The organism is Arthrobacter sp. NPDC057259 (genome assembly GCF_042668995.1).
Lineage (GTDB): Bacteria > Actinomycetota > Actinomycetes > Actinomycetales > Micrococcaceae > Arthrobacter.
This window is the reverse complement of record NZ_JBHUYA010000001.1, coordinates 392,433-506,338: the sequence shown is the minus strand read 5'-3', so window position 1 is coordinate 506,338 and position 113,906 is coordinate 392,433. Positions and strand designations below refer to the sequence as shown.

109 protein-coding genes (2 of these 109 cut by a window edge) are annotated in these 113,906 nt (G+C 69.2%); 34 read left to right on the top strand and 75 right to left on the bottom strand.

Annotated features, from left to right (window positions below):
* Positions 1-8: the 5' end (the start) of a heat-inducible transcriptional repressor HrcA gene (hrcA, locus tag ACFUCU_RS02425; RefSeq protein ID WP_377970437.1), read on the bottom strand. 1,006 nt of this gene lie to the left of the window's left edge; the window shows 8 of its 1,014 coding nt (coding positions 1-8); the start codon lies at positions 6-8; the stop codon falls past the left edge of the window.
* 243 nt (positions 9-251) lie between these two features.
* On the opposite strand from hrcA, the gene ACFUCU_RS02420 reads away from it, so the two are divergent.
* Together ACFUCU_RS02420 and ACFUCU_RS02415 are read left to right on the top strand one after the other, a co-directional pair.
* Complete coding sequence (locus ACFUCU_RS02420; RefSeq protein ID WP_377970435.1) at positions 252-1,109, top strand: DUF3097 domain-containing protein; 858 nt, start codon at positions 252-254, stop codon at positions 1,107-1,109.
* Between the two features lie 127 nt (positions 1,110-1,236).
* The gene (locus tag ACFUCU_RS02415) at positions 1,237-1,656 is read left to right on the top strand and encodes a DUF4870 domain-containing protein (protein WP_290257778.1); all 420 of its coding nucleotides are present in this window, start codon (positions 1,237-1,239) and stop codon (positions 1,654-1,656) included.
* Between the two features lie 91 nt (positions 1,657-1,747).
* Here the strand turns inward: ACFUCU_RS02415 and hemW are convergent, their stop codons facing one another.
* Entirely contained in the window at positions 1,748-2,986 is a 1,239-nt protein-coding gene (gene hemW, locus ACFUCU_RS02410; protein ID WP_377970433.1) for a radical SAM family heme chaperone HemW, read from the bottom strand.
* A 2-nt stretch (positions 2,987-2,988) separates the two neighbouring features.
* The gene (lepA, locus tag ACFUCU_RS02405) at positions 2,989-4,842 is read right to left on the bottom strand and encodes a translation elongation factor 4 (protein WP_290257776.1); all 1,854 of its coding nucleotides are present in this window, start codon (positions 4,840-4,842) and stop codon (positions 2,989-2,991) included.
* A 170-nt stretch (positions 4,843-5,012) separates the two neighbouring features.
* Here lepA and ACFUCU_RS02400 point away from each other — a divergent pair, with 170 nt between their 5' ends.
* Together ACFUCU_RS02400 and rpsT are read left to right on the top strand one after the other, a co-directional pair.
* Positions 5,013-5,558, top strand: coding sequence for a type II toxin-antitoxin system PemK/MazF family toxin (locus ACFUCU_RS02400; protein ID WP_290257775.1), 546 nt, complete (start codon positions 5,013-5,015; stop codon positions 5,556-5,558).
* 184 nt (positions 5,559-5,742) lie between these two features.
* Positions 5,743-6,003, top strand: a complete 261-nt coding sequence (rpsT, locus tag ACFUCU_RS02395; RefSeq protein ID WP_290257774.1) for a 30S ribosomal protein S20 — start codon at positions 5,743-5,745, stop codon at positions 6,001-6,003.
* Between the two features lie 161 nt (positions 6,004-6,164).
* Here the strand turns inward: rpsT and holA are convergent, their stop codons facing one another.
* The 8 genes from holA to ACFUCU_RS02355 all read right to left on the bottom strand — a co-directional run bounded on the left by holA (position 6,165) and on the right by ACFUCU_RS02355 (position 18,313).
* The gene (holA, locus tag ACFUCU_RS02390; RefSeq protein ID WP_377970430.1) at positions 6,165-7,178 is read right to left on the bottom strand and encodes a DNA polymerase III subunit delta; all 1,014 of its coding nucleotides are present in this window, start codon (positions 7,176-7,178) and stop codon (positions 6,165-6,167) included.
* Positions 7,112-8,818, bottom strand: coding sequence for a ComEC/Rec2 family competence protein (locus ACFUCU_RS02385; RefSeq protein ID WP_377970428.1), 1,707 nt, complete (start codon positions 8,816-8,818; stop codon positions 7,112-7,114). The genes holA and ACFUCU_RS02385 overlap by 67 nt, the downstream gene beginning before the upstream one ends.
* 331 nt (positions 8,819-9,149) lie before the next feature.
* Positions 9,150-9,818 carry a ComEA family DNA-binding protein gene (locus tag ACFUCU_RS02380; protein WP_377970426.1) on the bottom strand — a complete coding sequence of 223 codons (669 nt, stop codon included), beginning with the start codon at positions 9,816-9,818 and terminating at the stop codon, positions 9,150-9,152.
* A gap of 259 nt (positions 9,819-10,077) precedes the next feature.
* Positions 10,078-11,103, bottom strand: coding sequence for a DegV family protein (locus ACFUCU_RS02375; RefSeq protein WP_377970424.1), 1,026 nt, complete (start codon positions 11,101-11,103; stop codon positions 10,078-10,080).
* Between the two features lie 73 nt (positions 11,104-11,176).
* Positions 11,177-13,705, bottom strand: a complete 2,529-nt coding sequence (gene leuS, locus ACFUCU_RS02370; RefSeq protein WP_377970423.1) for a leucine--tRNA ligase — start codon at positions 13,703-13,705, stop codon at positions 11,177-11,179.
* Positions 13,706-14,063: 358 nt separating this feature from the next.
* A complete protein-coding gene (glpK, locus tag ACFUCU_RS02365) occupies positions 14,064-15,578 on the bottom strand; it encodes a glycerol kinase GlpK (RefSeq protein WP_377970421.1) in 1,515 nt (504 codons plus the stop codon).
* A gap of 60 nt (positions 15,579-15,638) precedes the next feature.
* Positions 15,639-16,391: an MIP/aquaporin family protein gene (locus ACFUCU_RS02360; RefSeq protein ID WP_290257767.1), complete on the bottom strand. Its 753-nt coding sequence runs from the start codon at positions 16,389-16,391 to the stop codon at positions 15,639-15,641.
* Between the two features lie 158 nt (positions 16,392-16,549).
* Positions 16,550-18,313, bottom strand: a complete 1,764-nt coding sequence (locus tag ACFUCU_RS02355; RefSeq protein WP_377970419.1) for a glycerol-3-phosphate dehydrogenase/oxidase — start codon at positions 18,311-18,313, stop codon at positions 16,550-16,552.
* 123 nt (positions 18,314-18,436) lie between these two features.
* Here ACFUCU_RS02355 and ACFUCU_RS02350 point away from each other — a divergent pair, with 123 nt between their 5' ends.
* The 4 genes from ACFUCU_RS02350 to ACFUCU_RS02335 are packed head-to-tail and all read left to right on the top strand — an operon-like array spanning position 18,437 to position 22,378.
* The gene (locus ACFUCU_RS02350; RefSeq protein ID WP_290257766.1) at positions 18,437-19,399 is read left to right on the top strand and encodes a sugar-binding transcriptional regulator; all 963 of its coding nucleotides are present in this window, start codon (positions 18,437-18,439) and stop codon (positions 19,397-19,399) included.
* Positions 19,400-19,447: 48 nt separating this feature from the next.
* A complete protein-coding gene (locus ACFUCU_RS02345) occupies positions 19,448-20,317 on the top strand; it encodes an aldo/keto reductase (protein ID WP_377970417.1) in 870 nt (289 codons plus the stop codon).
* A 43-nt stretch (positions 20,318-20,360) separates the two neighbouring features.
* A complete protein-coding gene (locus ACFUCU_RS02340; protein ID WP_377970415.1) occupies positions 20,361-21,290 on the top strand; it encodes an alpha/beta fold hydrolase in 930 nt (309 codons plus the stop codon).
* Complete coding sequence (locus ACFUCU_RS02335; RefSeq protein ID WP_377970413.1) at positions 21,287-22,378, top strand: glycosyltransferase family 4 protein; 1,092 nt, start codon at positions 21,287-21,289, stop codon at positions 22,376-22,378. Before ACFUCU_RS02340 ends, ACFUCU_RS02335 begins: the two co-directional genes overlap by 4 nt.
* Positions 22,379-22,414: 36 nt before the next feature.
* Here the strand turns inward: ACFUCU_RS02335 and ACFUCU_RS02330 are convergent, their stop codons facing one another.
* From ACFUCU_RS02330 to ACFUCU_RS02295, 8 genes are all read right to left on the bottom strand, one after another.
* Positions 22,415-22,849 (bottom strand): DUF2975 domain-containing protein, encoded by a 435-nt coding sequence (locus ACFUCU_RS02330; RefSeq protein ID WP_290257762.1) that lies wholly within the window; start codon positions 22,847-22,849, stop codon positions 22,415-22,417.
* A 40-nt stretch (positions 22,850-22,889) separates the two neighbouring features.
* Positions 22,890-23,522 carry a hypothetical protein gene (locus ACFUCU_RS02325; RefSeq protein ID WP_377970411.1) on the bottom strand — a complete coding sequence of 211 codons (633 nt, stop codon included), beginning with the start codon at positions 23,520-23,522 and terminating at the stop codon, positions 22,890-22,892.
* Positions 23,523-23,587: 65 nt separating this feature from the next.
* Positions 23,588-24,199 carry a GrpB family protein gene (locus ACFUCU_RS02320; protein WP_377970409.1) on the bottom strand — a complete coding sequence of 204 codons (612 nt, stop codon included), beginning with the start codon at positions 24,197-24,199 and terminating at the stop codon, positions 23,588-23,590.
* A gap of 61 nt (positions 24,200-24,260) precedes the next feature.
* A complete protein-coding gene (locus tag ACFUCU_RS02315) occupies positions 24,261-24,788 on the bottom strand; it encodes a GNAT family N-acetyltransferase (RefSeq protein ID WP_377970407.1) in 528 nt (175 codons plus the stop codon).
* Between the two features lie 47 nt (positions 24,789-24,835).
* Entirely contained in the window at positions 24,836-27,067 is a 2,232-nt protein-coding gene (locus tag ACFUCU_RS02310) for an FtsX-like permease family protein (protein WP_377970405.1), read from the bottom strand.
* Complete coding sequence (locus ACFUCU_RS02305; RefSeq protein WP_377970403.1) at positions 27,064-27,777, bottom strand: ABC transporter ATP-binding protein; 714 nt, start codon at positions 27,775-27,777, stop codon at positions 27,064-27,066. Before ACFUCU_RS02305 ends, ACFUCU_RS02310 begins: the two co-directional genes overlap by 4 nt.
* Positions 27,774-28,301 (bottom strand): PadR family transcriptional regulator, encoded by a 528-nt coding sequence (locus ACFUCU_RS02300; RefSeq protein WP_377970401.1) that lies wholly within the window; start codon positions 28,299-28,301, stop codon positions 27,774-27,776. Before ACFUCU_RS02300 ends, ACFUCU_RS02305 begins: the two co-directional genes overlap by 4 nt.
* A gap of 144 nt (positions 28,302-28,445) precedes the next feature.
* On the bottom strand, positions 28,446-28,865 hold the full coding sequence (locus ACFUCU_RS02295) for a hypothetical protein (RefSeq protein ID WP_377970399.1): 420 nt from the start codon (positions 28,863-28,865) through the stop codon (positions 28,446-28,448).
* A gap of 133 nt (positions 28,866-28,998) precedes the next feature.
* Between ACFUCU_RS02295 and ACFUCU_RS02290 the strand changes: the two genes are divergently transcribed.
* Entirely contained in the window at positions 28,999-29,622 is a 624-nt protein-coding gene (locus ACFUCU_RS02290; protein ID WP_377970397.1) for a hypothetical protein, read from the top strand.
* Positions 29,623-29,644: 22 nt separating this feature from the next.
* On the opposite strand, the gene ACFUCU_RS02285 is transcribed toward ACFUCU_RS02290, so the two are convergent.
* The 28 genes from ACFUCU_RS02285 to ACFUCU_RS02150 all read right to left on the bottom strand — a co-directional run bounded on the left by ACFUCU_RS02285 (position 29,645) and on the right by ACFUCU_RS02150 (position 59,297).
* Positions 29,645-30,031 carry an NUDIX domain-containing protein gene (locus ACFUCU_RS02285; RefSeq protein ID WP_377970396.1) on the bottom strand — a complete coding sequence of 129 codons (387 nt, stop codon included), beginning with the start codon at positions 30,029-30,031 and terminating at the stop codon, positions 29,645-29,647.
* 136 nt (positions 30,032-30,167) lie between these two features.
* Positions 30,168-32,411: a primosomal protein N' gene (locus ACFUCU_RS02280; RefSeq protein ID WP_377970394.1), complete on the bottom strand. Its 2,244-nt coding sequence runs from the start codon at positions 32,409-32,411 to the stop codon at positions 30,168-30,170.
* Between the two features lie 147 nt (positions 32,412-32,558).
* Positions 32,559-33,794, bottom strand: coding sequence for a methionine adenosyltransferase (metK, locus tag ACFUCU_RS02275; RefSeq protein WP_290257755.1), 1,236 nt, complete (start codon positions 33,792-33,794; stop codon positions 32,559-32,561).
* A gap of 78 nt (positions 33,795-33,872) precedes the next feature.
* Complete coding sequence (locus ACFUCU_RS02270; protein ID WP_377970392.1) at positions 33,873-35,174, bottom strand: bifunctional phosphopantothenoylcysteine decarboxylase/phosphopantothenate synthase; 1,302 nt, start codon at positions 35,172-35,174, stop codon at positions 33,873-33,875.
* A 26-nt stretch (positions 35,175-35,200) separates the two neighbouring features.
* Positions 35,201-35,464: a DNA-directed RNA polymerase subunit omega gene (gene rpoZ, locus ACFUCU_RS02265; protein WP_138769242.1), complete on the bottom strand. Its 264-nt coding sequence runs from the start codon at positions 35,462-35,464 to the stop codon at positions 35,201-35,203.
* 44 nt (positions 35,465-35,508) lie between these two features.
* A complete protein-coding gene (gmk, locus tag ACFUCU_RS02260; RefSeq protein WP_290257752.1) occupies positions 35,509-36,078 on the bottom strand; it encodes a guanylate kinase in 570 nt (189 codons plus the stop codon).
* A 19-nt stretch (positions 36,079-36,097) separates the two neighbouring features.
* A complete protein-coding gene (mihF, locus tag ACFUCU_RS02255) occupies positions 36,098-36,430 on the bottom strand; it encodes an integration host factor, actinobacterial type (protein WP_377970389.1) in 333 nt (110 codons plus the stop codon).
* Positions 36,431-36,545: 115 nt separating this feature from the next.
* On the bottom strand, positions 36,546-37,412 hold the full coding sequence (pyrF, locus tag ACFUCU_RS02250; protein ID WP_377970387.1) for an orotidine-5'-phosphate decarboxylase: 867 nt from the start codon (positions 37,410-37,412) through the stop codon (positions 36,546-36,548).
* On the bottom strand, positions 37,405-40,728 hold the full coding sequence (gene carB / locus ACFUCU_RS02245) for a carbamoyl-phosphate synthase large subunit (RefSeq protein WP_364135519.1): 3,324 nt from the start codon (positions 40,726-40,728) through the stop codon (positions 37,405-37,407). Before carB ends, pyrF begins: the two co-directional genes overlap by 8 nt.
* Complete coding sequence (gene carA / locus ACFUCU_RS02240) at positions 40,728-41,987, bottom strand: glutamine-hydrolyzing carbamoyl-phosphate synthase small subunit (protein ID WP_377970790.1); 1,260 nt, start codon at positions 41,985-41,987, stop codon at positions 40,728-40,730. Before carA ends, carB begins: the two co-directional genes overlap by 1 nt.
* A gap of 16 nt (positions 41,988-42,003) precedes the next feature.
* Positions 42,004-42,522, bottom strand: a complete 519-nt coding sequence (locus tag ACFUCU_RS02235; protein ID WP_377970385.1) for a hypothetical protein — start codon at positions 42,520-42,522, stop codon at positions 42,004-42,006.
* Complete coding sequence (locus tag ACFUCU_RS02230; RefSeq protein ID WP_364135513.1) at positions 42,522-43,871, bottom strand: dihydroorotase; 1,350 nt, start codon at positions 43,869-43,871, stop codon at positions 42,522-42,524. The genes ACFUCU_RS02235 and ACFUCU_RS02230 overlap by 1 nt, the downstream gene beginning before the upstream one ends.
* A complete protein-coding gene (locus tag ACFUCU_RS02225) occupies positions 43,871-44,869 on the bottom strand; it encodes an aspartate carbamoyltransferase catalytic subunit (protein WP_377970383.1) in 999 nt (332 codons plus the stop codon). The genes ACFUCU_RS02230 and ACFUCU_RS02225 overlap by 1 nt, the downstream gene beginning before the upstream one ends.
* Complete coding sequence (pyrR, locus tag ACFUCU_RS02220) at positions 44,866-45,477, bottom strand: bifunctional pyr operon transcriptional regulator/uracil phosphoribosyltransferase PyrR (protein ID WP_364135507.1); 612 nt, start codon at positions 45,475-45,477, stop codon at positions 44,866-44,868. Before pyrR ends, ACFUCU_RS02225 begins: the two co-directional genes overlap by 4 nt.
* A 235-nt stretch (positions 45,478-45,712) precedes the next feature.
* A complete protein-coding gene (nusB, locus tag ACFUCU_RS02215) occupies positions 45,713-46,123 on the bottom strand; it encodes a transcription antitermination factor NusB (RefSeq protein ID WP_290257744.1) in 411 nt (136 codons plus the stop codon).
* Positions 46,123-46,686 carry an elongation factor P gene (efp, locus tag ACFUCU_RS02210; RefSeq protein WP_056739180.1) on the bottom strand — a complete coding sequence of 188 codons (564 nt, stop codon included), beginning with the start codon at positions 46,684-46,686 and terminating at the stop codon, positions 46,123-46,125. The genes nusB and efp overlap by 1 nt, the downstream gene beginning before the upstream one ends.
* 147 nt (positions 46,687-46,833) lie before the next feature.
* A complete protein-coding gene (locus tag ACFUCU_RS02205; RefSeq protein ID WP_377970381.1) occupies positions 46,834-47,352 on the bottom strand; it encodes a tetratricopeptide repeat protein in 519 nt (172 codons plus the stop codon).
* Positions 47,352-48,443, bottom strand: a complete 1,092-nt coding sequence (gene aroB, locus ACFUCU_RS02200; RefSeq protein WP_377970380.1) for a 3-dehydroquinate synthase — start codon at positions 48,441-48,443, stop codon at positions 47,352-47,354. Before aroB ends, ACFUCU_RS02205 begins: the two co-directional genes overlap by 1 nt.
* Entirely contained in the window at positions 48,440-49,036 is a 597-nt protein-coding gene (locus tag ACFUCU_RS02195; RefSeq protein WP_377970379.1) for a shikimate kinase, read from the bottom strand. The genes aroB and ACFUCU_RS02195 overlap by 4 nt, the downstream gene beginning before the upstream one ends.
* Positions 49,036-50,235 (bottom strand): chorismate synthase, encoded by a 1,200-nt coding sequence (aroC, locus tag ACFUCU_RS02190; RefSeq protein WP_377970377.1) that lies wholly within the window; start codon positions 50,233-50,235, stop codon positions 49,036-49,038. The genes ACFUCU_RS02195 and aroC overlap by 1 nt, the downstream gene beginning before the upstream one ends.
* 26 nt (positions 50,236-50,261) lie before the next feature.
* A complete protein-coding gene (locus ACFUCU_RS02185) occupies positions 50,262-51,122 on the bottom strand; it encodes a shikimate dehydrogenase family protein (protein WP_377970376.1) in 861 nt (286 codons plus the stop codon).
* Positions 51,119-52,879 carry an endolytic transglycosylase MltG gene (mltG, locus tag ACFUCU_RS02180; RefSeq protein WP_377970375.1) on the bottom strand — a complete coding sequence of 587 codons (1,761 nt, stop codon included), beginning with the start codon at positions 52,877-52,879 and terminating at the stop codon, positions 51,119-51,121. The genes ACFUCU_RS02185 and mltG overlap by 4 nt, the downstream gene beginning before the upstream one ends.
* A complete protein-coding gene (gene ruvX, locus ACFUCU_RS02175; RefSeq protein WP_377970373.1) occupies positions 52,860-53,474 on the bottom strand; it encodes a Holliday junction resolvase RuvX in 615 nt (204 codons plus the stop codon). Before ruvX ends, mltG begins: the two co-directional genes overlap by 20 nt.
* 9 nt (positions 53,475-53,483) lie before the next feature.
* Entirely contained in the window at positions 53,484-56,162 is a 2,679-nt protein-coding gene (gene alaS / locus ACFUCU_RS02170; protein WP_377970371.1) for an alanine--tRNA ligase, read from the bottom strand.
* Positions 56,163-56,249: 87 nt separating this feature from the next.
* Positions 56,250-56,495 carry a DUF6167 family protein gene (locus tag ACFUCU_RS02165; protein ID WP_377970370.1) on the bottom strand — a complete coding sequence of 82 codons (246 nt, stop codon included), beginning with the start codon at positions 56,493-56,495 and terminating at the stop codon, positions 56,250-56,252.
* A gap of 30 nt (positions 56,496-56,525) precedes the next feature.
* Positions 56,526-56,900: a DUF948 domain-containing protein gene (locus ACFUCU_RS02160; protein WP_290257735.1), complete on the bottom strand. Its 375-nt coding sequence runs from the start codon at positions 56,898-56,900 to the stop codon at positions 56,526-56,528.
* Positions 56,901-57,042: 142 nt separating this feature from the next.
* A complete protein-coding gene (gene rpsD / locus ACFUCU_RS02155) occupies positions 57,043-57,669 on the bottom strand; it encodes a 30S ribosomal protein S4 (protein WP_290257734.1) in 627 nt (208 codons plus the stop codon).
* 188 nt (positions 57,670-57,857) lie between these two features.
* Positions 57,858-59,297, bottom strand: coding sequence for a replication-associated recombination protein A (locus tag ACFUCU_RS02150; RefSeq protein ID WP_377970368.1), 1,440 nt, complete (start codon positions 59,295-59,297; stop codon positions 57,858-57,860).
* Positions 59,298-59,389: 92 nt separating this feature from the next.
* Here ACFUCU_RS02150 and ACFUCU_RS02145 point away from each other — a divergent pair, with 92 nt between their 5' ends.
* Positions 59,390-60,037 carry an acVLRF1 family peptidyl-tRNA hydrolase gene (locus ACFUCU_RS02145; RefSeq protein ID WP_377970367.1) on the top strand — a complete coding sequence of 216 codons (648 nt, stop codon included), beginning with the start codon at positions 59,390-59,392 and terminating at the stop codon, positions 60,035-60,037.
* Between the two features lie 20 nt (positions 60,038-60,057).
* Here ACFUCU_RS02145 and ACFUCU_RS02140 read toward each other — a convergent pair whose 3' ends face one another.
* The 3 genes from ACFUCU_RS02140 to aspS form a co-directional block, all read right to left on the bottom strand.
* Positions 60,058-61,647, bottom strand: a complete 1,590-nt coding sequence (locus ACFUCU_RS02140; protein ID WP_377970366.1) for a DUF222 domain-containing protein — start codon at positions 61,645-61,647, stop codon at positions 60,058-60,060.
* 152 nt (positions 61,648-61,799) lie between these two features.
* Positions 61,800-62,609 (bottom strand): GNAT family N-acetyltransferase, encoded by an 810-nt coding sequence (locus ACFUCU_RS02135; protein WP_377970364.1) that lies wholly within the window; start codon positions 62,607-62,609, stop codon positions 61,800-61,802.
* 105 nt (positions 62,610-62,714) lie between these two features.
* The gene (aspS, locus tag ACFUCU_RS02130; protein ID WP_377970363.1) at positions 62,715-64,511 is read right to left on the bottom strand and encodes an aspartate--tRNA ligase; all 1,797 of its coding nucleotides are present in this window, start codon (positions 64,509-64,511) and stop codon (positions 62,715-62,717) included.
* 96 nt (positions 64,512-64,607) lie between these two features.
* On the opposite strand from aspS, the gene ACFUCU_RS02125 reads away from it, so the two are divergent.
* Entirely contained in the window at positions 64,608-65,891 is a 1,284-nt protein-coding gene (locus ACFUCU_RS02125) for an APC family permease (RefSeq protein ID WP_377970361.1), read from the top strand.
* 25 nt (positions 65,892-65,916) lie between these two features.
* On the opposite strand, the gene hisS is transcribed toward ACFUCU_RS02125, so the two are convergent.
* Positions 65,917-67,269, bottom strand: coding sequence for a histidine--tRNA ligase (hisS, locus tag ACFUCU_RS02120; protein WP_377970359.1), 1,353 nt, complete (start codon positions 67,267-67,269; stop codon positions 65,917-65,919).
* A 150-nt stretch (positions 67,270-67,419) separates the two neighbouring features.
* Between hisS and ACFUCU_RS02115 the strand changes: the two genes are divergently transcribed.
* From ACFUCU_RS02115 to ACFUCU_RS02105, 3 genes are all read left to right on the top strand, one after another.
* Positions 67,420-68,220, top strand: coding sequence for a peptidylprolyl isomerase (locus ACFUCU_RS02115; RefSeq protein ID WP_377970357.1), 801 nt, complete (start codon positions 67,420-67,422; stop codon positions 68,218-68,220).
* A 60-nt stretch (positions 68,221-68,280) separates the two neighbouring features.
* Positions 68,281-69,768: a DUF349 domain-containing protein gene (locus ACFUCU_RS02110; protein WP_377970356.1), complete on the top strand. Its 1,488-nt coding sequence runs from the start codon at positions 68,281-68,283 to the stop codon at positions 69,766-69,768.
* A gap of 110 nt (positions 69,769-69,878) precedes the next feature.
* Entirely contained in the window at positions 69,879-70,484 is a 606-nt protein-coding gene (locus ACFUCU_RS02105) for a type IV toxin-antitoxin system AbiEi family antitoxin (protein WP_377970354.1), read from the top strand.
* A 23-nt stretch (positions 70,485-70,507) separates the two neighbouring features.
* Here ACFUCU_RS02105 and ACFUCU_RS02100 read toward each other — a convergent pair whose 3' ends face one another.
* The 9 genes from ACFUCU_RS02100 to pdxT all read right to left on the bottom strand — a co-directional run bounded on the left by ACFUCU_RS02100 (position 70,508) and on the right by pdxT (position 80,420).
* Positions 70,508-72,901 (bottom strand): RelA/SpoT family protein, encoded by a 2,394-nt coding sequence (locus ACFUCU_RS02100; RefSeq protein WP_377970353.1) that lies wholly within the window; start codon positions 72,899-72,901, stop codon positions 70,508-70,510.
* A gap of 142 nt (positions 72,902-73,043) precedes the next feature.
* Positions 73,044-74,051 carry a protein translocase subunit SecF gene (gene secF / locus ACFUCU_RS02095; RefSeq protein WP_290257724.1) on the bottom strand — a complete coding sequence of 336 codons (1,008 nt, stop codon included), beginning with the start codon at positions 74,049-74,051 and terminating at the stop codon, positions 73,044-73,046.
* Positions 74,052-75,827, bottom strand: coding sequence for a protein translocase subunit SecD (secD, locus tag ACFUCU_RS02090; RefSeq protein WP_290257723.1), 1,776 nt, complete (start codon positions 75,825-75,827; stop codon positions 74,052-74,054).
* A 106-nt stretch (positions 75,828-75,933) separates the two neighbouring features.
* Positions 75,934-76,362, bottom strand: coding sequence for a preprotein translocase subunit YajC (yajC, locus tag ACFUCU_RS02085; protein ID WP_377970350.1), 429 nt, complete (start codon positions 76,360-76,362; stop codon positions 75,934-75,936).
* Between the two features lie 211 nt (positions 76,363-76,573).
* Positions 76,574-77,650, bottom strand: a complete 1,077-nt coding sequence (ruvB, locus tag ACFUCU_RS02080; RefSeq protein ID WP_377970348.1) for a Holliday junction branch migration DNA helicase RuvB — start codon at positions 77,648-77,650, stop codon at positions 76,574-76,576.
* Positions 77,643-78,287 carry a Holliday junction branch migration protein RuvA gene (ruvA, locus tag ACFUCU_RS02075; protein ID WP_377970346.1) on the bottom strand — a complete coding sequence of 215 codons (645 nt, stop codon included), beginning with the start codon at positions 78,285-78,287 and terminating at the stop codon, positions 77,643-77,645. Before ruvA ends, ruvB begins: the two co-directional genes overlap by 8 nt.
* 67 nt (positions 78,288-78,354) lie before the next feature.
* Positions 78,355-78,963: a crossover junction endodeoxyribonuclease RuvC gene (ruvC, locus tag ACFUCU_RS02070; protein WP_290257719.1), complete on the bottom strand. Its 609-nt coding sequence runs from the start codon at positions 78,961-78,963 to the stop codon at positions 78,355-78,357.
* Complete coding sequence (locus ACFUCU_RS02065) at positions 78,960-79,715, bottom strand: YebC/PmpR family DNA-binding transcriptional regulator (protein WP_290257718.1); 756 nt, start codon at positions 79,713-79,715, stop codon at positions 78,960-78,962. The genes ruvC and ACFUCU_RS02065 overlap by 4 nt, the downstream gene beginning before the upstream one ends.
* 3 nt (positions 79,716-79,718) lie before the next feature.
* Entirely contained in the window at positions 79,719-80,420 is a 702-nt protein-coding gene (gene pdxT, locus ACFUCU_RS02060) for a pyridoxal 5'-phosphate synthase glutaminase subunit PdxT (protein ID WP_377970345.1), read from the bottom strand.
* A gap of 91 nt (positions 80,421-80,511) precedes the next feature.
* Between pdxT and ACFUCU_RS02055 the strand changes: the two genes are divergently transcribed.
* The 3 genes from ACFUCU_RS02055 (at position 80,512) to ACFUCU_RS02045 (ending at position 83,095) form a co-directional block, all read left to right on the top strand.
* Positions 80,512-81,816, top strand: a complete 1,305-nt coding sequence (locus ACFUCU_RS02055; protein WP_290257716.1) for a Mur ligase family protein — start codon at positions 80,512-80,514, stop codon at positions 81,814-81,816.
* 83 nt (positions 81,817-81,899) lie between these two features.
* On the top strand, positions 81,900-82,607 hold the full coding sequence (locus ACFUCU_RS02050; protein ID WP_377970789.1) for a type 1 glutamine amidotransferase: 708 nt from the start codon (positions 81,900-81,902) through the stop codon (positions 82,605-82,607).
* Positions 82,608-82,627: 20 nt separating this feature from the next.
* Positions 82,628-83,095, top strand: a complete 468-nt coding sequence (locus ACFUCU_RS02045) for a GNAT family N-acetyltransferase (RefSeq protein ID WP_290257715.1) — start codon at positions 82,628-82,630, stop codon at positions 83,093-83,095.
* A gap of 10 nt (positions 83,096-83,105) precedes the next feature.
* Here the strand turns inward: ACFUCU_RS02045 and ACFUCU_RS02040 are convergent, their stop codons facing one another.
* Positions 83,106-84,008, bottom strand: a complete 903-nt coding sequence (locus ACFUCU_RS02040; protein ID WP_377970343.1) for an alpha/beta fold hydrolase — start codon at positions 84,006-84,008, stop codon at positions 83,106-83,108.
* Between the two features lie 2 nt (positions 84,009-84,010).
* On the bottom strand, positions 84,011-85,288 hold the full coding sequence (locus ACFUCU_RS02035) for a CapA family protein (protein ID WP_377970341.1): 1,278 nt from the start codon (positions 85,286-85,288) through the stop codon (positions 84,011-84,013).
* A gap of 81 nt (positions 85,289-85,369) precedes the next feature.
* Here ACFUCU_RS02035 and ACFUCU_RS02030 point away from each other — a divergent pair, with 81 nt between their 5' ends.
* Positions 85,370-87,382 (top strand): M3 family metallopeptidase, encoded by a 2,013-nt coding sequence (locus ACFUCU_RS02030; protein ID WP_377970339.1) that lies wholly within the window; start codon positions 85,370-85,372, stop codon positions 87,380-87,382.
* A gap of 209 nt (positions 87,383-87,591) precedes the next feature.
* On the opposite strand, the gene pdxS is transcribed toward ACFUCU_RS02030, so the two are convergent.
* From pdxS to ACFUCU_RS02000, 6 genes are all read right to left on the bottom strand, one after another.
* Positions 87,592-88,518 (bottom strand): pyridoxal 5'-phosphate synthase lyase subunit PdxS, encoded by a 927-nt coding sequence (gene pdxS, locus ACFUCU_RS02025; RefSeq protein WP_290257711.1) that lies wholly within the window; start codon positions 88,516-88,518, stop codon positions 87,592-87,594.
* A 215-nt stretch (positions 88,519-88,733) separates the two neighbouring features.
* Complete coding sequence (pgsA, locus tag ACFUCU_RS02020) at positions 88,734-89,372, bottom strand: phosphatidylinositol phosphate synthase (RefSeq protein WP_364135429.1); 639 nt, start codon at positions 89,370-89,372, stop codon at positions 88,734-88,736.
* A complete protein-coding gene (locus ACFUCU_RS02015) occupies positions 89,362-89,982 on the bottom strand; it encodes an HIT family protein (RefSeq protein ID WP_377970336.1) in 621 nt (206 codons plus the stop codon). Before ACFUCU_RS02015 ends, pgsA begins: the two co-directional genes overlap by 11 nt.
* Positions 89,983-89,996: 14 nt before the next feature.
* On the bottom strand, positions 89,997-92,003 hold the full coding sequence (gene thrS / locus ACFUCU_RS02010) for a threonine--tRNA ligase (RefSeq protein ID WP_377970334.1): 2,007 nt from the start codon (positions 92,001-92,003) through the stop codon (positions 89,997-89,999).
* Positions 92,004-92,143: 140 nt separating this feature from the next.
* Complete coding sequence (locus tag ACFUCU_RS02005; protein WP_377970333.1) at positions 92,144-95,683, bottom strand: DNA polymerase III subunit alpha; 3,540 nt, start codon at positions 95,681-95,683, stop codon at positions 92,144-92,146.
* Complete coding sequence (locus ACFUCU_RS02000) at positions 95,680-96,009, bottom strand: DUF6504 family protein (RefSeq protein WP_364135418.1); 330 nt, start codon at positions 96,007-96,009, stop codon at positions 95,680-95,682. Before ACFUCU_RS02000 ends, ACFUCU_RS02005 begins: the two co-directional genes overlap by 4 nt.
* A gap of 211 nt (positions 96,010-96,220) precedes the next feature.
* Between ACFUCU_RS02000 and ACFUCU_RS01995 the strand changes: the two genes are divergently transcribed.
* On the top strand, positions 96,221-96,607 hold the full coding sequence (locus ACFUCU_RS01995) for a hypothetical protein (RefSeq protein ID WP_377970331.1): 387 nt from the start codon (positions 96,221-96,223) through the stop codon (positions 96,605-96,607).
* Here the strand turns inward: ACFUCU_RS01995 and ACFUCU_RS01990 are convergent, their stop codons facing one another.
* Positions 96,608-96,934 (bottom strand): chorismate mutase, encoded by a 327-nt coding sequence (locus ACFUCU_RS01990; RefSeq protein ID WP_377970329.1) that lies wholly within the window; start codon positions 96,932-96,934, stop codon positions 96,608-96,610.
* A gap of 14 nt (positions 96,935-96,948) precedes the next feature.
* Here ACFUCU_RS01990 and ACFUCU_RS01985 point away from each other — a divergent pair, with 14 nt between their 5' ends.
* The gene (locus tag ACFUCU_RS01985; RefSeq protein WP_377970327.1) at positions 96,949-97,371 is read left to right on the top strand and encodes a VOC family protein; all 423 of its coding nucleotides are present in this window, start codon (positions 96,949-96,951) and stop codon (positions 97,369-97,371) included.
* Positions 97,372-97,378: 7 nt separating this feature from the next.
* Here the strand turns inward: ACFUCU_RS01985 and ACFUCU_RS01980 are convergent, their stop codons facing one another.
* A complete protein-coding gene (locus tag ACFUCU_RS01980; RefSeq protein WP_377970326.1) occupies positions 97,379-98,137 on the bottom strand; it encodes an SOS response-associated peptidase in 759 nt (252 codons plus the stop codon).
* A gap of 166 nt (positions 98,138-98,303) precedes the next feature.
* Here ACFUCU_RS01980 and ACFUCU_RS01975 point away from each other — a divergent pair, with 166 nt between their 5' ends.
* The 4 genes from ACFUCU_RS01975 to ACFUCU_RS01960 all read left to right on the top strand — a co-directional run bounded on the left by ACFUCU_RS01975 (position 98,304) and on the right by ACFUCU_RS01960 (position 100,996).
* Positions 98,304-98,561, top strand: a complete 258-nt coding sequence (locus ACFUCU_RS01975) for a mycoredoxin (RefSeq protein WP_290257701.1) — start codon at positions 98,304-98,306, stop codon at positions 98,559-98,561.
* 120 nt (positions 98,562-98,681) lie between these two features.
* Positions 98,682-99,767 (top strand): S-(hydroxymethyl)mycothiol dehydrogenase, encoded by a 1,086-nt coding sequence (locus tag ACFUCU_RS01970; RefSeq protein WP_377970324.1) that lies wholly within the window; start codon positions 98,682-98,684, stop codon positions 99,765-99,767.
* Positions 99,764-100,408, top strand: a complete 645-nt coding sequence (locus tag ACFUCU_RS01965) for an MBL fold metallo-hydrolase (protein ID WP_377970323.1) — start codon at positions 99,764-99,766, stop codon at positions 100,406-100,408. Before ACFUCU_RS01970 ends, ACFUCU_RS01965 begins: the two co-directional genes overlap by 4 nt.
* 84 nt (positions 100,409-100,492) lie before the next feature.
* On the top strand, positions 100,493-100,996 hold the full coding sequence (locus ACFUCU_RS01960) for a DinB family protein (protein ID WP_377970322.1): 504 nt from the start codon (positions 100,493-100,495) through the stop codon (positions 100,994-100,996).
* 28 nt (positions 100,997-101,024) lie between these two features.
* Here ACFUCU_RS01960 and ACFUCU_RS01955 read toward each other — a convergent pair whose 3' ends face one another.
* Complete coding sequence (locus ACFUCU_RS01955) at positions 101,025-101,771, bottom strand: biotin/lipoate A/B protein ligase family protein (protein WP_377970321.1); 747 nt, start codon at positions 101,769-101,771, stop codon at positions 101,025-101,027.
* 16 nt (positions 101,772-101,787) lie between these two features.
* On the opposite strand from ACFUCU_RS01955, the gene ACFUCU_RS01950 reads away from it, so the two are divergent.
* Entirely contained in the window at positions 101,788-102,171 is a 384-nt protein-coding gene (locus tag ACFUCU_RS01950; RefSeq protein WP_290257696.1) for a DUF2177 family protein, read from the top strand.
* Here the strand turns inward: ACFUCU_RS01950 and ACFUCU_RS01945 are convergent.
* Positions 102,168-102,971 (bottom strand): thioesterase family protein, encoded by an 804-nt coding sequence (locus ACFUCU_RS01945; protein ID WP_377970319.1) that lies wholly within the window; start codon positions 102,969-102,971, stop codon positions 102,168-102,170. The genes ACFUCU_RS01950 and ACFUCU_RS01945 overlap by 4 nt on opposite strands.
* A 125-nt stretch (positions 102,972-103,096) precedes the next feature.
* On the opposite strand from ACFUCU_RS01945, the gene ACFUCU_RS01940 reads away from it, so the two are divergent.
* Entirely contained in the window at positions 103,097-103,777 is a 681-nt protein-coding gene (locus ACFUCU_RS01940) for an endonuclease/exonuclease/phosphatase family protein (protein ID WP_377970787.1), read from the top strand.
* Between the two features lie 57 nt (positions 103,778-103,834).
* Here the strand turns inward: ACFUCU_RS01940 and ACFUCU_RS01935 are convergent, their stop codons facing one another.
* Positions 103,835-104,359, bottom strand: coding sequence for a hemerythrin domain-containing protein (locus ACFUCU_RS01935; protein WP_364135391.1), 525 nt, complete (start codon positions 104,357-104,359; stop codon positions 103,835-103,837).
* 432 nt (positions 104,360-104,791) lie between these two features.
* On the opposite strand from ACFUCU_RS01935, the gene ACFUCU_RS01930 reads away from it, so the two are divergent.
* Together ACFUCU_RS01930 and ACFUCU_RS01925 are read left to right on the top strand one after the other, a co-directional pair.
* Positions 104,792-106,060: an alkaline phosphatase family protein gene (locus ACFUCU_RS01930; RefSeq protein WP_377970317.1), complete on the top strand. Its 1,269-nt coding sequence runs from the start codon at positions 104,792-104,794 to the stop codon at positions 106,058-106,060.
* Positions 106,057-107,271 carry an alkaline phosphatase family protein gene (locus ACFUCU_RS01925; protein WP_377970315.1) on the top strand — a complete coding sequence of 405 codons (1,215 nt, stop codon included), beginning with the start codon at positions 106,057-106,059 and terminating at the stop codon, positions 107,269-107,271. Before ACFUCU_RS01930 ends, ACFUCU_RS01925 begins: the two co-directional genes overlap by 4 nt.
* A 43-nt stretch (positions 107,272-107,314) precedes the next feature.
* On the opposite strand, the gene ACFUCU_RS01920 is transcribed toward ACFUCU_RS01925, so the two are convergent.
* On the bottom strand, positions 107,315-107,989 hold the full coding sequence (locus tag ACFUCU_RS01920) for a DUF1345 domain-containing protein (RefSeq protein WP_377970313.1): 675 nt from the start codon (positions 107,987-107,989) through the stop codon (positions 107,315-107,317).
* 145 nt (positions 107,990-108,134) lie between these two features.
* On the opposite strand from ACFUCU_RS01920, the gene ACFUCU_RS01915 reads away from it, so the two are divergent.
* From ACFUCU_RS01915 to ACFUCU_RS01895, 5 genes are all read left to right on the top strand, one after another.
* On the top strand, positions 108,135-109,535 hold the full coding sequence (locus tag ACFUCU_RS01915; protein WP_377970311.1) for a glutamate decarboxylase: 1,401 nt from the start codon (positions 108,135-108,137) through the stop codon (positions 109,533-109,535).
* 86 nt (positions 109,536-109,621) lie between these two features.
* Complete coding sequence (locus ACFUCU_RS01910; RefSeq protein WP_377970309.1) at positions 109,622-110,401, top strand: phosphatase PAP2 family protein; 780 nt, start codon at positions 109,622-109,624, stop codon at positions 110,399-110,401.
* 12 nt (positions 110,402-110,413) lie between these two features.
* A complete protein-coding gene (locus tag ACFUCU_RS01905) occupies positions 110,414-111,196 on the top strand; it encodes a DedA family protein (RefSeq protein ID WP_377970308.1) in 783 nt (260 codons plus the stop codon).
* Between the two features lie 4 nt (positions 111,197-111,200).
* Complete coding sequence (locus ACFUCU_RS01900) at positions 111,201-111,863, top strand: response regulator transcription factor (RefSeq protein ID WP_377970306.1); 663 nt, start codon at positions 111,201-111,203, stop codon at positions 111,861-111,863.
* Between the two features lie 36 nt (positions 111,864-111,899).
* Positions 111,900-112,898, top strand: coding sequence for a sensor histidine kinase (locus tag ACFUCU_RS01895; RefSeq protein WP_377970304.1), 999 nt, complete (start codon positions 111,900-111,902; stop codon positions 112,896-112,898).
* A 57-nt stretch (positions 112,899-112,955) separates the two neighbouring features.
* Here ACFUCU_RS01895 and ACFUCU_RS01890 read toward each other — a convergent pair whose 3' ends face one another.
* The gene (locus ACFUCU_RS01890) at positions 112,956-113,342 is read right to left on the bottom strand and encodes a hypothetical protein (RefSeq protein WP_377970302.1); all 387 of its coding nucleotides are present in this window, start codon (positions 113,340-113,342) and stop codon (positions 112,956-112,958) included.
* A gap of 191 nt (positions 113,343-113,533) precedes the next feature.
* On the opposite strand from ACFUCU_RS01890, the gene ACFUCU_RS01885 reads away from it, so the two are divergent.
* Positions 113,534-113,906 carry the 5' end (the start) of a cation:proton antiporter gene (locus ACFUCU_RS01885; RefSeq protein WP_377970300.1) on the top strand. It continues 779 nt past the right edge of the window, so 373 of the gene's 1,152 nt are visible here — the first part of the coding sequence; it begins with the start codon at positions 113,534-113,536; its stop codon lies beyond the right edge, outside the window.

Genomic DNA, 113,906 nt, shown 5'->3' with positions numbered 1-113,906 from the left:
TCGCTCACGCCGCACCTCCAATCGAGCCTCAACCGTCAACCGGCGCCCGCCGCCCGGAAGAACCCGGGGGTTAGCACTCGGCATGCCTCAGTGCTAACCAGTCTAATATGTCCGGCCGCGTTGTTAGCATTGGATTCGCTCCGGGCGTGACCGTGGCAAGCCGGGCGACTGCCCGGCGCGGCCGGCCACCACCCCGGCCCGACGCAGTCCCCCGTTGCAGTTCCGCCCCGATGCAAAGCAGTGTGTAACCGATGTCCTATCAGAACTGGGGCCCGCAGGACCTCACCGCCCCCGCCCCTTCCCAGCTGCCCGAGGTCCCGGTGCAGCGCGGCATGGTCCTCGAGGACGTGCAGTCCGGCTGGGTTGGTGCCGTCACCCGGGTGGAGAAGTCCGGCGGCATGCACGTGGTGGCCCTTGAGGACCGGCGCGGGAAGTCCCGGACTTTCCGACTCGGCTACGGCTTCCTCCTGGAGGGCCGGCCCATCCGGCTGATGCCGCCGGCACCCCGGGCGGCCGCAGGAGCGGCAGCCGGGACGCGCACGGCGTCCGGCTCGGTGCGCGTGGAGGGCCAGCGGGCGCAGGTGGCCAAGGCCAGCCGGATCTGGGTTGAGGGCAAGCACGACGCCGAACTGGTCGAGAAGGTCTGGGGCGACGATCTCCGGGTCGAGGGCATCGTCGTCGAGCCCCTGCACGGCATCGACGATCTCGCGGGCGCGGTCAGGGACTTCCGCCCGGGTCCCGGCCGCCGCCTCGGCGTCCTGGTGGACCACCTGGTGGCAGACTCCAAGGAGTCCCGGATCGCCGAGGCCGTCATGGCTTCCCCCGGAGCCCGCGGCAACGTCCTGATCGTCGGCCACCCCTACATCGACGTCTGGCAGGCTATCCGGCCGTCCGTGCTGGGCATCGAACGCTGGCCCGTGATCCCCCGCGGCGTGGACTGGAAGACCGGCATCCTGACCGCCTTCGGCTGGCCGCACAGCACCAAGGAGGACATCGGGTTGGGCTGGCAGAAACTCCTCGGCGCCGTCCGCAGCTACGCCGACCTGGAACCTTCGCTTCTGGGCCGGGTGGAGGAGGTCATCGACTTCCTCACCGCCCCGGAACAGTAGGGCCCGTCCGGCAAGGTGGCGGGCGTCGGCGCCCAAGCAAGTATTCTTGATACGGTGGCCGCCGCGTTGTGACGGTGGCCGCGCCCGCACAGGTACCAACGCTCCACCGCAATCCAAAGGACGAAACGTGGCAGAAGACGCACGCGAACACACGGACCCCCAGGCCGGTCACGGCCAGTCGCAGTACCATGGCGTTCCCGCAAATGCGCTTCCCCTGACCGCCAGCGAGGACCGTCAGTGGGCCACCCTGTCGCACTTCGGCGGCATCCTCGGCTGCATCCCGTCGCTGCTGATCTACCTGATCTTCAAGGATCGCGGACCTTTCACCGCCCAGGAGTCCAAGGAAGCGCTGAACTTCACCCTGCCGCCGACGATCGCGGCCGTGGTGGCCAACTTGCTGGTGTTCGTCCCCGTGGTGGGCAACCTGTTCGCGGTCCTGGCCACGGTCATCTGGATCGCGCTGGCCTGCTTCTCCGTGGCGGCCGGCATCCACGTCAACCGCGGCCAGCCGCACCGCTACGAGTTCAACCTGCGCTGGATCAAGTAGCGCCGGTTCCCACAACGTCAACGGGCACCCCGGGATTTCTCCCGGGGTGCCCGTTTTTGTCTGGTGTGCGCGGCTCGCTGGTCCGGCGGTGTCAGTCCGGCAGCAGCCGTCGGACGACGGCGTCGGCCAGGAGGCGGCCCTTCAGCGTGAGGACCAGCCGGCCGCGGAAGGCCTGTGCCGGTTCCACGAGTCCGTCGGCGATCAGTCCCGCGACGGCGTGCCGGCCGGTTTCCTCCAGCCCGCCCAGGCCGGGGATGTCCAGGCCCGAGACCAGCCGCGCCTCGAGCATGATGCGCTCGATATTGCGGGTCTCCGAGTCCAGGGTTTCCCGGCCCGCCGCCGGGGAGGCGCCGGAGTCCAGCCGGGCGGCGTAGGCGACGGGGTGCTTGACGTTCCACCAGCGGACGCCGCCGACGTGCGAGTGGGCCCCCGGACCGATCCCCCACCAGTCGTCGCCGCGCCAGTAGGCGAGGTTGTGGCGGCAAGCCTGCTCCGGTGTCGCCGCCCAGTTGCTGACCTCGTACCAGCCCAGCCCGGCGGCGGAAATGAGCTCGTCGGCCAGTTCGTACTTGGCCGCGTGGTCGTCGTCGTCGATTCCCGGGACCTCGCCGCGGCGGATCTGGGCGGCGAGCTTGGTGCCCTCCTCGACGATCAGGGCGTAGGCGCTGATGTGGTCCGGGCGGTAGGACAGGGCCGTCTCCAGTGAATGGCGCCAGTCCTCCAGCGACTCACCGGGTGTGCCGTAGATCAGGTCGAGGCTGACGGCCAGGCCGGCCTCGCGGGCCCACTCCACCACCAGGGGCACCCGGCTGGGCGTGTGGGTCCGGTCCAGGACCTTGAGCACGTGCGGCACGGCGGACTGCATCCCGAAGGACACCCTGGTGAAGCCGGCGTCGGCCAGAAGCTGAAGGGACTCGCGGGTCACCGAGTCCGGGTTCGCCTCGGTGGTCACCTCGGCGCCGGGGGCAAGGCCCCAGGTGTCAACGGCGGCGCGCAGGATGCGGGCCAGGTCTTCCCCAGGGAGGAGGGTGGGGGTGCCGCCGCCGAAGAAGACGGTGCTGAGCGGACGCTCCGGCAACCCGGAATCGGCCAGGGCGCGGGCCGCGAATCCGACCTCCGCGACGGCGGTGTCGGCGTAGGCATCCTGGGACGCCCCGCCGCCGAGTTCCGTGGCGGTGTAGGTGTTGAAGTCGCAGTAGCCGCAGCGCACCGCGCAGAACGGGATGTGAACGTAGAGCCCGAAGGCCCGGCCCCCGGCGCCCTCCAGCGCCTGGGCGGGCAGCAGCCCGTCCGACGGCGCGGGGTCGCCGAGGGGTAGTGCGCTTGGCATGGTTACTTCTTGGCCTTGTCCTTGGATTCTTCCGTGGTCAGGGCGGCGATGAACGCCTCCTGCGGTACCTCGACGCGGCCCACCATCTTCATGCGCTTCTTGCCTTCCTTCTGCTTCTCGAGCAGTTTGCGCTTTCGGGTGATGTCACCGCCGTAGCACTTCGCGAGCACGTCCTTGCGGATGGCACGGATGCTCTCGCGGGCGATGATGCGGGACCCGATGGCGGCCTGGATGGGCACCTCGAACTGCTGCCGCGGGATCAGTTCGCGCAACTTGCCGGTCATCATCACACCGTAGGCGTAGGCCTTGTCCCGGTGGGTGATGGCGCTGAATGCGTCCACCTGCTCGCCCTGGAGCATGATGTCGACCTTGACCAGGTCGGCGACCTGGTCGCCGTCGGCCTTCCAGTCCAGCGAGCCGTAGCCGCGGGTGCGGGACTTGAGGATGTCGAAGAAGTCGAAGACGATCTCGGCCAGCGGGAGCCGGTAGCGGATCTCGACGCGGTCCTCGGAGAGGTAGTCCATGCCGCCCATGACGCCACGGCGGCTCTGGCAGAGCTCCATGATCGCGCCGACAAACTCGTTCGGCGCGAGGATCGTGGCGGAGACCATCGGCTCGCGGACCTCGGCGACCTTGCCCGTGGGGTATTCGCTGGGGTTGGTCACGTGGATGACCTTCTTGTCCTCCAGCGTCACCTCGTACTCGACGTTCGGGGCGGTGGAGATCAGGTCCAGGTTGTATTCGCGTTCCAGCCGTTCCCGGGTAATTTCCAGGTGCAGCAGGCCCAGGAAGCCCACGCGGAAGCCGAAGCCCAGCGCGGCGGAGGTCTCTGGCTCGTAGACCAGCGCGGCGTCGTTGAGCATCAGCTTCTCCAGCGCGTCGCGGAGGACCGGGTAGTCGGTGCCGTCCAGCGGGTACAGGCCGGAGAAGACCATGGGCTTGGCGTCCGCGTAGCCGGCCAGCGACTGCGTGGCGGGCTTGGCCATGTTGGTGACGGTGTCGCCTACCTTGGACTGGCGGACGTCCTTCACGCCGGTGATCAGGTAGCCCACCTCGCCGACGCCCAGGCCCTTGGACGGCGTGGGCTCCGGGGAGCTGACCCCGATCTCCAGCAGTTCGTGGGTGGCGCGGGTGGACATCATCTGGATGCGTTCGCGCGGGTGGAGCATGCCGTCGACAACACGGACGTAGGTCACCACGCCGCGGTAGGTGTCGTAGACCGAGTCGAAGATCATGGCCCGGGCGGGGGCATCGGGATCGCCGACGGGGGCGGGCAGGTCGCGGACAATCTTGTCCAGGAGGGCCTCGACGCCGGCGCCGGTCTTACCGGAAACCCGCAGCACGTCCTCCGGGTCGCCGCCGATCAGGTTCGCGAGCTCCTCGGCGTACTTCTCCGGCTGGGCGGCCGGCAGGTCGATCTTGTTCAGGACCGGAATGATGGTGAGGTTGTTCTCCATCGCAAGGTAGAGGTTGGCGAGGGTCTGCGCCTCAATGCCCTGCGCGGCGTCGACCAGCAGCACGGCACCCTCACAGGCGGCCAGGGACCGGGACACCTCGTAGGTGAAGTCGACGTGGCCGGGGGTGTCGATCATGTTCAGCGCGTAGCTGGTGCCCTCGAGCTCCCACGGCATCCGGACGGCCTGCGACTTGATGGTGATGCCGCGTTCCCGCTCGATGTCCATGCGGTCCAGGTATTGGGCCTTCATGTCACGGGACTGGACGATGCCGGTGAACTGGAGCATCCGGTCGGCGAGCGTGGACTTGCCGTGGTCAATGTGCGCAATGATGCAGAAGTTCCGGATGAGGGCCGGATCTGTTGCGGCAGGCACCGGGGCGGTGCGGGCCATGGGAGACACGCAGGGTCCTAACTCTTGGCTGAACTGGTGAAGGTTTTGTCCGCGGGCTGAACAGCCGGCGTCGCGCCGTGCTGCCGAAGGCCGCAATTCTCGTCTCCTTAGTCTCCCACGTCCGGGCGCGTGGGTCTGCATTCCGGCCCGTCCGAACCCGGCGCCGGTAGGGTTTGCCCATGGCATTGAACCTTCGCTCCCTCGGCAAGGCCGTCCGCGGCACGCTCCGCTTCCTTGGCATCGGTGGCGCGCCGGCCGCTCCCCCGGCACGGCGCCGCCCGGCCGGGACGTCGTCCGGTACGCGCCGCGGCGGACCTGTTCCCGGCTCCTATCCCGGGGACTTCCGCGGCAAGGCCACGGTCAGGTATGCGCCGAACGCCAACGGGGTGCCCGAGCCCGGGGAGATCGTCTGGACCTGGGTGCCGTTCGAGGAGGACCACAGCCAAGGCAAGGACCGCCCCGTGCTGCTGGTGGGAAGCAAGGGACGTTATCTCCTCGGCCTGATGCTCACCAGCAAGGACCACGACGGCGATCCGCGGCGGGCGGCGAACTACGTGGACATCGGCACGGGGCCCTGGGACCGTCAGTGGCGGCCCAGCGAGGCGCGGCTGGACCGAGTTCTGCAGATCGACCCGGCGGCCGTCCGCCGGGAGGGTGCCATTCTGGACGCCGGCAGGTTCCGCGGAGTGGCAACGGCGCTTCGCGACCGGCAGGGCTGGTCCTGACGGCCATCCGTCACCGGGCATCTCGTCATCAGGCGGGCGTTTCTGCTAATATTGACAGCTGTGTGTCCGTGCAGGTCGACGGCCACAGATGGTTGGTCGCCATAGGTATCCCCACGCCGCTCAGTCAATGGCCAATCTGAAAGCCCTCTAGACCATTTTCCGCATTGAAAAAGAGAGTTCACACGTGGCTAATATCAAGTCCCAGAAGAAGCGCATCCTGACCAACGAAAAGGCTCGCCTGCGCAACAACGCAGTCAAGTCCGAGCTGAAGACGGCCATCCGCGCCGTCAATACCGCCGTTGCGTCCGACGACAAGGATGCCGCATCTGCTGCACTGGTTTCCGCCAGCCGGAAGCTCGACAAGGCTGTCAGCAAGGGTGTTCTGCACAAGAACAACGCTGCAAACCGCAAGTCGGCGATCTCCAAAAAGGTCAACGCACTCTAAGGTTTTCCAGTTCAACTGAACTGATGATTGTGGCCGGCACCGCCAAGGTGCCGGCCACAGCCAGTTAACGCGGCTTTCGGGATCGCCGGGCCATGGCCTTGGCTATCCGGTGAGGCGGTCTGCCGTACTGGCTTTGAGGTCCGGCGCCGACCCTGCCGGACCTAGCGGCGGACGGAGCCGGCGATGACCGTGACGGCGTGTTCAACGGCGTAGACCGGGTCCCGGGACAGCCCCTTGACCTGCGCGTCCGCCTCGGCGGTGACCTGGATGGAGCGCACCAGCCCCTCCGGGGTCCACCGGCGGACGTCCCGCTGGGCCTGTTCCACCAGCCAGGGCTGCATGCCGAGTTGCTTGGCAATCTGGGCCGAGGAACCCTGGGCCCCGGCGACCTTGGCCAGTGACCGCAGTTTGGCCGCCAGGGCGGCGACGATCGGGACCGGGTCGGCCCCGGTATCCAGGGCATGGCGCAGAGTGGAAAGGGCGAGCGGGGCGTTGCCGGCCAGGGCGGCGTCGGCGACCTTGAACCCGGAGGCCTCAACCCGGCCGCCGTAGTAGCGGTCCACCATGTCGGCGTCGACGGCGGTGGTGGCGTCGGCGATCAGCTGGCTGCAGGCGGCGGCCAGCTCTGCCAGGCTCGCCCCGACGGCGTTGATCAGGGCCTGGACGGCGTCGGGTTCGATCCGTCGCGAGGCGGCCTTGAACTCTGTCATGACGAAGGCAATCTTCTCGGCGTCCTTCTTCAGCGGCTGGCAGTCGACCACCGGCCAGCCGCCGGCCTTGATGGCGTCGAGCAGCTTCTTGCCGCGGACTCCGCCGCCGTGCCGCATCACCATGACCGCGTCGGGTTCGGGCTCCGCCAAATACTTCAGGGCGTCGGCCAGGAACGCGTCGTTCATCGATTCCAGCGCCTCGACCTCGATCAGCTTTTGCTCACCGAAGAGGGACGGACTGACGTTCATGGCCAGCGCGCCGGGCTCGTAGGCGGCGGCGCTCATCCGGGTGACCTCGACGTCGGGGGCTGCCGCACGGACCAGTTGCCGCAGCCGGTCCATGGCGCGGGACGCCAGGTAATCCTCGGGACCGCCCACCAGCACCACGGGAGCAGGCGTCACGTCCCGCCAGGAGGCGGTGTTCGCGGTCGCGGCCTTGGTGCGTTGGTTCTGGGCAGCAGCCACTGGTGATTCCTCCGGAGGGTTGGTTTGCAGAGTCTAAGCGTCCCACGGCCTCGCCGGACGGCCAAGCCGCACGAGGGCCGCCAGGGGCGGTCCAGCGCCAGGGCCAGCCCCCGCACCGTCAGGCCGTGCATCGCGAGTGTGAGGCGCCAGGCACGCTCCGGGTGGCCGACCAGCCACGCGGCGCTAAAGGTGAGCAGGGACAGCAGCCCCATCGTGGCGGCACCGACTCCGCCCTCGGGCCATGGCAGCGCGGCTCCAGGGAGCCAGGCGAAGAAGCGGGCGACGGCCCCGACCCCAGCTGCAAAGATCCCAGCCACGGCCATCGGCACGGACGCGAGGGCCGGTGACACCGCGAACAGCGGTACGGCGGCCGTGCCCAGCAGCGTCACCGGTGCCACCAGGACGGCCGCAGCGAGGTTCGCCGCGAGGGCATACGTCGAAAAGCTCGGCTGCAGGAGGACGATGACCGGGCCGCAGAACAACTGGGCGGCGAACGGCACGGCGACACCGGCGGCGACGGCGCGGGGCACCGCGGCCGGAAACCACGCCATCACGGGCCGCCCGGCTGCGATGATGCCGAGGGTCGCGAGGACCGACAGCAGGAACCCGAAGTCATCCGCCAGCCCGGGGTTCATCAGGAGCAGCCCGATCACCGCCGTGCACAACAGGCTCAACGCCTGCCCGGACCGCCCCGCCGCGACCGCTGACAGCCCGACGGCACCCATGCAGGCGGCGCGCAGGACACTCGCATCCGGGCCCACGAGCGCCACGAACAGAGCCAGCCCGGCCAGCGTCAGCCCCGCGGCAACGGGACGGGGAAGCCGCAGGCTCCGCGCCCCGAGGAGGAGCGCTCCGAGCACCAGGCTGCAGTTGGCCCCGCTCACGGCGGTCAGATGCGTCATACCCACGGTCTTCATCGCCGCGGCCACTCCGGGATCCAGGGCGGAGGTGTCGCCCGTGACCATGCCGGGAAGCAGTCCGCGGGCGTCCCCGGGCAGTGTCCGGGCCGCGGCCGTGTAGCGGGCGCGCAGCCGGGACAGCGCCGCCTCCGGACCACCCCCGGTGCCGCCCGGTCCGGCCAGCGGAACCGGGGACGTGCTGGCGGAGAGCGTCCCCGCCTCGCTGCGCCCGGCCTCGGCGGCCCTGAGCTTCCCGGTGGCGCGGACCCTCTGGCCGGGTTCCACGCCGGCCCAGTCGTCCCCGCCGAGGACCGTCAGCGGGGTGGCCGTCCGGATGCGCTGGCCATCGTGAATGAGGGTGCGGAGGGTAACCACGACGGACCATCGCGCGGGGGCGCCGCGGCCAGACGGTGCGGCGAGGCGTTCCGGAGCGGCGGTGATGTCCAGTTCGGCAACCACCGACGCTCGGGCGGCGAAGGCTTCGGCGACGGCACCCTGCTGCCGTTCGGTGGCGGCGGCGCTGGCATGCGATCCGGCCCCGGCGGCGAGGGCGAGTCCCACGGCCAGGGTCGCCCTTACGCTTCGCCGGGCGTGGTCTTTCCCGCCCCGCTCGGCCGTCCGTCTCCGCATGAGCAGGAAGACGATGCCCGCGAGGAGCACGGCGCAGATAATGGCCTGATCGAGCGGCCGGATCCACGCGCCGGCCAGGGAGCTGGCCCAGACCAGCAATGCGGCCGGCACGAGGCGCAGGTCGCTCCGCCGCCGGGCTCCGCGGTCGGGCGGACCGTTCCGCGGGGCAGACACGTGACTCGACTGCCGGGTGTTCGACGTCCATGGGAGCCGGCCGGACAGCGTCTTCCCGAGGTGCGCCTCCAGCCGCCCCCTGATGCTGGCCGCCCGCCAGGAGCGTGCCAGACCGTCCGACGTCTTCCGCGTGCGCCTGTCCGTCAGCGCGCCTGTAGTGCCCGGCGACTCCTGCCGCGGCGCCAGGCTGGTGACCGCGGCGTCCCGATAGGTCTGCCAAGGACGTTGCTGGTGCCCGTGCGCCGGTTGCCGGTTTTCGAGTGGCATGTCAGACACGCACCAGCGGCAGCAGGGTCTCGAGGAGTTTTGGGCCGACGCCGTCCACGGCGTCGAGGTCCTCGACCCGGGTGAACCGGCCGTGTTGTTTGCGCCAGTCCACAATGCGCTGGGCGAGCACCGGGCCCACCCGCGGCAGTGTGGCGAGTTCCTCCGCGTCGGCGGTGTTGAGGTTGACCTTGGCGGTCCCGTTCCCTGAAGCCCCGGACCCGCTTCCGCTGCCGCCACCTGTCCCGCCGGACCCGACGGAGGACCCGCCTCCCTCCCCCGACGCCCCGCCCTGCGAATCCTGCGCCTCGGGGCTGCCCCGTTGGGGCACGACGATTTTTTGGCCGTCCTCCACGGCCGCGGCCAGGTTCAGCCGGTCCAAGTCCGCGGTGGGCGCGGCCCCGCCGGCGGCAGCGATTGCCTCATGGAGCCGGCTGCCCGCCGGCAGTGTGAGCACCCCCGGCCGGATGACGGCGCCCGTGACGTGCACGACGACCCGCTCGGCCGGAGCGGCGGGCGCAGTCTCCACGGCCGCGGCAGTTGTTGACGTCTCACTCAGGGGCACGACCTGCGGAGCGGAGCCGGCGGCCCGCCACCAGAACCAGCCGCCGAGCAGCACCGCAACCACGGCAAGCAGGACGGCGGCCCCGCGGGCCGTTCGCCAGCGCACCACGGGCGGCGCAAACTCCGGCATCCCGCCGTCCGGCCGGGCGTCAGGGGACGAATCGAGGGGATCCAGCAGGGGCGCGTCGTCTGCGGACCCCTCCGCAGACGTGTTTTCGGACGGCCCTAGGCTGGCGGCCCAACGATGCCGGGCCGCGAGGGGACCCGGAAGGGTCGAAGTCGGGGAACGGCGCGGCATGCGTCCACGCTAGGTGCCAGCGCAACTCTGCCGATAGGCGCCGGCGGGCCTATGTGGACAGCTGGCCCTGCTAAGAACCGGCCGGCGGACCGCTCGGGGCGGAGGACGCCGCCGGGGATGGTACCGGGGTACTGCTCTCCCCCACCACCACGGCCAGCACCCCCAGCCCTGCGTGGGCCGCGAGGACGGCCGGCAGCGAACTGATCTGTGCGGGCGGGCAGCCGGGCAGCCGGTCCGCCAGCCGGGCTGCCAGCTGTTCGGCCTCGGCAGGGTTCCCGAAGTGGTGCACGGCGAGCCGCGCTTCACCGGCGGGCCGGGACAGGGCGTCGTCGGCCGCGATTTCCTCCAGCCGCGCCACCGCCCGGGCCGCGGACCGGACGCGTTCCAACGGGACGATCCTGCCGTCCTCAACCGCCAGGATCGGCTTGATCGAGAGCATGGTTCCCCAGAGGGACGCGGCCGCTCCGATCCGTCCCCCGCGGCGCAGCTGCTCCAGGCTGGGGACGTAGAAGTACACCTTGGCCCGGGCCAGGCGGGCCTCGGCGAAGCCGCGCACAGCCGCGGCGTCCAGCCCGTCGGCCGCGGCCACGACGGCGCTCTGCACGCCCATTCCCTCGGCCATGCCGGCGGTGCGGGAGTCCAGCACCTCCACCGGAATGTCCACCCGCGCGGCCGCCAGCCGGGCCGAGTCCGCGGTGCCCGAGAGCTCGGCAGAGAGATGGATGGACAGCACGGCTTCGAACCCGCGGGCGGCGGCCTCGCGGTAGGCGCGTTCGAACTGACCCGGCGACGGACGCGAGGTGCGGACCGCCACACCCCCGGCCAGCGCCACGGCGATGGTTTCGGCAATGTCGTCCTCGCCCTCACCATAGATTTCCTCGCCCACCATGACCGGCATGGGCACCACGGTCAGGCGCCCGTCGGAGGTAAAGTCGCGCACCCAGTCGGCGGGGAGGGCCGCTGCGGAATCGGTCACCACCGCGGTCCGGACAACGGGGACCACGGCCAGTTCGGCGGCATCCGGCCGGGTGGCGCGGCGCAGCCGCAACAAGCGTTCCCGCAGCCAGGGCCAGCCCGGCGGCTCACGGTCAGGCACGAAACACCCCCTGGAATGTGGACCGGCCGCCGGCGAAAGCGCCGACGGCCGGTGACAGCATAGCTCGGTCCGGCTAGGCCGGAACGATGTTGACCAGTTTGGGGGCCCGCACGATCACGGTGCGGATCCCCCGGCCGTCCATGGCGCGCTGGACGTTTTCCGAGGCCAGCGCCAGTTCGCGCAACTCATCCTCAGAGATCTCCGGGGAGACCTCCAGCCGGTCGCGGACCTTGCCCTGCACCTGGACCACGGCAGTGACCGTGTCCTGGACCAGCAGGGCCGGGTCGTGGGCCGGCCAGCCGGCGTTGGCAACGGATGCCGGGTGTCCCAGGACGTTCCACAGGTCTTCGGCCGTGTACGGGGCGAAGAGGCTGAGGATCACCGCGACGGCCTCGACGGCCTCACGGACGGCGGGATCCGCGCCGCCCGGACCGGCGTCGATCGTCTTGCGGGTGGCGTTGACCAGCTCCATCAGCTTCGCCACGACGACGTTGAACTTGTTCGCGTCCAGCAGCGCCTGGGCGTCGGCGATGGTGCGGTGCGTGACGGCACGCAGCGCCCGGTCACCGGCGGCGAAGTCGACGCCGGGCTCGCTCGTGACGTCCTGGCCGAGCCGCCAGGCGCGGGCCAGGAACTTCGCGGAGCCCGACGGCGAGACATCCGCCCAGTCGACGTCGTCCTCCGGCGGGGAGGCGAAGATCATGGTCAGGCGGACGGCATCGACGCCGTACTTGTCCAGCTGTTCGCCCAGGTCCACGCCGTTGCCGAGGGACTTGCTCATGGCCTTGCCGCCGTTGAGGACCTGGCCCTGGTTCAGCAGCGCCCGGAAGGGCTCGTCGGCCTCGATCAGGCCCATGTCGTGGATGACCTTGGTGAAGAAGCGGGCGTAGAGCAGGTGCAGGATGGCGTGCTCGACGCCGCCAACGTACTGGCCCACGGGCATCCAGTCGTTGATCTTCGCGGGATCGAAGGGGCCCTCGGTGTACTGCGGCGAAACGAACCGCAGGAAGTACCAGGAGGAGTCCACGAAGGTGTCCATGGTGTCCGTGTCGCGCTTTGCCGGGCCGTGGCAGGAGGGGCAGTCCACGTTGACCCAGGCCTCGGCGGCGGCCAGCGGGGAGGTGCCCTTCGGGGACAGGTCCTCGCCGCGGAGGTCATCGGGCAGGGTGACCGGCAGCTGGTCGTCCGGGACCGGGACCTCGCCGCAGTCGGGGCAGTGAATGATCGGGATGGGGGCGCCCCAGAACCGCTGACGGCTCAGCAGCCAGTCACGCAGGCGGAAGTTCACGAACTTCTCGCCGGTTCCCAGCTTCTCCAGGATGGTGATGGCGGCGGGAATGGCCTCGGCCTTGGGCAGGCCGTTCAGCTCGCCGGAGTTGATCAGGGTGCCCTCGCCGGCGGTGGCGGTGCCGGAGACGGCGGGGTCCTCCTCGCCGGTGTCCAGGACGGCCCGGACCGGCAGGTCGAAGGTCTTCGCGAAGTCCAGGTCGCGCTGGTCGTGGGCGGGCACGGCCATGATGGCACCGGTGCCGTAGTCGGCCAGGACGTAATCGGCAGCCCAGACCGGCAGCTTCTCCCCGGTCAGCGGGTTGATGGCGTAGCGGCCGGTGAAAACACCGGTCTTTTCACGTTCGGTGGACTGGCGTTCGATCTCGGAGAGGCCCTTGACCTGCTCGCGGTAGGCGTCCAGGGCCGCGGCGTGTTCCTCGGTGACCAGTTCGACGGCGATCGGCGCGTCTGCGGCGACCACGAAGAACGTCGCGCCGTACAGGGTGTCCGGGCGCGTGGTGAAGACGGTGACGTCCTTGGCGGGCTTGCCGCCGTCGGCCTCGACGACGAAGGTAACGTGGGCGCCCTCGGAGCGGCCGATCCAGTTCTTCTGCATGGCCAGGACCCGCTCGGGCCAGTGGCCGCGCAGTTCCTCCATGTCGTCCAGCAGCCGGTCCGCGTAGTCGGTGATCTTGAAGTACCACTGGTTCAGGGACTTCTTGGTCACGGCGGTGCCGCAGCGTTCACAGGCGCCGTTGACCACCTGTTCGTTGGCCAGCACGGTCTGGTCCTTGGGGCACCAGTTCACCGGGGAGTTCTTGCGGTACGCCAGGCCGCGCTCGTAGAAGCGCTTGAACAGCCACTGGGTCCAGCGGTAGTACTCCGGGTCGGAGGTGTGCAGCCGGCGGGACCAGTCGGCGGAGATCGCGTACCGCTTGAAGGACGCGGCCTGCGTGTCGATGTTGGCGTAGGTCCACTCGCTGGGGTGGGCGTTGCGCTTAATGGCGGCATTCTCGGCGGGCAGGCCGAAGGAGTCCCAGCCGATCGGGTGCAGCACGTCGAAGCCCTGCTGGCGCAGGTAGCGGGCGACGACGTCGCCCATCGCGAAGGCTTCGGCATGGCCCATGTGCAGGTCGCCGGAGGGGTAGGGGAACATGTCCAGCACGTAGCGGCGTTCCTTGGAGCCGTCGTCGAGCGGGGTGAAGACCTTGAGGTCCTCCCAGACCTGCGGCCACTTCGCCTCCATGGCGGCGAAATTGTAGGTGCCCTCCTCGGGGGCGGCACCTGCGACGGCTGCTGCTGTTCCGGTCTCTGTCTCCGGCTGAACGCTCACTGCTGGCCTCTTCTATTCTTTTCGATCTTGTCCGATCAGGACGGGTCGCGCCTGATCCTTCGGTCCCCTGCTCCGGGCCCGCACTTCGTCCCGGACACACAAAAGCCCCTCACACGGAGGGGCTGCCGCTCGACAATCCGGAAGGTCTAACCGGGATGCCGGGCGGCTAGCTAGGCAGGAGGATCGCACGCATACGACTACTTTAGCGCACCCGCACCCCGCCCCACCCGAGCCACGTCGATTCGAGCGGCTGAAGTACGGGCAGACAAAAAGGGGCCGGTGACTCCCCGCCATGGTGTGGTGGGCACCGCGAAGCGGGCGGGCGGGAGTCACCGGCCCCTTTTTGGGGCTCGGAAGGCTACTTCACGTCCTCGTCGACCCAGTCCATGGACTTGGTGACGGCCTTCTTCCAGAGGCGCATCTGGCGGTCGCGCTCGGCGTCGTCCATCTGCGGCTCCCAGCGCTTGTCCTCGGACCAGTTGGCCGAGCACTCGCCCAGGTCCTTCCAGAAGCCGACGGCGAGGCCGGCCGCGTAGGCTGCGCCCAGCGACGTGGTCTCGACGACCTTCGGTCGGATCACCGGCACGCCGAGGATGTCGGCCTGGAACTGCATCAGCGCGTCGTTGGCGACCATGCCGCCGTCGACCTTGAGCTCGCTCAGCGGCACGCCGGAGTCGGCGTTGACGGCGTCGAGCACCTCGCGGGTCTGGAAGGCGGTGGCCTCCAGAGCGGCCCGGGCGATGTGGTTCTTGTTCACGTACCGGGTCAGGCCGACGATCGCGCCGCGGGCATCGGAGCGCCAGTACGGGGCGAAGAGGCCGGAGAACGCCGGGACGATGTAAACCCCGCCGTTGTCCTCGACCGAGGCAGCCAGGGTCTCGACCTCGGGGGCGCTGCTGATCATGCCCAGGTTGTCGCGCAGCCACTGGACCAGCGAACCGGTCACGGCGATCGAGCCTTCCAGGGCGTAGTGCGGCTTGGCGTCGCCGAGCTTGTAGCCGACGGTGGTCAGCAGGCCGTTCTTGGAGTGGACGATCTCCTCACCGGTGTTGAAGATGAGGAAGCAGCCGGTGCCGTAGGTGTTCTTGGCCTCGCCGGCGTCGAACGCCGCCTGGCCGAACGTGGCGGCCTGCTGGTCGCCCAGGATGCCGGCGACCGGAACCTCGCGCAGCAGCTGGGAGGTGTGGACCGTGCCGTAGACCTCGGAGGAGGACTTGATGGCGGGCATCATGGACGCCGGGACGCCAAAGGCATCCAGGATTTCCTGGTCCCAGGAGAGGGTCTCGAGGTCCATGAACATGGTCCGGGAGGCGTTGGTCACGTCGGTGACGTGCACGCCGCCGTCGGTGCCGCCGGTGAGGTTCCAGAGCACCCAGCTGTCGGTGTTGCCGAAGACCAGGTCGCCGGCCTCGGCCTTGGCGCGGGCGCCGTCGACGTTGTCCAGGATCCACTTGATCTTGGTGCCGGAGAAGTAGGTCGCCAGCGGCAGGCCCACCTTCTGCTTGAAGCGGTCCGGGCCGCCGTCCTTGGCCAGCTCATCCACGATCGACTGGGTGCGGGTGTCCTGCCAGACGATCGCGTTGTAGACCGCCTTGCCGGTGGTCTTGTCCCAGACGACGGCGGTTTCGCGCTGGTTGGTGATGCCGACGGCGGCGATGTCGTGGCGGGTCAGGTTGGCCTTGGAGAGGGCGGAGGCGATGACCTCGCGGGTGTTGTTCCAGATCTCCGCGGGGTCGTGTTCCACCCAGCCGGCCTGCGGGAAGATCTGCTCGTGCTCCATCTGGCCGGTGGAGACGATGTTGCCGCTGTGGTCGAACACGATGGCGCGGGTGCTGGTGGTTCCCTGGTCAATGGCGATTACGTACTGGTTCACGTTGACGTCCTTGTCTGTATTGCCTGGCGGTTGAAGGTAATGCGTACGGGGGTGTTCGGGTCAGGAAGCGGCAGCGGTGGCGATGATCGGCACGATGGCCGCCACGATGCCGGCGAGGCCGCCGCCGACCAGCGGACCCACGACCGGGATCCAGGAGTAGCTCCAGTCCGAGGAGCCCTTGCCCTTGATCGGGAGCAGCGCGTGGGCGATGCGGGGGCCGAGGTCACGGGCGGGGTTGATGGCGTAGCCGGTGGGGCCGCCGAGGGAGACGCCGATGCCGACCACCAGGAGGGCGACGGCCAGCGGGCCGAGGCCGGAGGGGGTTCCGCCGAAGGTCAGGATGACGAAGACCAGGACGAAGGTGCCGATGATCTCGGTGATCAGGTTCCAGGGGGTGGAGCGGATGGCGGGGCCGGTGGAGAACACACCCAGCTTGCTGGCGGGTTCGGGCTCGGCGTCGAAGTGCTGCTTGTGGGCCAGCCACATGACGACGGCGCCCAGGAATGCGCCGAGCAGCTCGCCACCGAAGTAGGTCAGGGTTGAGCCGAAGTCGACGGCGACGCCGGGTGCGTACTCCTTCTTGCCGTTGAGCAGCAGTCCGAAGGTCACGGCCGGGTTCAGGTGCGCGCCGGACTTGACGGCCACGAAGACACCGGCGAAGACGGCAATGCCCCAGCCCCAGGTGACCATCAGGAACCCGCCGTTGTTGCCCTTGGTGCCTTTGAGCGCGACGTTGGCCACAACGCCGCAACCCAGCAGGGTCAGCATTGCGGTACCGAATACTTCGGACAGGAAAACTATTCCAAGAGACATCTTTGACTCCTCTATTTTCTGTTGTCGTCCCTCGCGGGTGGAGGGGACGTGTGGCCGGCAGCGGTTTCACGCTGCCGGCCGGCAACTGCCTTCGGGCCCGTCGGGCCCTGGTGGCAGCCTTCGCGGCCGGGGGAAAAGTGCCCCCGGCCGCTCAAGTGTTAGGCAACCAGGCTGTGGACCTGGACGCCGTGGAAGCGTTCCAGCACCTCCTGGGCGTGGGTGATTTCGGCGCTGCGGGTGGCGGCGTCCCAGCCCAGCGGGCCGGACAGGACGTCGGCGACCTCGTTGAGCAGTTCGCCGGTGACCAGGCCGCGGAACGCCAGCGAGGTGCGGCGGATCAGCACGTCGATCAGGTGGCCGATCTGCTCGTTGCGGGCCATGAACTCCAGCTCGCGGACGCTCAGCTCACGGGTGGAGCGCAGCATCCGGTCCTCACCGGCGTCGAGGAACTCCATGACTGCCTCGGCGCGGGTGCCGTAGCGGGTGAGCAGGCCGGCGGTCCGGTCCGCGTCGCGGCCGGAGGCCATGTGGGCCTTGATCCAGCGCTGCACGCCTTCCTCGGACTCGGGGAAGCCGGCGCCGCCGCCGATCGCCATCTTGGCGGTGGAGACCTTGCGGCTGCGTCCCAGTTCGGCCAGCACGTCGTTGCTGAGGTGCTCGGCAAGGGCGCGGAACGTGGTCCACTTGCCGCCGACGAGGCTCAGCACCACCGGGCTGCCGTTGCCGCCGCGGCGTTCGATGCGGTAGTCGCGGCTGACGAACCCGGGCTGGGTTTCGTCGTGGCGCGGCAGGGGGCGGACGCCGGAGAAGGTGTAGACGATCTGCTCGCGGCTGACCGGCAGGTCCGGGAAGACGTGGCCGATCAGGTCGAAGAAGTAGTCGATCTCGGCGTCTGTGCAGACGGCGTCCTCGGCCATGTCGGCGTCGATGTCGGTGGTGCCGACCAGGACGCGGTCACCCATCGGGTAGATCAGCACGATGCGGCCGTCGGTGTGCTCGAAGAAGATCTCGCGGCCCTGGCAGGCCTCGAGCAGTTCCGGGTGGTCCAGCACGATGTGCGAGCCCTTGGTGCCGCCCATGAACTTCGACGCGGCGCCCATGGCCTCGTTGGTGAGGTCCACCCAGGCACCGGTGGTGTTGACCACGACGTCGGCGGTGAAGTCGAAGACCTCGCCGGTCAGTTCGTCACGGAGCTGCACGGAACCGGACTTGCCGTCGGCCGCCGTGCCCATCGAGACCAGGGAGAGGTAGTTGCTGGCGCGGGCGCCGTTGCCGCCCGCCTCGCCGGCCTTCTCGCCGTCCTGGAGCACGTCCAGGGTGAGGCGCTCCGGGTTGTGCACGGAGGCGTCGAAGTAGGTCGCGGCGTACTTGATGCCGGGGTGGAGGCGGGGCAGCTCGGCCAGGGCGTTCTTCCGGCCGCGGAACTGGTGCCGGGGCACGGTGCCGCCGTCGCGGGAGAAGAAGTCGTACATGGTCAGGCCGGCCTTGATCAGGAAGGCGCCGCGCTCGGTGTGCTTGCCCTGCTTGTGGGTGAGGAACCGCAGCGGTGCGGCGAGGATGCCGGAGAAGGTGCTGAAGATCGGGATGGTGGTCTGCAGCGGTTTGACGTAGTGCGGGGCGATCCGCAGCAGGCGGTTGCGTTCGACCACGGACTCCTGCACCAGGCGGAACTCGCCGTTTTCGAGGTAGCGGATGCCGCCGTGGATCATGTGCGAGGAGGCGCCGCTGGCCCCCTGGCAGAAGTCGCCGCGCTCGACGAGGGCGACGTCGACGCCCTGGAGCGCCAGGTCCCGGAACGTCCCGACTCCGTTGATGCCCCCGCCGATGATGAGTACCTGTGCGTGCGGACGGTCCCGCAATTGCTGCACCGATGTGCGCTGCTGACCGGGGGCCGGATGACCGGAACTGACCTTGTTTCCCAACACTGCTCCTTGGGGCTTGACGCTGCGCGGCGCGCCTCTGGCACGACGCCGTTCATGACTATTCTTTGGAGTAATGGAAAATGGAGTCAAGCACTATGCACAAACGTGCAGAAGGGAGCCGCAATGTCGCCGACGCGCCAGTCGGACGCCCTCCGGGCGGCCCAGTTGTACTACCTCCAGGACCTGACCATGGACGCGATCGCACGGGAGCTGCGGACCTCGCGTTCGACCGTCTCGCGGTTGCTCTCCGCGGCCCGGGAATCGGGCCTGGTGCAGATCCAAATCCGCAGCCCGCTGGACACCGGCCCCGAGCTCGCCAGCCGGATCAAGGCCGAATACAAGGTGGACGTCCACGTGGTTCCGGTGGTGGACACCCTGAACGAGGCGGAAACCCTTGACCGTGTGGCCATGCAGGCCGCGCGGACCATCGGCCCGCTCGTTGATTCGAACGCCATCATCGGTGTCGCGTGGGGATCCACGCTGAGCGCGGTCAGCCGCCACCTCACCCGGAAGATTACGCACGACAGCATCATCGTCCAGCTCAACGGCGCCGGAAACATGCAGACCACGGGCATCACCTACGCCTCGGACATCATGCGCCGCTTCGGCAGCGCCTACGGCGCGCGGGTGGAACAGTTCCCGGTGCCAGCGTTCTTCGACCACGCCGCCACCAAGCAGGCCATGTGGAATGAGCGCAGCGTGCAGCGCATCCTTCAGCTGCAGGCGCGGATGAGCATCGCCATTTTCGGTGTCGGATCGGTCGACGCCGACTACCCCAGCCACGTCTACGCGGGCGGCTACCTCGACGAGGACGACCTCAGCGTCCTGGCCGGGTCCGACGTCGTGGGCGACGTAGCGACCGTGTTCTTCCGCGCGGACGGCTCCTCCGACGGCATCACCCTGAACGAACGCTCCACCGGGCCGGACCTGGCGCAGCTCCGGCAGGTCCGGCGGCGGATCTGCGTGGTCTCCGGCGCCTCCAAGATCAACGGACTGCGCGGCGCCCTGGCCGCGGGCCTCGCCACGGACCTGATCCTGGACGAGGCCAGTGCCCGGCGGCTGGTCAGCACCGAGGGGCTCGGCTAAGGCGGACGGAACGCCGGAGAGGCCGGGGTACTAGGTAGAGTCGTTGCTATGAGAATGACGCCGCGAGTGACGCTGAACAACGGTGTGCTGATGGACCGCCTGGGCTACGGGCTGTATAAGGTGCCGCCGGCCGATGCCGCCGGGCTGGTGACCATGGCACTGGAGGCCGGCTACCGGCACTTCGACACCGCCGCGATGTACGGCAACGAGACCGGCGTCGGCAAGGCTATTGGTGCGCTGGCAGCGTTCGACGGCGCCACCGGCGGCTCCGGGGAGCGGCACCCCCGGCTGACGCGTGAGGACCTCTTCGTCACCACGAAGCTGTGGAATGACGACCAGGGCTACGACGCGACGCTGCGGGCCTTCGACACCTCGATGGCCAAGCTGGGCCTCGAGTACCTCGACCTTTACCTGATCCACTGGCCCTGCCCCGGGCGTGGCCTCTACACGGACAGCTACCGGGCGCTGGAGACCCTCTACCGGGAGGGACGGGTCCGCGCGATCGGCGTGTCCAACTTCCAGCCGGCGCACCTTGACCGGCTGCTGCAGGGCGCCGAGGTGGTCCCCGCGGTGAACCAGATCGAGCTGCACCCGTGGCTGCAGCAGGCCGAACTGCGCGAACTTCACTCCTCCCTGGGGATCGTGACGGAAGCGTGGAGTCCGCTGGGCCGCGGCCAGGTCCTCGAGGACCCGGTGGTGACGGAGATCGCCACCGCCCACCGCCACTCCCCCGCGCAGGTCATCATCCGGTGGCACCTGCAACTGGGCAACGTGGTCATCCCGAAGGCCAGCTCCTACGCCCGGATCCACGAAAACCACGACGTCTTCGGGTTCGAGCTGACGACGGCGGACCTGGACGCTCTCGCCGGGCTGGAGCGCGGCTTCCGCACCGGGTCCAACCCGGACAACGTCAACTGACGCCCCGCCGCCCGCACCCCACCACAGGCCCCCACCACAACGAATGGAACACGTGGCGACCCAGCCCCCTCCCCCGCAACCGCTCCTCAGCGACGCCCTGCAGACCCGCGCCGCCGCCTCCACCGTGGACCTCAACGGCACCCGGGTGGCGTACTGGACGTACGAACCCGAGCAGGAATCCCCGGACACCCGCACCATCCTGGTGATCCACGGCTTCCGCGGCGACCACCACGGCCTGCTCCGGGTGGCGGACCAGCTCCCCGAGATGCGCCTGGTCATGCCCGACCTGCCGGGCTTCGGTGTCTCCGGCGCCCTTGCCGCCGGTGCGCACAGCGTGGAGGGCTACGGGCGGTTCGTGGCCGACTTCATGGCCGCCCTGGGGCTGGGAACGGACACGGTGCTGCTGGGCCACTCGTTCGGCTCGATCATCACCAGCCACTTCGTCGCCCATCACCCGGACGCGGTGTCCGAACTGATCCTCATCAACCCGATCGCGGCGCCGGCCCTGGAGGGCCCGAAGGGACTGATGACCAAGGCCGCGGTGCTCTACTACGAGGCCGCGGCACGGCTCCCCCGCCGGCTGGGCAACGCCCTGCTGCGCAATCAGCTGATCGTGCGTGTGATGAGCGAGACCATGGCCAAGACCACGGACAAACGCCTGCGGCAGTTCGTGCACGCCCAGCACACCGCCTACTTCTCCGCCTTCGCGGACCGGGACAGCCTGCTGGAGGCCTTCAAGGCCTCGGTGGGAAACAACGTGGCTGAGGTCGCCGAGCGTCTGACGCTGCCGGTGCTGCTGATTGCCGGGGAGAAGGATGAGATCGCCGCCCTGCCGGACCAGCACAAACTGCTCCCCCGCCTTCCCGACGGCACCCTGGATGTCATCCCCGGCGTCGGACACCTGATCCACTACGAGACCCCCGAACCCGCCGCCGGTTTCATCCGCCGCTTCCTGAAGGACCACGCCGCGTGAAAATTCTCATCGACGCCCGCTTCACCCGGCTGGACCACCACGACGGCATCAGCCGCTACGGTTCCAGCCTGATCGCGGCCGCCGCCAAGGTGGCCGACGTGTCCATGCTGATCAGCGACACCCGCCAGCTCGCGCTGCTGCCGGACGTGCCCTACACGCTGATCAACAGCCCGCTGTCCCCGGCCGAGCTGTTCGTCGCCCGGAAGGTCAACACGCTGGGGGCCGACGTCGTCGTCTGCCCGATGCAGACCATGGGCAGCTGGGGGCGGAAGTACGCGCTAATTCTGACCCTCCACGACCTGATCTATTACGAGCACCCGGCTCCCCCCGGCTTCCTGCCGGCGCCCGTCCGGGTGCTGTGGAGGCTGTACCACAAGGCGTTCTGGCCGCAGCGGGTGCTGCTCAACCGAGCCGATGTCGTGGCCACCATCAGCGCTACCACTGAGGCGCTGATGGCCAAGTACCGGCTGACCAGGCGCCCGGTGCGGATCGTCGGGAACGCACCCCAGCCGGGGCTGACCCCTCGTGATCCCGGCGCCGGGGCCGAGAAGACGCTGCTGTACATGGGCTCGTTCATGCCCTACAAAAACGTTGAGACAATGGTCCGCGGCATGGCTGAGCTGCCGGAGATGACGCTCCACCTGCTGAGCCGGATTACGCCCGAGCGCCGTGCCGAGCTGGAGGCACTGGTGCCCGCGGGCGCCAACGTGGTGTTCCACAATGGGGTTACGGACGAGGAGTACGAAGCCCTCCTGGCCCGGACCACCGCGCTGGTAAGCCTGTCCAAGGCAGAGGGCTACGGGCTGCCGCTGGTCGAGGCGATGTCCCATGGGACGCCGGTGATCGCCAGCGACATCCCAATTTTCCGCGAGGTGGGTTCCGACGTGGTCAGCTACGTGGATCCATCCTCGCCGGCCGACTTCGCGGCCGCCGTCCGCGATCTGGAGGATCCGGCGCTGTGGAAGGACCGTTCCGTGCGGTCCGTGCACCGGGCCGCGGAGTTCAGCTGGGACGAATCGGCGCGCCGGCTCCTCGCCGCGGCCGAGGAAGCGGTGGCGCTGCGGGAGCAGGGCCGACGACGGCGGTAGGGCCTCGGATGGTGGCGTTGCCGGGCGCGGGCAGATCTAGCGGCGGATCGCTACGCGAAGTGACGGACCGCTTGCCAGGAACAGAGCCAATGCCGCGGCAGCGATCAGGCTGATAAGTCCGCTCGCGATGAGTCCTAGCATCAGCCCGGGAGGGGTGAAGCCTGCTTCATTCAGCCGGGTGAAGGCCAATCCATCGAGGACTACGAAGGCCAGCAGGCAGCCGATGACTCCGAAGACCCATCGGCGCGTCGACGCCTCTGCTTGCGGCGTGCGAGGAAGGTGGACGAGCCGCAACCCTCCCACGGCTACAGCCTGCCAGCAGGCGATGGCGCAAACACCCCAGACAAGGGCGGGGGCGGCGAGCGGAACTGCTTCCGGAAAGAGGGCAACGGCCCTCGCCACCGCCGCCGGCAAGAGCCATACCTGAACCAGCACCGACGCTCCGAATATTGCCGAGAGTCCGACTGTCACGGCCACCGTAGTGCCGGGACGCCGGCCGCCGTCGTCCAGTTCACTCGTCCGCATCGATGTCACCGCCCTTTGACCGCGCTTGCTTATCCGCATGTGCGCGGAACAGGTTCAGGTACTTGGCGGATTCCGGCGCTCCGGAGATGAACCCGAAGCTGTTTTTATCGTCATCCGAAGACGCGGGCGTCTCCACGGTCATGAGCAGGAGTTCCGAGGGGGTGGCGAGTCTCTTCGCACGGCCCGACGTCCTGTCGAAAGTGAGCGATCCAAAAAGACCCGGATCCTTGCTGTTTCGGAGCAGCAGGACTGAACCCTCGTCATGGTCCTCCACCGATACGGGATGATACTGATCGCGGGGACGGCCCCAAATGGGGAGGGACAGCGGGAACGCAAGCTTGACCTGGTCGGGGAATGTGCCCGGTATCCGGTCCGGGGTCAGTCGAAAGGCGTTGCCGTCCGCGATCAGCGAGAGCGTCGCGGGATCGAACGATTCGGTCCTACCGGATATCAGGTGCGTTGACGACCACTCGAAGCTGGCCGGAACTACTGCGACATCCCACTGCTGCACTTCGCCCCCGTACTGGCAGATTGACCGGGCCGTGAAGGGGCGTCCATCGCCTCCCGCCATTGCCAAGCCGATGGACATCGACAGATGTTCGCCGTCGCTGGGTGTCATGGCCCCATCCTTGCACGAGGGCGGCGAAACGGAGACGAGCGAACCGATCGAGCAGGAGCCTGCGCTTATGAGTCCAGCAGTCCCGTGGCAAAGAAAGCCCGGTGGTAGATCTCCCTCATGACCTTTTGTTTGCGTGCGTTGTACTGCATCGAATGCTCGCCCGAGGAAAAGGCCTCCGCTGCCGCTTGTTGTTTGGCTGCCGCGTAGAGATCACGTTCAACGGGATTGGCGCGCAGCCAGTCGCGGAAGATCCGGTGCTTCACCGTTTCTGGGCTGTCGTAACCGCAAACGTGCAGATGGCAGGCGGGCTCACCGTGCCGAAGTACTCGATGACCAAACCACCAAGGTTCCCGGATACGCAGCTCGAAACCCTCATCCAGGAGGGCCGGGACGTACGCCCGCTCATCATTGGGGTCCGCAACGACAAGATCGATGTCGATAATGGCCTTTGCCGGGAGCATTGGAACAGCGGTTGAACCGACGTGCTCCAGTTCCAGGACGCGCCAGCCCAGCGCTCGTCGGATTCGCGCCTCCAGGTGGCGGAACTGGTCGGGCCAGATCGCCTTCGACTCGACCACGTCGACGTCAGTCGATGGGCCGGCGCCGCCCACATATGGCGACTGTCCTTCGGGGACGGGTGGATCGTGGAAAGTAGCGATGTCATGGGTGGAGGGCATTCGGCCATTATTGCGCGGCCCCGTTTCCGCGGGATGGACCGAGACCGATCATGTTGTGCGTTTATCGGACCATGCGGGCATCGGTAATTTTCGGCGCGCCCGGATCACGCTGCTCCACGCCGTCGAACTCGAAGCCGTTGCGACGGTAGAAGGCCACCGCACGTGGATTGTCCTTTGCGACCCACAGCATGGTCGGAGCGTTTCCTGTGGTGGCGTCGAGCAGTGCCTGGCCGACCCCGGTGCCGTGGTGGGCCGCGGCCACATAGAGGCAGAACAACTGGCGGTCGCGGGGCAGTTCCTGGCCTTCGGGGCCGAAGCTGGGTCCGGTCATCGCGAAACCCAGGATCTGCTGTTGGTCGTCCTCGGCGATCCGGACGCATCGATCACCGCCGGCGTTTCCGAGAATGTGTTCCCACATCCGGTGGCGCCCCTGGACATGCCGTTCCGTAAAGAAGTCCTCAGGAAGCAGATGCGAGTACGTCTCCCGCCAGGTTTGAACGTGCAGTTCGGCGACGTCAGCCGCGTCGGAGAGGGCGGGTTGGCGCAGGGAGAACGACATCACCACATGATGCCAGAGCCGCTTTGCCACGATGCAACGCCCCAGACTGGCGGACCCGTGCTGACGTAGTATCAGTCTCACTCAAAACGTGTGGACTGCAGCGCGGTACTTCTGCCGGTCAGACCGAACGTCGCGACGACGGCCCCGAGGGCCAGAACCAGGCTGAGTCCCAGCACGATGAAATACTCCGGCGCCGGCCAGGTGAGCCGATACGAGTCATCGAGGTACGTGACCATCAGCCAGGCGACGACGAAGCCAAGAGTTACCGAGAGTAAGACAACGGTAAGGAGAGGGACGGCGGCTTCCCGGGCGATCACACGGCGCAGGACTGACGCCGGCATCCCCATCAACCTCATGAGCCCGAGTACCCTCCGCCGGTCCAGCATGGCTGAGGCCGTGGCGACTGCCAGCGAGATCCCGGCAATGACGATCGAAACGAACATACCGAGATAGGCGAGAGCTGCCAGGCCCTGAATCAGGCGTCCCGACGACCGCAGCGTAATATCCGACGGGGACTCTGCCGGCGCGGCCGTCACGCCGGAAGTGTTCAAGACTGTCCTGGCTCGGTCCACCGCTGCGGGCGTGCCGTCGGTGGCGATCACGACGCCGACAGGAACCAGGCCATCCAGCGTGCCGGCGGGTGCCGCGGTCAAGGTCAGGGGCTGCGCCGTCCACGAATACAAAAAGGACTGGTCCACGGCGACCGTGTCCACAGCCGGGATTTCTCTGAATCCGAGCGCCGCCGCGTCCCCCGCAGGAAAGTAGATCTCGCGGGCGGCGCCCCTCTCGGAGAGCGCCGCCGGCCCGTAGCCGATGACGGCACTCTTGATCCCGGAGGTTTCTTCGGCCCGCCGAACGGTTTCGACGACCTGGTCAGGCTTCGCTCCGGTGGCGATCGTGGCGCTGAGGCTGCTGGGCTGCATCAGGCCCGGTCTGGCCGGTGGCGTCTGGGGCGAGGCGACGACACTGGCGCCGCCGGCAAAGACCGAGACGACGAAGACGGCAACCACCAGACCCGACACCGAGCGGAAGGTCGCAACCGGGGTCCGTTGGATCCGGCCGGCGGCAATCACTCCGTCCGCGGTCCGCGCCCCCTTCAACGCCAGCCCGCTCACCAGCCGGGTCAGCCAGGGACCAATGGCGACGATGCCGGCCAGTACAAGGAAAAAGCCGAGGATGAGAAGCGGTGAGGACACCCGTATCAGAACCGCATCACCACTCCGGTCCGCGAGGATGGCCGCGGTCAGGGCGGCAAGACCGGCCGTGACAGGCACGGCCCGCCACACGGCGGGCCTTTTTTCATGCACCGCCCTTGTCACACCCAGGGGTCCAATCCCGGCACGAAGGGTGCGGTGCCCGGCAACGAAGGCGGAGGCCACAACGACAACGACAACGACGACGACTGCTGCCATCCAGCCGGTGCTTAGATCGCTGACGAACATTTTGCTGCCGTTGACGGGTATGAGCGCTGCGGCGGGCCGTAGCGCTACCGCCAATACCGTTCCCACAGCCGCCCCGATCAGACTCGGGACCGCGGTCTCAACCGCAGCGATCGTGGCAACGACGCGCGGAGACGCGCCGATGACGCGCAGGGTCGCGTAACGCTCCCTCCGTTGGGCGGCGCCGAGACCGGTAACGATGCTGATCAAGAGCAGCACGGGGAAGAGCACAGCCAGTGCGCCCACGCAGAGCACGGTGTTGTAAGCCGCTGCGCTCCCGCCGTAGGGATTCCTAGTGAAGTCCGAGATTAGGAAGGCCCTGCCGTTCTGGCGGAGTTCGGCTTCCGTCGCTCCCCTGACGACAACCAGGGAGTCCGGACCAGGAAGAGCAGAATCGTCAATGAACCCTGCGAACTTCCCGAAACGGCTGCCCAGCTCGTCGCCCGGTGTTATGTCGATGAGATGCTGCAGCGCCGGAGACGCAACGTAATCGCCCGGTTCCGGCGGCGTGCCCACACCCGGGATGCCAACAGTGGTGCCGGCGAGAGCAGCGACGTCTCTCCGCTCAATCAGGTGGTCCCGAAAGATTTCAGTCCCGTTGGGTTCAACAAGAACCGTGCCGACGGTCAGCTGCACCGGCACCGGTGGGGTGGGAGAGCTGGCGTCACCGCTTGGCCCGGCTACCGCGGACGGTTGGCCGGTCTCGCGCAGCCAGGCGCCCCGGTCGTCGCGCGCGGCCAAGCCGTTGGCGCCACTCCACAGTAGGAGGAGAAGGCATACCCCGACGGCGGTTCCGCCGACGATTCCGGCCAGCCGACCGAAGGAGGACCGGCTGCCGAGGATGGCCATCCTGAGCACTGCGTAGTTCATGCGATCACCCGATAGCCGGTGCCTACGACGCCGTCGCGCACCACCACCTCCCGGTCCGCATACGCAGCGGTGCGTGCGTCATGGGTGATGAGGACCACCGTGGTGCCGGCTTCCCGGACCAACTCAAGCATCAGCGTCAGCACGTTTTCGGAGGCTAGGGCATCCAGGGCCCCGGTTGGCTCATCGGCAAAGAGCACGGCCGGGGAGGTCACCAGCGCACGTGCGACGGCGACGCGCTGAGCCTGCCCTCCGGAAAGTTCCCCTGGCAGCTTGGCGCCCAGGCCCTGTAGACCGAGACGATCCAGGAGTTCCGTGGACTTGTGCAGGGCTTCCCTGCGTTTGGTACCGGAGAAGAGGAGGGGCAGGCTGACGTTGTCCGCCGCGGAGAGCTCCGGCAGCAACTGGCCGAACTGGAAGACGAAACCGAAATCCGTCAGCCGCAACCGTGAACGGTTTGATTCGCTCAGAGAACTGATGACCAGCGGCTGTCCGTCGGCGGGACGATAGGTCACCGTCCCGCCGTCGGGTGTCAACACCCCTGCGAGGCAGTGCAGGAGCGTGGACTTTCCGGATCCGGACGGACCCATGATCGCCAACACCTCGCCCGCTTTGATGTCCAGGTCGATCCCGCGCAGGGCCTCCGTTTGGCCGAAGGAGTGCCGCAGGCTTCGGGCACTGAGGATGGGATCCACATTCCTAAGGGTGCTCATGCGCTGTGAAGCTCCTTCTTGAGTCGGGTTAGGCGGGCGCCCGTGTGATCGATCCAGCGCAGGTCGGCCTCGATATGAAACAGGCCGTGGTCGCAGACCAGAACCTGCAAGAGGTCCGCATCCTGTTTCATGCGGGTCAGTTCGCGCATTCGGGACATGTGCTCCCGTCGCTGCACATCGAGCAATCGGTCGGCGTCGTCGTCGAGCAGCAAAGCAATGACGGTCTTGGCAAAGAGTTCACTCTGGAGCGACCCGGACGGTACATCCGGCGTGAAGAGCCACTCCCGAACCTTGTTTTGGCCTGCCAGGGTGATCTCATACTTTTTGCGGTCCGGACCGCCTCCGGTTTCTTCGCCGAGGGCCCGGATGAGCTCGTCCCTGACCATGCGGGCAAGCGTCGAATAGACCTGGCCGAAAGCAAGCGCCTTGCCGGAGCCGAAATAGCGGTCATAGGAGTGCTTGAGGTCGTATCCGTAGCTCGGCTCGAGACTCAGCAAGCCCAGCAAGGTCAGCGCATTGTTCACGTCTCAATCTATACACTGAGTGTATAGCGAGCTCAAGGACGTACGGAGGCCGTGTCGCGTCGGGGGCGGCCCATGAGATTGTGGCGCACACGTCCGGACCCTGCCGTCGATCAGGGACATCACAGCACCCCTCCCACCGATTTCCTACGACGGTGGCACCCGCACCGGCGTGAAACGAAACGGTCCGCCGCAGGTCGGACCGTAGGGGTGCTCGCCCGTCGACTCGCTCTCGATCTTCAGTTCCTTCGCGCCACCGACGCCGGAGGAATCGACGGCCCTCACATCGATGGAAGTCACGGCCGTCCCGGGCGCCAGGTACGGCGCGGACTGAGGCACCAGCCACCGTCCGTCCGCACTCCGGCTGACCGGGGCCGGAGTGCAGCCACTCCCGAAGCAGGCCGCGACGGACGCGGGCTCCTGCGGAAACGTCAGTTCCACGTCCCCGGTGTAGACGTAACCAATCGCCGGGCAAGCGGTTTTAGACCCTCCACGGACAAACACCACGACGGCGACGACGACGGCCAACGTTCCCAGCACGATGAGCAAGATCCCCCGGGTCCTCATGCGGTGAGCCTACTGCCTCCATCGATCGACCGGCGTGACGCGGCCTACGGCGGGTTCATGGGATAGGTTTCATTCATCCGGGCAGGCGCCCGTGCATGGAGGGGGACCATTGCGCACATCAAAAGAGGAGCCGGTGAGCGGCCATGTATCCGGCCGCGACGTTGGCGTGACGCGCCCGGCAGCGACCTACAGGTCTGCCTCGGCCCGGCCCGTGGCCGCCGGTGTGTGGGTCTGCGCGACGACGGCGCTTACCTGGTTGGTTGCCGCCGGCGACCTTCACACCGTCAGCCGTGCCGCCCCCTGGCTGGCACTGGCGTCCTGGTTTGTCTATGTCTCGCTGTGGCGCCCGTGCCTGCGCGTCGACACCACGGGGTTCGAAGTGATCAACGGTGTACGCGATCACCGGATACCGTTCACGGCAGTGACCGACATCGAAGTCAGGTTCACCACGGTCATCTACGCGGCCGGCAGGAAGTATGTGAGCTGGGGTGCCCCGACGCCGCCGTCGGCGTTCGGTGCGGGCTTCGGCCGGGAGGTCGAACTGAAGAGCCGCCCCTTCACTGTGCTCCCCAGCAACGAACGGCTCAGCCAGCCGGAGGCCCGGACCGGACGGGATGACATCGTCGCGGCGTGGCAGCTGGCCCGGTCCGCGCACGGCACCGCCCAATACGGGTCTGCCGCCTCAACGTGGAGTGTTCCCGTCATCGTGGCCGGGCTGCTCTCCATGGGCGCGGTCATCGCCTCAGCGTTCCTCTGAGAACAGCAGCCGAGCCGTCTGCCTAAAGGGGTCGCTGTTCGCGGCGCTTCCGTTCCGCAAAACCCGAGATCACCTGTGCGTCGTCGGCGTGGTAGGTCCTCCAAGCGCTGCCGACGTCAACCCACAGGGCGGGTTGGTCCGCCTCCGGAACGAGGCGGGCCGTCCCAGGGCTGGCAATCGACCAGTAGGAGAGGTTCAGCGTCGGCGGCCAGTCGTCCCGGTAGGACCGGACAGCAGCGAAGGCCGGGACCGCGGCGACCTCCAGGACGAGCCCGGTCTCCTCGGCCAGCTCCCGTACGGCGCCCTCACGGGAGGTCTCCCCCGGTTCCACCTTCCCGCCTGGCGGTACCAGCCCTCGCCAGGGATGATCCACCACGAGGATGCTCAGGTAGTCGGGCGAAAAGCCCACACGTCTGCCGCCAGGGGGTGCTGCTCCGCCATCCACACGCTTCGGAACCAACGCTCCGCCCCGTCCTCACCTTCTCGGCCGCGGCAAGGCCACGCAGCGCCGCGGCAACGGCGTCCGGGCCATGGATCGGCGCCATCTACAGCACGTCCACGCCGTCGAGCCGGACCTGCACCGGGTCGTCACTTCGCTTGGCCGCGGCGGCCGCCTTCACGGCCCGCAGCGCCTTAGTCACTTCGGCTGCCTGGGCGTACGGAATGAACAGCAGCGTCCGGACGTCTTCGCCGCGGGACGCGCCGGGGGACGCGCCGGGGGACGCGCTGCCGGCCTGGACACCCAGCCCACCGGCACCCGGAATCCCCGCACCCGGCACGCCCGGCGCCGGAAACCCGGAGCCGGGAAGCGGCGCCGGTCCGGCGGTCCGCAGCGTGATGCCCCGCGACGCGAGGCCGGCCTCGACGGCGGAGGTGAAATGCCCGACCGCCGTCCTTGGGCCGGTCAGGGACGCGACCCGCACCGCCGGGGGCAGCGAAAGTTCCTGCCGGAGTCCGAGTTCCCGGCCGGCATAACCGGCGGGATCCCAACGCAGCAGCGCACCCACGCCCGCGGCGTCGTCGGCGGTGATCACCACCAGGCCGCCATCGGCGGCGGGCCGGACCAGGGCGGCGGCATTGAACCAGCGGCGCACGGCGTCCTCGCCCGCCCTGAGGTTCTCGCGGCGCAGCAGGGAATCTCCGTCCAGCAGTAGCGCGGCGGCGTATCCGCCCGCCGCCACGGGCTCGGCTCCCACGGTGGCGACCACGAGGGCCTTGGTGTCCGGGACGGTGGCCAGGACCCGGTCACCGGACGAGTTCAGCACGGGTTTGCCGGGGAAAGCGCGACCCAGTTCCTCCGCGGTCCGGAGCGCCCCGGTGGCGCCCCGGCGGAGCTGAGTGCCGTTGCAGGTGGCACACCGCCAATGACCCGCCGCGGTGGAGCACCAGCGGCAGACCGGGACGGCGCCGCTGCCGGCGGGTCCGTTGATGGCCAGCGGGCCGTTGCAGGCGGTGCAGCGGGCCGGTTCGCGGCAGCGCTCACACGCCAGCGACGGCGCGTACCCGGCGCGGGCCACCTGCACCAGTACCGGTCCGCGTTCCAGGCCCTCCTTCGCCGCACGCCATGCCGCGCCGGGGAGACGGGCGATCCGGGCCAGCGGGTCGCGCTCCTGCTCAAAGCTGTCCGCGGTATTCACCACACGCGGCACGGTCCGGCGCACCACAGTGCGGTCCGCTTCGACAGGAAGTGCCCAGCCGGACTCCACCAGCCGCTGGGTCTCGGTGCTGCGGGCGTGCCCGGCGAGCAGGCAGGCCGCTCCTTCGTGCACCGCCCGCAGCAGGAGCACCTCACGGGCATGGGCGTACGGCGCCCGTTGTTCGATGTGCAGGTCGTCCCCGTCGTCCCAGCAGACCACCAGTCCGAGGCGGTGCACCGGGGCGTAGGCGGCGGACCGCGTCCCGACCACGACGCCTGCCGCCCCGCTGAGCGCCCGCAGGAAGTTCCGGTAGCGCGGGGTGGGCCCGTCGTCGGCGGTCAGCCGCGCCACGTCCGCGGCGGGCAGCAGCTCCAGGAGCGCCGCCTCCACCCGGTCCAGGTCCCGGTAGTCGGGAACGACGACGACGGCGCCCCGGCCCGAGCGGCGCACGGCCGCGACGGCTTCGGCGATCAAGCGGGGCCACGCCGCGGGGCCGAAGCCCTGGAGGGCCGAGAGCACCGCGCGGGGCGACTCCCCCGCGCCCAGATGCTGAAGGAACGCGCCGCCGTTGCGGTAGGCGGCCCAGCCCGAGGGCGGCGGAACAGCCGCCGGGGCCGCCTTGTCCGGCTGGGGGTCCGCGGTCCCGTCGTCCCCCGGTTCGGGTTCGGTAAACACGGACGGGTCCAGGTCACCGCCGGGGGCGAATTCCTTCTCCAGCCTCGCCATCCGCGGCGGCACGGCAACGCGCAGGACGTCACTGACGGTGCCGGCGTAGCGGGCCGCGACGCGCTCCGCCAGCGCGGCCACCCCGGGAGTCAGCACGGGCACCGGGGAAACCACCTTGTGCAGCGGCACCAGCGCATGCCCGGCGTCGGAGGCGGCTACGCGTTCCAGCAGGAAGCCGCCAAGCTCCTGCCCGCCAAACTTGACCTTCACCCGAACGCCGGGCCGGGCCGCCGCGTCCAGGTCGGCGGGCACGCTGTAGTCAAAGGGCCGGTCCAGGTGCGGCAGGAAGCTCTCCAACTGCACCCGTGCCACGGGAAGTTCGGCGGCCAGGGCGGGACCCGCCGCGGTGGCGGAGGCCGGGAAGCCCTGCAGGAGGGAGAGCTGAAAGGGTTCTTCCGGCGCGGCGGCGCGGCGTGACTCGCTCACGGGTCTCTCCTTTCCCAGGTGCTTCGGGCCGGCACAACGGCATTCAGAAGGCTGCGGGCCCGGCCGAAAGGGCGGGTTAAAGCATGTAGCCAGGCCGCCGGTTGGCGGCCTGGCTACAGCACATCACAGAGCACTGACAATGTGGAATCAGGCGTTGAAGAAGGCCTTCAGCGCGTCCACGCGGTCCAGCCGCTCCCAGGTGAAGTCCGGTTCGTCGCGGCCGAAGTGGCCGTGCGCGGCGGTCTTGGCGTAGATCGGGCGCTTGAGGTCGAGGGCGTCGATGATGGCGCGCGGGCGCAGGTCGAAGATCTCGGAGATCGCCTCGCTGATGCGCGCCGGGTCCACGGTCTCGGTGCCGAAGGTTTCGACGTAGGTGCCCACGGGGCGGGCCTGGCCGATGGCGTAGGCGATCTGGATCTCGGCGCGTCGGGCCAGGCCGGCGGCCACCACGTTCTTGGCAACCCAGCGCATGGCGTAGGCCGCGGAGCGGTCCACCTTCGACGGATCCTTGCCGGAGAAGGCACCGCCGCCGTGGCGGGCCATGCCGCCGTAGGTGTCGACGATGATCTTGCGGCCGGTCAGGCCGGCGTCGCCCACCGGGCCGCCGATCACGAAGGCGCCGGCGGGGTTGAGGATGTTGCGCGAGCGGGAGGTGTCCAGGTTGGACATGGCCATCACCGGGTTCACCACCTGCTCGGCGAGGTCGGCCCGGAGCTGGTCAAGGCTGGCGCCCTCGGCGTGCTGGCTGGAGATCACGACGGTCTCGAGCGAGACCGGACGGTCGCCGTCGTAGCCCACGGTGACCTGGGTCTTGCCGTCGGGGCGCAGGTAGTCCAGCTGGCCGGACTTGCGGACCTCGGTGAGGCGCTCGGAGAGCCGGTGCGCCAGCCAGATCGGGACCGGCATGTAGGAGGGGGTCTCGTCGCTGGCGTAGCCGAACATGAGGCCCTGGTCGCCGGCGCCCTGGAGGTCATAGTCGTCCTCCTGGCGGCCTTCGCGGGCCTCGATGGAGTTGAAGACGCCGCCGGCGATGTCGTTGGACTGCTGGCCGATGGAAACCGAAACGCCGCAGCGGGCGCCGTCGAAGCCGTTGGCGGAGGAGTCGTAGCCGATGCCCAGGATCGTCTCGCGGACGATCTGCGGGATCTCGACGTACGCGTCGGTGGTCACCTCGCCGGCGACGTGGACCAAGCCGGTGGTGGCGAGGGTTTCGACGGCGACCCGGGACTCAGGGTCCTTGGCCAGCAGGGCGTCGAGGATGGCATCGCTGATCTGGTCACAGATCTTGTCCGGGTGTCCCTCCGTCACGGACTCGGAGGTGAAGAGCCGGAGCGAGGCGGGCGTGGACCCGTGGAAGTCTGGGATGTGCAGCGGTAAAGTCACTCAACTACCTTACTGGTTGGGAACGGGCATACGGCGGCGCGTGACCTCCGGTGAGGGAGACCTTGCTAACGCCGGGTGTCAGGCGGGCGGTTGCACCCGGCTCAGCTCGGCGCTGACGCGGTCGATCACGGCGGCAGCGACATCGGACTTGCTGCCCGACGCCTCTTGGGGTTCGGAGCCGGAGCGGGCAAGGATGACTACGGAATTGGTGTCCTGGCCGAAGACCTCGTCGCGGCCCACGTGGTTGACCACCAGGAGGTCGCAGCCCTTGCGCCGCAGCTTGGCCTCGGCGTACTCAAGGACCCCGCCGTCGGCGTCGCCGGTCTCGGCGGCGAAGCCCACGATCAGCTGGTTGCGGGATGCGGTGTCGCGGACCTCCACCAGTTCCTTGAGGATGTCCGGGTTGCGGACCAGGGTGATGACCGGGTCGGCGGCGTCATCGCGTTTCTTGATCTTGGTCCCGGAGGTTTCGGCCGGTCGGAAGTCGGCGACGGCGGCGGCCATGATGATGACGTCCGACTCGGCGGAGGCGCGCAGGGCGGCCTGCCGGAGTTCCAGCGCGGTTTCCACGCGGACGACGTCGACCCCCTCGGGCGCGGGGACGTCCATGTGCGCGGCGAGCAACCGGACCTTCGCGCCGGCGTCGCGGGCGGCGGCGGCGAGAGCCACGCCCTGCTTCCCGGAGGAGCGGTTGCCGAGGAAGCGGACCGGGTCCAGTGGTTCACGGGTACCGCCGGCACTGATGGTGACCCTGGTGCCGGCCAGCGGGCCGGGGCGGGAAGACGCCGAACCGGAAGGAGCAGGGCCGGCCGGGTTGGGGGCCGCAGCACGCTCCGGGGCGTCGGGGATGCCGGAGGATTCGACCAGCGCCATAGCGGCGGCGAAGATGGCGGCGGGTTCGGGCAGCCGGCCGGGTCCGGAGTCTTCGCCGGTGAGGCGACCCGAGTCGGGCTCGAGAACGGTGATGCCGCGGGAGCGCAGGGTCTCGACGTTCGCCTGCGTGGCCTGGTGGCGCCACATCTCGGTGTGCATGGCGGGGGCCATCAGGACCGGCCCGCCGGCCATCAGCAGCGTGTTGGTGAGCAGGTCGTTGGCCTGCCCCGTGGCCGCGCGGGCCAGCAGGTCCGCCGTCGCCGGCGCCACCACGATCAGTTCCGCCTCGTGGCCGAGCCGGACGTGGTTGACGGTGTGCACGTCGTCGAAGACGCTGTTGCTCACCGGGTGCCCGGAGAGGGCCTCCCAGGTGGCAACCCCCACGAACCGGGTGGAGGCGTCGGTGGGGATGACGGTGACGTCATGACCGGCTTCAGTAAAAAGCCGGAGGAGCGATGCCGCCTTGTAGGCGGCAATCCCTCCCCCGACTCCGAGGACTATGCGCACGTGACCTCCGTCAGGCAGCAGAGCAATTACTCTGCGGCGGCCTCGATCGGCGTGGAAACGAGCTTGCCTTCGTTGATCTCGCGCAGGGCGATGGACAGCGACTTCTCGTTCAGCTTGGTGTCGACCAGCGGGCCGACGTACTCGAAAAGGCCCTCGTGCAGCTGAGCGTAGTAGGCGTTGATCTGGCGGGCACGCTTGGCACCGAAGATCACCAGGCCGTACTTCGAGTCGGCTGCCTTCAGCAGTTCGTCGATCGGCGGGTTGATGATGCCTTCAAGGTTCGTGGACACGAATTCTCCAAATTCTTACGGGCCGATACGTCCCGCGGCCGAGGTTACGGGTTCGGGGTCAGCCCCATGAGTGAAACAAGCTCGTCAGCTGCACGGCGAACGTCGTCGTTGACCACGGTGTGGTCAAACTCCGGTTCAGCAGCAAGTTCTAGTTTAGCGGTTTCCAGCCTTTGCTGCTGTTCTTCCGCGGATTCCGTGCCGCGGCCCACCAGGCGGCGGACCATTTCGTCCCAGCTCGGCGGGGCCAGGAACACGAACTGAGCGTCCGGGACGGCCTGCTTGACCTGGCGCGCGCCCTGCAGGTCGATCTCCAGGAGGACGGAGCGTCCCTCGGCGATGGCGGCGTCGACGGTGGAGCGGAGGGTGCCGTAGCGGTTGCGGCCGTGCACCACGGCCCATTCCAGCAGTTCGCCCTTCGCCACCAGTTCGTCGAACTCGTCGGCGGTCTTGAAGAAGTAGTGCACGCCGTCCTGCTCGCCCGGCCGCGGTTCGCGGGTGGTGGCGGAGACCGAGAGCCAGACGCCCGGGTAGTTGTCCCGGATGTAGGTGGACACGGTGCCTTTGCCGACGGCGGTCGGTCCGGCGAGGACTGTCAGTCCGGGTTTCTTGCTCACATATTCCTTTAGCGGTGCTTTATTTCGAACGGGGCTGCTTCTCGTCTATAAAATCTACCAGCGCGGCGCGTTGGTGGATTCCCAGCCCCCGCACCCGGCGGGAGGCCGCGATGCCGAGCCGCTCCATGATCGACGCGGCACGGACCTGGCCGATGCCGGGCAGGGCCTCGAGCAGTTCCACCACCCGCATGCGGGCCACCGCCTCGTCCCTTTCCGCGGCGCCGAGCAGTTCGGTGATGGACAGCCGGCCCGACTTCAGCCGCTCCTTGGCCTCGGCCCGGGTGACCCGGGCGGCGGCAGCCTTGCGCAGGGCATCGGCACGCTCCTGCGGCGTGAGGGGTCGCAAACTCACTGGGGTCCTCCCTGCGTAGCTGTTCCCGAACCTACCCTTTGGCAGCGTCGGAACGCAATGGAGGACCCCGGCCTCACCGCCCCCTGAAGCCGCGCGGGAGCGGTTCAGCCCCGTGTCAGGCGGTCCGCAGCCCGTCGAGGGTGCGCTGGGCCGCGGCCCGCAGGCCGGCGCTGTCCGGACCCGCGGCCAGGATGTCCCGGCTCGAGGTGCCGAGGACCTGGCCGTAGGCGGCCCCGAAGGTCCGCTTGAGGTCGGCGGGAGTGGCACCCTGGGCGCCCAGGCCGGGGGCCAGGATGGGGCCGCGGACGGCCTCCAGGTCCAGGCCGAGGTCGGACAGGGCCGAGCCGACGGTGGCGCCGACGACGAGGCCCACGGAGCCCATGCCGCCGTCGTAGCGCCGGTTCTCCCCGGCCGCGGCGGTGACGATCCGCCGGGCCACGGAGTCCGCCCCGCCCACATGCTGCACGGAGGCGCCCTCCGGGTTGGAGGTCAGAGCCAGGACGAAGACACCCCTCCCGGCCTGGGCCGCGAGGTCCATGGCCGGGCGCAGCGATTCGAAGCCCAGGTAGGGGCTGAGGGTGACGGAGTCGGCGGCCAGGGCCGAGCCGTCCCGCAGCCACGCGTCGGCGTAGGCGGCCATGGTGGAGCCGATGTCGCCGCGCTTGGCGTCGGCGATGCTGAGCACTCCCCCGGCGGTGCACTCGGCGAGGGTGCGTTCCAGCACGGCCATGCCGGCGGAGCCGTGCCGTTCGTAGAGCGCCACCTGCGGCTTCACCGCGGCGGCGAGCGGACCCACGGCCTCGAGCACTGTGAGCGAGAAGCGTTCGACGCCGGCGGCGTCGTCGTTCAGGCCCCAGGCGCTCAGCAGCGCCGGGTGGGGGTCAATACCGACGCAGAGCGGGCCGCGCACGGCCATGGCCCGGCCCAGCCGGGAGCCGAAGGACTCCCGGCCGGCCGTGGTGTCCGTGCCCTGCTCAGGCATGCTGCGCCGCGGTCCGGGCGGCTTCCTGCGATTCGGCGAGGGCCGCGGCGTGCTCCTGCAGGCTGGTGACGGACCATTCGTAGGTCCGCATCGCCTCGATGGCCTGCACCGCGGCGTTGAACTCGGCCACGGTCGTGATGCAGGGGATGCCGATGGACGTCGCGGCGGCGCGGATCTCGTAGCCGTCGCTGCGGGCCTCGCCACCGGAGGGGGTGTTGAAGACCATGTCGATCTCGCCCGCGACGATCAGGTCCGCGATGGTCCCTTCACCCTCGGCGCTGCTGCCCTCGGCTACCTTGCGGACCGGGGTGGCCTGCAGGCCGTTGCGGCGCAGCACGTCGGCGGTGCCACCGGTGGAGACGATCTCGAAGCCGAGGTCGGAGAGGCGCTTGACCGCCATAATGACGGCGCGCTTGTCCCGGTTGGCGACGGAGACGAACACCTTGCCCTCGGTGGGAAGGGCGTTGTTGGCCCCGGCCTGGCTCTTGGCGAAGGCGGTGTCGAAGTGCTTGTCGATGCCCATGACCTCGCCGGTGGAGCGCATTTCCGGGCCGAGCAGGGAGTCGACCACCTTGCCCTCGGGGGTCCGGAACCGGCTGAACGGCAGCACGGCTTCCTTGACGGCGACGGGGGCGTCCAGCGGAAGGGTGGACCCGTCACCGGACTCCGGCAGCATCTTATAGGCGCTGCGGAGCTGGTTGATGGTGACTCCGGCGCCGATCAGCGCCGCGGCCTTGGCCATCTGCACACCGGTGGCCTTGGAGACGAACGGCACGGTGCGGGACGCGCGCGGGTTCGCCTCGAGCACGTAGAGCACGTCGGAGGCGAGGGCGAACTGGATGTTGATCAGGCCGCGGACGCCCACGCCCTCGGCGATGGCCCGGGTGGCGGTGCGGACCCGGTCGATCACGTTGTTGCCCAGGGTGATCGGGGGTAGCACGCAGGCGGAGTCGCCGGAGTGGATGCCGGCCTCTTCGATGTGCTCCATGATGCCGCCGAGGTACAGGTCCTTGCCGTCGAAGAGGGCGTCGACGTCGATCTCGACGGCGTCCTCAAGGAACCGGTCGATCAGCACCGGGTGGTCCGGGGTGATCTCGGTGGCGTTGGCGATGTAGCGGGAGAGGTTGGCCTCGTCGTAGACGATCTCCATGCCGCGGCCGCCCAGGACGTATGACGGGCGGACCAGGACCGGGTAGCCGATTTCGTCGGCGATCTTCTTGGCGTCCTCGAAGGACACGGCGGTGCCGTTCTTCGGGGCGATCAGGCCGGCCTCGTCGAGGACGCGGGAGAAGGCGCCGCGGTGCTCGGCCAGGTCGATCGCCTCCGGGGAGGTGCCGAGGATCGGCACGCCGGCGTCGGCAAGCTGCTGGGCGAGCTTGAGCGGGGTCTGGCCGCCGAGCTGGACGAAGACGCCCATGACGCCGCCGGTGCGTTCCTCGGCCGCGATGACTTCGAGGACGTCCTCGAGGGTCAGCGGTTCGAAGTAGAGCCGGGTGGAGATGTCGTAGTCGGTGGACACGGTCTCCGGGTTGCAGTTGACCATGACGGTCTCGTAGCCGGCCTTGCGCAGCGCCATCGAGGCGTGGACGCAGGAGTAGTCGAATTCGATGCCCTGGCCGATCCGGTTCGGACCGGAGCCGAGGATGATGATGGAGGGCTTGGCGTGCAGCGCAACCTCGTCTTCCTCGTCGTAGGAGGAGTAGTGGTACGGGGTGTACGCGGCGAACTCGGCGGCGCAGGTGTCCACGGTCTTGTAGACCGGGCGGATGTCCAGGGCCTGCCGGACGCCGCGGACCACGGCCTCCGGGTTGTGCGTCAGGGCGCCGATCTGGGCGTCGGAGAAGCCGTGCCGCTTGGCGCGCTGCAGCATCTCCTTGGTCAAGGCGGTGGACTGGCGGATCTCGAGGGAGATCTCGTTGAGCAGCTGCAGCTGGTCCAGGTACCACGGGTCGATCTTGGTGGCCTCGAAGAGCTGCTCCACCGTGGCGCCGCCCAGCAGGGCGCGCTGGACCTGGTGCAGGCGGTCGGTGGTGGGGCGCTTGGCCTTCTCGACCAGTTCCGCAACCTCCCACTCCGGGACCGGGGTGAAGTCCAGCTGCGAACCCTTCTGCTCCAGGGAGCGGAGGGCCTTCTGCAGGGCCTCGGTGAAGTTGCGGCCCATCGCCATGGCCTCGCCCACGGATTTCATGGTGGTGGTCAGGGTGGGGTCCGCGGCCGGGAACTTCTCGAACGCGAAGCGCGGGACCTTGACGACGACGTAGTCCAGGGTCGGCTCGAAGGACGCTGGGGTCTTCTGCGTGATGTCGTTCGGGATCTCGTCCAGGGTGTAGCCGAGCGAGAGCTTGGTGGCGATCTTGGCGATCGCGAAGCCGGTGGCCTTGGAGGCCAGGGCCGAGGAGCGGGAGACGCGCGGGTTCATCTCGATCACGACGACGCGGCCGGTGTCGGGTTCGACGGCGAACTGGATGTTGCAGCCGCCGGTGTCGACGCCGACCTCGCGGATGACGGCGATCGCGATGTCGCGCAGCCGCTGGTACTCGCGGTCGGTCAGGGTCAGGGCCGGGGCGACGGTGATGGAGTCGCCGGTGTGGACGCCCACCGGGTCGAAGTTCTCGATCGAGCAGACCACCACGACGTTGTCGTTCTTGTCGCGCATCATCTCGAGCTCGTACTCCTTCCAGCCGAGGATGCTCTCTTCGAGGAGCACCTCGGTGGTGGGGCTGTACTGCAGGCCCTGGCCGACGATGCGGCGCAGGTCACCCTCGTCGTAGGCGAGGCCGGAGCCGAGGCCGCCCATGGTGAAGGAGGGCCGGACCACCATCGGGTAGCCCAGGTCTTCGGCGGCCGTGAGGGCCTCATCGATGGTGTGGATGATGTGGCTGCGGGCCGATTCGGCGCCGCAGCGCTCCACGACGCCCTTGAACTTTTCCCGGTCTTCGCCGAGTTCGATCGCGGCGATGTTGGCGCCGATCAGTTCGACGTTGTACTTCTCCAGGACGCCGTTCTTGTCCAGGGCGATGGCGGTGTTCAGCGCGGTCTGGCCGCCCAGGGTGGGCAGGACGGCGTCGGGGCGTTCCTTGGCGATGATTTTCTCGACCACCTCGGGGGTGATCGGTTCGATGTAGGTGGCGTCGGCGAACTCCGGGTCGGTCATGATGGTGGCCGGGTTGGAGTTGACGAGGATGACGCGCAGGCCTTCGTCCTTGAGGACGCGCAGTGCCTGGGTGCCGGAGTAATCGAATTCGGCCGCCTGGCCGATCACGATCGGGCCGGAACCGATGACCAGGACGCTCTTCAGGTCAGTTCTCTTGGGCATTACTTCTTGTCCTCAGTCTTGGAGTCGGTGGAGGTCGTGGTGCCGGCGTTCGCGGCCGCGGTCTTCGTGCTCTCCATCAGGTCGATGAAGCGGTCGAAGAGGTAGGCGGCGTCGTGCGGGCCGGAGGCCGCCTCGGGGTGGTACTGGACCGAGAAGGCGGGGATGTCCAGGCAGTTCAGGCCCTCGACGACGTCGTCGTTGAGGCTGACGTGGCTGACCTGGACGCGGCCGAAGCGCTCCTCGGGGGCCACCGAGTCGCCCGCCAGCGGGGCGTCGACGGCGAAGCCGTGGTTCTGCGAGGTGATCTCGACCTTGCCGGTGGCGCGGTCCATGACCGGCTGGTTGATCCCGCGGTGGCCGTAGCGCAGCTTGTAAGTACCGAAGCCGAGCGCACGGCCGAGGATCTGGTTGCCGAAGCAGATGCCGAAGTAGGGCAGCTTGGCGTCCAGCACGGAGCGGAGCAGGCCCACCTGGGTGTCGGCGGTGGCGGGGTCGCCGGGGCCGTTGGACATGAAGACGCCGTCGGGGTTGACGGCCTTGACGTCCTCCAGGGTGGCGGTGGCCGGCAGGACATGGACCCGGACGCCGCGCTCGGCGAACCGGATGGGGGTCATGCGCTTGATGCCAAGGTCGATCGCGGCGATGCTGAACCGCGGCTCGCCCTCCCAGCCCCAGTCGGCGGGCTCGACCGTGTACGCCTCGTCGACGCTGACCTCTTCGGCCAGGCGGGAGCCTTCCATGGGGGCGCTGGCGAGGACGGCGTCGACCAGTTCCTTGTCCGTGGCGCGGGCGGCGTCGCCGGAGAAGATGCCGGCGCGCATGGTCTTGTGTTCGCGCAGGTGGCGGGTGATGGCGCGGGTGTCCACCCCCTGGATGCCGACGACGCCCTGCTCGGTGAGCTCCTCGTCCAGGCTCCGCTCGGAGCGCCAGTTGGAGGGGCGGCGGGCGGCGTCGCGGACGACGTAGCCGGCCACCCAGATGCGGCGGGACTCGGCGTCGTCCTTGTTGACGCCGGTGTTTCCGATGTGCGGCGCGGTCTGCACCACGAGCTGGCGGGCGTAGGAGGGGTCCGTGATGGTCTCCTGGTAGCCGGTCATGCCGGTGGCGAAGACGGCCTCGCCGAGGGCGGTGCCGGTGGCGCCGTAGCTGCGGCCGCGGAAAATGCGGCCGTCCTCGAGGACCAGCACGGCGGGCTCCGGCGCGGTGGGCACGCTGGCGGCGGTCCCGGACTCGGACTTGTCTTGCTCTGTTGCGATCACTGGTTGCGTCACGTCGTTACTTTCCACTTTCGGCTTCTGCCTGGGGGGCAGCGGAGATCAAATCATTGAGAACGGTCAGGAGGGCGGTCTTGTCCTCGGCGCGGCGGCTGCGGAATCCGGTGTCCAGCTCGCGGGTCCCGAGCATCCAGCTCAGGACCAGGAGCCCGTCCTGTTCCACGAACTTGCCGGCCATGCCGCTTTCCTGGCGGACGCCGGTGAGGCATTCCAGGGGGATGAAGAGCGGACCCGCGCCGGCGCGGTCGAACAGGACGCCGTCGCGGTGCACGGAGAGGCCGGCGTTGGTGCGCAGGCCGAGCCCATGGACGGCGATCCGGTCCAGCCAGTCCCCCGCGGTGGTGGTGGCCACGTACTGGCCCTCGGCCTCGGCCAGGGCCGGGCCAAGTGCGTCGGGGGCCTCGGGCAGCGCCGGGATGTCCGCCTGGCGTCGGAGCCGGTTGCGCCAGCCCAGCCCGATCAGCAGCAGCGCCACGGCCACGAGGACCAAAACCAGGAGCAGCGAGAGTTCCTTGACCATCAGGGGCGCCCCGCCGTGTCCGCGGCGTCCCAGCGGTAGGGGGTGTTCAGCGCGCCGTCGAGGACGGTCGGGTGGCCGTGCAGGAAGGTGGCCATCACCTTGCCCGGGAGTTCCCGGCCGGCGAATGGAGAGTTGCGGCCCATGGTTGCCATCTTAGAAGGGTCAACGCTCCAGCGCGCAGCCGCGTCCACCAGGATGACGTTCGCGGGTTCCCCGGCTTCCAGCGGCCGGCCCTGGTCTTCCACCCGGCCGATCGCGGCGGGGGTGGTGGAGGTCACGCGGGCGAAGTCGGCCCAGTCCATCAGGCCGGTTTCGATCATGGTGTGCTGGACGACGGAGAGGGCCGTCTCCAGCCCGGTCATGCCCATGGCCGCCTGCGCCCACTCGCACTCCTTATGCTCGCTGGGGTGCGGGGCGTGGTCGGTGCCAACCACGTCGATGGTGCCGTCGGCGAGGGCGGCGCGCAGGGCCTGGACGTCCTCGTCGGTGCGCAGCGGCGGGTTGACCTTGTAGACGGGGTCATAGCTGCGGACCAGTTCGTCGGTGAGCCAGAGGTGGTGCGGGGTGACCTCGGCGGTGACGTTGATGCCGCGGGACTTGGCCCAGCGGATGATCTCGACCGAGCCGGCGGTGGAGACGTGGCAGACGTGCAGGCGGGAGCCGACGTGCTGGGCCAACAGGACGTCGCGGGCGATGATGCTTTCCTCAGCCACGGCGGGCCAGCCGGCGAGGCCGAGGACGGCGGAGACGGCGCCCTCGTTCATCTGGGCCCCGGCGGTGAGCCGGGGTTCCTGCGCGTGCTGGGCGACGACGCCGTCGAAGGCCTTGACGTATTCGAGGGCGCGGCGCATCAGGACCGGGTCGCTGACGCAGATGCCGTCGTCGGAGAAGACCCTGACCCGGGCGCGGGAGTCGGCCATGGCGCCGAGTTCGGCGAGCTGCTCGCCGGCCAGGCCGACGGTGACGGCACCGACCGGGCGGACGTCGGCCCAGCCGGCGGTGCGGCCGAGGCTGAAGACCTGTTCGACGACGCCGGCGGTGTCCGCGACGGGGTTGCTGTTGGCCATGGCGTGGACGGCGGTGTAACCGCCCAGGGCGGCGGCGCGGGTGCCGGTTTCGACCGTTTCGGCGTCCTCGCGGCCGGGTTCGCGCAGGTGGGTGTGGATGTCCACCATGCCCGGCAGTGCGACGAGGCCGTGCGCATCAATCACGGTGACGCCGTCGTCGTTGGCGAGGTCGGTGCCGCGGGCGGCGATGACGCCGTCGCGGATCAGCAGGTCTTCGGCCGGGCCGCCGAGGATCGAGGCGCCACGGATGAGGTAGCTGCCGGTCTGGTGCTGCGGTGCCATCAGTGGTTCTCCTTGGCGTGGGTGGGGGCTGGCTCGCGGGTGTCGCCGGAGAGCAGCAGGTACAGGGCGGCCATCCGGACGGACACGCCGTTCCGGACCTGGGCCAGGACGGTGGAGCGCGGCGAATCGGCGGCGGCGGAGGAGATCTCCAGGCCGCGGTTCATCGGGCCGGGGTGCATGATGATGGTGTCCTTCAGGCCCAGGGTGTCCAGGGCGCGGAGGCGGTTGTCATCGAAGCCCCACCGGCGGGAGTACTCCCGGGTGGTGGGGAAGAACGAGGCGTTCATCCGCTCCCCTTGGACCCGGAGCATCATCATCGCGTCGACGCCGCCGGCGAGGGTCTGGTCCAGGTCGTAGCTGACGGTGCAGGGCCAGTGTTCGACGCCGATGGGCAGCAGCGTGGGCGGCGCGACGAGAGTGACCTCTGCGCCGAGGGTGCGCAGCAGCCAGACGTTGGAGCGGGCCACCCGGGAGTGCAGGACGTCGCCGGCGATCGCGACGCGCATCCCGGTCAGGTCCGCCCCGGTGGAAGGGACGCCGGCGAGCTTCGACCAGTGCCGGCGCATGGTGAAGGCGTCCAGCAGGGCCTGGGTGGGGTGTTCGTGGGTGCCGTCGCCGGCGTTGATGACGCCGGCGTCGATCCAGTCCGTGGCGGCGAGCCGGTGCGGGGCGCCGGAGGCCCAGTGCCGGATGACGACGGCGTCCGCGCCCATCGCGGCGAGGGTCTGGGCGGTGTCCTTGAGGGATTCGCCCTTGGAAACGGAGGAGCCCTTGGCGGCGAAGTTGATCACGTCCGCGGAGAGCCGCTTGGCGGCGGCCTCGAAGGAGATCCGGGTGCGGGTGGAGTCCTCGAAGAAGAGGTTGACCACGGTGCGGCCGCGGAGGGCGGGGAGTTTCTTGACCTCGCGGTCGCCGACCGCGGACATTTCCTCCGCGGTGTCGAGGATGCGGATCGCGTCTGCGCGGCTGAGGTCCCCGGTGGAAAGCAGGTGCCTCATGCGGTGGCCTCGACGGCTGCCTCGATGACGACCTCGTTGACGGGGCGGCCGTCCGCGCTGTCGGTTTCCTCGAGCCGGACCCGGACCTTCTCGGCGGAGGAGGTCGGCAGGTTCTTGCCGACGTGGTCGGCGCGGATCGGCAGTTCGCGGTGGCCCCGGTCGATCAGGACGGCCAGGCGGACGATCCTCGGCCGGCCCAGGTCCACGAGGGCGTCGAGGGCGGCGCGGATAGTGCGTCCGGAGTAGAGGACGTCGTCGATGAGGACCACGACCTTGTTGTCGATGCCGGTGCGTGGGAGCTGCGTGGGGTAAGGGGGCCGCGTGGGCTGGTGCGAGAGGTCGTCACGGAACATAGTGACGTCGAGTTGGCCGACGATGGCGGCGGGATCCACGGAGGGATCGGCGGCGGCGATTTTCGCGGCGAGCCGGACGGCCAGCGGATAGCCGCGGCGCGGGATGCCCAGCAGGACCAGGTCCTGGGAGCCCTTGTTGGACTCGAGAATTTCGTGGGCTATACGAGTGAGTGCCCGGTCGATGTCGGCCTGGCTGAGCACGACGCGGCTCAGCTGAACCGTCGCCGGTACCGGTGATTCCGGAACAGAAGTCATCGCTCGTCTCCCCTTTCCCCGCCTCACGGGACGGAATTAAAAAAGGAACATTTGCTCTTTCAAATTACCACACGGGCCCCGCCCGTTCGGGCCTCCGGGACGCGGTGTGCATCACACGGGCGAGAACAGCCGCAGTGACGCAAAAGGGCCGGTGCCCGCCGTGATGGCGGGCACCGGCCCGGAGTTTTTCGCCGCAGAGTCCCCCGTCATGGGGGCGCTTCGGCTGCCGGCCGGATCAGGCCAGCAGCGACGGCTTCAGCTGCTGCAGCCGGCCCAGCAGGCCGTTGATGAAGGACGGGGACTCGTCCGTCGAGAGCGTCTTGGCCAGCGCCACCGCCTCGCTCACAGCGACGCCGTCGGGGACGTCGTCGTTGTAGAGCAGTTCCCAAGTGCCCACGCGCAGGATGATGCGGTCCACGGACGGCATCCGTTCCAGCGACCAGCCCTGCGAGTAGGTTTCCAGGAACTCGTCGATGGCGGCCTGGTGTGAGACCACACCCTCGACGATCTCCAGGGTGTAGGGGTTGATGACCTGATCCGTCTGTTCACGACGGGAGCGCAGCACATCGAATGCGGAGACGGAACGCTGTTCCGCCTCGAAAAGAACATCCAGGGCCCTGCTGCGGGCCTTACCGCGGGCGCTCACTAGTCGTTGACCCGGCCAAGGTAGCTGCCGTCGCGGGTGTCGACCTTAACTTTGGTGTTGTTCTCGACGAACAGCGGCACCTGGATCTCGTAGCCGGTTTCCAGGGTGGCGGGCTTGGTGCCGGCGGAGGAGCGGTCGCCCTGCAGGCCCGGCTCGGTGTAGGTGATTTCCAGCACGACGCTCGGCGGCAGTTCGATGTAGAGCGGGTTGCCCTCGTGGATGGCGATGTTGACCATCTGGTTCTCAAGCATGAAGTTGGTGGCGTCGCCGACGGTGGCGGCCGGCACGGTCAGCTGGTCGAAGTCCGAGGTGTCCATGAAGACGAAGTCGGCGCCGTCCTGGTACAGGTACTGGTAGTCGCGGCGGTCCACGGTGGCGGTCTCGATCTTGAGGCCGGCGTTGAAGGTCTTGTCGACAACCTTGCCGGACATGACGTTACGCATCTTGGTGCGGACGAAGGCGCCGCCCTTGCCGGGCTTGACGTGCTGGAATTCGATGATGTTCCAGAGCTGGCCTTCCAGCTTCAGCACGGTTCCGTTCTTGATGTCGTTGGTCGTTGCCACAGTATCCTCAGGTTTCGTCAATGGCCGGTCTAAGCCGCCAGCCGTGTATGCCATGCGGGCGCGCCCAATGGGCGGCTCCGCGCGTGTTTTTCAAAAATCCAAGATCCATTCTACCGGCTTTACGGATGCAGTGCCGGACGGGGTCCCTCAGGAGGCCAGGTCCAGCACGTCCCGGGCGCGCTGCAGGGCCACGGTTGAGGAGTAGATCAGGGCCGCGTCGGCGGCGCCGGCCACCCGGAGGTCCAGGGCCTTGGCGAAGGACTCGACGGCGGCGGCGGTGTTGCCGGCGGCGAAGTAGGAGCGGCCCAGGTGCTGCCGGACGGAGGCCTCCTCGGGGGTGCCCTGCGCCTCGGCCAGCAGCTGCCGGTAGAGTTCGACGGCGCGGTCGGAGCGGTGCGAGACGCGCAGCACCTCCGCCTCGAACATCCGGAGCCGGAAGGAATCGGGGTCCTTGTACCGGGCCTCGGCGAGCAGCTCGGCCGCCTCCCCGGGGTGGCCCTCGACGAGCCGGACGAAAATCAGGTCGGTTGGGTCCTGCGACGCGGCGAGGGCGTCGGCGCAGGCCTCCTCGTTGACCAGTTCCGGCATGAGCGTGCGCGGGTTGATCCGGATGCCGGGGAACCCGGCGTCCGGCCACTCGCTGGTGCCGCCGTTGTCTCTGATCATCAGGAGGCAATCTCCTGGTAGGCGGCGAAAAGCAGCGAGGTGTCTGGGACATCGAGGATCCCCGGGCGTCCGACGCCGTCGAGCACCACGAAGCGCAGCAGGTCGCCGCGGGACTTCTTGTCCCGGCGCATCCCGTCGAGCAGCGCCTGCCAGCGGTCGCGTCGGTAGGTGGTGGGCAGGCCGAGGCTTTCCAGGATGCTCCGGTGCCGGTCGAAGTCGGCGTCGCTGAGCCGGCCCACGCTGCGGGCCAGTTCCGCGGCGAACATCATGCCCACGGACACGGCGGCGCCGTGCCGCCAGGAGTAGCGCTCGGCGAGTTCGATCGCGTGGCCCAGGGTGTGGCCGTAGTTCAGGATTTCGCGCTGTCCGGTTTCCTTGAGGTCCTCGGAGACCACGCGGGCCTTGACCGTGATGGCGCGTTCGATCAGTTCCCGCAGGACCTCCGAGCGCGGATCGGTGGCGGCCTCGGGGTCCTTCTCGATCAGGTCGAGGATGGCCGGGTCGGCGATGAAGCCGCACTTGATCACCTCGGCGAGACCGGAGATGATCTCGTTCTTCGGCAGCGTGTCCAGGGTGTCCAGGTCGGCCAGGACGCCGGCGGGCGGGTGGAACGCGCCCACCAGGTTCTTGCCCTCGGCGGTGTTGATCCCGGTCTTGCCGCCGACGGCGGCGTCCACCATGCCGAGCAGGCTGGTGGGCATGTGAACCACTTTGATGCCGCGCAGCCACGTGGCGGCGACGAAGCCCGCGAGGTCGGTCACCGCTCCCCCGCCGACGGCGACAATCGCGTCCGAGCGGGTGAAGTCGTTCTGGCCGAGCACCTGCCAGCAGAAGGAGGCGACCTCGATGTGCTTGCCTTCTTCGGCGTCGGGGATTTCCGCGGTCAGGGCGGTGAAGCCGGCGGTGCCGAGTTCCTCGCGGACGGCGTCGCCGGTGAGCCGCAGGGCGCGCGGGTGGATGACCAGGACGCGCTTGACCCGCTCCCCCAGCAGCGCCGGGAGGCCGGCGAGCAGGCCGCGGCCGACGACGACGTCGTAGTTCTCCGACGCCGACTGGCCGGTGACGGGGATGGTGGTTGATTCGTTGCTCACAGTTCCACTTTCTTTGTTGCCGCCGGGGCCGCCGCGGCGGTGCCGGCGGGGCGCCGGAGCGCATCTTCAAGTCGGTGTGCCAAGTCCGCGACGCTGCCGTGACGGACGTCGAGGACGATGTCGGCGAGGCGTTCGTAGACCGGTTGGCGGGTGGCAAAAAGGGTCCGCCACCGTTCCATGGCGTCCCCTGCCAACAGCGGCCGGCCGGAGTTCCGGGCGATCCGGTCCGCCACGGTGTTAGCGTCGCATTCGAGGTAGACCACGGTGCAGCCGGCGAGCAGCTGCTGGGTGCCCGAGTCCAACACTGCGCCGCCGCCGAGGGAGATGACGGTCGGCGATTCGGCCGCTTCCTCCACGGCACGGGACACGGCCCGGGCTTCCATCTCACGGAAGGCGCACTCGCCACGGCTCGCGAAGATGTCCGCGATGGCACCGTGCTGGCTGACCACCTCGGCGTCGGTGTCGATGAACCGGGCGCCGAGGTGCTGGGCCAGCTGCTGGCCGATCGCGGACTTGCCGACGGCCATCGGCCCGATCAGGACGATCGGGGCCCGGCTGCCGGCCTGCCGGCGCGGCGTTCCACTGGCAGGCACTAGTGGCCGATCGAGTCCAGGGACGCCGGGATGTTGTCCAGGTAGCCCTTGAGGTTGCGGGCGGTCTCGGCAACCGAGTCACCGCCGAACTTTTCGGCCACGGCCTCGGCCAGGACCAGTGCCACCATGGCCTCGGCGACGACGCCGGCGGCCGGGACCGCACAGACGTCGGAGCGCTGGTGGTGGGCCTTGGCGGCCTCGCCCGTGGCGACGTCGACGGTCTTGAGCGCCCGGGGCACGGTGGCGATCGGCTTCATGGCGGCGCGCACGCGCAGCACGTCGCCGATGCTCATGCCGCCCTCGATCCCGCCGGCGCGGTTGGACGTGCGGATGATCCGGCCATCGGAGTCCTTGACGATCTCGTCGTGGGCGGCCGAGCCCCGCCGGGAGGCCGTGAGGAAGCCGTCGCCGACCTCGACGCCCTTGATCGCCTGGATGCCCATCAGGGCGGCGGCGAGGCGGGAGTCCAGCCGGCGGTCCCAGTGGACGTAGCTGCCCAGTCCCGGCGGCAGGCCGTAGGCGAGGACCTCGACGACGCCGCCGAGGGTTTCGCCCTCCTTGTGGGCGGCGTCGACCTCGGCGACCATGGCGTCGGAGGTTTCGCGGTCGAAGCAGCGCAGCGGGTCCGAGTCGAGGGCCAGCACGTCCGAGGGCACCGGAAGGGGCTTGCCCTCCGGGACGGAGACGGTGGCGATGGAGACGGTGTGGGAGACCAGTTCGATGCCGAGCTGGGAGAGGTAGGCGGCGGCCACCGAGCCGAGGGCCACGCGGGTGGCGGTCTCGCGGGCGCTGGCGCGCTCCAGGACGGGGCGGGCCTCGTCGAAGCCGTACTTCTGCATCCCGGTGAAGTCGGCGTGGCCGGGGCGGGGCCGGGTCAGCGGGGCGTTGCGGGCCTGGTCCGCGAGGGTCTCCGGGTCCACCGGGTCCGCGGACATGACCTGTTCCCACTTGGGCCATTCGGTGTTGCCCACCTGGATGGCGATGGGGCCGCCCTGGGTCAGGCCGTGGCGGACACCGCCAAGGATGCTGACCTCGTCCTGTTCGAACTTCATTCGGGCGCCGCGGCCGTAGCCGAGCCGGCGCCGGGCAAGCGCCTCGACGATCCGGGGACTGCTGAGTTCGACGCCGGCGGGGACGCCTTCAATAATTCCGACCAGTGCCGGGCCATGGGATTCACCGGCGGTCAACCAACGCAACATAGCTTCCATCCTGCCATGTGCGGCACTTAGAACACCCGTCGAGGTGCCCCTACTGCGTCACACATCACATCTATGACTTCGGCGGGCATCGGCCCGTCGACGGCTGCGAAAAGCCGGACCTGTTCGATCGCCTGGTAGAGCAGCATTTCCAGGCCGGGGACCACGCTTCCGCCACCCACGGTCCACGCCGCGGCGATCCGGCTGGGCCACGGGTCGTACGCGGCATCGAGCAGGATGCCAGGCGTCGCGGCGCCGGCGGCGGCGAGGTCCGCTCCGGTTCCGTCCGCGGCGCGCGGCGGCAGGGTGGAGACGACGACGTCGTAGCCGGGGAGTTCAAGGGCGGCCGCCGTCAGGGGCCGGAACTGCAGGTCGATGCCGACGCCGGCGGCGGCGGCGCGCACCTCGGCGGCCCGGACCGCGTCGCGGACGAAAACCGTGGCCGAGGCGGTGCCAAGGTCGCGGAGGGCGGCGACGGCGGCCGCGGCGGTCCCGCCCCCGCCCAGCACGGCGGCGGACGGCGCATCAGGGGCGCCGGCGTAGCGGAGGGCGTTGACGATTCCGGCGACGTCCGTGTTGTACCCGACGAGGCGCGGACCTGCATGCCCGGGCTCAAACGTCACGGTGTTGACCACACCGAGGGCCTCCCCCACGCCGCGGACCTCGTCCACGGCCGCGGCCATGGCGGCCTTCAGCGGCATCGTCACCGAGAGCCCCCGCCAACTGTCCTCAGCGTGGACCGTCGAGAGGAACCCGGGCAGGGCGTCGACGGTGACGTCGATCGCCTCGTAGCCGATGTCCACGCCGAGCGCCGCGTAGGCGGCCCGGTGCAGGGCCGGGGACTTCGAATGCCCGATGGGGTGGCCGAGGACGGCCGCCCGTCCGGTCACACGCAACGGTTCGGGTTGGCGCTGCACCAGGCGTTGTACTTGGCCACGTTGACGTTGTGCTCCGCCAGCGTCTTGGCGAACAGGGTCTCCTTGGTGTCCAGGTTGACCGTCACCCAGTAGAGGTAGTCGTTCGTCTTCGGCTTGGCGGCGGCGTCGATGGCGGTCTTGCCCGGCGAGCCGATCGGACCGGCGGGCAGGCCCTGGTTGGCGTAGGTGTTGTACGGGTTGGACTTGTCCGCCTTCTGCGCCTCATCGATGTGGAAGCTGCGGATGCCCAGGCCGTAGGTGACGGTGGCGTCGGACTGGATCAGGCCGCCGGTCTCCGTGTTGTTCGGCTTGAGGCGGTTGTAGATGGCGCCGGCGACGTCACCGTACTCGGCCTGGCCGCCCTCGGCCTGGACGATGCTGGCGACGGTCAGGACGTCGTACTGCTTGGCCGGGTCGGTGATGCCCTGGGCCTTCAGCTCGTCCAGGGTGCTGCCGACCAGTTTCGTCAGGACGTCCTTGGCGGAGGTGCCCAGCGGGAAGCGGTATTCGCCGGGGAACAGGAAGCCTTCAAGATTCTTGGCCTTCGCGGGAACGCCGAACTGTGCCGGGGAGTCGCTGAGCGCCTTGAGCTCGGGGACCGGCACGCCGGTGCCTTCGGAGATGGCCTGCAGGGATTCGTTGATGCGCATGCCGGCGCTGAGGGCAAAGTACATGACCTTGCCGCTGCCCTTGTTCAGCAGGATGTTGACGGCATCGGTGTTGTTCATTTCCTTGCGCATGCTGAAGGTGCCCGGGGTGAGGGCCCCGCCAGCAGCCACGAAGGCCTTGACAAAGTTGTCCGGGTTGGCGATGACCTGCTTGGCCTGCAGGTCCGCGGCCACGGACTTGGGGCCTGCGCCGGCGGGCACGGTGATGGTGACCTCGCCGGTGCCGGGGCCCGGGTAGTCCGCCACGGTGTTGCCGCCGAGCAGCGGCTTGATGAACTGGGCGCCGACGACGATTGCGACGACGAAGACGGCGAGGGTCAGGACCAGGGCCAGGAAGCGGCGGCGGCGCCGGACCTTCTTGGACGGGCCCTTGGCGACGGGGATGCCCGCGGCGCCGATCAGGTCGCGGCCGTGCTCCTCTTCGTCGTGGTGGTCTTCGAGGGGGTGCTCGGCGTAGGCCGCGTCGTCGTGGTGCTCGTCGTAGTAGCCGGCGCCGTCGGCGGGGTGGCCGTACTGCAGGGCGTCGGCGCGGCGGAGGGTTTCCTCGCGGGAGAGGCCGCCGGCGTATTCGTGGACGGGCTCGTGGGCCGCGTCGTCGTGCAGCTCGTGGGCCGGCTCCTCGTGGGCGGCCTCTGCGAAGGCGGGAGCCGCGTAGCCGGCGTCGTGGTGCGCCTCCTCGGCGGGCACGGGCTCGACATGGACGGGCTGCTGGGCCGGTTCGTGCACGGGCACCTGGTCGGTGTGCGCGTCGTGGACCGGCGCTTCGTGGACCGGTTCCTCATGTACGGGCTCGGCGTGGACCGGTTCCTCATGTACGGGCTCGGCGTATACGGGCTCCTGGCGCACGGGTTCCTGGACCGGTTCGTGCACGGGCTCCTGGCGGGACGGCACCTCGGGGCCGGCCTGCTCCTCCTGGCCCGTGACATAGGCCTGCGGCGGGACGACTTCGTGGTTCTGGGTGGCCAGGAACTTCTCCTGGGCCCGGATTTCCTTGCGCGTCAGCGGGCGGTCTGCGCCGCCAGTGGCAAAACCAGAGGACTCGTCATTGTTGACCGGGCTCACTGTAGCCTTCCATTTCGGGCAGAATGCGTTGTGCAGAATGCGCGTTTAAGTCCGGGGCGGCCTGAGCGCCGCCACCGGTCGGCCCCGGCTGCGGGTCCGCGCTGACGCGGCGACCCACTTCCGTCCCCCTGGCCTTTTGCATATCGATTGCGTGTTGCAGTATCCCTGCGGCCGCAACCTGATCAACCACTTTACGATGGTCGCGGCTGCTCATGCCAGCTTGGTGCAGGTCCCGGTGCGCTGAAACGGTGCTCAGTCGCTCGTCAACCAGCCAGACGGGAATGTCGGCGTCGGCCGCCCGCAGGGTACTGACCAGTAGCTTTGCATAGTCGGAAGCCATTGTCGCGGAGGCGTGCTCTTCCCCCTTCATGGTGCGGGGCAAGCCGACAAAAATTTCGACGACGTCCCGCTCCAGCGCCTCCCGGACCAGGATCTTGACGTCCGAGGCCTTCTTGGCGTCGCGCTTGAGCGTCCGGAGCGGGGTGGCGAGGATGCCGTCAGGGTCGCACACGGCCACCCCCACGCGGACGGTGCCGACGTCTACCCCGAGCTTTACGCCCCGGAGATAGCCGCCGGGCACCATAGCGTCAACCATCCGCGGCCTTTAGCGCTTGGTAATGGCGTCGACGACGGCGGTCAGCGCAGCGCTGACCTTGCTGGCGTCGGTACCGCCGCCCTGGGCGACGTCGTCCTTGCCGCCGCCGCCACCGCCGAGGATGCCGGCGGCCACGCGGACCAGGGCACCGGCTTTGACGCCGGCCTCGCGGGCGGCCTCATTGGTGGCCACCAGGATCACCGGGCGGTCGTTGCTGACGCCGGCCACCGCGACGGCCGCGGCGTCGGAGCCGAGACGGGTGCGCAGGTCCAGGGCCAGGCCGCGCAGGTCTTCCGCGCCGCCGATCTGGCCGGCGTCGTGGGCGATGACCTTGACGCCCGAGGCGTCCTTGGCGGTGCCCACCAGCTGCGCGGCGGCGGCGGTGAGCTGCTCCTTGCGGAGACGCTCGAGTTCCTTCTCGGTGGCCTTGAGCTTGGCGAGGGTGCCGGCGATTCGCTCGGTGAGCAGGCCTGAGGGCACCTTGAGCATGTCGGTGAGCTCGGTGACCAGGGCGCGTTCGGCGGCCAGGTGCCGGAAGGCGTCCATGCCGACGAAGGCCTCGACGCGGCGGTTGCCCGAGCCGACGGACTGCTCACCCAGCAGCGACAGGCTGCCGATCAGGGAAGTGTTGGACACGTGTGTGCCGCCGCAGAGCTCGCGGGACCAGGCTCCGTCGATCTCCACGACCCGGACCTCGTTGCCGTAGTTCTCGCCGAAGAGCGCCATGGCGCCGAGGGCCTTCGCCTCGGCCAGGCCCATGATCTTGGTCTCGACCTGGTAGTTGTTGCGGATGGCGATGTTGGCGACCTCCTCGATCTCCGAGCGGGTGGCCGTGCTCAGGCCCTCGCCCCAGGAGAAGTCGAAGCGGAGGTAACCGGCCTTGTTGAAGGAGCCGCGCTGCAGCGCCTCCGGCCCGAGGATCTGGTGCAGGGCGGCGTGCACGATGTGCGTGCCCGTGTGTGCCTGCTCGGCTGCGTGCCGGCGTTCGCGGTCGACGGCGGCGAGGACGCGGGCGTCGGCGCCGATTTCACCCTCGCGGACAATCGCCTTGTGGACGCTGAGGCCCTTGATGGGGCGCTGCACATCGAGGACCTCGACGACGAAGCCGTCGCCCGTGATCAGGCCGGTGTCGGCAGCCTGACCGCCGGCCTCGGCGTAGAACGGGGTCTCGGCCAGGACGAGCTCGATCTCCTCGCCGGTGGCGGCGTGGCCCACCTTGCGGCCGTTGGCAAGGATGCCGCGGACCGTGGACTCGCCGGCGAGCTCGGTGTAGCCGGTGAAGACGGTCTCACCCGCGGTCAGGAGCTCCTGGAAGGCGCTCATGTCCGCGTGGGCGCCCTTCTTGCCCTTGGCGTCGGCCTGGGCGCGCTGGCGCTGTTCCAGCATGAGCTTGCGGAACTCGGGCTCGTCGACCTTGAGGCCGGCCTCCTCGGCCATTTCCAGGGTCAGGTCGATCGGGAAGCCGTAGGTGTCGTGCAGGGTGAAGGCGTCGGCGCCGGAGAGCGGGCGGCCGGCGGACTTGGATTCCTTGACCGCGTCCTCCAGCCGGGCGGTGCCGGAGGCGATGGTGCGCAGGAACGCCTTCTCCTCGGCGTAGGCGATCCGGCTGATCCGGTCGAAGTCGGTCTCCACGATCGGGTAGACGCCCTTCATGGCGTCGCGGGAGGCCGGGAGCAGCTCGGGCAGGCAGGCCTTCTCGACGCCCAGCAGGCGCATGGAGCGGACGGCGCGGCGGATCAGGCGGCGCAGCACGTAGCCGCGGCCCTCATTGGAGGGGGTGACGCCGTCGGCGATCAGCATCAGTGCCGAGCGGATGTGGTCGGCGACGACGCGCATGCGGACGTCGTCGGTGTGGTGCGGGTCCTCGGGGGTTTCGGCGGAGGTGTAAGCCTTGCCGGAGAGCTCTGCGGCCTTGTCGATCACGGGGCGGACCTGGTCCGTCTCGTACATGTTCTCGACGCCCTGCAGGATCATCGCGAGGCGTTCCATGCCGAGGCCTGTGTCGATGTTCTTCTTGGGCAGTTCCCCGGTGATGTCGAAGTCCACCTTGGAGCGGACATTGTCGATCTGGTACTGCATGAAGACGAGGTTCCAGATCTCGATGTACCGGGTCTCGTCGGCCAGCGGGCCGCCCTCGATGCCGTAGGCGGGGCCACGGTCATAGTAGATCTCGGAGCAGGGGCCGGCGGGGCCGGGCTGGCCGGTGGACCAGTAGTTGTCCGACTTGCCCATCCGCTGGATTCGCTCGGCCGGGACGCCGGTGTTCTTCAGCCAGAGTTCCTTGGCCTCGTCGTCCTCTTCGTAGACGGTGACCCAGAGGCGCTCCGGCGGCAGGCCGTAGCCGCCGTCGTCGACGCCGGTGGTCAGCAGCTCCCAGGCGAACTTGATGGCGTCTTCCTTGAAGTAGTCGCCGAAGGAGAAGTTGCCGCACATCTGGAAGAAGGTGCCGTGGCGGGCGGTCTTGCCCACCTCTTCGATGTCGCCGGTGCGGATGCACTTCTGGATGCTGGTGGCACGCGAGTAGGGCGGCTCCTCACGGGCGGTGAGGTACGGGATGAACGGGACCATGCCGGCCACCGTGAACAGCAGGGAGGGGTCGCTGGAGACCAGGGAGGCGGAGGGCACGGCGGTGTGTCCCTTGCTGACAAAAAAATCGATCCAGCGCTTGGTGATCTCCTGCGACTTCATAACCTGGTTACTAACCCTTCAATAATTCTTTACAACGTAGGTGGCGACGCACCGGTGGCATCGGGTGGTTCGGGGGTGGCGGGCGGCCTAGCGGCGCAGCGCGTCCCGGGCGGGGGCGGAGGCGTCGTCTACTCCCAGCGCTGAACGCAGTTCGCTCTCGCGGTCGCGCATGCCGGTGCGGACGGCGTCGGCGAAGTCGTAGACGCTGTCGGCCAGGCGGCCCACGGCGCGGTTCATGCCTTCGGGGCCCAGCGCGGTCTGCGCCTGGGTGATTTTACGGAAGGCGATGACGCCGACGGCGACGCCGATGCCCATCCAGAGAATCCTGTTCATGTCAGCTTCTTTCAGCGGGAGCGGGCCGGGTCAGCGGCTGCGGCGGCCGGAGGAGGGCTTCTTGCGCGCGGAGAACGCCGAGCGCACGCCGTAGCTGAAGGCGGCGACCTTGATCAGCGGCGAGCCCACGGTGGCCGCGACCAGGGAGGACAGGGCGGAGAGGTTCGCGGAGGCGTCGGAGACGTTGGCTGCGATCCCGTCCACCTTCTTCAGCTGCTGGTTGGTGGTGGAGACGGTGGCGGTGACTTCATCCATGAGCGGGGTGGCGCCGTCGCTGAGCGAGCGGATGGTGCTGCGCACCTCGTCGAATACTCCCCCGAGCTTCAGGATCGGCACGGCGAGCAGCAGGACCAGGAGTGCAAACACCCCGGCCGCGATCAGGCCGGCAATATCGCCACCAGTCATAGACGTTCATCTCCTTGAAACTCCGTGGATTACTGCGGGGCCGCTCCGCCATAATGTGTGGCCGCGGACTCCCTCAAGTACCTTACCTACAAAGAAGCCCGCGGCGCTTGCCACGGGCTTCTTTGTAGGTCTCGCGTTGGATCTAGCGTGCGTAGAATTCCACGACGAGCTGCTCTTCGCAGGTCACGGGGATTTCGGAGCGCTTCGGGCGGCGAACCAGGCGTGCCTGCAGGGACTCGAGCTTGACGTCCAGGTAGGCGGGAACCATCGGCAGGACATCGCGGTGCGCGCCTGCTGCTGCCACCTGGAACGGAGGCATGGTTTCGCTGCGGCTGTGGACGTGGACCAGCTGGCCCTCGCCGACGCGGAACGACGGGCGGTCAACGCGGACGCCGTCAACCATGATGTGGCGGTGCACAACCATCTGGCGGGCCTGGGCGATCGTGCGGGCGAAGCCGGCACGCAGCACGAGGGCGTCGAGACGCATTTCGAGCAGTTCGATCAGGTTTTCACCGGTCAGGCCCTTGGTGCGGCGTGCTTCTTCGAAGGCACGGGTCATCTGGGCTTCACGGATGCCGTACTGGGCGCGCAGACGCTGCTTTTCACGCAGACGAACGGCGTAGTCGGAGTCCTGCTTCTTGCGGGCACGGCCATGCTCACCGGGGCCGTACGGGCGGCGCTCCATGTACTTGGCGGCCTTGGGGGTCAGAGCAATGCCGAGTGCGCGCGAGAGGCGTGCGGTACGGCGAGCACGAGTGTTGTTAGCCACTTGTGTCCTTCCAATATCTGCGGTGTGTCAGTGTTACTGGCCTCCACGATGGAGAGCATCGGCCAACCGCTGCCTTTTGCTACTGGGCGCAGAGCCAACCCGCAGAGCATCATGACAGCCGAAACTGCCGCGAGTTCAGAGGATTATGCGTCCGTGCCTTGCCAGACAACGTTCAACACTATCACGGCTCAGCCGCCGCGGATGATCTTCCTCAGCCGTTCCAGCCGGGTGGAGATGTCCCGTTCGGCGCCGTTGGCGGTGGGCTGGTAGTAGTTGCGGCCCACCAAGTCATCCGGCGGGTACTGCTGGGTGGCGACGGCGTGCGGGGCGTCGTGGGCGTACTTGTACCCCTTGCCGTGGCCCAGCTGCTTGGAGCCCGGGTAGTGCGCGTCGCGCAGGTGCGCGGGGATGCCGTTGCCCAACCCGGCCCGCACATCGGCGATCGCCTGGTTGATGCCGAGGTAGGCGGCGTTGGACTTGGGCGCGGTGGCCAGGTGCACCACGGCCTCGGCCAGGATGATCCGCCCTTCCGGCATGCCGATCAGCTGCACCGCCTGGGCGGCGGCGACGGCGGTCTGCAGGGCGGTGGGGTCGGCCATGCCAACGTCCTCCGCGGCGGAGATCACGATGCGGCGGGCCACGAAACGGGGGTCCTCGCCGGCCTCCAGCATCCGGGCCAGGTAGTGCAGGGATGCGTCCACGTCGGAGCCACGGATGGATTTGATGAAGGCGCTGGCGACGTCGTAGTGCTGGTCCCCGGCGCGGTCGTAGCGGACCGAGGCGACGTCCAGGGCGCGTTCGGTGTGCTTGAGCTCGATGCTGACGGGCGTGCCGTCGGCCGGGGCACCGTCGACGTCGTCCGCGTCGCCGAACGCGACGCCGGCGGCCGCCTCCAGCGCGGTCAGGGCACGGCGTGCGTCGCCGCCCGAGAGCCGGACGAGGTGCGCCAGGGCCTCCCCCTCCAAAGACACCGAGCCGCCCAGGCCGCGGGGGTCCTCGACGGCGCGCAGCAGCAGGCCCTCGATGTCCGCGTCGGTGAGGGGCTTGAGGGTCAGCAGCAGGGAGCGCGAGAGCAACGGCGAAACCACCGAGAAGGACGGGTTCTCCGTGGTAGCAGCCACCAGGACCACCCAGCGGTTCTCGACGCCGGGCAGCAGCGCGTCCTGCTGTGCTTTGTTGAAGCGGTGGATCTCGTCCAGGAACAGCACCGTGGTGGTCTTGTAGAGGTCCCGGGCGGTCAGCGCCTCGTCCATCACGCGGCGGACGTCCTTGACCCCCGCGGTGATGGCGGAGAGCTCAACGAATTTGCGCCCCGGGCCCTTGGCGATCACGTGGGCCAGGGTGGTCTTGCCCGTGCCGGGAGGGCCCCAGAGGATCAGCGAGCTGGGGCCGGCCGGTCCGGTGGCGTTGCTGCCGGCCGCGAGCTGCCGCAGCGGGGAGCCGTGGCCCAGGAGGTGCTGCTGGCCGACGACGTCGTCCAGGGTCCGGGGACGCATGCGGACGGCCAGCGGACTGCGCGGGGCGGCTCGGCCGGAGCCGCCGTCGCCGGACTCATCGCCGAAGTCGTCGGCGTCGGGGTCGTTGTTCGCGGACGCCTTGTCCTGCCCTGCACCAAAGAGATCATCCACATAGATAGGCTACTTCTAGTTCCGGACGGTCCCCGCACGGCCGCCGGCCGACCTTACGCACCCCGCCCGACCGTTTCCAAGGGAGATCCGCCATGCCCAGCCCCGAGTCCCGCGTGGCCCGCGTCCCCGGGGAGCGGCTGGCCGGCTGGGTGGAGCGCTTCGCGGCCAGTCACGGACATCTTGAGGAATTCGACACCGACGACGGGTTGCTGCTGCGCGCCGCCGATGGTGCCGAGGCGCTCCTGCAGGCACCCTGGCCCGCGGACGGGCGCCCGGGCCGCGGCGACGACGCGATCACCCGGCTGGCCAGTCTGGCAGCGCAACCCCGGCCGCTGGGCCTCGTGCTGGTGCGCCGCGGCGGTTACTCGGTGGCCGTCGTTGCAGAGGGAAGAGTTGTGGCCTCGAAGACCGGCACCCGGCACGTGCAGTCGCGCACGGCCGCCGGCGGCTGGTCGCAGCAGCGCTTCGCCCGGCGCCGGTCCAACCAGGCCGACGCCCTGGTGGAGGCGGTCGCGGCGCACGGGGCCCGGATCTTCGCCGAGCACCGCATCGAGTACCTGGTTCCCGGCGGCGACCGGACCCTGGCGGACCTGGTCCTCGCCGAGCCGGTCCTGAAGCGCTACGCGCCGCTGGCCCGGCCGGCGTTCCTGGATGTTCCGGATCCGCGGGCGGCCGTGCTGAAGAAGGCCGCCGCCGACGCGTGTGCCGTGCGGATCCAGGTCACCGACCCGCCGTCGTAGGCGGGCAGTCGGAGTGGGGGCTATGTCGTCCCGGAGAGTACGCTCTGGGAATCCAGCCAGGGGGCATCGTCCGGTTCACCAGGCGGCCACCTGTCCCATTCCGGAAAAGGGTCCTCCGGCAACCCGGGCAGCAGATTTGCACCGTGTTGTGGCCAGGGATCCGGGGGAACGCTCGCCCCGGCCTCCCACCCGGGCGCCTGGGAGTTGAGCCACTCCACAGCCACGGGGGCCGGTGCCCACTGGGGTGGTTCCCAGTCCTGATGTTCGCTGGCGTACCTCCGGCCGGTGGGCGATGTCCACCCGGGCGGGTGGTTTGCCCCGGCGGGAGTCGGGGTCCAGGCGGTGGTGTGTTTCAGGCGGGGGTGTTTGCGGCAGGGCTGACCCAGGTTTCTGACGCCGGTGCCGCCTCCGTCGGCCCAGGCCAGGAGATGGTCGGCGTCGTTGTCCAGGGAAGCGTTGCTGCAGCCTGGAAATGGACACCTACCGTCGCGGAGCCTGAGCCACTGACGCATTGCCTTCGGAACGCGGTAGCTGGTCCGCCCGATCTCCAACGGGGCACCGTCGCGCGGATCCGTCAGGACCCGGTGAAACGAGTCGGCACCGTCGACTATCAGTCGGCGGGCCATCGACGGTGGGATCGGCCCGTGTCCATCGAGAACAGCCGGTTCCTCGGTGACACCGAGGAGGGCCATCACGGGGACGGTGATCAGGACCTGCGCCCGCGGCACCGGAACCTCCCCGGCGTGCGGGGCGCCGGGTGCTCCATCCTCGGCAGTTTCGGGGCCGGTACGACTGCCGAGCAGCCAGGTCGCCGCAATGTCCGCCCGGAGCTGCGCCAACGTCCGTTGCTCGTCGGGCGCCTGGAGGCTGCGGGCGGCAGCAGTGGTCCGCTCCCAGATGCCCGAAGCGGTGTCGGCGGGAAGGTAGGCCGACAGCCAGGCCATGCCGTCCCGGTCCGGGCAATATTCAACCCGCCGGTTCTCGACGCCTTTGGCATGGCGGGTTTCGATGCTGACCGGGTGGTGGCGTTCGCGCCAGCTGCGTGCCTTGGCCCGGAACCGTCCCGGGACGAGTTCTCCGGCGGGACAACCACGGGCGGGATTGGGTGCATTCGGGTCCAGGAAGTGGGCTTCCAGCTCCGCCGCACCGGCCGGGCTAAGGTTCGCGGTTTCGTCGACCAGGATCCGGGCGTGCTGCCAGGAGATCGTCCCGGCCCGCAGGGCGGCCAGGGTCAGTGGCAGCGCCGCTGTCAGGGCCCGGGCCTCTGAGATCAGGGCACCGGCGGCTCGCTCGCTGACGGTCAGGACGCAGGCGATCTCGGCAACGGTAGACATTTCCCGTGTTGTGCATTCATGAGGTGACCGTGCCGGCGGCGCCAGAGCCTCGGCCGCCCGAGTGTAGTCCGCGATCAGCCGCGCCTTCAGCGCCGCCATCCGGGCTTCCCATCGGGCGGATTCGGCCAGGGCGTGCAGACAGTCGTCGGCCAATTTCCGCAGCGGGTCTGCGGAATCGACGCCGCCATCCAAACCCGCCGCCAGCGCGTCGGCGGACCCGGTGAGGGCCGTCTGGGCCTCCCAGGTTTCCTCCACAAACGCTGCTGCGCCTTCCATAACCTCACAATAGGTCGAGGCACTGACATTTAACGGCGGACCGGGACGACTGTTCGTTGGGTGCGAAAGGCCGGCGACTGGAGATGAATGCGAGGGCACGGAGTCAGGGCCAAATAACCCCCTGCAGACTGACCGTGGTCAGCGGTTAGTCGTCAACATCCGGTCGGGGCTCTGCGGGGGCGGTCCTGCCGGTAGAGGTAGCGGCCGGCCACGGAGAACCCCGCCCGAGCGTAGAGTTCCCGCGCGCCGGTGTTGGCCGCCGTCACCAGCAGCCAGCACTCCCGTCGGCCCCGGGCCTCCGCCTCGCGCAGGAGGGTCCGCAGCACCCGCCCGGCATAGCCGCTGCGCCGGGCATCCGGCCTGGTGGCCATCCCGTAGATCCCGGCCGCCGTGGCCGCGCCGGAATCGCCGTCGTCGGCGGGCAGCGCCAGACGCCCGACGGCCGCGGGCTCCCCGTGCTCGTCCCGCACCAGCGCGTACAGCGACGGGCAGCCCTCCAGGATCGCCCGGGCCACCGGCAGGTTCTCCACCCCGCCCCGGCCGTCGACGCTCCACCAGAGCCGCAGCCATTCCTCCGAGGGGTGGTCCAGCACCTCCACCTCCGACGCGGCAGCAGCCTCCGAGTCTTCGGCGGCCGCACTATGCTCGCGGGTCAGGATCAGCGTCTCGGACTGCCGGGTGAAGCCCTCGGCGTCCAGGACGGCGTTCAGCGGCGCATACCCTGGCCCCTCAAACACCTGGAAGATCAACGGCAGGCGGCGCTCACGGTACCAGCGCCGCGCCTCGGCCAGGCTCCGGCGCAGCGCCTCCGGGTCCTCCCCCGGCTCACGGGGCCAGACGGAATTGGCCCTCTGGGTCACGCCGGAGGCGGCGCGCAGCACCCAGCCGCCGGCCCCGGCACGCTCGGCGGCCGGCCACGCGGCGTCCATCAGCCACTCCAGCTGCGGCACAAGCTCCGGCATTCACGGTCTCCTCCCGGCGGTATCACTGCCCGCCCTCAGTCCACTGAAAAAGCAGCAGCGGCTCCCCGGTGTCCCGGGAAGCCGCTGCTGCAAGCACCTAAAAAGCTACTTGGCGCCGTCGTTCTTCGGGGCCTCGGCCTTCTTGGCCTCGGGCTTGAAGTCGACCCCGGCCTCCTTGCGCTGCTGCGCCGTGATCGGCGCCGGCGCGGCGGTCAGCGGGTCGTAGCCGTTGCCGGTCTTCGGGAAGGCGATGACGTCGCGGATGGACTCCACGCCGGAGAGCAGAGCCACCACGCGGTCCCAGCCGAACGCGATGCCGCCGTGCGGGGGCGCGCCGAACTTGAAGCCTTCGAGCAGGAAGCCGAACTTCTCCTGCGCGTCCTCGTGGGAGAGGCCCATGACCTTGAAGACGCGCTCCTGCACGTCCCCCTGGTGGATACGGATGGAGCCGCCGCCGATTTCGTTGCCGTTGCAGACGATGTCGTAGGCGTAGGCCAGCGCCGTCTCCGGGTCGGTGTCGAAGGTGTCCATGAATTCGGGCTTGGGCGAGGTGAAGGCGTGGTGCACGGCGGTCCACTGGCCCCCGCCGACGGCGACGTCACCGGAGGCGACGGCGGCCGCGGCCGGCTCGAACATCGGGGCGTCGACCACCCAGCAGAAGGCCCAGTCAGCCGGGTTGATCAGGCCGGTGCGGTGGCCGATCTCCACGCGGGCAGCGCCGAGCAGCGCCCGGGACGGGGTCTTCTCGCCTGCGGCGAAGAAGATGCAGTCGCCCGGCTTGGCGCCGACGGCGTCGGCCAGGCCGGCGCGCTCGGTCTCGTTGAGGTTCTTGGCCACCGGGCCGGCCAGCTCGCCGTCTTCCTTGAACAGGACGTAGGCCAGGCCCTTGGCGCCGCGCTGCTTGGCCCATTCCTGCCAGCCGTCCAGGGTGCGGCGCGGCTGGGAGGCCCCACCGGGCATGACGACCGCGCCGACGTAGGGGGCCTTGAAGACGCCGAAGCTGGTGTCCCTGAAGAACTCGGTCAGTTCGGTGAGCTCCTGGCCGAAGCGCAGGTCCGGCTTGTCCGAGCCGTAGCGGGCCATCGCGTCGTTGTAGGTAATGCGCTGGATGGGCGTCGGGATCTCGACGTCGATCAGCTTCCAGAGCGCCTTCACGATGCCCTCGCCGAGGCTGATGATGTCTTCCTGCTCGACGAAGCTGGCCTCGATGTCCAGCTGGGTGAATTCCGGCTGCCGGTCCGCGCGGAAGTCCTCGTCACGGTAGCAGCGGGCGATCTGGTAATACTTCTCGAAGCCACCGACCTGCAGCAGCTGCTTGAACAGCTGCGGCGACTGCGGCAGCGCGTACCAGGAGCCGGGCGCCAGGCGGGCGGGGACCACGAAGTCGCGGGCGCCTTCCGGCGTCGAACGGGTCAGCGTCGGGGTTTCGATCTCGACGAAGCCTTCACCGTGCAGCAGCTCGCGGGCCACCCGGTTCGCCTCGGAGCGCAGGCGCAGGTTCCGGGCGGGGCCGGGGCGGCGGAGGTCCAGGTAGCGGTGCTTCAGGCGGGCTTCCTCGCCGACCTCGACGTGCTCGTCGATCTGGAACGGCAGCGGCTCGGAGGTGTTCAGGACGGTGACCGTCTCGGCGATGACCTCGATCTCGCCGGTGGCCAGCGCCGGGTTCTCGTTGCCCTCGGGACGCTTAGAAACGGTGCCCGTAACCTGCAGGACGTACTCGTTGCGCAGGCCGTGGAAGACCTCTTCCTCACGGACGACGACCTGGGCGACGCCGGACGCGTCGCGCAGGTCCACGAATGCGACACCACCGTGGTCACGACGCCGGCCGACCCAGCCGGCGAGGGTTACGGTTTGTCCAATGTGCTCGGAGCGAAGGGATCCGAGGTCGTGTGTGCGCAGCACAGCTCGCCTTTCAGAAGGAAAACAGGGTGGTATTAAATGGGACCGCTACGGGAACGGTCCCGTCCGAGTTTACCCGTTGGAGAGGCCACCCCCGCCATGGCGCAAGCAATCCCCGAACCCGCCCGGCTGCAGCGCCGGCTGGGCGTGGTCGATTCGACGGCGATCGGGCTGGGGTCGATGCTCGGCGCCGGCGTCTTCGTCGTCTTCTCCCCGGCCGCGGCCCTGGCCGGTCCCTGGCTGCTCGTGGCGGTGGCGGTGGCCGGCGTGGTGGCGTACTGCAATGCGGTGGCCTCCGCCCAGCTGGCGGCCCGGTACCCGTCCAGCGGCGGCACCTATGTGTACGGTCGGCAGCGGCTGGGTGAGTGGCCGGGCTTCCTGGCCGGCTGGGGGTTCGTGACCGGGAAGACGGCGTCCTGCGCGGCGATGGCCCTGACCTTCGGGCACTACGTGGCGCCGGGACTCGCGACGCCGCTGGCGGTGGCCGCCGTCGTCGTCCTGACCGGCGTGAACCTGCTGGGCATCACCCGCACCGCCCTGGTGACCAAGATCCTGCTGGCAGTTGTGCTGGCCACCCTGGCGCTGGTTGCCGTCGCGGCGGCCGCCGGGCCGCACGCCGGCGGCTTCACGGTCATCGACGCCGGCGGGGGCCTCGGGGACGACTCCGCCTGGGGAGTGCTACCCGCGGCGGGGCTGATCTTCTTCGCGTTCGCCGGGTACGCCCGGATCGCGACCCTGGGCGAGGAGGTCAAGGATCCCGCCACGACCATTCCGCGTGCCATCCTCGGCGCGCTGGGCGGCGCGTTCGTGATCTACCTCGGCCTCGCCGCGCTGCTGCAGTGGCAGCTTCCGGCCGGGCAGCTGGCCCGCTCGACGGCGCCGCTGCTGGACGCCGTCGCCGCCTCGCCGCTGCACGGCTTCGCGGCGGTGGTGCAGTTCGGCTCCGCCGCGGCGTGCCTGGGCGCGCTGCTTGCCCTGATCACCGGCGTCGGCCGGACCACCCTGGCGATGGCGCGCGAGCGGGACCTGCCGCCGGTGCTGGCGCGCGTGGGCGGCGGCCACGCGGTCCCGTTCGTCGCCGAACTCACGGTCGCGGCGGTGGCGATCGGGCTGCTGCTGACCTCGAACGTGCTGACCGTGGTCGGGTTCTCCAGCTTCGGCGTGCTGGTCTACTACGCGGTGACCAACGCGGCAGCCTTCACGCTTCCCGAACGGGCGTGGCACGCGCCGCGCTGGCTGAACGTGCTGGGATTCGCCGGCTGCCTGGTGCTGGCGGCCACCCTGCCGACGGCGTCCGTATCCGTCATGGCGGCCCTGCTGGCCGCCGGCGTCGTGGTCCGGCTGCTGGTGCTGCGCCGCCGGCGACGCGCCGCCGGGGCTTAACCCCGGAGGCCCTCAGCGGAAGGACCTAGGCGCGGCTGACCGTCACGTGCAGGTCCTCGTCCGCGGGGGTCCAGGTGGCGGGGTCGGCGTCGACCTGCTCGCCGCTGCGGATGTCCTTGACCTGGTGCTTGCCGTCCTCGTCGGTGAACCAGACGAACGGGATGCCGCGGCGGTCCGCGAACTTGATCTGCTTACCGAACTTCTCGGCCTTCGCGGCGACCTCCGTGGCGATGCCGCGGGCGCGCAGCTGCGCGGCGACGTCCTGCGCGGCGCCCCAGCTCTCGTCAGTGTTCAGCGCCACCAGCACGGCGGTGGGCACGGAGCGGGAGGCCTTCGCGAGGTCCTGACTGAGGATCCGGGAGACCAGGCGGGTGACGCCGATGGAGAGGCCGACGCCGGGGAACGTCCGGTTGCCCTTGCTGGCGAGGGCGTCGTAGCGGCCGCCGGAGCAGATGGAGCCGAGCTGTTCGTGGCCCACCAGGACGGTCTCGACGACCGTGCCGGTGTAGTAGTCCAGGCCGCGGGCGATGCTGAGGTCCGCCACCACCTTGCCGGGCGCGCGCTGTACCGCGGCGGAGATGACCTGTTCGAGTTCGCTCAGGCCCTCCTCGAGGAGGTCATTGCTGACGCCGAGGGCGCGGACCTGCTCGACGAACCCGGTGTCCGGGGTGCGGATCGAGGCCAGGGCCAGGGCGGCGCGGGCCTGCTCGTCGGTGGCGCCGAGTTCGGTCTTCAGCAGTTCGGCCACCTTGTCAGCGCCGATCTTCTCCAGCTTGTCGATGCTGCGCAGCACGCCGGCGGTGTCCGTCAGCCCGATGCCGGTGTAGAAGCCCTCGGCCAGCTTGCGGTTGTTGATCCGGAGCAGGAAGTCGGGGATCGGTAGGGCGCTGAGTGCCTCGGCGATGACCAGCGCGATTTCGACGTCGTAGCGGAACGGCAGGGTTCCGTCACCGACGATGTCGATGTCCGCCTGGGTGAACTCGCGGGCCCGGCCTTCCTGCGGACGCTCGCCCCGCCAGACCTTCTGGATCTGGTAGCGGCGGAACGGGAAGGCGAGGTAACCGGCGTTCTCCACCACGTAGCGGGCAAAGGGGACGGTCAGGTCGAAGTGCAGGGCCAGGGCATTGGGATCGGTCTTCGCCGTCGCCGCGGAGGCCGGGTCGGCGTCGTCGTCCTGCAGCCGGCTGAGCCCGTAGACCTCCTTGTCGATCTCGCCCTTGCGCAGGAGTTGTCCCACGGTTTCCACGGCGCGCGTCTCGATCGAGGAGAAGCCGTGCAGCTCGAAGGTCCTCCGGAGCGTGTCCAGGACATGGAGTTCCACCAACCGCTCCTCGGGAAGCCACTCGGGGAATCCGGACAGGGAGGCGGTGCGTGCCATGGTGGAATTTTCTCCTCTGGTGACGACGGCGGATCCGGCTGCCGCGGCGTCGCCCGCGGACCGGCCAGTCGTGCATAAACTGTGTGCGGCAGTCAGTTTATGCTTTTTCCCGCACGTATCCGTACTTGCGGCCCGACCCCAGGAGGACTTTTGGCGGCGAGTTCACGCAGTGCCCGCGAGGCAAAGCGGCGCGTCCATCAGATGGAGGCCAAGCGCGAGCTGCGCCGGCACCAGGACAAGCGCCGGAAGCGTGACAACATCATCGCCGGTGCCACCGGTGGCGCAGCGCTGGTGCTGGCCCTGGTCCTTCAGCTGACCGTCTTCGCCAGCAACCCCACCGAGGAAGAGTTCAAGGCCGCCGAGGCCGGCCTGAGCACCCCGTCGGCGACGCCGACCCCGGCCGCCAGCAACGGCGAGAACATCCCCAAGCCGGAGACCGCCGCCGGGAAGACCTTCACCGGCGACCTCAAGCTCAACCGCGGCACCCTGGGCGTGGAACTGGACGGGACCAAGGCCCCGCAGGCCGCCGCCGTGTTCAAGTCCCTGGCGGACCAGAACTTCTACGCCGGCGTCAGCTGCCACCGTCTGACCACGGCCGACTCCTTCGGCGTGTTGCAGTGCGGGTCAAAGACCGGCGACGGCGCCAGCGATCCCGCCTATACGTGGGGCCCCTTGGAGAACACCCCCACGGACAACAAGTACCCGGCCGGAACCATCGCGGTGGCCCGCACCGGTAACAACGCCTACGGCAACGGGACACAGTTCTTCATCGTCTACAAGGACACCGTGATTCCGGCCGATTCGGCCGGCGGCTACACCGTGGTGGGCAAGGTGACCTCCGGCCTGGATGTGGTCTCCGGGATCGCTGCGGCCGGCATCAAGCCGGGCACCAGCGCCACGGACGGCGCGCCGGTGGAATCAGTCACGATAGACTCGTTCTCTCTGAAGTAACCAGCCGTGCTCCCGGAGCATCGGTCCCGGTATTTCCCTCCAAGCGAAAGACTTCTAGCGGTGACAGACAGTCAGAAATCCGACGAAACAGTGGCAGCAGCTGCCAGCGAGATTGAATCCGGCGCGCCGGTGACGGAACAGGCTCCCGCGGCGGAGGCCCCCGCGGCTCCGGCTCCGGCGGCCGCACCCCGGCCGGCCCCGCGCCCTGCTCCCTCCCCCGCTGCCTTCGCGGCACGGCCCAAGGCAGCGCCGTCGCCGGCCGCTCCCGCCGTCGCCGCAGCTGCCCCGAGCACCTCGGCCGCCGAGGCCGCCCGCTGGGGCCGGGTGGAGGGTGACGGCCACGTCTTCCTCACCATCGATGGCGCCGAGCACCCGGTGGGCCAGTACCCCGGCGTGAGCGACGACGAGGCGCTGGCGTACTTCGCCCGCAAGTACGACGACGTCGTGGCCCAGATCGTCCTGCTGGAACAGCGCGTCGCGTCCAAGGCCCCCGCCGCGGACATGCAGAAGACCGTTACCCACCTGCGCGAGCAGCTGGCCGAGCGGAACATGGTGGGCGACCTGCGCGCCGCCGAGGGCCGCCTGGACACCCTCTCCGGCCAGATCACCGAACTGGAGAAGTCCGAAAAGGCCGAACACGACGCCGTCCGCGCGGCCGAGCTCGCTGCCCGTGAGGCGATCGTCGCCGAGGCCGAGCAGATCTCCGCGCAGGATCCGTCCCAGGTGCAGTGGAAGACCTCCAGCGCCCGGATGAACGAGCTGTTCGAGAACTGGAAGACCGCCCAGAAGAGCGGCGTCCGGCTCGGCCGCAGCAACGAGGATGCCCTGTGGAAGCGGTTCCGCGCCGCGCGCACGGTCTTCGACCGGCACCGCCGCGCCTACTTCTCCCAGCTGGACAGCAACAACTCCGCCGCCAAGGCCGCGAAGGAGAAGCTGATCGTCGAGGCCGAGGCGCTCTCCTCCTCCACCGACTGGGGCTACGCCGCCGGCGAATACCGCCGCCTGATGGACCAGTGGAAGGCCGCCCCGCGCGCCAGCCGCAAGGACGACGACGCGCTCTGGGCACGCTTCCGCGCCGCCCAGGACGTATTCTTCACGAACCGACAGGCCGCCAACGAGGAAATCGACCAGGAATATGGCGCGAACCTCGTGGTGAAGGAGGCGCTCCTGGCCGAGGCCATCGGGCTGCTGCCGATCACGGACCTCGCCGCCGCCAAGAAGGCACTGCAGTCCATCCGTGACCGCTGGGAGGAAGCCGGCAAGGTTCCCCGCGCCGACATGGGCCGCGTCGAGGCCGGTCTCCGCAAGGTCGAGGACGCCGTCCGGCACGCCGAGGACGAGAACTGGAAGCGCTCCAACCCGGAGACGAAGGCCCGCACCAACAGCGCGCTCTCGCAGCTGGAATCGGCCATCGCCGGTCTGAAGGAGGACCTCGCCAAGGCCGAAAAGGCCGGGGACGAGCGGAAGATCAAGGATGCCCGGGAGGCCCTTGAGGCCCGCCAGGCGTGGCTGGAACAGCTGGAGCGCTCCGCGAACGAACTCTCCTGATACCCCGGGCCCCAGCGGCCCGAACAGGTGTTACCCGGGCCCCGGCCCCGTTATCCACATGACGGGACCGGGGCCTGTTCCATGTCCGGGGACCGCGGCACGATGGCTCAATGACCCTTCCGTTGGCCCCCTCCGTCCCCGCGGGGTTCGACCCGCCAGTGCTGTACTCGCCGGGGCCGCTGTTTTCGTGGGCGGAACTGCAGGCCATGGCGGCCGACGGCGTGCTGACGCGGATCTCCCAGCGCGGCTTCCTGCCGCCCGGGTCCCCGGCCACGCCGCAGCTCCGCGCACGGGCCGCGGCGGCGCTGATCCCGGCCGCCATCCGGCAGCGGGTGGTGGCCGGCCGGATGACAGCGGCCTGGATCTACGGCTGCGCCCGGGAGCCGGACCGGCTGGCGCTCCTGGTGGACGCCAACCGGCGCATCTCCAGCCTCCGCGGCGCCCGGGGCTGCAGCTTCCACGAGACGCGGCTCGGGACCATGGATGTGGTGAGCCTGGGCGGGCTGATGGTCTCCAGCCCGCTGCGCACCGCCGTCGACATCGCCCTGCATGTCCGGCCCGAACACGCCGTGCCAGCGCTCACCGCGTTGCTGGCGGCGCCGGAACTGCCCGTCCGCCTGAACCTGCTGGTCCGGGCCGTCGAGGCCGTGCCGCGGCTGCCGTACAAGAACTCGGCCCTCGCGGTGCTGGAAAGGGTCCGGGAGGGCAGTGGGTAGCCGGTGAGGGCTAGCTTCCGGGGCTAGCTGCGGCGGCGGTTGCCGGTGGTGCGGTAGACGTCGAAGACCCCATCGATCCGACGGACGGCGCTGAGCACGTGGCTCAGGTACTTCGGATCGCCCATCTCGAAGGCGAACTTGGAGATCGCCACCCGGTCGGTGGAGGTGTGGACGCTGGCGGCGAGGATGTTCACATGGTTCTCCGAGAGCACCCGGGTGACGTCGGAGAGCAGCGACTTGCGGTCCAGTGCCTCGACCTGGATCTCCACGAGGAACACGCTCGACTGGGTGGGTGCCCACTCGACCTCGACAATCCGGTCCGGCTGGTCCATCAGGCCGGAGACGTTCGTGCAGTCGGTGCGGTGGACCGACACTCCGGAACCGCGGGTGACGAAGCCCAGGATCGGGTCCGGCGGCACCGGGGTGCAGCAGCGGGCCAGCTTGACCCAGACGTCGTCCACGCCGCGGACCACCACGCCGGAGTCGGAGTACCGGGTCTTGGACACCTGGGCCGGGATGGAGACCTCGGTGAGGTCGTCTTCGGGCGTGTCGTTGCCGCCCAGGCTCTCGACCAGGCGCTCCATCACGGACTGGGCGGAGGTGTGACCGTCGCCCACCCCGGCGTACAGGCCGGAGATGTCCGTGTATTTGAAGTCCTCGGCGATCGCGGCGAGGGCGTCGTGGGTCATCAGTCGCTGCAGCGGCAGGTTCTGCTTGCGCATCGCCTTGGTGAGCAGGTCCTTGCCGCGGTCGATTGCCTCTTCGCGGCGTTCCTTGCTGAACCACTGGCGGATCTTGTTCCGGGCCCGGGCGCTCTTGACGAAGTGCTGCCAGTCCTGGCTGGGGCCGGCGCCCTCCGCCTTGGAGGTGAAAATCTCCACCCAGTCGCCGTGGTTGAGTTCGCTGTTGAGCGGGACGAGCTTGCCGTTGACGCGGGCGCCGATGGTCCGGTGACCCACCTCGGTGTGCACGGCGTAGGCGAAGTCCACCGGGGTGGACCCGGCCGGCAGGGCCATGACCTCGCCCTTGGGGGTGAAGACGAAGACCTCGCGGGCGTTGATTTCGAAGCGCAGGGAGTCCAGGAACTCGCCCGGGTCAGAGGTTTCCTGCTGCCAGTCCACCAGGGAGCGCAGCCAGCCCATGTCGCCGTCCCGCGGGCTTCCGGGGCCGGCGGCGGTGCGGTTGGGCTGGTCCTTGTACTTCCAGTGCGCGGCGACGCCGTACTCGGCGCGGCGGTGCATCTCGTGCGTGCGGATCTGGATTTCCACCGGCTTGCCGCCGGGGCCGATCACCGTGGTGTGCAGCGACTGGTACATGTTGAACTTCGGCATCGCGATGTAGTCCTTGAACCGGCCGGGCAACGGGTTCCAGCGGGAGTGCATCGCGCCGAGGGCGGCGTAACAGTCACGGACCGAGTCGACCAGGACGCGGACGCCCATGAGGTCGTTGATGTCGTCGAAGTCCTTATCGCGGACGATCATCTTCTGGTAAATCGAGTAGTAGTGCTTGGGCCGGCCGGTGATGGTGGCCTTGATCTTGGCCGCGCGCAGGTCCTCGGTGATCTGGTTGCGGATGACCGCCAGGTTCTTCTCGCGTTCGGGGGTGCGCTCCCCCACCATGCGGACGATCTCCTCGTACACCTTGGGGTAGAGCGCCGCGAAGGAAAGGTCTTCGAGTTCCCACTTGATGGTGTTCATGCCGAGACGGTGGGCCAGCGGTGCGAAAATTTCCAGCGTCTCGCGGGCCTTCTTGGCCGAGGATTCGGCGGAGACAAACCGCCAGGTACGGGCGTTGTGCAGCCGGTCCGCGAGCTTGATCATGAGGACGCGGATGTCCTTGGCCATGGCCACGACCATCTTGCGGACGGTCTCGGACTGTGCGGCCTCGCCGAAGCTGACCTTGTCCAGCTTGGTGACGCCGTCCACCAGCATGGCCACCTCGGGCCCGAACTCCCCCTTGAGGTCATCCAGCGTGTAGGAGGTGTCCTCCACCGTGTCATGCAGCAGGGCAGCGGCGAGGGTGGTGCCGTTCATGCCGAGTTCGGCCAGGATGGTCGCCACCGCCACGGGGTGGGTGATGTACGGATCCCCGCTCTTGCGCTTTTGGCCGCGGTGGCAGCGTTCGGCCACCACGAAGGCACGCTGGATCAGTTCGAAGTCGTCCTTGGGGTTGTTGGCGCGGACGGTGCGCAGCAACGGCTCCAGGATCGGCGAGTAGGCGGGGGTGCCGCGGCCGGTGAGGCGGGCCAGGCGTGAGCGGGTGCGTTCGCGCCGGCCGGGGAAAGTGGGACGGGTGCCGGTGTTGTCTACGGGCACGGCCGCGTCGGGGCGTCCGGGAGCGGCCACGCCAGTCTGTGAACCCTGGCCGTGGGCCTCTTCCGCCGGTACTGCAGGCGCCGACGTCGAACGTTCTTCCAAGAAAGCAACCTCTTCCAACCCGTTAATTACTCAAGTGTATTCCCGCGGCGAGACAGTTCGATAACCGGCGCGAACGGCCGACGGGCCGGAGAGCGTCCTGGACGTTCTCCGGCCCGTCGGGCTGTGCTGCTGTAGTGGCCTGTCAGGCGGTCGCGGCGGCGGTCTTGGCGGCGTTGTCCGCCCGGCGCTGCTGCACCCGCTTGGCCTGCTTGACCAGCTCCGGCTCACCCTGGCGCAGCCACGCGTACAGCGGGGCGGCGACGAAGATGGTGGCGGCGGTGCCGATCAGGATGCCCACGAAGAGGGCGAGCGACAGGTCGCGCAGGGTGCCGGCGCCGAGGAGCCCGGCACCGATGAAGAGGATCGCGCCGACCGGCAGGATCGCCACCATCATGGTGTTGATGGAGCGGACCAGGGTCTGGTTGACGGCCAGGTTGACCTCTTCGGCGAAGGTCCGCCGGGTGGACGCCTGCAGGTCCGCGGTGTTCTCGCGGATCTTGTCGAAGACCACCACGGTGTCGTACAGCGAGTAGCTGAGGACCGTGAGGAAGCCGATGATCGCGGACGGGGTGACCTCGAAGTCGCTGAGCGAGTACACGCCGGCGGTGATGAACATCGTGGCCGCCATGCCGGCCAGGGCCGAGAGTGACATCTTCCAGGTCCGGAAGTACAGCGCCATCAGCACCGCGGCGAGGCCGACGAAGACGGCCAGGCCGAGCAGGGCCTGCTGGGTCACGTCCGCACCCCAGGTGGGGCCGACGAAGGTGGAGGTCACCTCGTTGTCCGTCACGCCGTAGGCCTTGGTCAGACCGTCCTTGATCTTCAGCGTCTCGTCGTCGGTGAGCTTGTCGGTCTGGATCCGCATGGTGTTGCCAGCGACGTTGGCCACCCGCGGCAGGCTGCCGGAGACGACGTCCTGGACCGCCTTCTCGCCGAGGCCCGGGTCGCGGTCCTTGACGTTGGAGACGGTGAACTCGGAGCCGCCGCGGAACTCGATGCCGAGGTTGAAGCCGCCCTTGACCACCGGGAGGAGGATCGAGAGCGCGACGGCGGCCGCGGCGATCAGGAACCAGATCTTCTTGGACCCGACGAAGTCGTAGGAGCGCTTGCCGGTGTAGAGCTCGTTACCGAATGTAGCGAAGCTGGCCATTTACTTGCCCTCCTTGGACGAGTTCTTGCCGGAACCGGCGAGCTGGCTTTGGCCGGCCTGCTCCTGCCGTTCCGCGAGACGCCGTTCTGCGATCGTCATGCGCCGTTCGGCTTCGGCCGCGGCCTTGGTGTTCTTGGCGCGTACGACGGCGACCGGCTTGTCCTCGGGGGTCCGGATCCGGCCCGCGCCGCGGTACAGCGGCACCGCGCCGAGGCGCTTGGGATCCAGGCCGGAGAAGGTGTGGCCCTCGCCGAAGAACTTGGTCCGGGCCAGCAGCTGCAGCGTCGGGTGGGTGAACATGAACACGACGATCAGGTCGGCAATCGCGGTCAGGCCCAGGGTAAAGGCGAAGCCACGGACGTTGCCGACGGCGACGAAGTACAGCACCAGGGCGGCCAGGAGGTTCACGGCCTTGGAAGCCAGGACGGTCCGCTTGGCGCGCTTCCAGCCGTTCTCCACGGCCGAGACCAGGCCGCGGCCCTCACGCAGTTCGTCGCGGATGCGTTCGAAGTAGACGATGAAGGAGTCGGCGGTCTGACCGATGGCCACGATGATGCCGGCCACGCCGGCCAGGGACAGGCGGTAGTTCTCCGTCCAGCCCAGGATCGCGATGGCGAGGTACGTCAGGGCACCGGCGACGACGAGCGAGGCGACGGTGACGAAGCCGAGGGCCCGGTACTGGAACAGCGAGTACACGACCACCAGCAGCAGGCCGATGAGACCGGCGAGCATGCCCATGCGCAGCTGCTCCCCGCCGAGGGTGGCGGAGATCTGCTGCTCGCTCTGGATGTCGAAGCTGATTGGCAGGGCGCCGAAGCGGAGCTGGTCCGAAAGCGCCTTGGCGGATTGTTCGGTAAAGCCGCCGGTGATCTGCGGGCGTCCGTCGGTGATGACGGCCTGCGACCGCGGGGCGGAGATGACCTGATCGTCCAGGACGATCGCGAACTGGGACTTCGGGTCCGAGCCGGTGGCGCCGCCGGCGGCGACGTAGAACTGGTTCAGCCGCTCGGTGACGGTCTTGAACTTGGCGGTGCCCTGATCATTGAACTGGATGTCGACGGCCCACTCGTTGGTGACGGCGCCCTGGGCGCCGCGCTGGAGCTGGAAGGACGAGGTCTTGATGTCCGAGCCCTTCACCTCCACCGGGCCGAGGATGTACTTCACCGCGGGCTTGCCGTCGGCGGCGGGCTCGCAGGTGACCAGCGGCTTGGCCGGGTCGGAGCGTTCCTGCTTGTCCTGGGACGGGTTGTCGCAGTCGAGCGCCTCGAACTTCTTGTAGACGTCGGCGGTGACCCAGTTCTCGTCGCTGCTGTTCGCGGGAGCGGCGGTGGGCTTGGGCAGCTTATCCTCGGGGGTGCGCTGGGCTTCGGGCACTGCAGCGCCGGCACCGGCCTGGATGACCGGGCGGAAGTTCATGTCCGCGGAGGCCTGGATCAGGGCGCGGGTTTCCTTGGAGGGGGTACCCGGGAGGCTGACGACGACGTTGCGCCCGGACTGGGTGGAGATTTCGGCCTCGGCGACGCCGGAGCCGTCCACGCGCTGGCGGATGATCGCCACGGCCTGGTTGAGCTGGTCTTCGTTGATGCCCGTGTTGCCCTCGACCTTGGGCGCCAGGATCATCTGGGTGCCGCCTTCGAGGTCCAGGGCGAGCTTGGGAGCCCAGCTGGCCTGTCCGGCCATGGTGCCGCCGGCCAGGACTGCGGTCAGGGCGACGAGGATAACGCCAAGCCAGACCAGCACCCTGCGGGCTGAGTTTTTAGGGCCAGTTCGTGCCATTGTCGATCTTTCTATTGTTTACGGAAGAACCGCCGGCGCAGACCTCTCAGGCCCGCACCGGCGGATGCCCGCGCACCGTGGTTCCGCGGGTAGCTCAGGAGGCAGACTAGCTGTCTTTCCTGTTCTCATCGTTCAGGCGGCGCAGGGTTTCCTCCGGCGTTTCGGCGCGCGGGGCCTCCGCGGCCGGGGCTGCACCGGCGACGCCGGCGTCGTGGGTGTCGGCCTTGCCGAGGGTGAGCGAGGAGGCGTCGTCGGGAACCACGGTCGGCTCCTCGGCGGCGGCGACCGGCTCGACGATCTTGGTCACGGCCTGGCGGTGGACCGTGGCGGTGTTGCCCGGGGACAGTTCCAGGACAACCTTGTTCTCGGCGTCGTCGATGGAGACGATGCGGCCGAACAGGCCGAAGCTGGTCATCACGTCAACGCCGGGCCCGAACTTCGACTGGAGCTCTGCCTGCTGCTGCTGCGTCTTCTTGTTGCGGCGGAACATCATGAAGACGAACACGCCGAGCATGACGAACAGGAGAATTGTCATTGGATCCAAGGGGAAAGTTCCGTTCTGTACTTGCAAGCTGGTTTCACAGCACCGTCAGCTTCGTCCCTGGCCACGCGGCGCACGGCCCGGCAGCAAACCCATGCCGGCCAGCGGCGGCTGGCGGGAGCCGCCCTGCGGAAACGAAGGCCCGAACGTGCCGAGCGTCATACCAGTCTAAAGGGAAAACGGCCCGGGCGAGTGCTATTGCCGGTTACGGATGGGTTGCGGCCGGTTCCCCGCCGGCGCCGTCTTCCTCGAACAGGCCCAGGGGTTCCTGTCCGAAGACCCCGGCGGGAACCGCGAAGCCCAGATGGGTCCAGGCGGGGGCGAGGGCGATCCGTCCGCGCGGGGTGCGGCCCAGCAGGCCTTCCCGGACCAGGTAGGGCTCGGCGACGGTTTCGACGGTTTCGGTTTCTTCGCCGACGGCAATCGCCAGCGTGGACAGGCCCACGGGGCCGCCGCCGAACTTGGTGATCAGCGCTTCCAGGACGGCGCGGTCCAGCCGGTCAAGGCCCCGCTTGTCCACCTCGTACATGTCCAGGGCGGCCGAGGCGCTGCGGGCATCGATCTGCTCCACGCCGTGCACCAGCGCCCAGTCGCGGACCCGGCGCAGCAGCCGGTTGGCGATGCGGGGCGTGCCGCGGGAGCGTCCGGCGATCTCGCTGAATCCGGCCGAGTTGACCTTCAGGTCCAGCAGCCCGGCGGAGCGGCGGAGCACCAGTTCCAGTTCCTCGACGGCGTAGAACTCGAGGTGGCCGGTGAAGCCGAAGCGGTCACGAAGTGGACCGGGCAGCAGGCCGGCGCGGGTGGTGGCACCGACCAGGGTGAACGGCGGCAGTTCCAGCGGAATGGCCGTCGCGCCGGCTCCCTTGCCGACAACGATGTCGACGCGGAAGTCCTCCATGGCCATGTATAGCATTTCCTCGGCGGGCCGGGACATGCGGTGGATCTCATCCAGGAACAGCACCTCGCCCTCGGAGAGCGAGGACAGGATGGCGGCGAGGTCGCCGGCGTGCTGGATGGCGGGGCCGCTGCTGATCCGGAGCGGGGCGTTCATTTCCGCGGCGATGATCATGGACAGGGTGGTCTTGCCCAAGCCGGGAGGGCCGGAGAGTAGCACATGGTCGGCGCTGCGGCCGCGGATGCGGGAGGCCTCAAGGACCAGGGACAACTGCTTGCGGACCCGGTGCTGGCCGACGAAGTCGTGCAGGTTCTTGGGCCGGAGCGCCGCCTCGATGGCGCGCTCCTCGGGCTCCTCTCCCCCGGCGACGAGGGACGGCTCAGCCACGGGTGCCTACCCGGTTCCCGGCACGGGCGCCGTCCTGGCCCAGCCAGCGCAGGGTGGCGCGGAGGATCTCGGCAACGTTGCCGCGCTCGGCCAGTTCCGGGGAGTCGGCCAGGGATTTGTCGATGCTGCTGGTGGCGTCTTTCTCGGACCACCCGAGGCTGGTCATGGCCGCGACCACCTGCGGCTTCCACACGGCCTCGACCGAGCGGACCGTGGCGGCGGCGTCGGTGGTGCCGTGCGGGACCAGCTTGCCGGCGAGTTCGAGGACGATGCGGCCGGCGACCTTGGGGCCGATGCCGGGGACCTTTGTAAACGCCTTGCCGTCGCCGGAGTGCGCGGCGACGCGGATGGCCTCGGGGTCGTGGACGGCGAGGACCGCCAACGCCAGCCGCGGCCCGACGCCGCTGACGCTGAGCAGGATGTCGAAGACCTCCCGCTCGTCGTCGCTGGCGAAGCCGAAGAGGGTGAGCGAGTCCTCGCGGACGATGAGCGAGGTGAAGACCTTGCCCTCCTCGCCGACATGGAGCTTGCTGAGGGTCTGCGGAGTGGCGTAGACGCTCATGCCGGCACCGTTGAGGTCGATCACCGCCGAGGAGAGGCCGACGTGCGCAACGGTTCCGCGGAGAAAACTGATCAAGGCCTGGCTCCTGAGTTATCCGAACATATCTACGAATACCGTACCAAGCGGGCGGAGGTTTGGCCCGTTACTTGGCGGCACGGCGCGCTTTGAGCTCCGCGTCGGCCCAGGCCCGCTGCGCCGGGGTGAGCGCCGAGCGCGACGCGGCGGCCGCCGTCGGGATCCGCGCACTGGCGGCACCGGCCGCGGCGACTCCCCCGCCGGAACGCCACGCATGCGTGATGGCCAGGGCCAGGGCGTCGGCGGCGTCGGCCGGTCGCGGCGGGGCGTCCAGGCGCAGGATCTTGGTGACCAGCTTGGTCACGGCATCCTTGTTGGAGGTCCCGCTGCCGGTCACGGCCGCCTTGACCTCCGAGGGGGTGTGCAGGGCGACGGGGATGCCTCGCCGGGCCGCGGCGGCGATGACGACGCCGGAGGCCTGGGCGACGCCCATCACGGTGCTGACATTGAGCTGCGAGAAAACCCGCTCAACGGCCAGGACCTGCGGCTGGTACTTGTCCAGCCACTCGTCGATGGCGGTGGCGATCACCAGCAGCCGCTGGTCCAGGCTTTCCTCCGGCGAGGTGCCGACGACGCCGAAGTCCACCATGGTGGCGCGGCGGTTACGTTCGACGTCCACGACGCCGATCCCGCAGCGGGTGAGGCCGGGGTCGACGCCGAGGACGCGAAGGGTCACTCGGCTTCCAGGGCGGCCTGTACTTCGTCGCTCAGGTCAGCGTTGCTGTAGACGTTCTGGACGTCGTCGAGGTCCTCGAGGGCGTCGACGAGCTTCATGAACTTCTTTGCCGCCTCGAGGTCCAGCGGGACCTGCATGGAGGGCACGAACTCGGCCTCGTCGGTGTCGTATTCGATCCCGGCTTCCTTGAGCGCGTCGCGGATGGCCTGCAGGTCGGTCGGCTCGGAGTGGATCTCGAAGCTCTCGCCGTTGTCCTTGACCTCCTCGGCGCCGGCGTCGAGGACGGCCATCAGCACGTCGTCCTCGGTCAGGCCGTTCTTGGGCAAAGACACGACGCCCTTGCGGGTGAAGAGGTAGCTGACGGACCCGGGGTCGGCGATGGTGCCGCCGTTGCGGGAGATGGCCAGGCGGACCTCGGAGGCGGCACGGTTCTTGTTGTCCGTGAGGCACTCGATCAGCAGGGCCGAACCCTGCGGGCCGCGGCATTCGTACATGATCTCGGTGTAGTCCACGACCTCGCCGGTGAGGCCGGCGCCGCGCTTGATGGCGCGATCGATGTTGTCGTTGGGGACCGAGGTCTTCTTGGCCTTGGTGACGGCCAGTTCCAGGCCGGGGTTGCCGGCGAGGTCCGGTCCGCCCATCCGGGCGGCAACTTCGATGTTCTTGATCAGCTTTGCGAACGACTTGGCCCGTCGGCTATCGATGATGGCCTTTTTGTGCTTGGTCGTCGCCCATTTGGAGTGGCCTGACATGCTTTACGCTTCTCCTCTGATCATTCGAATAAACAGTTCATGCACGCGCTTTTCCCCTGTCACTTCCGGGTGGAAGGAGGTGGCCAGCAGCTTGCCGGAACGCACTGCAACAATTCTAGCGGCCCCGTCCAGCACGCCGGAGGCTCCGGTGCCGGTGGGTTCCACCCGGGCGAGGACCTCAACGCCGGATCCCACGCGTTCCACCCACGGGCCGCGGATGAACACGGCGTGCACGGGGGCGACGCCGGTGTCCCCGGCGCTGAACTCCAGTCCCTTGAAGTCCAGGTCCGTTTCAAAGGATTCCCGCTGCCGGCCGAAGGCGTTCCGCCGGACGGTCATGTCCAGGCCGCCGAAGGTCTGCTGCGGGTTACCGGCCAGGTCGGTGGCCGGGTCGGTGAGGTCGTCGGCCAGCAGGATCATGCCGGCGCAGGAGCCGTAGACCGGCAGGCCGTCGCGGATCCGGCCGACGAGGGGTTCGCGGAGTTCGAAGGCACGGGAGAGCTTGTCGATGGTGGTCGATTCGCCGCCGGGAATGATGAGTCCGTCCAGGCCGTCGAGTTCGCCGGGCCGGCGGACGCCGACGCCCGTAGCTCCGGCGGCTTCCACCGCAAGCAGGTGCTCGCGGAAGTCGCCCTGGAGCGCCAGGACGCCGATGCGCAGGCCCGAGCCCACGCTGGAGCCGGGCGGGAAGAGTGGGGAGGTCATCCTGCCAGCATAGTGCGGCCGTCCGCCGCGGGCCGCACCGCGCGGGGCCCCGGGCCGGGTTCTATGCCCCGGCTGGGATATATTACAAGGCATGCTCTACTTCAGCGTCCCGCTCGGCAAGTTCGTCCGCCGGGTCTCCCGGCTCCGGGGTGGAGGCTCCGCCCTTCCCGGCCTGGTGGTCGAGAAAATCGACCCCGGCTTCATGCAGAGGACGCTGGCCACGCTGCCGCTCGGCGTCGCCGTCGTCAGCGGAACGAACGGCAAGACCACCACCACCAAGATGGTCGTGGAACTCCTCGAGAGCCAGGGCCTGAAGGTCTTCACCAACCGCACGGGCAGCAACTTCACCCGCGGCGTCGCCGCCGCGCTGCTCGGTGAGGTGGACTGGCGCGGCAGGCTTGACGCCGACATCGCGGTGCTGGAGCTGGACGAAGCCCACGCGGTGCACTTCGTCAACAAGGTCCCGCCGCGCTACTGCCTGCTGCTGAACGTCCTCCGGGACCAGCTGGACCGGTTCGGCGAGATCGACAAGACCGCGGACCTGTTGCAGCACATTGCCTCGAAGACCACCGGGACCGTCGTGTTGAACCGCGAGGATCCGCGGGTGGCCCGGATCGCCGCCACGCTCGCCACCCCGGCCGTGGGCGGGCCGGAGGTCCGCTACTTCGGGCTGGACGACTCGCTGCTGAGCACCTTCCCCAATGACGACGACATGCGCTCCGCCCCGGGCAGCCCGGTTCCGGACGCCCCCGCGAAGCCGAATGCCGACGTCGTCCTCCGCCGCGTGGGCCCGGCCGACGCAGATTTCGACTACGACGGCGCCACCGTGTCGACGCCGATGAAGCTGCGCGGCGTCTACAACATCTTCAACGCCGCCGCGGCCCTGACCCTGGCCCGCGCCATCGCCGCCGTCCGCGGTACCGCCACGGACCACGCCGGCCTGCTCACGGCCCTGGGCAACGTCGCGCCGGCGTTCGGCCGCGGCGAGAGCCTGGTGGTGGACGGCCTGCCGCTGGACCTGGTGCTGGTCAAGAACCCGAGCGGCTTCCGGCTGGGGCTCAAATCCTTCCCGGCCGCAGGCTACGCGACCATGATCGCGATCAACGACAACTACGCCGACGGCCGGGACATGTCCTGGCTCTGGGACGTGGAGTTCGACACCCTCCGCGAGGGCGGCGTGGACCAGCTGACCGGTTCCCGTGCGTACGACATGGCCCTGCGCCTGCAATACGACGACGTCGCCATCGGCGCGGTCGACACGGAGATCGCTCCGGCCCTGGCCGCGTTCATCCGCGGCGCCAAGGACCGGCCGAAGCGGATCTTCTGCACCTACACAGCCATGCTGGCCATCCGCCGCGAGCTGTCCAAAATCACCACAGTGGAGGTGGTCTCGTGACCCCGGAAACCGGTCCGCAGCACGAACTCTCCCACGGCCACGAGCTTCCCCCGGAGGAACCCGCCGCTCCCAGCAAGGGCACCATCCGGGTGCTGCAGCTCTACCCGCGGGACATGAACATTTACGGCGACTGGGGCAACGCCCTGGTCCTGGCGCAGCGGCTGCGCTGGCACGGCTACACGCCCGAACTGCTCGAATACAACGTGGGCGACGACTTCCCCGCGAACGTGGACCTGATCGTCGGTGGCGGCGGCCAGGACAGCGGCCAGCTGGTGATCCAGGACGACCTGCTGTCCCGGGAAACGGTGCTTCGCGAACTCGCCGAGGACGGCACGCCCATGCTGGTCATCTGCGGCCTCTACCAGTTGTTCGGGAAGTTCTTCCGGACCCGGACCGGCTCGGTCATCCCCGGGATCGGCATCCTGGATGTCGAGACGAACGGCACGGACGAGCGGTTGATCGGCAACGTCAGCGTCTCCACCCCCGAGTTCGGGACCGTCCTGGGCTACGAGAACCACAGCGGCCAGACCACCCTGGGTCCCGGCGTCGAACCCTTGGGCACCACCGCCAAGGGCACCGGCAACAACAGCGGCGGCGGCCATGAGGGCGCCCGGTACCGGAACATCGTGGCGAGCTACCTCCACGGCTCGTTGCTGCCGAAGAACCCGGCGCTGGCCGACTTCCTGATCAAGACCGCGGTGGAACGCAAGTACGGCAGCTTCACGCCGGGCACCCCGGACGACCGGTACGCCGTCCTGGCCCGCGAGCACGCCGCCCGCCGGCCGCGCTAGGGATCGCCCCGGAACCGGCCATGATCAGCTACGCCCCTGACGCGCCGGACCGCGCGGACGTGCGGATCCTGCTCGAGGAACACCTGGCGGACATGTTCGCGACCTCGCCGGCCGAGAGCGTCCACGCGCTCGACGTCGGCGCCCTCGCCGGACCCGCGATCAGCTTCTGGACCGCCCGCGAAGACGGCATCCTGCTTGGCTGCGGCGCCCTCAAGGACCTCGGCGCGGGCGGTGCGGAGATCAAGTCGATGCGGACCGCCCGGGACGCCCGCGGGCGCGGCGTCGCCGGCGGCCTGCTGGGGCGGCTCCTCGCCGAGGCGCGGGAGCGTGGCTTCAACCGGGTCAGCCTGGAAACCGGTTCCCAGGACTACTTCGCGGCGGCACGCAGACTCTACCTGCGGCACGGCTTCGCGGTCTGCCCGCCGTTCGCCGACTACACCGCCGACCCGAACAGCGTGTTCATGACCCTGGAGCTGTCGGAGGGCTAGGCGGGGCCTCTCACGATCCCCCGCCGCGAAGCAGCCGTGCGAACTCGGCCGGGCGGCTGGCGGGCCACCAATGGCCGCCGTCCACCCGGACGACCGTGAGGTCATCGATCCAGCCCTCGAGGTCCTCGGTTAGGTGGGGCGAGAGGTAGGCGTCCCGCAGTGGCACCACCACCTGCACCGGGATGTGCACCCGCCGGGTTGCCCCGGACGGCCGGCCGGTGCGGGCGCCGCGGCCAAAGAGGTTGCTCCGGTAGAGGGCCAGCCCGCGGACGGGGTTGTCCCCCAGGGGCCGGTGCGCGGCCTGCTCAAAGCGGCGGGTGAGCACCAGCCGCCACGTCGCCTCGGGCAGGACGGGCACCTGGAACGCCATCAGGTACCAGCTGCGGAGCAGCTGACCGCCGAGCTTTCCCCACTCACGCGGGCGCCGGATCCGGGCGTTGATCCAGCGGGAGAAGTGGCCCATGTCGGGCCCGGAGATGCTGGTGTAGCGGCCGATCGCCCCGGTGGCGCGCGGATCCCTGACCACTGCCCAGCCTTGGATGGAGCCCCAGTCGTGGCCCACCAGGTGAACGTTCCCGACGCCGACGGCAGAGAGGACGGCGAAGGCGTCGTCCACCAGCGCGGCCAGCGAGTAGTCGGCCGTCCCGCCGTCCGCCGCGACGCGGGACTCCCCCGCGTTGCGGGTGTCGTAGGCGATCATGTGGTGCGTCCCGGCAAGCTCGGCGATCACGGGCAGGAACACCTGGTGGTCGTCGGGATAGCCGTGGATCAGCAACAGGCTCGGCACGCCCGGCCCCGGCTCCCGGCCGTACTCGAAGACAGCCAGTCCCGCGGCGCCCTGCCGGACCTCCCGCCGTCGTACCGGCCGCGATCCCTGTTCCGCCGCCGTGAATCCGGCCCCTTCGTCGGTCATCGCTACTTCTCCTTTGTGATCAGCAGTTCGTGGGCGCCGGCCGTCGCCGCTCCCATCGATTCGACCACGGCCTTGGTGCGCTGGCGGGTGGCGGCGTCGGCGGCCGGACCGGCGCAGGGGCCCTGCGGCGCGTCGGCGGCCACCGAGCACCAGCGGTACGGGCCGCGGACGATCACCGACGGCGCCCAGGCCAGGTCCGAGGCCATCCACTTGCCCGCCGCGTCCTGGCTGAACTGCGCCCGCACCAGGAGACCCTCGTTGTTCACGACGTACGTTGGCGAGAGTTCCGTGATGCCGTTGCCCAGCCCGTAGACGATCCACGTGCCCTTGTACTGTTCGATGGGCAGCACCGAGTGGGTGTGATGGCCGTAGATCATGGTGAACTGGCCGCTGTCCACCAGCGCGTGGGCGGCGTCGCGCTGTTCGGCGTTCGGGACGCTGGCGTACTCCTCGCCGGCGTGCATCACGCCCAGCACGATGTCGGCACCCTGGGCGCGGGCCTTCTTCGCCTTGGCGATCATGGCGGCCGGATCCAGCATGTCCACCTGCCAGGCGTACTCGGGGGTTTGGCCGTTGAGGCCGTAGGCGCCCTCGATGATGGCGATCTTGGCGGCGGCGGTCTGCAGGATGAGCACGCCCTGCGAATCAGCCTCGGTGCGGTAGGACCCGGTGTGCTGCAGGCCGGCCGCGTCCAGGGCGTCCAGGGTGCGGACCAGGCCGGCGGTGCCCCGGTCGATGGTGTGGTTGCTGGCCGTGGTGCAGGCCTGGTAACCGACCTGCTGGGCGGCGGTGATGATCTGCGGCGGGACGTTGAAGGACGGGTAGGCGGAGAAGGGGCCGGTGGGCCCGGCCACCGGGGTTTCCTGGTGGCAAATGGCCAGGTCCGCCTTCGCGATGTAGCGGCGCTGGCCCTCCAGCAACGGGCCGAAGTCCAGGCCCTTGGCCCCGGCGGCCAGGGCGTCGGCGCGGGCCTGGTCCCAGAGCTGGGCGTGGACCAGCATGTCGCCGGTGACCAGCACGGACGTGCAGCGGACGGCGGCGCAGGCGGGGCCCTTCCCGGGTGTCGGGGTGGGGATCGGCGTCGGGCTGGGCGACGACGACGGCGAGCCCTGCGACTGCCCCGATGCCTGCCCCGACGCCGTCGCGCCGGCATTCGCGGTCCCGGCGGCATACCCGTCCGGGCGGGCCAACACCCCGCAGGAGCTCAGCGTGGCAGCGATGGCAAACGAGAGCAGGCCGGCCGCAACGCGGGCCGGGCGCGAACGATGTGGAGTCCCCATGGCCACATCGTACGGGCCGCACCGCCCCAACACGCGCCGCAGACCATTGAGAACCGCCACCAAACATGAAAGTGTCGTTTCATGACTAACCCCCTCCTGAGCCCCAGCACCCTGCCGTACGGCCTGCCGCCCTTCGCGGATATCAACGCCGGCCACTACGCCGACGCCGTCGAGGCCGGCCTGGCCGAACACCTCGCAGAGATTCAGGCGATCGTCGACACACCGGAGCCCGCCAGCTTTGAGAACACCGCCGTCGCGATGGAGCGCTCCGGCGCTCTGTTGCAGCGTGCGGCGGCGTCCTTCTTTACGCTGGTGTCCGCGGACGCCACGGACGAGATCCGGGAGCTGGAGACCCGCCTCTCCCCCGCATTCTCCGCCCACGAGGACGCCATCTACCTCAACCGCGGCCTCTACGAGAGGTTCGCCGCAATTCCCACGGACGGGCTCGACGCCGAATCCGCCCGTCTGGTCGAGGAGTACCTGAAGGCGTTCCGCCAGTCCGGCATCCAGCTCGACGCCGCCGGCCAGGACCGGCTCCGGGCCATCAACGCCGAGCTCTCCACCCTGGGCACCGAGTTCGGCCAGCGGGTCAAGGAGGGCATGAAGTCCGCGTCGCTGCTGCTGGACGACGCCACGGACCTGGCCGGGCTGCCGGCCGACGACGTCGCCAGCGCCGCCGAGGCAGCCCGCACCGCCGGGGCCGAAGGCAAGTACCTGCTGACCCTGATCCAGCCGAGCAACCAGCCGGCAATGGCCGCGCTGGAGAACCGGGAGGTCCGCCGCAGGCTGTATGAGGCCTCGATCGGCCGCGGCAGCGACGGAGGGACCCTGGACGTACGGGACCTGGTCAGGGACATGGTCCGGCTGCGCGCCGAGAAGGCCACCCTGCTGGGCTTCGCCAACTTCGCCGAGCTCAGCGTGGACCAGCAGACCGCCCCCGACTTCGCCGCGGTGCAGGCGATGCTGGGCCGGTTGGCCCCGGCCGCCGTGCGGAATGCCGACGCCGAGGCCGAGGCCCTCGCCGAGGTCGCCGGCCACCCGCTGGAGGCGTGGGACTGGGCGTACTACTCCGCCCGGGTCAAGCGCGAACGCTACTCCGTGGACGAGCAGGCCCTGCGCCCCTACTTTGAGCTGGACCGGGTCCTGAAGGACGGGGTCTTCTTCGCGGCCAACGCCCTCTACGGCATCACGTTCCACGAGCGGACGGACCTGGCCGGCTACCACCCCGATGTCCGGGTCTGGGAGGTCAAGGACGCCGACGGCACGGGCCTGGGCCTCTTCCTGGGTGACTACTACACCCGCGAATCGAAGCGGGGCGGGGCGTGGATGAACTCCCTGGTGGAGCAGTCGGACCTGCTGGGGACCCGTCCCGTGGTGATCAACAACCTGAACATCTCCAAGCCGCCGGCCGGGGAACCGACGCTCCTGACCCTCGACGAGCTGCGGACCACCTTCCACGAGTTCGGCCACGCCCTGCACGGGCTCTTCTCCGCCGTGACCTACCCGCGGTTCTCCGGCACCTCGGTGCCGCGCGACTTCGTCGAGTACCCGTCCCAGGTCAACGAGATGTGGATCATGTGGCCGGAGGTGCTGGCCAACTACGCCCGGCACCACGTCTCGGGCGAGCCGCTGCCGCAGGAAGCCGTGGACAAGCTCGACGCCGCGGCGCTCTGGGGCGAGGGCTTCGGCACCACCGAGTACCTGGGCGCCGCCCTGCTGGACCTGGCCTGGCACGTCCTGGAGGAGTCCGAGGTCCCCGACGACGTCCTGAAGTTCGAGGCGAAGGCCCTGGCCGCCGCCGGCGTTGCGCACAGCCTGATCCCGCCCCGCTACCGCACCGGGTACTTCCAGCACATTTTCGCCGGCGGCTGGTACGCAGCGGGCTACTACTCCTACATCTGGAGCGAGGTGCTCGACGCCGAGACCGTCGAGTGGTTCAAGGAGAACGGCGGCCTGTCGCGGGCCAACGGGGACTTCTTCCGCACCGAACTGCTCTCCCGCGGCAACAGCCGCGACCCGCTGGAGTCCTTCCGGGCCTTCCGCGGCCGGGAAGCCCGGCTGGAACCGCTGCTCAAGCGCCGCGGCCTCGACTGAACTTCCTTAAACAAAAGACGGCGGCCGGTCACCATAAAGATGACCGACCGCCGTCGTGCTTTATCCAGGAGCGCAAGGCGCAGGGCGGTGTGATCCGGCAGAGTGCGTAAAAGGGGCCCCGCGCCCCAACCGGCAGCTCGGCTGCCGACAACGCGCGGGGAATAGCACGCAGAGGATCGCGCCGCTCGGCGCCCCGCAGGGCGCGCAGGCTACCAGCCGCGCTCGGCGAGGCGGTGCGGCTGTGGGATCTCGTCGACGTTGATGCCGACCATGGCCTCGCCCAGGCCGCGGGAGGCCTTGGCGATGACGTCCGGGTCGTCGAAGAAGGTGGTGGCCTTCACGACGGCGGCGGCGCGCTGGGCCGGGTTGCCGGACTTGAAGATTCCGGAGCCGACGAAGACGCCGTCGGCGCCGAGCTGCATCATCATGGCGGCGTCGGCCGGGGTGGCAATGCCGCCGGCGGTGAAGAGGACCACGGGGAGCTTGCCGGCAGCGGCAACTTCCTTGACCAGTTCGTACGGGGCCTGCAGTTCCTTGGCCGCGACGTACAGCTCGTCCTCGGGCAGGGCGGCGAGCTTGGCGATCTCGGAGCGGATCTTGCGCATGTGCCCGGTGGCGTTGGAGACGTCGCCGGTGCCGGCTTCGCCCTTGGAGCGGATCATGGCCGCGCCCTCGTTGATGCGGCGCAGGGCCTCACCGAGGTTGGTGGCGCCACAGACGAAGGGAACCTTGAAGTTCCACTTGTCGATGTGGTTGACATAGTCGGCCGGGGTGAGGACCTCGGACTCGTCGATGTAGTCGACGCCGAGGGACTGCAGGACCTGGGCCTCGACGAAGTGGCCGATGCGGGCCTTCGCCATGACGGGGATGGAGACCGCGTCGATGATCTGGTCGATCATGTCCGGGTCGGACATGCGGGACACGCCGCCCTGGGCGCGGATGTCAGCGGGAACGCGTTCCAGCGCCATCACGGCCACGGCACCGGCGTCTTCGGCAATGCGGGCCTGCTCGACGTTGACGACGTCCATGATGACGCCGCCCTTGAGCATCTCCGCCATGCCGCGCTTGACGCGGCTGCTGCCCGTGACGTTCTGGGCGGACGCGCCGGCTTCGCTGCTTACATCAGGTGTAGACACAAAAACCCCTATGGGTAGATAGATGACCTCGCCCGGCGCGGACGGCACACGGGTACCGTGTGCGTTCACCCCGGATTACCGGAAACCATTGGCCGGTAAGGGTAATACTAGTCCCCCGCTGCGGGCCGGTTGAACTCGGGTTACGCCCCGGAACCGGGCGGGGACAGCGTCGGGGACAGGGTACGCCGGGCTGTGGCCGGTGGGTGCAGCCCGGCTCAGGCGGCGTGGTCGCTGGTGGTGCCGCGGGCTTCCTCCAGCGACTGCCGGCGGACGGCGCCGACCCGCTGGATGATCGTCACGAAACTGGCCAGCGCGAGCAGGCAGAGGGTGACGAGCAGGACCACCGGCGGCAGGCCGATGCCGGTGAAGCCGGTGACCACCAGCACGGAGACGAGCCGTTCGGCACGCTCTGCGATGCCGACGTTGGCGTGGAATCCCAGCGCCTCGGCCTTGGCCCGGGCGTAGGAGACCACCATGCCGAGGACCAGGCAGAGCAGGGCGGCAACGGCGATGGCCGGATTCGCCCCGCCGGTGAAGAACCAGACGGCGACGCCGGCGAACAGGGCGCCGTCGGCCACCCGGTCCAGCGTGGAGTCCAGGAAGTTGCCCCACCGGCCGCCGCGTTCCTGCAGCCGCGCCATGATCCCGTCGATGACGTCGGAGAAGATGAACGCGGTGATGAAGATGGTTCCCCACCAGAGCTGGCCCAGCGGATAGAAGACGAGGGCGCCGACGACGACGCCGGCGGTGCCGACGATCGTCACGGCGTCCGGGGAGACGCCCATCCGCAGCAGCCAGCGGGCCAGCGGGGTGAACAGCGCGGTGAAGAACCCGCGGGCGTGCTTATTCAGCATCCGGTGTTCCCGCCGCCGGTTCCGTGGCCGCGGACGCGGGCCACGCTTCCGAGACCTGCCGGCGGACCTCACCGAGGGTCTGGGTCATCGCCTTGGTCTGGGCGATGATCGGGAAGAAGTTTCCGTCCCCGCCCCAGCGCGGCACCACATGCTGGTGGAGGTGGCCCGCGACGCCGGCGCCGCCGGTGACGCCCTGGTTCATGCCCAAGTTGAAGCCGGTGGGGTTGGAGACCTTCCGGAGCACGCGCATGGCGGTCTGCGACAGGTCGGCGAACTCGGCGGTCTCCTCGACCGTCAGATCCGTGTAGTCCGGGATGTGCCGGTACGGGCAGACCAGCAGGTGCCCGGGGTTGTATGGGTACAGGTTCAGCACCACGTAGCAGGTCCGGCCGCGGTAGACGATCAGCGATTCCTCGTCCTGGCGTTCCGGTGCCACGCAGAACGGGCAGTCGTCCTGGTTCCTGAACTGGTGCTGGCCGCCCTTGATGTACGCCATGCGGTGCGGAGTCCACAGGCGCTGGAACGAGTCCGGCACGCCGGCCAGGCCAAAGTCATCGGTCACGCCGTCGTCGCCAGGGTAGCCCTGGCCGGCGCCTGTGGATTCCTGCACTTGGTGCTCCCCCGCTAGCTGGTCCGCTCGCGGACGGCGTCCACGATGCGTCGGACGGCCTCGGCCACCGGCACGCCGTTGTCCTGGCTGCCGTCCCGGAACCGGAAGGACACGGCCCCGGCCTCGGCGTCGTCGCCGCCGGCGATCAGCACGAACGGGATCTTGTCCTTGCTGGCGGTGCGGATCTTCTTCGGGAACCGGTCCGAGGAGATGTCCACCTCGGCGCGGATGCCCGCGGCCTTGAGCTGGTCGACGACGTCGAACATGTAGTCGTTGAACGCCTCGGCCACCGGGATGCCGACCACCTGGACGGGGGCGAGCCAGGCCGGGAACGCGCCGGCGTAGTGCTCGGTGAGGACGCCCATGAACCGTTCGATCGAGCCGAACAGTGCGCGGTGGATCATGACCGGGCGCTGGCGGGTGCCGTCGGAGGCCTGGAATTCCAGTTCGAAGCGCTCCGGCAGGTTGAAGTCCAGCTGGATGGTGGACATCTGCCAGGTCCGGCCGATGGCGTCACGGGCCTGGACGGAGATTTTCGGGCCGTAGAACGCCGCTCCGCCCGGATCCGGGACCAGCTCGAGGCCGGATTCGGTCGCCACTTCCTCGAGGGTGCGGGTGGCTTCTTCCCAGACCTCGTCGGCGCCGACGAACTTCTCCGGGTCCTTGGTGGAGAGCTCCAGGTAGAAGTCCTGCAGGCCGTAGTCCTTGAGCAGGCCCAGCACGAAGTTCAGGGTCTTGGTCAGTTCGTCCTTCATCTGCTCGCGGGTGCAGTAGATGTGGGCGTCGTCCTGGGTCATGCCCCGGACGCGGGTCAGGCCGTGCACCACGCCGGACTTCTCGTAGCGGTAGACCGAGCCGAATTCGAAGAGCCGCAGCGGCAGTTCACGGTAGGAGCGGCCGCGCGAGCGGAAGATCAGGTTGTGCATGGGGCAGTTCATCGGCTTCAGGTAGTAGTCCTGGCCGGGCTTGCGGACGGTGCCGTCCTCGTTCAGTTCCGCGTCGATGTGCATCGGGGGGAACATTCCGTCCCGGTACCAGTCCAGGTGCCCGGAGACCTCGTAGAGGTGGCCCTTCGTGATGTGCGGGGTGTAGACGAACTCGTAGCCGGCGTCGACGTGCCGCTGCCGGGAGTAGTCCTCCATGGCCTTGCGGATGATGCCGCCCTTGGGGTGGAACACAGGCAGGCCGGAGCCCAGCTCGTCCGGGAAGGAGAACAGGTCCAGTTCGGCGCCGAGCTTGCGGTGGTCGCGGCGTTCGGCCTCGGCGATGCGCTCCTGGTAGGCCTTGAGGGCTTCCTTGGTGGGCCAGGCGGTGCCGTAGATGCGCTGGAGCTGCTTGTTCTTCTCGCTGCCGCGCCAGTAGGCCGCGGAGGAGCGGGTCAGGGCGAAGGCGTTGGAGATCAGCTTGGTGTTGGGCAGGTGCGGGCCGCGGCACAGGTCGCACCAGACCGTGGTGCCTTCCTTGCGCTCGACGTTGTCGTAAATGCTCAGTTCGCCGCCGCCGACCTCGACGCTGGAGCCGTCCTCGTCGCTGCCGGCGCCCTTAAGGCCGATCAGTTCGAGCTTGTACGGCTCGTCCTTCATCGCCTCGCGTGCCTCGTCCTCGGTCACCACGCGGCGGACGAACTTCTGGTTCTGGTTGACGATCTTCAGCATCATCTTCTCGAGCTGGCGCAGGTCCTCCGGGGTGAAGGGTTCCTCGACGTCGAAATCGAAGTAGAAGCCGTCGGTGATGTACGGTCCGATGCCCAGCTTGGCGTCGGGGCGCAGCTGCTGCACGGCCTGGGCCATGACGTGGGCGGTGGAGTGGCGCAGCACGTTCAGGCCGTCCGCGGAGTCGATGGTGACGCCTTCGACGTCGGCGCCGGCCGGCAGGGGCTGGTCCAGGTCCTTCAGTTCGCCGTTGACACGGGCCACGACGACGTCGCGGCGCTCGAAGAAGAGTTCCGCGCCGGTGGTCCCGGTAGTCACCTGGGTCTCTTCGCCATCGACGAGAAGGGTGATCTGCTGGGCATCTGACACGGGTGTCTCCTATTCACGGTTTTAAGGCTTCGTAGCTTGTGGCGTACGGGGACCACAGCCAGCCTCGTCCATGCTATCGGTATTTCCGGACGCCCAACCAACGCCCGCCACCTCCCCCGGAGCCGCTTTCGGAGCCGCCCTCAACCGCTGAACCCCGTGATCGCGAGGGTCCGCCGGATGCCGTCCAGCGCCCCGGGCGCCATGTCCAGCGGCGGGGTCTCGGGCGCGTCGCCGCCGGTAATGGCGCCTCCGCCCGAGCCGGTACCCGCGCCGGCGGCCGGGAAGGGAAGGGTGTCGGTGCGGCTGAGGTCCCAGGCCATGGAAGCGCTGATGCTGATGCCACGGGGCCCGGTGCGGCGGGTGGTGCCGCGGATCAGCAGCAGCCGGGTGCTGAAGAGCAGCGGCCCGGCCTGCTCCTGGGCCTCGTGGAAGAAAACCGAGTCCACGCAGCCGGTCCCGTCGTCGATGCTGATGAAGACCACCCGCCGGCCGCCGCGCATCGGCGGGGTCTGGGTGGCCACCCGCACGCCGGCCACCAGCACCTCGGTGCCGTTGCGCAGCTTCAGGAGCTGGTCCGCCGTGGTGACGCCCAGCCGGTCCAGCAGCGGCCTGTGGCTGTCCACCAGGTGGGCGCTGACGTCCACGGCCATCAGGTCCAGCTCGGCCCGGACAGTCTCCACCAGCGTGGGGGCGGGCCGGCCGCCCTTGAGGTTGGTCAGTTCCACATCCCCCAGCGGCAGGGCCAGCTGGCCCTCGATCACCTCGGCGCCCTTGCGCTGCGTCCTGGTCTGCAGCTGCTGCAGGTGGTGGACCAGGTCCGCCCGGTTGGTGTTGCCGCCGGCGGCACGGTGCAGGGAGTCGAAGGCCCCCAGCTGGGCGAGGCGCTGGATGCTGGGTTTGCTGATCCTGGTCCGGGCGCGCAGGTCCGCGAGGGAGTCGTAGGGCTGGCCGGCGACGATGCGTTTCAGTTCGGCGCCGGAGAGACCGAAGATTCCCTTCAGGCTCAGCCGGATGCCCAGTTTCCCCCGGTCCGGGCCGTCCACGACCGGTTCCACCCGGTATTCGGCCTGGCTGCGGTTGATGTCCAGGGGCAGGATGGGGATGCCCATGCGGCGGGCCTCGGCCACCAGGAGCCGCTTGGGATACATGCCGGGGTCGTGTTCCCAGATCCCGGCCAGGAACGCCTCCGGGTGGTGGGTTTTCAGCCACGCCGACTGATAGGTGGGCACGGCGAAGGCGGCGCCGTGGGCCTTGCAGAACCCGAAGCTGCCGAAGGCCTTCAGGGTTCCCCAGACCTTGTCAACGACCGCCGGGGAATAGTCCCGCCGCTTGGCCTCCCGGCGGAAGAATTCCTCCACCTGGTTCTCCAGTACCTCGTTGCCCAGGGCGCGCCGGAACTCATCGGCGCGGGCCAGGCCGCAGCCGGTCATCACGTCGAAGGTCTTCAGGATCTGTTCGTGGAAGACAGTGACGCCGTGGGTTTCCTTCAGCACCGGCTTGAGGTCCGGGTGCGGGAACACCTCCGGGGCGAAGCCGTGCCGGTGTTCCAGGAAGGGCCGGACCATGTCCGACTTCATCGGCCCGGGCCGAAAGAGGGAGATGTCGATGATGAGGTCGTTGAACTCCCGGGGGGCCAGCTTTCCGATCAGTTCGCGCTGGCCCGGGGATTCGATCTGGAAGCAGCCAAGGGTGTGGGTGCTGCGGATCAGGTCGAAGGTGGGCTCATCGTCCAGCGGGACGGCGTTCAGGTCGATGGTGCCGTCCTCGGCAATGTAGTCCGGCCCGCTGCCGTCCGGCCCGGGCTGGTGGTTTCCGGCGGCTACCACGTCCGCTTTCGAGGGGTGCAGCCGGATGACCTCCCGGACTGCGAAGGCCATGGCGGACTGCATACGGACGCCCAGGACGTCGAGTTTGAGCATGCCCATGGGGTCCATGTCGTGCTTATCGAACTGGCTCATCGGCAGGCCCAGGCCGCTGGGCTGGACCGGGGTGCGGTCCAGCAGCGTGGCATCGCCCAGGATGACCCCGCACGGGTGCATGGAGATGTGCCGGGGCAGCCGGTCCAGCCGTTCGGTCAGGTCCACCAGCAGGTCCAGCTGTTGGTTGCCGGTGAAGTCCCGCTGCTCCACCCGCCCGGCGAACTCCTTCAGCTCCGGCTTCTCCACCAGCGCCTCGCGGAAGTTCCGTGCGGAGAACCGCCACAGCTGTTTGGCGATCTCGTCGATGTCGCCGCCCTCCATGCCGAGGGCCAGTCCGGCGTCGCGCACGGCACCCCGGGCGCGGTACCCGTTCTGCATGCTCATCAGGGTCACCCGCTCGGCACCGAACCGGTCGAAGATCTTCCGGTAGACGTTGTGCCGTTCGGCGCTCTCGACGTCGATGTCGATGTCCGGCAGGGTGGCCCGGTCCCTGGAGAGGAAGCGTTCGAAGATCAGGTCGTGCTGCAGCGGGTTCACCTGGCTGACGCCGATCAGGTAGTTGACCAGGCTGGAGGCCCCGGAGCCCCGGGCCGCGGCGCGCACCCCCATGTCCGTGATCATCCGGGACACCTCGGCCACGGTCAGGAAGTAGGAGGCGAACCCCAGGCTGTCGATGATCCGCAGCTCGTGCTCCAGCCTGGCCCGCAGCTCCACGGCACTGCTGCCGCTGATGCCGGGAAAGCGGCGGGTGATGCCGGCCTCGCAGCGGGCCGCCAGTTCGGCCAGCGGGTCCCCCTCGATCCCGATCACGGCCGCTTCCGGGACCACCGGCTGCTTCCAGCCCATGTCCGCGGCCGGGTCTATCCGGCAGCGGTCCGCGAGCGCCTCGGTATGCGCCAGCAGGCTCTTGAGGTCGGCCGCGCCGAATCCCGCGGCGTGAATGATTTCCTTGCCCAGCTCCAGCATCTGCGCGGAGCTTTTGAGCCAGGCCTGTCCGTTGGGTTGCAGCAGCGGCTCGCCGGCCAGTTCGGGCAGCGACTTCAGGGTCCGGGCGGAGTCCAGCACGTCCGCCGTGGCCGCCCCGTCCTCGGCGACATAGCGCACGGCGTTGCTGAGCACGGCGGGAACGCCGTGTTCGGCGGCCAGCTTGAGCATCCGCACGGCGTGCGCTGTGCTGAGGTGCTCCCCCGGGGCGCTCAGCTGGGAGACCACCTCGGCGGTGACGGTTCCCGCCGGCATGGCGTCGAGCCATTGCTTGAACAGGGTGCGCGGCCGCAGGTAGCGCCGCCCGCCCATGGAGCGGCCGACGTCGGAGTCCGGTCCGAGCAATACCGTCAGCACCGGCTCGAGCGTCTGCGGATCCAGCGCCCGGGATGCCAGTTCGGCCCGTGTTACCGCGGCGGGGACCGTACCGCCGGCCTTTCCCGTGGTGCGGGCGTGGGCATCGGAGATCAGCCGGCACAGGGCGCGGTATCCGGCCCCGGCGTTTCCCCCGTGGGCCAGGACGACGACGCGGCCGCCCACCTGGGTGCGGAGGTCGCCGTCGTCGTCAAAGACTGCCAGGTCCACCCCCACGATGGGATCCAGCCCCGCGGCCATGCAGGCCTTGAGGTGTTTGATGGTGCCGTAGAGGCCGTCACGGTCGGTGCAGGCGAGCGCCGTCGCCCCGTCGGCTGCGGCCGCCGCGGCCAGTTCCTCCGGCCAGGACACGCCATAGTGGGCGCTGAAGGCAGTGGAGACATGCAGGTGGGTGAAGCTCATGCCGACGCTGGCCTCCGCTGCCCCGCCAGGGCGTCGTGGAGCCGCAACAGCCGCCAGCGCCCGCTGCGCAGGTGGCGGCTGAGGTCGAGGGTGAGGCTTTGGTCCGGGGCCGAGGCGTCCCGGACCTCGAGCCGCCAGATCTCCGAGTCCACCAGGCCTGGGCCGCTGCCCAGCGGTGCGCGCTGCACTTCAGCCCACCACTCACGCCGTTCGAACCACCGCACTGGCTCGGCGCACAACTCATAGCTCCGTCCCGCCCAGACCAGGGACTCGGGCCGGCCCTCCGGGGTGCAGGCCACCTCCACGGATTCGCTGAACATCCCCATGATGCCTCCCGGGCGCAGTGTTTTAGACGAACGGGCTGGACGGCCGCCGGGCAGGTGCGCCGGAAGGTGCAGGTGCCACAGGCGGGAGGCCAGCCGGGTTCAAGCTTGAATTATTCGAACATATCTTCGAATAGAACAAGTCTACGACGGGGCCGGGACAAAACCTAGATCAGGGGTGGACGGGGCCAACGTCCGGGGGCAGGATTGGCCTATGAGCTCGCACAACGCACTCCTGAAGCACGTCAGCATCGCCGCCAAGGATTCAACGTTGGTGGCGACCTTCGATATAGACGGCAATATCCCGGCTTCGGGCGCCTACGTGGTGGGGCTGGTCGCGGCGACGCCGGACCATTCTCATCAACGGCGGCTGGAAATCGAATTCCTCAATGGCGAGGCCGTGTCCTTCTTCTGCTTCAGCCATGACGGCACGGAGGAGAACTTCGATATCAAGGGCGTCCAGCATTCCGGGAACACCATCACGGGCAACTTCCCGCTAAGCACGGTACTGGGCCTGCCCAAGGGGCACCTGATGACGGCCTACAGCGACTGCGACGGGCGGGAGTACCAGGCCAACGTCCCCGTGGAGGAATCCCTCTAGCTAGCTGCCGGCCTTGTAGACCTCAAGCTCCAGGCGAATGAAGGCATCGATCATGGCCTTGTAGGTCGCTCCGACGATGTCGGTGTCGATGTCGTTGCGTTCGGCCGTTGCCTTCACGTGTTCCAGGACGCGCTCCACCCGTCCCGGGGCGCGGACCTCGGCGCTGTCGGCCTTGAGCGTCCCGGCGATCCGGATCAACCGCTCCCGGCGTCCGATCAGCGCGACGATCTGCTCGTCAACCTCGTCCACGGCCACCCGCACGGCGGCGAGCTGGTCCTTATCGGCCTGGGCTGCTTTGTCCTCTGCGTGATTTGTCGACATCTGCATGACAGTATCGAACGATGCAACCACGAGTCGACTTCATCTCCCTTGGCGTCCGCAGCGTGGAAGCCTCCCGCCGGTTCTACGTGACGGGCCTGGGCTGGCCCGTCCACCGCGAAGTCCCCGGGGAAGTGCTCTTCCTGCAGATCAACCACGGGCTCATCCTCTCGCTCTGGGACGCGTGCCAGATGCGGGCCGAAGCCGGGACGGATTCCCCCGCCGGAATCCCTCCCATCACCCTGAGCCACAACGTGCACAGCGCCGACGCGGTGGACAGGGTCATGGGCGAGGCTGCGGCCGCCGGGGCCACCATCGTCGCGCCGCCCAAAACCCAGCCGTGGGGCGGCTACACCGGCTACTTCGCGGACCCGGACGGCTTCCGCTGGGAGGTCGCGTTCAACCCGACCTGGACCGTGGACGCGGCCGGCAGGGTCACGGTCTAACCCCGTATCAGGCCTGGAACAGGCTGCCGACCGGTTCGATCAGTTCCGGGGAGTCGTTGCGGACGTTCCCGACGGCGGTGCCGACGGCGTCGATCTGCCAACCCTCGGCGACGTCGTGGGCGTTGGCGCGGACGATGCCGACCAGTTCCGCGGCGTCCTCGGCCCTGGGGTCAAGCCAGGCCTCCATGGTGGCGCGGTCCATCGGCAGCGGCACCCGGTCGTGCAGGGCCGTCAGTTCCGCCAGCATCCCGTCGGCGTAACCCTCGGGCGGCGAATCGGTGGTCAGGATCGTCGTCGAGAGCAGCCACCTGCCCGGGTCCCCCTCTTCCTTGGACGGGTCCTTCCACCACTCGTACAGTCCCGCGAACGCCACCGGTGAGCCGTCCTTCGGATGCACGTAGTAGGGCTGCTTCCCCTTGCCCTGGCCCTTCCACTCGTAGTAGCCGTCGGCCGGGACGGCGCAGCGCCGGGACCGCGTGGCCTTCCGGAACGCCGGCTTCTCCAGCACACTCTCGCTGCGGGCGTTGATCATCTTCGACCCGATGCCGGGGTCCTTGGCCCAGGACGGGACCAGTCCCCAGCGGGCGATGTGGAGCTGCCGCGCCGGGTGCTCCGCCCCCTCGACCAGCCGCTCCAGGATGATCGGCACGTCCGCCGTCGGTGCGACGTTCCACGACGGCGGCACGGCGATCTCCTCCTCGAGCCCGGCGTCGAACTCGGCCAGCAGGTCTCCGACGGCCCGGGCCATCACATAGCGTCCACACATGCCCCCAGCATGCCACCGGCCGGCCGGGCCTGCACAGGTGCCGCATCGGGACCAGCACCCGGCCGGCACGTCCCTGCGGGAATACCGTCCCGCAGGATACGGTTATTCCAGAGACGTCCGATTGACCGTCCCGGCACGCACCGGCAACCCACCTGAGGAGAATTTCGTGGACTTCACCCCCGAATCCGGCACCATCACCATGTTCTCGACCACGTGGTGCGGCTACTGCAACCGGCTGAAGAAGCAGCTGGACGCGCAGGGCATCGGGTACACCGAGATCAACATCGAGGAAGTCGAAGGCACGGCCGAACTGGTCGAGCAGCTCAACGGCGGCAACCGTACCGTCCCCACCGTGCTGTTCCCGGACGGCACCGCCGCCACCAACCCCTCCGCGGCAGAGGTCAAGAGCCGCCTCGCGGCCTAACCCGCCAGCACCAGAGAACAGCCACACCAGACACGACGCGGACTCCGGATTACCCGGGGCCCGCGTCGCGCCGTATCCGGCACCCCCGCGCCGGGCGGCGGCATCGAAAGGAGCTCTCCCATGGTCCATAAGGTCAAGGGCGCAATCGTCCGGTCCAAGAACGCCCCCGTCACCCTGGAAACCATCCTGGTGCCCGATCCCGGCCCCGGCGAGGCGCTGGTGGACATCCTCACCTGCGGCGTCTGCCACACCGACCTGCACTACAAACAGGGTGCCATCAACGACGACTTCCCGTTCCTGCTCGGCCACGAGGCCACCGGCGTGGTCAGCGCGGTCGGCCCCGATGTCACCTCGGTGGCTCCCGGGGACCGCGTGGTGCTGAATTGGCGCGCCGTCTGCGGCGAATGCCGGGCCTGCCGCCGCGGCGAACCGCAGTACTGCTTCAACACGCACAACGCCGCCCAGAAGATGACCCTGGAAGACGGCACGGAGCTCACCGCCGCCCTGGGCATCGGCGCCTTCGCCGAGAAGACGCTCGTCGCCGCAGGCCAGTGCACCAAGGTGGACCCCGAGGCCGACCCGGCCGCCGTCGGCCTGCTCGGCTGCGGCGTCATGGCGGGCCTCGGCGCCGCGATCAACACCGGCAACGTCGGCCGCGGCGACTCGGTGGCCGTGATCGGCTGCGGCGGGGTGGGCGTGGCGGCCATCGCCGGCGCCGCGCTCGCCGGCGCCACCACGGTGATCGCCGTCGACATCGACCCCAACAAGCTCGAACGCGCCAAGGACCTGGGTGCCACCCACACGGTGGATTCCTCCGCCGTAGACCCCGTGGAGGCCATCCGTGAGCTGACCGGCGGTTTCGGCGCCGACGTCGTGATCGACGCCGTGGGCCGTCCCGAGACGTACAAGCAGGCTTTCTACGCCCGCGACCTGGCCGGCACCGTGGTGCTGGTGGGCGTCCCCAGCCCGGAGATGACCCTGGAGCTGCCGCTGCTGGATGTGTTTGGCCGCGGCGGTTCACTGAAGTCCTCCTGGTACGGCGACTGCCTGCCCTCCCGGGACTTCCCGATGCTGATCGACCTGTACCGGCAGGGACGGCTGGACCTGGACGCCTTCGTCACCGAGCGCATCGGCATCGACCAGATCGAGGAAGCCTTCGAGAAGATGCACTCCGGCGCCGTCCTGCGTTCCGTGGTGGAGCTGTGAGCAACGACGTGGACGGCCTGCGGATCGACCGACTGGTCACCTCGGGAACGTTCTCGCTCGACGGCGGCACCTGGGACGTGGAGAACAACGTCTGGATCGTGGGCGACGACGCCGAGTGCGTCGTGATCGACCCGGCGCACGACGCCGCCGCGATCGCCGCCGCCGTCGGCCACCGGAAGGTCACCGCCATCCTGCTCACGCACGGTCATGACGACCACATCGCCGCCGTGGGCGAGTTCCGGAAACTGACCGGCGCCCCCGTGTACCTGCACCGGGACGACTGGATGCTCTGGGACCGGGTGTTCCCGGGCACCGAACCGGACCACGCGATTGCCGACGGCGACTCGTTCGACGTCGCCGGCGCCCGCCTGGTGGCCCTCCACACGCCCGGCCACTCGCCCGGATCGGTCAGCGTCCGGCTCGAAAGCGAGGGCACCGTCTTCACCGGCGACACCCTGTTCCAGGGCGGACCCGGGGCCACCGGCCGGTCCTTCAGCGACTTCCCGACCATCATCGAGTCCATCTCCTCCCGGCTGCTGACCCTGCCGGCGGAGACGGTGGTTCGCACCGGGCACGGGGACCAGACCACCATCGGCGCCGAGGCCCCGCACCTGCAGGAGTGGATCGACCGGGGCCACTGACGCCGCGGGAGGAACACCACCCACCAGCCATACCTCTTGGGCTCCGTCCGGATTTCCGGGCGGGGCCCATTAGGCTGTGGGCTCATGAGCACCAATCCCAGCATGGAACCGGACCTCTTCGCCGCGGACCTTCGGACCCAGTTCGAGGCGTTCCTCGACGATCACCGGGCCGATCTGGAGGCCAGCCTCGACGGACTGAGCGAGGAGGAGGCACGGGCGGCCCTGGTGCCCTCGCGCACCACGCTGCTGGGTCTGGTCAAGCACGCGGCCTTTGTCGAGAAGGTCTGGTTCGACGAGGCCATCACCTGCCGCAGCCGCGCCGAGATCGGCATACCGGCGACGCCGGACGAGTCGTTTGTGCTGGACCCTGAGGACACCATCGCCTCGGTGCGGGCCGCCTACCGCGAGGCCTGCGCCGGCTCCCGGGCCCGTACCGCGGCGTTGGGGCCCGACGACCTGGTCCGCGGCAACCGGCGCGGACCGCTGCCGCTGCGGTGGGTGTACCTGCACATGCTGCGCGAACTGGCCCAGCATTGCGGGCACGCGGACATCCTGCGCGAACAAATCCTGGCCGCCCGGGCCCAATGATGGGCTACAGGGACCGCCAAGGTAACCGCTACGCGGCGGTCAGGGTCCGGAAGTCGCCGTCCGCCAGTGCCGCGTACCGCCCGTACGCGCCCAGGACCGCCGCCTCCACGGCGTCGACGTCGAGGCCCGGCACCAGGTCATCCGCGGCGCCCGCCGTCGCCGGGTCCCAGTCGAGGCCGAGCGCCGCGTAGCTGGCCTCCAGCACGGCCCGGATGGGCGCCGAGTCCGAGACGATCACCGCCGAGCTGAACAGCCAGCCGCCGGAGACCACGCGCTGGGCCGTGCCCACCAGCTTGATCCGGTGCGACGGGTCACGGCGATCGGTGCCGTGGACGCTGAATTCGCCCGGGCAGTACTCCCCCGGGATCTCGCCGACGGCTGCGTCCACCCCGGCGTCCCGGAGCGCCTCTGCCAGCAGGCCGCCGAAAAGGGCGAACCGGGCCTTGGCGCCGGCGATCGCGTCGGCGTCGGGCTCCAGGTGGTCGATCACCAGGCTGCCCGGGTGGTACGCGGCGGCGCGTCCCCCGGCCTTCCGCACCAGGGGTTCGAAGCCCAGGTCCCGGCAGGCCCGGGCAGCGGCCTCGAAGCCGGGCAGGTTGGCGTCCCGCTGGCCGAACGCCAGGGTGGGGACGGGCCGGTAGAGCCGCAGCAGCGGCCCCGCCGCCCCGGTCTTGACCCGCCGCAGCAGCTCGAGGGCGAAATCGAGGTCTTCGGCAGCGCCGAGGGAGGAGGGCTGACGGAACACGGTGAGGCTCCGGGGGTCGGCCTGCTGCATGTGGTTATGCTCCCTTATGGTCTTTCTGCAATTCCTGGTGGTGGCCGCCGCGTTTGCCGTCATCGACGCCGTCTGGCTGAAGTCGACGAGCAGGTTCTACCGCCGCCACCTGGGCCACCTGATGGCCGACAAGCCCCATCTAGGCTACGCCGTCGTGTTCTACGTGCTGTACATCGCCGGGATCGTCTTCTTCGCCCTGCGCCCCGCGCTCGACGGCGGCGGCTGGGCCGCCGCGTTCGGCTACGGCGCGGCGCTGGGCGGCTTCGCCTACGCCACCTACGACCTGACGAACGCCGCCACTCTGAAGAAGTGGCCGCTGGTGATCGTGGTGGTGGACATCGCCTGGGGCGTGGTCCTCACCGGCCTGGCCACCACGGTGGGCTGGCTGGTCTTCCACTAACTCTTGCGCAGCGTCAGGATCTGCTCGGCCCGGCCGAACGGACCCTGCAGGTCGTGCAGCACCGTGGAGGTCAGCCCAATGCCGTCCGTACCGAAGGACACCTCGTTGTCCAGGCCCAGCCACTGTCCCTCCGGCAGCCGGTACATGTGGATCTGCAGGTCCAGGTTGGGGAAGACGTAGCTGCCCTTGCCCGGCGGGACCCGGGCCGCGATGCCGTTGGCGGTGTCCACCAGGCCGATCAGCCGGGCCAGGTCGCCGCTGTCGTTGCGGTCGGTGAGCGGGTGGTCGGTGTGCAGCCAGACGGTGCCGGACCCGGCCCGGTGTCCCTCGGCGATGCGCATGCTCAGCGACGCGATGTACCCGCCGGGCCAGACCTGCGCGGCGTCGTAGGGTTCGCAGTCCTCCGGTGCCGGGATCCGCGGGTCCTCGAAGGCGGCGATCGCGGTGGTGTCGGAGGTGATGATCCGCCAGGCCGTGGCCCGGATGGCGACGCGGCCGCCGGCGGTCAGTTCCGCCTGGAGCAGTTCGATGGTCCGGCCCGGGCGCAGCGTGGTGGTGGTGATTTCGAATTCGCCGCCCGGGATCAGTCCCAGGATTTCGTAGCTGATCCTCGCCATCCGCATGTCCGGCCGCGGGTCGTGCCGGGAGAGCGCGTCGGCCATGATGCCGGAGGCCGGAGCCATGTGCTGCTCGTGGACATTCCAGGCGCCCTGGGCGTGGATGGTCGAGCGGTAGCGGCCTCCGCCGAGGACCTCATAGTAGAAGTCACCCTCGGCCAGCTCGGGCATTTCAGCAGTCAACGGTGACCCTTTCGCAGCAACGTAATCGGAGAATTCCACCACCCTATCGCCTCCCCGCGACGCCGGACTGGGTAGACTCGGGTGCAGGTTTACCCCGACTATGCTGCGAAGAGGTGCTCCCCCTGATCCGAGTTATCAGCTACAACCTCCGCAAACACAAGGCCAGCGGCGAACTTGAGGCGCTGGCCCGCGACTACAAGGTGGACGCCTTGTGCCTGCAGGAGTGCGACACCGAAGACCTTCCCGAAAGCATTGGAAACCTGAAACTGGCCGACGCCACGCGTGGCAACCGGCTGGGCCTGGCGATCTACTACAGCACGGACCGGTTCACCGCCGGCGATACCAAGACCTTCTCGCTGAAGAAGTCCGTGCACGACCGGGTGCTGGCGCCGGCGCATGAGCGGCTGATCGGCACGCGGATGGTGGACAACCAGACGAACCACGCCCTGGTCATCGCCTCGTTCCACGCCGCCCCGTTGACGGCGTCGAACTCGTTGCGGCGCAACCAGATCCATGCCGCCCACGGCGAGTTGCTCAGCATGGGCGGTGGGCTGATGACGCTCATGGTGGGCGACTTCAACTACCCGTTCTTCACGAAGTACCTGACGGAGCAGATGAAGGACGCCGGCTACGAGCTCTCGCTCAGCGACCGGCGCACCTACACCCGCTACAAGGTCTTCAAGGGCCACTTCGACTTCGCCACCTCGCAGGGGCTGGTGATCGAGAAGGTGGAGACGCTGCCCCGCGGCGCGTCCGACCACCTTCCCATCCTGATCTCGGCCGAATACGGCCAAAACCCCGAGTAGAAGTCGATAGCGGAACGGCCGGGCTGGTCAGGCCCGGCCGTTCCGCGTTTAAACCCGCTACTTCGAGCCCGGCTCGTTCTGCTCCACGTACTCGTCAGGGTCGACGTCCCGGGCCTTGATGCCGCCGGCGTGGGCTGCCTCGAAGGCGTAGAAGGACACGGCCAGCTTGTGCCGCAGGTCCAGGTCCGCGTTCAGCCGGAAGTCGGTGAGGCCCTCGCGTTCCTCCTCGCCCATGTGCTCGCTGTTGGCCTCATTCACCTTCGCGACGGCGGCCCACCACTCGTCGGAGCCGGCGTCGTGCCGCCCGACGTCGGCGATCGCGTCCCGGATCTCGTTGTGGTCGTGGATGGCGTCGGTGGTCTCGTCCTCCGGTGAGTCCTTGCCGCCCTCACCCGTGCCCAGCGCCAGCAACTCCGGATAGAACAGTTCCTCCTCGGCCTTGGCGTGGACTTCCAGCAGGATCTGCAGGCGGTCCCAGACGGCGGCCAGGTCCACGGGGGCTGCACCGCGCATCTCCTCCAGGATCGCGAACATGCGGCGCTGGTCGTGGTGGTCGTTGAGGATGACGTCGGTGATGTCCATGCGTGCTCCTGCGGGGTTTTCGGCCGTGTCCCGCCCGCGCTGCGGCGGAGGGATCGGCGGCGTGTGCCGGCGGCGGGGTGCCGTTGCTCCGATGCTAGTGCAGGACCCGCGGGCGGTGCCGCCCGGCCGGGGAAGTTCCGGCGTTTCAGGCAAACATCGCGTGAACAAAGCACGGACGGACGTGAAAAACAGGCAGTTCCGTAACCTTCCCGTGATCTACTTTTGGGCGTCATCCTGCGGTCCGGGCACTGTCCGGGGCCAGCGGGATGTGGCAGGCCGGAGCCTACGACGGGACCGTCGGGAATCCGGCTGCCTCCGGGGCGGGGACCCCGGGACCGTAACTTTTCCGTCGCTTCCAGCGATTACCCCTGCGCAGGACCGGCTGACGACAGCAGCCAGAATGTCCGGCCCGATAACGAAGGAAATGATCACGTGACTTTTTCCAGACGGAGTTTTCTCGGAGTGGCGGGAGCGACGGCGGCTACCGCCATTGCAACCACCGGCACGGTCCGTGCCGCGACCGCCGCCGCCCCGAACCTGCCCGCGCCCGAAGCGTCCGGCATCGAGCACATCATCGTGGTGATGATGGAGAACCGCTCCTTCGACCACTTCCTCGGCTGGCTGCCGGGCGCCGACGGCACACAGTCCGGGCTGAGCTTCAGGGACCGTTACGGCATCCCGCACTCGACCTACCACCTGACCGATTTCCAGGGTTGCGGCCACCCGGACCCGGACCACTCCTACGAGGGCGGCCGGATCCAGTTCAACAACGGCAAGAACGACGGCTGGCTCCGGGCCGGCGAGAACGACGAATTCGCGGTCGGCTACTACGACGCCCCGGACCTGGACTTCTGGCGCCAGGCCGGACCCGACTGGACCGTCTGCGACCGCTACTTCGCCGCGACCATGGCCGAGACGTACCCCAACCGCTTCTACCAGCACGCCGCCGCCACGGATCGGATCCACAACTCCACCGTGACCGCCACGCTCCCCACCATCTGGGACCGGCTGGCCGCCGCGGGCGTGGCCGGGAAGTACTACTACGGCGACATCCCCTTCACGGCGCTCTGGGGCACCAAGTACCAGCCCATCTCCCACCCCTACGCGGACTTTCTCACGGACTGCTCGGCCGGGACCCTGCCGGCCGTGTCCTTCGTGGACCCGCGCTTCACCGACGAGGGGTCCGGGACCTCCGGGGACGACCACCCACACGCGGACATCCGCTCCGGCGAGACCTTCCTGGCCGAGGTCTACAACGCGGTCACCTCCGGCCCCGGCTGGGCCAACACCCTGCTGGTGGTCAACTACGACGAATGGGGCGGCTTCTACGACCACGTCGCCCCCGCGGCGGCTCCCGACACCGCGGACACGACTGCCCTTCGCGGCTTCCGGGTCCCCTCCCTGGTGGTCTCCCCACGCGCCCGCCGCCGCTACGTCGCCCACGGCGTCTACGACCACACCTCTGTCCTCAAGGCCATCGAGTGGCGCTGGAACCTGCCGTCCCTGACACCGCGCGACCAGGCTGCCCGGAACATCGCTGAGGTCCTGGACTTCGGCACCCCCGCCAACCTCGCCGCCCCCAAGTACTTCGTCCCGCCCTTCGTGGCCGGCCCCGCCTGCACCCCGGTGGGACCGCCACCGGAAGAGGAATGGTCCGGACTGAAACAGAAAGCCCTCGCCGACGGATGGAAACTGCCGTGAACAACACCACCAGCAACGCCAGCATCAGTACGCACGCCGCCCCGCGCCGCGGCCGCCGGATCCTGAAGCGGTTCGCCGCCGCCTCCGCGCTCGTCCTCGCCGCCGCGGGCATCGGCTACGGCTCCGCGTCCGCCACCGCGGGCGCCCCCGCCGCCGCACCGCAGCAGGCCGGAACCGCCGTCCCCGCCGCCACCCAGACCGGCGGTTACCTGCCCGGGGCCAAGCACCTCTTCGTGATCAACCTAGAGAACAAGGGCTACGACGAGACCTGGGGCCCGGCGTCGGCCGCCCCGTACCTGTCCCAGACGCTCCGTAGCCAGGGCGTGCTGCTGAACCAGTACTTCGGCACCGCCCACAACTCCCAGCCCAACTACGTCGCGCAGATCTCCGGCCAAGGGCCGAACGCCCAGATGCAGTCCGACTGCCAGACCTACTCGCCGTTCGTGGGCACCGGTACCGCCAGCCCGGGCCAGGCCGTCGGCGCCGGCTGCGTCTTCCCCGCCAGCGTCCCCACCGTCGCCGGGCAGCTCAAGGATGCCGGGAAGACCTGGAAGGGCTACATGGAGGACATGGGCACGCCCTGCCGGCACCCCGCCCTCGGCGCCGTCGACGACACCCAGAAGGCCCGGGTCGGCGACCAGTACGCGGCCCGCCACAACCCGTTCGTCTACTTTGCCGGGATCACCGGTTCACCCGACTGCGCTGCGAACGACGTCGACCTCTCCAACCTGAGCACCGACCTCGCTTCCACCGCCACGACGCCGAATCTGTCGATGATCACGCCCAACCTCTGCCACGACGGCCACGACTCCCCCTGCGTGGACGGCCAGCCCGGCGGCCTGGCCAGCGCCGACGCCTGGCTCAAACAGTGGGTCCCGGTCATCACCGGCTCGCCGGCCTTCAAGCAGGACGGCGTCCTGGTCATCACCTTCGACGAGTCCGACGGCCCCCAGTCCGACGCCAGCGCCTGCTGCGGCGAGGGCCCCGGGCCGAACGCGGCCCTGCCCGGTATCACGGGCATGGGCGGCGGCCGGGTGGGCGCCCTGGTGCTCTCCCCGTTCAGCAAGGGCGGCACCTGGTCCACCACCCCGTACAACCACTACAGCCTGCTGGCCAGCATCGAGGACACCTTCGGCCTGCCCTACCTCGGCTACGCCGGGACCCCGGGCCTGAACCGGTTCGGCCTCGACGTCTACAACGCCGGGGTCTGAGGCACGGCGTCTAAGGCCGGGGGCTGAAACCCGCGGTGGCCGGTCAGTGGATGAGGCCGGCCACCAGGTTGATGGTGGTGGCGAGCACGATCGTGCCCAGCAGGTAGGACAGGAGGGCCTGCCGCAGGACGGTGGTGCGGATCGCGTCGGTCTTGAGGTCCGTGTCAGAGACCTGGAAGGTCATGCCGACGGTGAAGGCCAGGTACGCGAAGTCCAGGTAGCGGGGCAGCTTGTCCTCGTTGAAGTCGACGCCGGTCTTGTCCCGGTAGTAGATGGAGGCGTACCGGAGCGTGTACAGGGTGTGCACCAGGAACCAGGACAGCGCGACGCTGCCCACGGCCATGGCAATGATGGCCGCCTTGGTGCCGCCCTGGGCGTTGGAGGCATCCAGCAGGATCAGGGCGACGCCGCCGAAGCTCGCCACGGTGGCCACCAGCACCAGGCCGTCGGCCAGGCCGCGGCTGGGGTCCTCGCGGCGGGCGTGCGCCGCCGTCGCCTGCGTCTGCAGGCCGCCGATCACCGACCACACCCAGATCAGGTAGGTCAGGGACGCCGCCGCCCAGCCCAGCGCGGGCGCGTAGGCCCAAGACATCAGGGAGCCGACGGCGACAGCGGTGGCCACGCCGACCAGGACCATCACGAGGACCCGGAGCCGGGAGTGGTGGGCCCGGCTGTTGAAATTGTGGCCGCCATGGCCGTTCGCTACCTCTGCATTCATGCGCCGATCTTCCCAGCAGAGCCTCCCATTGCGGCGCACGGCGGGGCGTGTCGGCGCCGTTTCCTTCCAACGCCCCGGCCCGGCGGGTAGCGTGGGCGGGGCAGGCCGCGGCCCCGCCGCGGCTTCCCCCTGCCGAAGGAGTGCCATGCCCAGGTCCCACCGATCCCCCAAGCACGAGCCGGACACCGATGTGGAGCTCAACCCGCTCTTCAGCAGGCCGGGCGAGGCCACCACGTTTCCCAAGTTCCGGCTTCCCGACGGCGAGTCCCTCCCCGCTACGGCCTACCAGGTGGTCCATGACGAGGCGATGCTGGACGGCAATGCCCGCCTGAACCTGGCCACCTTCGTGGGCACGTGGATGGAGACCGAGGCCGCGAAGCTCTACGCCGAGACGTTCGACAAGAACATGATCGACAAGGACGAGTACCCGCAGACCGCCCTGATCGAGACCCGCTGCTGGCGGATGCTCGCCGACCTCTGGAACGCCCCGGACCCGGAGTCCGCCGTCGGGACCTCCACCATCGGCTCCTCCGAGGCCTGCATGCTGGGCGGCCTGGCCCTGAAGCGGCGCTGGCAGAACGCCCGCCGGGCCGCGGGCAAACCCGCGGACAAGCCCAATCTGGTCCTCAGCTCCGCCGTCCAGGTCTGCTGGGAGAAGTTCTGCAACTACTGGGAGGTCGAGGCCCGCTACGTCCCCGTCTCCGCCGAACACCCGGTCCTGGACGGCACCGACCTGGAGCAGTATGTGGATGAGAACACCATCGGCGTCGTGGCAATCATGGGCGTCACCTACACAGGCCGCTACGAGGACATCGCCGGGATCTCCGCCGCGCTGGACGCCATCGAGCACAAGCACGGCCACGACGTCCCCATCCACGTCGACGGCGCCTCCGGGGCCATGATCGCCCCGTTCCTGCAGCCGGACACGGTGTGGGACTTCCGGCTCCCCCGGGTCGCCTCGATCAACACCTCCGGCCACAAGTACGGCCTGGTCTACCCCGGCCTCGGCTGGGTGATCTGGCGGGACAAGGACGCCCTGCCGGAGGAGCTGGTGTTCCACGTCAGCTACCTCGGCGGGGACATGCCCACGTTCGCGCTGAACTTCTCCCGCCCCGGCGCCCAGGTGCTCCTGCAGTACTACCTCTTCCTCCGCCTCGGCTTCGAGGGCTACGCCTCCGTCCAGTCCGCCTGCCGCGACGTGGCCACCTACCTCTCCGCGGAGATCGGCGCCATGGAGGCGTTCACCCTGTGGAGCGACGGCTCGGACATCCCTGTCTTCGCATGGCAACTGGCCGACGGCCACACACGCAACTGGAACCTCCACCACCTGTCGGAGCGGCTGCGGATGAGCGGCTGGATTGTTCCCGCCTACCCGCTCCCGGACGGCCTCGGCGACATCACGGTGCAGCGCGTGGTGGTACGGAACGGCTTCACGAAGGACCTCGCGGCGAGCTTCCTGGCCGACCTGAAGAAGGAGGTCGAGTACCTGGACTCCCTCGACGCGCCGATGCCCTCCCAGGGGCAGAACCCGGCCTTCCACCACTGAGGATTCTTAAGCGATTCTTAACCGGTGCCGGGGACACTGGAAGAGGCGCGCCACCGCGCGCCAGCGCCCCCGACACGGAGGATTCCATGACAGGACCCGCCCCACTCGATCGATCAGCCGAGCGCCACGGTTCTTCCGGCACAGGTTTGGCCGGCACCGGTCCATCCGGCACGGCCGCCGGCCGGTTCTGGCCGCTGCCCCGGCAACGCCACTGGCTGCTGCTGGCGATACTGCTCTCCGCCGTCGTGGTCGCCCTCGGCGTCACGGTGAAGCTGCTGCCCGGCGACACCGCGGCCGAGCTGGGCATCGACCAGAACCTCAGCCAGCACCACATCGCCGTGCTGACCGCCGTCGCTATGGCCATCAACCTGGTCTTCGGCCCGGTGGTGGGACTTGCCGTCGTCGCCGTCATCGCGCTGGTGATCTGGCTGGTCCGCGGTGACCTGGTCAAGGCGCTGGCCTTCGGGCTGGTGGCCTGCTCCGGCTGGGCGGCCAGCGAGGCGTTCAAGCTCCTGATCGCCCGGCAGCGCCCGGACCAGGGCCTTCTAGTGGACCCGCTCTCCCCCGAGACCGGCTCCAACAGCTTCCCAAGCGGGCACGTGTCCTTTGCCGTGGCGCTGGCGTTCGCCCTGTTCTTCCTGGTCCGCGGCACCCGCTGGGCCCGGCCGGTCGCCGTCCTCGGCGCCGTGGTGGCCGTGATCGTGGCCTGGTCCCGGCTCTACGTCGGCGTGCACTACCCCACCGACGTCACCGCCTCGTTCCTGGCCGCCAGCGCCGCCGTCCTGGTGGTCACCGGCCTCTGGAACCGGTTCGGACCGGCCCTGGCGGAACGGATCCCCGCCGCCCTCCGCTCTCCCCGACGCTAAAGGACCCCGCCCGTGCACAGCATCGTCCACGCCACCACCCTGGCCCCCGGCCTCGTCGCCGGCGCCCCCTCCCTGCTGGATCCCGCGACCATGCTCTCCGGGTTGGGACCGGCGGCCCTCGGCGTTATCGCCGCCATGGTGTTCATCGAGTCGGGGGTCCTGTTCCCGTTCCTGCCGGGCGATTCGCTGCTGTTCACCGCCGGGCTGCTGCACCGTGAACTGGAGCTGGGCCTGCCGGTGCTGATCGGGGTGATCACGGCCGCCGCGATCGCCGGCGACCAGGTGGGCTACTTCCTCGGCCGGACCTTCGGCCGCCGCTGGTTCAAGGACGACGCGCGGATCCTCAAGACCGCCCGCCTTACCGCCACCGAGGACTTCTTCCGCCGGCACGGGGGCGCCGCCGTCGTCCTGGCCCGCTTCGTCCCGATGGTCCGCACCTTCGCGCCGCTGACCGCCGGGATCGGCCGCTACGGCTACCGCTCCTTCACCCTCTGGAACATCGTCGGGGCCCTCGCCTGGGCCACCTCGGTGACGCTGCTGGGTACCTGGCTGGGCCACTACGCAATCATCGCGAACAACATCGACATCATCGCCATCGCGATGGTCCTGGTCTCGGTGCTTCCCTGGCTGGTCCAGTTGCTCCGGCGGCGCCGCGGCGGCTCCCGTGGTTCCTCGGGCACAGACGCGTCCGGCACGCCTGCCGACGACGACGCGACGCGGGACGGCGGGGACGACGGCGGATTCCGGGATCGCGTGTCCGGGGACGGGGTGCGCACCGCGGCGGTGGAAGACTAGCCCCATGCCGCTGCCCGCCCTGCTGCTGGTCGAGGACGATCCCGTCCTCGGCCCGCTGATCGCCGAACTCCTGGAACCCGACTACCGGGTGGTCCTTGCCGCCAGCGGACAGGAGGGCCTGCACCGCGGGCTGACCGGGGCCTGGGACGTGATGGTGATCGACCGCGGACTCCCTGGCCTGGACGGCATCGGCCTAATCGGTGCGCTGCGCGCCAAGGGCATCGCGACGCCGATCCTGATCCTGACGGCGCTCGGCGACCCGGACGAGAAGGTCCGGGGCCTGGACGCCGGTGCCAATGACTACGTCACCAAACCCTTCGACGCCCGCGAACTCGCCGCTCGGCTCCGGGCCCTCACCCGCACGTTCGCCCCGCCGCAGGTCACCGTCCCCATCGGCGGCTGGGAGCTGGATCCCGGGGCGCGCCTGGTCCGCTCCCTCTACGGCCAGACCGTCACCCTCACCGCCAAGGAGGCCGAACTGCTGGCCGCCCTCGCCACCGAACCGGGGCGCGTGTTCACCCGGGACGAGCTGTTGTCCCGGTACTTTTCCCCGACGGACCAGCCGGGTGTGATCGACACCTATGTCCACCACCTCCGCCGGAAGATCTCCAAGTCCGTGGTCCGCACCGTCCACGGGCTCGGCTACCAGATCGGCGACCCCGAATGAGCAGGTTGATGAGCAGGTTTCCGCGGGCGGGTGTCCATGAGTAAGGCAACGGCGGCCGGGCCGAGCCCGGACGAGATCACGCTGCGCCGGGCGGCCCTGAAGGTGGCCGTGCGGATCAGTGCCGTCAGTGCCGTGCTGGTGCTGGCGCTCCTGGCGGTGGCCACCGCGTATCTGGTGCATAAGCTGTCCCAGCCCACCCCGCTGCCGGCCACGGGCGCCGGAACAACGTACGCCTATGTGGACTCGCGCGACATCCTCGAGGCCATGATCATCGCCGGTGTGGCGGGCATCGCCCTGGCCGGACTGGCGGGGTGGCTCAGCGCCCGCAGCGCCATCCGTCCCCTCGGCGAGGCTCTGGCGCTGCAGCGCCGCTTCGTCCAGGACGCGAGCCACGAACTGCGCACCCCGCTGGCGATCCTGGACACCCGCATCCAGCTGGCCCAGCGTGACGCGGAGGGAGATCCGACGGCGCTGCGCAACCTGGCCCGGATCCGCGCGGACACGGCCACACTGACCGGGATCGTGAACGAGCTGCTGCTGGCTGCGACGGCGGCGGCCCCGGAACCCGGCGCTCCCCCGGTGGAGCTGGCCGGCGTCGCCGAGTCCGTCACGGAAAGCCTGCGGCAGTTGGCCGACGGCAAGGGCATCGTGCTCGACTTCGAGGCCAACGGCCGCCCCCGGGCGCGGATCGAGGCCAACGCCCTGCGGCGGGCGGTGCTGGCCCTGGCGGACAACGCGCTGGCGCACACCCCCTCCGGCGGCCGGGTCCTGATTAGGGCCGCGGAGGAGGACGGGTCCGCCGTCATCACCGTCTCGGACACGGGGCCGGGCATCACCGGGGTGGACCAGGACCGTATCTTTGACCGGTTCGTCCACGCCGCCCGGCCCGTCGGGTCCGACGGCGGACGCGGCTTCGGGATCGGGCTGTCGCTGGTGCGCGAGATCGCGATGGCCGCCGGCGGCACGGTTTCGGTGGCCGGCACCGGTCCGGAGGGCACAATGCTGCGGATCGAGTTGCCGGCCGCGACGGACTAGGCAGCCACAGCAGGGCTCAAAGGGCCTGACCGGCCCGCCTAACGTGGATGCAACCGCTTACAGCGCGGCGCTGGTCTCCACACGCTTCGCCGGGCTGGTCCCCGCGCGGTTCTCCGCACAGTCGCAGGCCGGGGCACCGGCGGGTTCCACGTTGGTCCGGGCCAGGAGGGCCTCCACCACCTCGGCCACCAGGTCTTCCTTGTCGCGGCGCTTCGCGTCCTCCATCTGCGCCACCTCCACCCGGGCAGCCTGCCACGCGGACCAGTGCCCGGATACCAGAGCCCAGAGCGAGAGCGCCGAGACGTAGACCACCGAGTCCAGCCAGCCCATCATCAGCGAGATCGGGATCATCAGGATCCAGATGATCGCCAGCCAGCCGTTCACGCGCCGCATGAAGACAGGGTCGCCCTGGACCATTGCCCAGAGACTCTTGATCGGGCCCACGCATCCTCCTTGGTGACTACACGGCGGAGCGGACCGCCTCCGGGACCTTATCCACGCAGGCTGGGAGATTGCTGGCAATTTCCCAGCCTGGAAGGCGGAGCGGGAAGCGGGACCCGAATGGCCCGGCGGGACTACTCTCAGTCCATGCTGAGATATCCCCGCGGGGTCGGATCCGGGGAGGACCGGGCCGCGTGAGCTTCCTGACCCTGGCGCTGATCGCCGTCGTCGCACTGGCCGGTCCGCTGCTGGCCCTGCCGGGCCGCTGGCATCTGCCGGTGGTGCTCGGGGAACTGCTGGCCGGCATCGTGATTGGCCGGACCGGGCTGGCCCTGGTGGACCCGGGTGACCCCACGTTCAGCCTGCTCGCCAACATCGGGTTCGCCCTGATGATGTTCGTCGCGGGAACCCACGTCCCGGTCCGGGACCCGGTGATCCGGACGGCCCTGGGACGCGGGGCGGGACGGGCGCTGCTGGCCGCGGCCGCAGCTGCGGCAGCAGGGACCGGCCTGGGGCTGCTCTTCGGCACCGGACACGCCCCGCTCTACGTGGTGCTGCTGGCGTCTT

Excerpts from the sequence above, each read along its gene's own strand:
- ACFUCU_RS02420 (WP_377970435.1), top strand. The coding sequence starts at position 252 with ATGTCCTATCAGAACTGGGGCCCGCAGGACCTCACCGCCCCCGCCCCT.
- hemW (WP_377970433.1), bottom strand. The coding sequence starts at position 2,986 with ATGCCAAGCGCACTACCCCTCGGCGACCCCGCGCCGTCGGACGGGCTG.
- ACFUCU_RS02400 (WP_290257775.1), top strand. The coding sequence starts at position 5,013 with ATGGCATTGAACCTTCGCTCCCTCGGCAAGGCCGTCCGCGGCACGCTC.
- ACFUCU_RS02360 (WP_290257767.1), bottom strand. The coding sequence starts at position 16,391 with ATGTCTCTTGGAATAGTTTTCCTGTCCGAAGTATTCGGTACCGCAATG.
- ACFUCU_RS02350 (WP_290257766.1), top strand. The coding sequence starts at position 18,437 with ATGTCGCCGACGCGCCAGTCGGACGCCCTCCGGGCGGCCCAGTTGTAC.
- ACFUCU_RS02345 (WP_377970417.1), top strand. The coding sequence starts at position 19,448 with ATGAGAATGACGCCGCGAGTGACGCTGAACAACGGTGTGCTGATGGAC.
- ACFUCU_RS02340 (WP_377970415.1), top strand. The coding sequence starts at position 20,361 with ATGGAACACGTGGCGACCCAGCCCCCTCCCCCGCAACCGCTCCTCAGC.
- ACFUCU_RS02325 (WP_377970411.1), bottom strand. The coding sequence starts at position 23,522 with ATGACACCCAGCGACGGCGAACATCTGTCGATGTCCATCGGCTTGGCA.
- ACFUCU_RS02320 (WP_377970409.1), bottom strand. The coding sequence starts at position 24,199 with ATGCCCTCCACCCATGACATCGCTACTTTCCACGATCCACCCGTCCCC.
- ACFUCU_RS02310 (WP_377970405.1), bottom strand. The coding sequence starts at position 27,067 with ATGAACTACGCAGTGCTCAGGATGGCCATCCTCGGCAGCCGGTCCTCC.
- ACFUCU_RS02305 (WP_377970403.1), bottom strand. The coding sequence starts at position 27,777 with ATGAGCACCCTTAGGAATGTGGATCCCATCCTCAGTGCCCGAAGCCTG.
- ACFUCU_RS02295 (WP_377970399.1), bottom strand. The coding sequence starts at position 28,865 with ATGAGGACCCGGGGGATCTTGCTCATCGTGCTGGGAACGTTGGCCGTC.
- pyrF (WP_377970387.1), bottom strand. The coding sequence starts at position 37,412 with ATGCCTGAGCAGGGCACGGACACCACGGCCGGCCGGGAGTCCTTCGGC.
- carB (WP_364135519.1), bottom strand. The coding sequence starts at position 40,728 with ATGCCCAAGAGAACTGACCTGAAGAGCGTCCTGGTCATCGGTTCCGGC.
- ACFUCU_RS02235 (WP_377970385.1), bottom strand. The coding sequence starts at position 42,522 with ATGGTCAAGGAACTCTCGCTGCTCCTGGTTTTGGTCCTCGTGGCCGTG.
- ACFUCU_RS02230 (WP_364135513.1), bottom strand. The coding sequence starts at position 43,871 with ATGGCACCGCAGCACCAGACCGGCAGCTACCTCATCCGTGGCGCCTCG.
- ACFUCU_RS02225 (WP_377970383.1), bottom strand. The coding sequence starts at position 44,869 with ATGAGGCACCTGCTTTCCACCGGGGACCTCAGCCGCGCAGACGCGATC.
- pyrR (WP_364135507.1), bottom strand. The coding sequence starts at position 45,477 with ATGACTTCTGTTCCGGAATCACCGGTACCGGCGACGGTTCAGCTGAGC.
- ACFUCU_RS02205 (WP_377970381.1), bottom strand. The coding sequence starts at position 47,352 with ATGATCAGAGACAACGGCGGCACCAGCGAGTGGCCGGACGCCGGGTTC.
- aroC (WP_377970377.1), bottom strand. The coding sequence starts at position 50,235 with ATGTTGCGTTGGTTGACCGCCGGTGAATCCCATGGCCCGGCACTGGTC.
- ruvX (WP_377970373.1), bottom strand. The coding sequence starts at position 53,474 with ATGGTTGACGCTATGGTGCCCGGCGGCTATCTCCGGGGCGTAAAGCTC.
- alaS (WP_377970371.1), bottom strand. The coding sequence starts at position 56,162 with ATGAAGTCGCAGGAGATCACCAAGCGCTGGATCGATTTTTTTGTCAGC.
- ACFUCU_RS02165 (WP_377970370.1), bottom strand. The coding sequence starts at position 56,495 with ATGAACAGGATTCTCTGGATGGGCATCGGCGTCGCCGTCGGCGTCATC.
- ACFUCU_RS02160 (WP_290257735.1), bottom strand. The coding sequence starts at position 56,900 with ATGACTGGTGGCGATATTGCCGGCCTGATCGCGGCCGGGGTGTTTGCA.
- ACFUCU_RS02145 (WP_377970367.1), top strand. The coding sequence starts at position 59,390 with ATGCCCAGCCCCGAGTCCCGCGTGGCCCGCGTCCCCGGGGAGCGGCTG.
- ACFUCU_RS02140 (WP_377970366.1), bottom strand. The coding sequence starts at position 61,647 with ATGGAAGGCGCAGCAGCGTTTGTGGAGGAAACCTGGGAGGCCCAGACG.
- ACFUCU_RS02135 (WP_377970364.1), bottom strand. The coding sequence starts at position 62,609 with ATGCCGGAGCTTGTGCCGCAGCTGGAGTGGCTGATGGACGCCGCGTGG.
- ACFUCU_RS02125 (WP_377970361.1), top strand. The coding sequence starts at position 64,608 with ATGGCGCAAGCAATCCCCGAACCCGCCCGGCTGCAGCGCCGGCTGGGC.
- hisS (WP_377970359.1), bottom strand. The coding sequence starts at position 67,269 with ATGGCACGCACCGCCTCCCTGTCCGGATTCCCCGAGTGGCTTCCCGAG.
- ACFUCU_RS02105 (WP_377970354.1), top strand. The coding sequence starts at position 69,879 with ATGACCCTTCCGTTGGCCCCCTCCGTCCCCGCGGGGTTCGACCCGCCA.
- secF (WP_290257724.1), bottom strand. The coding sequence starts at position 74,051 with ATGGCCAGCTTCGCTACATTCGGTAACGAGCTCTACACCGGCAAGCGC.
- secD (WP_290257723.1), bottom strand. The coding sequence starts at position 75,827 with ATGGCACGAACTGGCCCTAAAAACTCAGCCCGCAGGGTGCTGGTCTGG.
- yajC (WP_377970350.1), bottom strand. The coding sequence starts at position 76,362 with ATGACAATTCTCCTGTTCGTCATGCTCGGCGTGTTCGTCTTCATGATG.
- ACFUCU_RS02065 (WP_290257718.1), bottom strand. The coding sequence starts at position 79,715 with ATGTCAGGCCACTCCAAATGGGCGACGACCAAGCACAAAAAGGCCATC.
- pdxT (WP_377970345.1), bottom strand. The coding sequence starts at position 80,420 with ATGACCTCCCCACTCTTCCCGCCCGGCTCCAGCGTGGGCTCGGGCCTG.
- ACFUCU_RS02055 (WP_290257716.1), top strand. The coding sequence starts at position 80,512 with ATGCTCTACTTCAGCGTCCCGCTCGGCAAGTTCGTCCGCCGGGTCTCC.
- ACFUCU_RS02045 (WP_290257715.1), top strand. The coding sequence starts at position 82,628 with ATGATCAGCTACGCCCCTGACGCGCCGGACCGCGCGGACGTGCGGATC.
- ACFUCU_RS02040 (WP_377970343.1), bottom strand. The coding sequence starts at position 84,008 with ATGACCGACGAAGGGGCCGGATTCACGGCGGCGGAACAGGGATCGCGG.
- ACFUCU_RS02035 (WP_377970341.1), bottom strand. The coding sequence starts at position 85,288 with ATGGGGACTCCACATCGTTCGCGCCCGGCCCGCGTTGCGGCCGGCCTG.
- ACFUCU_RS02030 (WP_377970339.1), top strand. The coding sequence starts at position 85,370 with ATGACTAACCCCCTCCTGAGCCCCAGCACCCTGCCGTACGGCCTGCCG.
- pgsA (WP_364135429.1), bottom strand. The coding sequence starts at position 89,372 with ATGCTGAATAAGCACGCCCGCGGGTTCTTCACCGCGCTGTTCACCCCG.
- ACFUCU_RS02005 (WP_377970333.1), bottom strand. The coding sequence starts at position 95,683 with ATGAGCTTCACCCACCTGCATGTCTCCACTGCCTTCAGCGCCCACTAT.
- ACFUCU_RS02000 (WP_364135418.1), bottom strand. The coding sequence starts at position 96,009 with ATGGGGATGTTCAGCGAATCCGTGGAGGTGGCCTGCACCCCGGAGGGC.
- ACFUCU_RS01995 (WP_377970331.1), top strand. The coding sequence starts at position 96,221 with ATGAGCTCGCACAACGCACTCCTGAAGCACGTCAGCATCGCCGCCAAG.
- ACFUCU_RS01990 (WP_377970329.1), bottom strand. The coding sequence starts at position 96,934 with ATGCAGATGTCGACAAATCACGCAGAGGACAAAGCAGCCCAGGCCGAT.
- ACFUCU_RS01985 (WP_377970327.1), top strand. The coding sequence starts at position 96,949 with ATGCAACCACGAGTCGACTTCATCTCCCTTGGCGTCCGCAGCGTGGAA.
- ACFUCU_RS01980 (WP_377970326.1), bottom strand. The coding sequence starts at position 98,137 with ATGTGTGGACGCTATGTGATGGCCCGGGCCGTCGGAGACCTGCTGGCC.
- ACFUCU_RS01970 (WP_377970324.1), top strand. The coding sequence starts at position 98,682 with ATGGTCCATAAGGTCAAGGGCGCAATCGTCCGGTCCAAGAACGCCCCC.
- ACFUCU_RS01960 (WP_377970322.1), top strand. The coding sequence starts at position 100,493 with ATGAGCACCAATCCCAGCATGGAACCGGACCTCTTCGCCGCGGACCTT.
- ACFUCU_RS01955 (WP_377970321.1), bottom strand. The coding sequence starts at position 101,771 with ATGCAGCAGGCCGACCCCCGGAGCCTCACCGTGTTCCGTCAGCCCTCC.
- ACFUCU_RS01950 (WP_290257696.1), top strand. The coding sequence starts at position 101,788 with ATGGTCTTTCTGCAATTCCTGGTGGTGGCCGCCGCGTTTGCCGTCATC.
- ACFUCU_RS01935 (WP_364135391.1), bottom strand. The coding sequence starts at position 104,359 with ATGGACATCACCGACGTCATCCTCAACGACCACCACGACCAGCGCCGC.
- ACFUCU_RS01920 (WP_377970313.1), bottom strand. The coding sequence starts at position 107,989 with ATGAATGCAGAGGTAGCGAACGGCCATGGCGGCCACAATTTCAACAGC.
- ACFUCU_RS01915 (WP_377970311.1), top strand. The coding sequence starts at position 108,135 with ATGCCCAGGTCCCACCGATCCCCCAAGCACGAGCCGGACACCGATGTG.
- ACFUCU_RS01910 (WP_377970309.1), top strand. The coding sequence starts at position 109,622 with ATGACAGGACCCGCCCCACTCGATCGATCAGCCGAGCGCCACGGTTCT.
- ACFUCU_RS01900 (WP_377970306.1), top strand. The coding sequence starts at position 111,201 with ATGCCGCTGCCCGCCCTGCTGCTGGTCGAGGACGATCCCGTCCTCGGC.
- ACFUCU_RS01895 (WP_377970304.1), top strand. The coding sequence starts at position 111,900 with ATGAGTAAGGCAACGGCGGCCGGGCCGAGCCCGGACGAGATCACGCTG.